General features: G+C 73.4%; 99 protein-coding genes, 2 tRNA genes and 4 pseudogenes (2 of these 105 only partly in view). 47 read left to right on the top strand and 58 right to left on the bottom strand.

Translation table 11 applies throughout. From position 1 onward, the window contains the following. From ACNHYB_RS01315 to ACNHYB_RS01300, 4 genes are all read left to right on the top strand, one after another. A protein-coding gene (locus ACNHYB_RS01315) for an ACP S-malonyltransferase (RefSeq protein WP_418276578.1) crosses the window boundary here: on the top strand, positions 1 to 176 show its 3' end. Its footprint begins 796 nt before the window's first position; only the last 176 of its 972 coding nucleotides appear in the window; the start codon falls outside the window, past its left edge; the stop codon is at positions 174 to 176. Continuing rightward, positions 173 to 1,183, top strand: a complete 1,011-nt coding sequence (locus ACNHYB_RS01310) for a beta-ketoacyl-ACP synthase III (RefSeq protein WP_418276577.1) — start codon at positions 173 to 175, stop codon at positions 1,181 to 1,183. The genes ACNHYB_RS01315 and ACNHYB_RS01310 overlap by 4 nt, the downstream gene beginning before the upstream one ends. Positions 1,184 to 1,288: 105 nt before the next feature. Beyond that, entirely contained in the window at positions 1,289 to 1,537 is a 249-nt protein-coding gene (locus ACNHYB_RS01305; RefSeq protein WP_418276576.1) for an acyl carrier protein, read from the top strand. 88 nt (positions 1,538 to 1,625) lie between these two features. Further along, positions 1,626 to 2,870 (top strand): beta-ketoacyl-[acyl-carrier-protein] synthase family protein, encoded by a 1,245-nt coding sequence (locus tag ACNHYB_RS01300; protein ID WP_418276575.1) that lies wholly within the window; start codon positions 1,626 to 1,628, stop codon positions 2,868 to 2,870. Between the two features lie 86 nt (positions 2,871 to 2,956). Here ACNHYB_RS01300 and ACNHYB_RS01295 read toward each other — a convergent pair whose 3' ends face one another. Then, positions 2,957 to 3,457: a DUF3145 domain-containing protein gene (locus ACNHYB_RS01295; RefSeq protein ID WP_418276574.1), complete on the bottom strand. Its 501-nt coding sequence runs from the start codon at positions 3,455 to 3,457 to the stop codon at positions 2,957 to 2,959. A gap of 160 nt (positions 3,458 to 3,617) precedes the next feature. Further along, on the bottom strand, positions 3,618 to 4,103 hold the full coding sequence (def, locus tag ACNHYB_RS01290) for a peptide deformylase (protein WP_418276573.1): 486 nt from the start codon (positions 4,101 to 4,103) through the stop codon (positions 3,618 to 3,620). A gap of 101 nt (positions 4,104 to 4,204) precedes the next feature. On the opposite strand from def, the gene ACNHYB_RS01285 reads away from it, so the two are divergent. Continuing rightward, a tRNA-Ile gene (locus tag ACNHYB_RS01285) sits at positions 4,205 to 4,278 on the top strand. Positions 4,279 to 4,360: 82 nt separating this feature from the next. Continuing rightward, on the top strand, positions 4,361 to 5,323 hold the full coding sequence (locus ACNHYB_RS01280) for a DNA-3-methyladenine glycosylase family protein (protein WP_418276572.1): 963 nt from the start codon (positions 4,361 to 4,363) through the stop codon (positions 5,321 to 5,323). Positions 5,324 to 5,439: 116 nt separating this feature from the next. Here ACNHYB_RS01280 and ACNHYB_RS01275 read toward each other — a convergent pair whose 3' ends face one another. Beyond that, positions 5,440 to 5,613: a CsbD family protein gene (locus ACNHYB_RS01275; RefSeq protein WP_418276571.1), complete on the bottom strand. Its 174-nt coding sequence runs from the start codon at positions 5,611 to 5,613 to the stop codon at positions 5,440 to 5,442. Positions 5,614 to 5,820: 207 nt separating this feature from the next. On the opposite strand from ACNHYB_RS01275, the gene ACNHYB_RS01270 reads away from it, so the two are divergent. After that, entirely contained in the window at positions 5,821 to 6,336 is a 516-nt protein-coding gene (locus ACNHYB_RS01270) for a hypothetical protein (protein ID WP_418276570.1), read from the top strand. A gap of 52 nt (positions 6,337 to 6,388) precedes the next feature. After that, positions 6,389 to 6,461: transfer RNA gene (locus tag ACNHYB_RS01265), tRNA-Asn, on the top strand. Positions 6,462 to 6,522: 61 nt separating this feature from the next. Here ACNHYB_RS01265 and ACNHYB_RS01260 read toward each other — a convergent pair. Next, entirely contained in the window at positions 6,523 to 8,412 is a 1,890-nt protein-coding gene (locus ACNHYB_RS01260; protein ID WP_418276569.1) for an alkyl/aryl-sulfatase, read from the bottom strand. Between the two features lie 167 nt (positions 8,413 to 8,579). On the opposite strand from ACNHYB_RS01260, the gene ACNHYB_RS01255 reads away from it, so the two are divergent. Next, on the top strand, positions 8,580 to 10,283 hold the full coding sequence (locus ACNHYB_RS01255; RefSeq protein ID WP_418276568.1) for a SulP family inorganic anion transporter: 1,704 nt from the start codon (positions 8,580 to 8,582) through the stop codon (positions 10,281 to 10,283). 136 nt (positions 10,284 to 10,419) lie between these two features. On the opposite strand, the gene ACNHYB_RS01250 is transcribed toward ACNHYB_RS01255, so the two are convergent. Together ACNHYB_RS01250 and dnaG are read right to left on the bottom strand one after the other, a co-directional pair. Beyond that, positions 10,420 to 10,986, bottom strand: coding sequence for a Dps family protein (locus tag ACNHYB_RS01250; RefSeq protein ID WP_418276567.1), 567 nt, complete (start codon positions 10,984 to 10,986; stop codon positions 10,420 to 10,422). A gap of 73 nt (positions 10,987 to 11,059) precedes the next feature. Next, positions 11,060 to 13,027: a DNA primase gene (dnaG, locus tag ACNHYB_RS01245; RefSeq protein ID WP_418276566.1), complete on the bottom strand. Its 1,968-nt coding sequence runs from the start codon at positions 13,025 to 13,027 to the stop codon at positions 11,060 to 11,062. A gap of 77 nt (positions 13,028 to 13,104) precedes the next feature. Between dnaG and ACNHYB_RS01240 the strand changes: the two genes are divergently transcribed. Continuing rightward, on the top strand, positions 13,105 to 13,710 hold the full coding sequence (locus ACNHYB_RS01240) for a GrpB family protein (RefSeq protein ID WP_418276565.1): 606 nt from the start codon (positions 13,105 to 13,107) through the stop codon (positions 13,708 to 13,710). A gap of 6 nt (positions 13,711 to 13,716) precedes the next feature. Here ACNHYB_RS01240 and ACNHYB_RS01235 read toward each other — a convergent pair whose 3' ends face one another. Both ACNHYB_RS01235 and ACNHYB_RS01230 read right to left on the bottom strand, forming a co-directional pair. Continuing rightward, positions 13,717 to 15,051 carry a deoxyguanosinetriphosphate triphosphohydrolase gene (locus tag ACNHYB_RS01235; protein WP_418276564.1) on the bottom strand — a complete coding sequence of 445 codons (1,335 nt, stop codon included), beginning with the start codon at positions 15,049 to 15,051 and terminating at the stop codon, positions 13,717 to 13,719. Between the two features lie 10 nt (positions 15,052 to 15,061). After that, the gene (locus tag ACNHYB_RS01230) at positions 15,062 to 15,823 is read right to left on the bottom strand and encodes a metallophosphoesterase family protein (protein ID WP_418276563.1); all 762 of its coding nucleotides are present in this window, start codon (positions 15,821 to 15,823) and stop codon (positions 15,062 to 15,064) included. 235 nt (positions 15,824 to 16,058) lie between these two features. Between ACNHYB_RS01230 and ACNHYB_RS01225 the strand changes: the two genes are divergently transcribed. Both ACNHYB_RS01225 and ACNHYB_RS01220 read left to right on the top strand, forming a co-directional pair. After that, positions 16,059 to 16,952 (top strand): RICIN domain-containing protein, encoded by an 894-nt coding sequence (locus tag ACNHYB_RS01225; protein ID WP_418276562.1) that lies wholly within the window; start codon positions 16,059 to 16,061, stop codon positions 16,950 to 16,952. Beyond that, positions 16,850 to 17,479 carry an arabinan endo-1,5-alpha-L-arabinosidase gene (locus tag ACNHYB_RS01220; RefSeq protein ID WP_418276561.1) on the top strand — a complete coding sequence of 210 codons (630 nt, stop codon included), beginning with the start codon at positions 16,850 to 16,852 and terminating at the stop codon, positions 17,477 to 17,479. Before ACNHYB_RS01225 ends, ACNHYB_RS01220 begins: the two co-directional genes overlap by 103 nt. A gap of 45 nt (positions 17,480 to 17,524) precedes the next feature. Here the strand turns inward: ACNHYB_RS01220 and ACNHYB_RS01215 are convergent, their stop codons facing one another. The 7 genes and pseudogenes from ACNHYB_RS01215 to ACNHYB_RS01185 form a co-directional block, all read right to left on the bottom strand. Continuing rightward, positions 17,525 to 17,746: a hypothetical protein gene (locus ACNHYB_RS01215; RefSeq protein ID WP_418278087.1), complete on the bottom strand. Its 222-nt coding sequence runs from the start codon at positions 17,744 to 17,746 to the stop codon at positions 17,525 to 17,527. Between the two features lie 73 nt (positions 17,747 to 17,819). Further along, positions 17,820 to 18,011: pseudogene (locus ACNHYB_RS01210) on the bottom strand (DinB family protein); the annotation flags it as partial. An 85-nt stretch (positions 18,012 to 18,096) separates the two neighbouring features. Next, the gene (locus ACNHYB_RS01205) at positions 18,097 to 19,974 is read right to left on the bottom strand and encodes a glycoside hydrolase family 13 protein (protein WP_418276560.1); all 1,878 of its coding nucleotides are present in this window, start codon (positions 19,972 to 19,974) and stop codon (positions 18,097 to 18,099) included. Between the two features lie 40 nt (positions 19,975 to 20,014). Beyond that, entirely contained in the window at positions 20,015 to 20,569 is a 555-nt protein-coding gene (locus tag ACNHYB_RS01200) for a hypothetical protein (protein WP_418276559.1), read from the bottom strand. A 54-nt stretch (positions 20,570 to 20,623) separates the two neighbouring features. Continuing rightward, a complete protein-coding gene (locus ACNHYB_RS01195; protein WP_418276558.1) occupies positions 20,624 to 21,556 on the bottom strand; it encodes a sugar ABC transporter permease in 933 nt (310 codons plus the stop codon). Position 21,557: 1 nt separating this feature from the next. Then, a complete protein-coding gene (locus tag ACNHYB_RS01190) occupies positions 21,558 to 23,213 on the bottom strand; it encodes an ABC transporter permease subunit (protein ID WP_418276557.1) in 1,656 nt (551 codons plus the stop codon). Positions 23,214 to 23,292: 79 nt separating this feature from the next. Then, entirely contained in the window at positions 23,293 to 24,534 is a 1,242-nt protein-coding gene (locus tag ACNHYB_RS01185; RefSeq protein WP_418276556.1) for a sugar ABC transporter substrate-binding protein, read from the bottom strand. 142 nt (positions 24,535 to 24,676) lie between these two features. Here ACNHYB_RS01185 and ACNHYB_RS01180 point away from each other — a divergent pair. The 6 genes and pseudogenes from ACNHYB_RS01180 to ACNHYB_RS01155 all read left to right on the top strand — a co-directional run bounded on the left by ACNHYB_RS01180 (position 24,677) and on the right by ACNHYB_RS01155 (position 30,957). Then, positions 24,677 to 25,746: pseudogene (locus ACNHYB_RS01180) on the top strand (LacI family DNA-binding transcriptional regulator). 92 nt (positions 25,747 to 25,838) lie between these two features. Further along, the gene (locus tag ACNHYB_RS01175; protein ID WP_418276555.1) at positions 25,839 to 27,623 is read left to right on the top strand and encodes a glycoside hydrolase family 13 protein; all 1,785 of its coding nucleotides are present in this window, start codon (positions 25,839 to 25,841) and stop codon (positions 27,621 to 27,623) included. A 145-nt stretch (positions 27,624 to 27,768) separates the two neighbouring features. Beyond that, positions 27,769 to 28,383 (top strand): hypothetical protein, encoded by a 615-nt coding sequence (locus ACNHYB_RS01170; RefSeq protein WP_418276554.1) that lies wholly within the window; start codon positions 27,769 to 27,771, stop codon positions 28,381 to 28,383. A 77-nt stretch (positions 28,384 to 28,460) separates the two neighbouring features. Then, positions 28,461 to 29,120, top strand: a complete 660-nt coding sequence (locus ACNHYB_RS01165; RefSeq protein WP_418276553.1) for a copper resistance CopC family protein — start codon at positions 28,461 to 28,463, stop codon at positions 29,118 to 29,120. Further along, positions 29,117 to 29,725, top strand: coding sequence for a copper chaperone PCu(A)C (locus tag ACNHYB_RS01160; RefSeq protein ID WP_418276552.1), 609 nt, complete (start codon positions 29,117 to 29,119; stop codon positions 29,723 to 29,725). The genes ACNHYB_RS01165 and ACNHYB_RS01160 overlap by 4 nt, the downstream gene beginning before the upstream one ends. Beyond that, positions 29,725 to 30,957 carry a Dyp-type peroxidase gene (locus ACNHYB_RS01155; RefSeq protein ID WP_418276551.1) on the top strand — a complete coding sequence of 411 codons (1,233 nt, stop codon included), beginning with the start codon at positions 29,725 to 29,727 and terminating at the stop codon, positions 30,955 to 30,957. The genes ACNHYB_RS01160 and ACNHYB_RS01155 overlap by 1 nt, the downstream gene beginning before the upstream one ends. Positions 30,958 to 30,988: 31 nt before the next feature. On the opposite strand, the gene dusB is transcribed toward ACNHYB_RS01155, so the two are convergent. Beyond that, positions 30,989 to 32,152: a tRNA dihydrouridine synthase DusB gene (gene dusB, locus ACNHYB_RS01150; protein WP_418277964.1), complete on the bottom strand. Its 1,164-nt coding sequence runs from the start codon at positions 32,150 to 32,152 to the stop codon at positions 30,989 to 30,991. A gap of 142 nt (positions 32,153 to 32,294) precedes the next feature. On the opposite strand from dusB, the gene ACNHYB_RS01145 reads away from it, so the two are divergent. Continuing rightward, complete coding sequence (locus tag ACNHYB_RS01145; protein ID WP_418276550.1) at positions 32,295 to 32,450, top strand: hypothetical protein; 156 nt, start codon at positions 32,295 to 32,297, stop codon at positions 32,448 to 32,450. Between the two features lie 108 nt (positions 32,451 to 32,558). Then, positions 32,559 to 32,708 (top strand): hypothetical protein, encoded by a 150-nt coding sequence (locus ACNHYB_RS01140; protein WP_418276549.1) that lies wholly within the window; start codon positions 32,559 to 32,561, stop codon positions 32,706 to 32,708. 102 nt (positions 32,709 to 32,810) lie between these two features. On the opposite strand, the gene ACNHYB_RS01135 is transcribed toward ACNHYB_RS01140, so the two are convergent. Next, positions 32,811 to 34,202 (bottom strand): glycine--tRNA ligase, encoded by a 1,392-nt coding sequence (locus tag ACNHYB_RS01135; protein WP_418276548.1) that lies wholly within the window; start codon positions 34,200 to 34,202, stop codon positions 32,811 to 32,813. Between the two features lie 358 nt (positions 34,203 to 34,560). Here ACNHYB_RS01135 and ACNHYB_RS01130 point away from each other — a divergent pair, with 358 nt between their 5' ends. From ACNHYB_RS01130 to ACNHYB_RS01090, 9 genes are all read left to right on the top strand, one after another. Beyond that, the gene (locus ACNHYB_RS01130) at positions 34,561 to 35,568 is read left to right on the top strand and encodes a metal ABC transporter substrate-binding protein (RefSeq protein ID WP_418276547.1); all 1,008 of its coding nucleotides are present in this window, start codon (positions 34,561 to 34,563) and stop codon (positions 35,566 to 35,568) included. After that, positions 35,565 to 36,377 carry a metal ABC transporter ATP-binding protein gene (locus tag ACNHYB_RS01125; protein WP_418276546.1) on the top strand — a complete coding sequence of 271 codons (813 nt, stop codon included), beginning with the start codon at positions 35,565 to 35,567 and terminating at the stop codon, positions 36,375 to 36,377. Before ACNHYB_RS01130 ends, ACNHYB_RS01125 begins: the two co-directional genes overlap by 4 nt. Before the next feature lie 14 nt (positions 36,378 to 36,391). Next, the gene (locus tag ACNHYB_RS01120) at positions 36,392 to 37,306 is read left to right on the top strand and encodes a metal ABC transporter permease (RefSeq protein ID WP_418277963.1); all 915 of its coding nucleotides are present in this window, start codon (positions 36,392 to 36,394) and stop codon (positions 37,304 to 37,306) included. Beyond that, a complete protein-coding gene (locus ACNHYB_RS01115) occupies positions 37,303 to 37,713 on the top strand; it encodes a Fur family transcriptional regulator (RefSeq protein WP_418276545.1) in 411 nt (136 codons plus the stop codon). Before ACNHYB_RS01120 ends, ACNHYB_RS01115 begins: the two co-directional genes overlap by 4 nt. A gap of 33 nt (positions 37,714 to 37,746) precedes the next feature. Further along, positions 37,747 to 38,283: a DedA family protein gene (locus tag ACNHYB_RS01110; protein ID WP_418276544.1), complete on the top strand. Its 537-nt coding sequence runs from the start codon at positions 37,747 to 37,749 to the stop codon at positions 38,281 to 38,283. Between the two features lie 12 nt (positions 38,284 to 38,295). Next, the gene (locus ACNHYB_RS01105) at positions 38,296 to 39,333 is read left to right on the top strand and encodes a FecCD family ABC transporter permease (protein WP_418276543.1); all 1,038 of its coding nucleotides are present in this window, start codon (positions 38,296 to 38,298) and stop codon (positions 39,331 to 39,333) included. Beyond that, a complete protein-coding gene (locus ACNHYB_RS01100) occupies positions 39,333 to 40,385 on the top strand; it encodes a FecCD family ABC transporter permease (RefSeq protein ID WP_418276542.1) in 1,053 nt (350 codons plus the stop codon). Before ACNHYB_RS01105 ends, ACNHYB_RS01100 begins: the two co-directional genes overlap by 1 nt. Then, a complete protein-coding gene (locus tag ACNHYB_RS01095; protein WP_418276541.1) occupies positions 40,382 to 41,257 on the top strand; it encodes an ABC transporter ATP-binding protein in 876 nt (291 codons plus the stop codon). The genes ACNHYB_RS01100 and ACNHYB_RS01095 overlap by 4 nt, the downstream gene beginning before the upstream one ends. Before the next feature lie 129 nt (positions 41,258 to 41,386). Next, on the top strand, positions 41,387 to 42,454 hold the full coding sequence (locus ACNHYB_RS01090) for an iron-siderophore ABC transporter substrate-binding protein (protein ID WP_418276540.1): 1,068 nt from the start codon (positions 41,387 to 41,389) through the stop codon (positions 42,452 to 42,454). 60 nt (positions 42,455 to 42,514) lie between these two features. Here ACNHYB_RS01090 and ACNHYB_RS01085 read toward each other — a convergent pair whose 3' ends face one another. The 13 genes and pseudogenes from ACNHYB_RS01085 to hrcA form a co-directional block, all read right to left on the bottom strand. Beyond that, the gene (locus tag ACNHYB_RS01085; RefSeq protein ID WP_418276539.1) at positions 42,515 to 43,306 is read right to left on the bottom strand and encodes an isoprenyl transferase; all 792 of its coding nucleotides are present in this window, start codon (positions 43,304 to 43,306) and stop codon (positions 42,515 to 42,517) included. After that, entirely contained in the window at positions 43,306 to 44,040 is a 735-nt protein-coding gene (gene recO, locus ACNHYB_RS01080; RefSeq protein ID WP_418276538.1) for a DNA repair protein RecO, read from the bottom strand. The genes ACNHYB_RS01085 and recO overlap by 1 nt, the downstream gene beginning before the upstream one ends. Positions 44,041 to 44,110: 70 nt before the next feature. Further along, complete coding sequence (gene leuA, locus ACNHYB_RS01075) at positions 44,111 to 45,907, bottom strand: 2-isopropylmalate synthase (RefSeq protein ID WP_418276537.1); 1,797 nt, start codon at positions 45,905 to 45,907, stop codon at positions 44,111 to 44,113. 194 nt (positions 45,908 to 46,101) lie between these two features. After that, positions 46,102 to 47,973, bottom strand: a complete 1,872-nt coding sequence (locus ACNHYB_RS01070; RefSeq protein ID WP_418276536.1) for a hypothetical protein — start codon at positions 47,971 to 47,973, stop codon at positions 46,102 to 46,104. Positions 47,974 to 48,069: 96 nt separating this feature from the next. Beyond that, the gene (locus tag ACNHYB_RS01065) at positions 48,070 to 49,701 is read right to left on the bottom strand and encodes an alpha/beta hydrolase family protein (protein WP_418276535.1); all 1,632 of its coding nucleotides are present in this window, start codon (positions 49,699 to 49,701) and stop codon (positions 48,070 to 48,072) included. Between the two features lie 9 nt (positions 49,702 to 49,710). Then, on the bottom strand, positions 49,711 to 50,661 hold the full coding sequence (gene era, locus ACNHYB_RS01060; protein ID WP_418276534.1) for a GTPase Era: 951 nt from the start codon (positions 50,659 to 50,661) through the stop codon (positions 49,711 to 49,713). Then, on the bottom strand, positions 50,658 to 51,968 hold the full coding sequence (locus ACNHYB_RS01055) for a hemolysin family protein (RefSeq protein WP_418276533.1): 1,311 nt from the start codon (positions 51,966 to 51,968) through the stop codon (positions 50,658 to 50,660). The genes era and ACNHYB_RS01055 overlap by 4 nt, the downstream gene beginning before the upstream one ends. Positions 51,969 to 51,976: 8 nt before the next feature. Beyond that, a complete protein-coding gene (gene ybeY, locus ACNHYB_RS01050; RefSeq protein WP_418276532.1) occupies positions 51,977 to 52,429 on the bottom strand; it encodes an rRNA maturation RNase YbeY in 453 nt (150 codons plus the stop codon). Next, positions 52,426 to 53,501: pseudogene (locus ACNHYB_RS01045) on the bottom strand (PhoH family protein). Before ACNHYB_RS01045 ends, ybeY begins: the two are co-directional and overlap by 4 nt. A 2-nt stretch (positions 53,502 to 53,503) precedes the next feature. Then, a complete protein-coding gene (locus ACNHYB_RS01040; RefSeq protein WP_418276531.1) occupies positions 53,504 to 53,857 on the bottom strand; it encodes an HIT domain-containing protein in 354 nt (117 codons plus the stop codon). 9 nt (positions 53,858 to 53,866) lie between these two features. Then, positions 53,867 to 54,649, bottom strand: a complete 783-nt coding sequence (locus ACNHYB_RS01035; RefSeq protein ID WP_418276530.1) for a 16S rRNA (uracil(1498)-N(3))-methyltransferase — start codon at positions 54,647 to 54,649, stop codon at positions 53,867 to 53,869. A gap of 42 nt (positions 54,650 to 54,691) precedes the next feature. Beyond that, positions 54,692 to 55,816, bottom strand: a complete 1,125-nt coding sequence (gene dnaJ / locus ACNHYB_RS01030; RefSeq protein WP_418276529.1) for a molecular chaperone DnaJ — start codon at positions 55,814 to 55,816, stop codon at positions 54,692 to 54,694. Between the two features lie 53 nt (positions 55,817 to 55,869). Continuing rightward, complete coding sequence (hrcA, locus tag ACNHYB_RS01025; RefSeq protein ID WP_418276528.1) at positions 55,870 to 56,907, bottom strand: heat-inducible transcriptional repressor HrcA; 1,038 nt, start codon at positions 56,905 to 56,907, stop codon at positions 55,870 to 55,872. Between the two features lie 152 nt (positions 56,908 to 57,059). Here hrcA and ACNHYB_RS01020 point away from each other — a divergent pair, with 152 nt between their 5' ends. The 3 genes from ACNHYB_RS01020 (at position 57,060) to ACNHYB_RS01010 (ending at position 61,112) form a co-directional block, all read left to right on the top strand. After that, a complete protein-coding gene (locus tag ACNHYB_RS01020; protein WP_418276527.1) occupies positions 57,060 to 59,867 on the top strand; it encodes a helix-turn-helix transcriptional regulator in 2,808 nt (935 codons plus the stop codon). A gap of 146 nt (positions 59,868 to 60,013) precedes the next feature. Continuing rightward, positions 60,014 to 60,232: a hypothetical protein gene (locus ACNHYB_RS01015; RefSeq protein ID WP_418276526.1), complete on the top strand. Its 219-nt coding sequence runs from the start codon at positions 60,014 to 60,016 to the stop codon at positions 60,230 to 60,232. Between the two features lie 10 nt (positions 60,233 to 60,242). Next, a complete protein-coding gene (locus ACNHYB_RS01010) occupies positions 60,243 to 61,112 on the top strand; it encodes a DUF3097 domain-containing protein (RefSeq protein WP_418276525.1) in 870 nt (289 codons plus the stop codon). A gap of 9 nt (positions 61,113 to 61,121) precedes the next feature. Here the strand turns inward: ACNHYB_RS01010 and ACNHYB_RS01005 are convergent, their stop codons facing one another. Then, positions 61,122 to 61,667, bottom strand: a complete 546-nt coding sequence (locus tag ACNHYB_RS01005; RefSeq protein WP_418276524.1) for a DUF4282 domain-containing protein — start codon at positions 61,665 to 61,667, stop codon at positions 61,122 to 61,124. Positions 61,668 to 61,799: 132 nt separating this feature from the next. Between ACNHYB_RS01005 and ACNHYB_RS01000 the strand changes: the two genes are divergently transcribed. Continuing rightward, positions 61,800 to 62,237 carry a DUF4870 domain-containing protein gene (locus tag ACNHYB_RS01000; protein ID WP_418276523.1) on the top strand — a complete coding sequence of 146 codons (438 nt, stop codon included), beginning with the start codon at positions 61,800 to 61,802 and terminating at the stop codon, positions 62,235 to 62,237. Between the two features lie 27 nt (positions 62,238 to 62,264). Next, positions 62,265 to 62,813 carry a DUF4870 domain-containing protein gene (locus ACNHYB_RS00995; RefSeq protein ID WP_418276522.1) on the top strand — a complete coding sequence of 183 codons (549 nt, stop codon included), beginning with the start codon at positions 62,265 to 62,267 and terminating at the stop codon, positions 62,811 to 62,813. A 19-nt stretch (positions 62,814 to 62,832) separates the two neighbouring features. Here ACNHYB_RS00995 and hemW read toward each other — a convergent pair whose 3' ends face one another. Continuing rightward, positions 62,833 to 64,128 (bottom strand): radical SAM family heme chaperone HemW, encoded by a 1,296-nt coding sequence (hemW, locus tag ACNHYB_RS00990; protein WP_418276521.1) that lies wholly within the window; start codon positions 64,126 to 64,128, stop codon positions 62,833 to 62,835. 1 nt (position 64,129) lies between these two features. Then, entirely contained in the window at positions 64,130 to 66,067 is a 1,938-nt protein-coding gene (lepA, locus tag ACNHYB_RS00985) for a translation elongation factor 4 (RefSeq protein WP_418276520.1), read from the bottom strand. A gap of 81 nt (positions 66,068 to 66,148) precedes the next feature. On the opposite strand from lepA, the gene ACNHYB_RS00980 reads away from it, so the two are divergent. Further along, entirely contained in the window at positions 66,149 to 67,012 is an 864-nt protein-coding gene (locus tag ACNHYB_RS00980) for a maleylpyruvate isomerase N-terminal domain-containing protein (protein WP_418276519.1), read from the top strand. A gap of 73 nt (positions 67,013 to 67,085) precedes the next feature. Beyond that, a complete protein-coding gene (locus ACNHYB_RS00975; protein WP_418276518.1) occupies positions 67,086 to 67,874 on the top strand; it encodes an enoyl-CoA hydratase/isomerase family protein in 789 nt (262 codons plus the stop codon). Between the two features lies 1 nt (position 67,875). Here the strand turns inward: ACNHYB_RS00975 and ACNHYB_RS00970 are convergent, their stop codons facing one another. Genes ACNHYB_RS00970 through ACNHYB_RS00960 form a run of 3 tightly spaced genes read right to left on the bottom strand, consistent with a single transcriptional unit; the run spans position 67,876 to position 71,233 of the window. Then, entirely contained in the window at positions 67,876 to 68,715 is an 840-nt protein-coding gene (locus ACNHYB_RS00970) for a transglutaminase family protein (protein ID WP_418276517.1), read from the bottom strand. Continuing rightward, positions 68,712 to 69,647, bottom strand: a complete 936-nt coding sequence (locus tag ACNHYB_RS00965; protein ID WP_418276516.1) for an alpha-E domain-containing protein — start codon at positions 69,645 to 69,647, stop codon at positions 68,712 to 68,714. Before ACNHYB_RS00965 ends, ACNHYB_RS00970 begins: the two co-directional genes overlap by 4 nt. Beyond that, complete coding sequence (locus tag ACNHYB_RS00960) at positions 69,641 to 71,233, bottom strand: circularly permuted type 2 ATP-grasp protein (RefSeq protein WP_418276515.1); 1,593 nt, start codon at positions 71,231 to 71,233, stop codon at positions 69,641 to 69,643. The genes ACNHYB_RS00965 and ACNHYB_RS00960 overlap by 7 nt, the downstream gene beginning before the upstream one ends. Before the next feature lie 69 nt (positions 71,234 to 71,302). Between ACNHYB_RS00960 and ACNHYB_RS00955 the strand changes: the two genes are divergently transcribed. After that, on the top strand, positions 71,303 to 71,878 hold the full coding sequence (locus ACNHYB_RS00955) for a type II toxin-antitoxin system PemK/MazF family toxin (protein WP_418277962.1): 576 nt from the start codon (positions 71,303 to 71,305) through the stop codon (positions 71,876 to 71,878). 15 nt (positions 71,879 to 71,893) lie between these two features. Here the strand turns inward: ACNHYB_RS00955 and ACNHYB_RS00950 are convergent, their stop codons facing one another. Then, positions 71,894 to 72,946, bottom strand: a complete 1,053-nt coding sequence (locus tag ACNHYB_RS00950; RefSeq protein WP_418276514.1) for a TRM11 family SAM-dependent methyltransferase — start codon at positions 72,944 to 72,946, stop codon at positions 71,894 to 71,896. Between the two features lie 222 nt (positions 72,947 to 73,168). On the opposite strand from ACNHYB_RS00950, the gene rpsT reads away from it, so the two are divergent. Further along, complete coding sequence (gene rpsT / locus ACNHYB_RS00945) at positions 73,169 to 73,429, top strand: 30S ribosomal protein S20 (RefSeq protein WP_418276513.1); 261 nt, start codon at positions 73,169 to 73,171, stop codon at positions 73,427 to 73,429. A 72-nt stretch (positions 73,430 to 73,501) separates the two neighbouring features. Here the strand turns inward: rpsT and holA are convergent, their stop codons facing one another. Both holA and ACNHYB_RS00935 read right to left on the bottom strand, forming a co-directional pair. Next, complete coding sequence (holA, locus tag ACNHYB_RS00940) at positions 73,502 to 74,518, bottom strand: DNA polymerase III subunit delta (RefSeq protein WP_418276512.1); 1,017 nt, start codon at positions 74,516 to 74,518, stop codon at positions 73,502 to 73,504. A gap of 91 nt (positions 74,519 to 74,609) precedes the next feature. After that, on the bottom strand, positions 74,610 to 77,768 hold the full coding sequence (locus tag ACNHYB_RS00935) for a glycoside hydrolase family 9 protein (RefSeq protein ID WP_418276511.1): 3,159 nt from the start codon (positions 77,766 to 77,768) through the stop codon (positions 74,610 to 74,612). Between the two features lie 146 nt (positions 77,769 to 77,914). Here ACNHYB_RS00935 and ACNHYB_RS00930 point away from each other — a divergent pair, with 146 nt between their 5' ends. The 3 genes from ACNHYB_RS00930 (at position 77,915) to ACNHYB_RS00920 (ending at position 81,334) form a co-directional block, all read left to right on the top strand. After that, a complete protein-coding gene (locus ACNHYB_RS00930; RefSeq protein WP_418276510.1) occupies positions 77,915 to 79,054 on the top strand; it encodes a glycosyltransferase family 4 protein in 1,140 nt (379 codons plus the stop codon). Positions 79,055 to 79,127: 73 nt separating this feature from the next. After that, complete coding sequence (locus ACNHYB_RS00925) at positions 79,128 to 80,024, top strand: ATP-binding protein (RefSeq protein ID WP_418276509.1); 897 nt, start codon at positions 79,128 to 79,130, stop codon at positions 80,022 to 80,024. Then, positions 79,991 to 81,334, top strand: a complete 1,344-nt coding sequence (locus ACNHYB_RS00920) for a response regulator transcription factor (protein WP_418276508.1) — start codon at positions 79,991 to 79,993, stop codon at positions 81,332 to 81,334. Before ACNHYB_RS00925 ends, ACNHYB_RS00920 begins: the two co-directional genes overlap by 34 nt. A gap of 124 nt (positions 81,335 to 81,458) precedes the next feature. Here ACNHYB_RS00920 and ACNHYB_RS00915 read toward each other — a convergent pair whose 3' ends face one another. The 13 genes and pseudogenes from ACNHYB_RS00915 to ACNHYB_RS00855 form a co-directional block, all read right to left on the bottom strand. After that, positions 81,459 to 83,882 (bottom strand): ComEC/Rec2 family competence protein, encoded by a 2,424-nt coding sequence (locus ACNHYB_RS00915; protein ID WP_418276507.1) that lies wholly within the window; start codon positions 83,880 to 83,882, stop codon positions 81,459 to 81,461. Further along, positions 83,879 to 84,883 (bottom strand): helix-hairpin-helix domain-containing protein, encoded by a 1,005-nt coding sequence (locus ACNHYB_RS00910; protein WP_418276506.1) that lies wholly within the window; start codon positions 84,881 to 84,883, stop codon positions 83,879 to 83,881. The genes ACNHYB_RS00915 and ACNHYB_RS00910 overlap by 4 nt, the downstream gene beginning before the upstream one ends. A 108-nt stretch (positions 84,884 to 84,991) precedes the next feature. Further along, positions 84,992 to 85,879 carry a DegV family protein gene (locus ACNHYB_RS00905; protein WP_418276505.1) on the bottom strand — a complete coding sequence of 296 codons (888 nt, stop codon included), beginning with the start codon at positions 85,877 to 85,879 and terminating at the stop codon, positions 84,992 to 84,994. Positions 85,880 to 86,235: 356 nt separating this feature from the next. After that, positions 86,236 to 88,703: pseudogene (locus ACNHYB_RS00900) on the bottom strand (glycogen/starch/alpha-glucan phosphorylase). 101 nt (positions 88,704 to 88,804) lie between these two features. Beyond that, positions 88,805 to 92,161 carry an ATP-binding protein gene (locus ACNHYB_RS00895; protein ID WP_418276504.1) on the bottom strand — a complete coding sequence of 1,119 codons (3,357 nt, stop codon included), beginning with the start codon at positions 92,159 to 92,161 and terminating at the stop codon, positions 88,805 to 88,807. Beyond that, positions 92,158 to 92,841: a DUF4194 domain-containing protein gene (locus tag ACNHYB_RS00890; protein WP_418276503.1), complete on the bottom strand. Its 684-nt coding sequence runs from the start codon at positions 92,839 to 92,841 to the stop codon at positions 92,158 to 92,160. The genes ACNHYB_RS00895 and ACNHYB_RS00890 overlap by 4 nt, the downstream gene beginning before the upstream one ends. Next, on the bottom strand, positions 92,834 to 94,321 hold the full coding sequence (locus ACNHYB_RS00885) for a DUF3375 domain-containing protein (RefSeq protein ID WP_418276502.1): 1,488 nt from the start codon (positions 94,319 to 94,321) through the stop codon (positions 92,834 to 92,836). Before ACNHYB_RS00885 ends, ACNHYB_RS00890 begins: the two co-directional genes overlap by 8 nt. Positions 94,322 to 94,329: 8 nt before the next feature. After that, entirely contained in the window at positions 94,330 to 97,311 is a 2,982-nt protein-coding gene (gene leuS / locus ACNHYB_RS00880) for a leucine--tRNA ligase (protein ID WP_418276501.1), read from the bottom strand. 45 nt (positions 97,312 to 97,356) lie between these two features. Beyond that, a complete protein-coding gene (locus ACNHYB_RS00875; protein ID WP_418276500.1) occupies positions 97,357 to 97,995 on the bottom strand; it encodes a vitamin K epoxide reductase family protein in 639 nt (212 codons plus the stop codon). Positions 97,996 to 98,085: 90 nt separating this feature from the next. Next, the gene (locus tag ACNHYB_RS00870) at positions 98,086 to 99,288 is read right to left on the bottom strand and encodes an MFS transporter (RefSeq protein ID WP_418276499.1); all 1,203 of its coding nucleotides are present in this window, start codon (positions 99,286 to 99,288) and stop codon (positions 98,086 to 98,088) included. 193 nt (positions 99,289 to 99,481) lie between these two features. Continuing rightward, positions 99,482 to 100,186, bottom strand: coding sequence for a metal-dependent transcriptional regulator (locus tag ACNHYB_RS00865; protein WP_418277961.1), 705 nt, complete (start codon positions 100,184 to 100,186; stop codon positions 99,482 to 99,484). 13 nt (positions 100,187 to 100,199) lie between these two features. Then, the gene (locus ACNHYB_RS00860) at positions 100,200 to 101,867 is read right to left on the bottom strand and encodes a metallophosphoesterase family protein (RefSeq protein ID WP_418276498.1); all 1,668 of its coding nucleotides are present in this window, start codon (positions 101,865 to 101,867) and stop codon (positions 100,200 to 100,202) included. A 46-nt stretch (positions 101,868 to 101,913) separates the two neighbouring features. Further along, positions 101,914 to 103,437: an MFS transporter gene (locus tag ACNHYB_RS00855; protein ID WP_418276497.1), complete on the bottom strand. Its 1,524-nt coding sequence runs from the start codon at positions 103,435 to 103,437 to the stop codon at positions 101,914 to 101,916. Between the two features lie 102 nt (positions 103,438 to 103,539). Here ACNHYB_RS00855 and ACNHYB_RS00850 point away from each other — a divergent pair, with 102 nt between their 5' ends. Then, the gene (locus ACNHYB_RS00850; protein WP_418276496.1) at positions 103,540 to 104,070 is read left to right on the top strand and encodes a TetR/AcrR family transcriptional regulator; all 531 of its coding nucleotides are present in this window, start codon (positions 103,540 to 103,542) and stop codon (positions 104,068 to 104,070) included. Positions 104,071 to 104,080: 10 nt separating this feature from the next. On the opposite strand, the gene ACNHYB_RS00845 is transcribed toward ACNHYB_RS00850, so the two are convergent. Together ACNHYB_RS00845 and ACNHYB_RS00840 are read right to left on the bottom strand one after the other, a co-directional pair. Then, the gene (locus tag ACNHYB_RS00845; protein WP_418276495.1) at positions 104,081 to 104,893 is read right to left on the bottom strand and encodes a Ku protein; all 813 of its coding nucleotides are present in this window, start codon (positions 104,891 to 104,893) and stop codon (positions 104,081 to 104,083) included. A 39-nt stretch (positions 104,894 to 104,932) separates the two neighbouring features. Beyond that, entirely contained in the window at positions 104,933 to 105,154 is a 222-nt protein-coding gene (locus tag ACNHYB_RS00840; RefSeq protein WP_418276494.1) for an SCO4848 family membrane protein, read from the bottom strand. A gap of 250 nt (positions 105,155 to 105,404) precedes the next feature. Between ACNHYB_RS00840 and ACNHYB_RS00835 the strand changes: the two genes are divergently transcribed. After that, on the top strand, positions 105,405 to 107,054 hold the full coding sequence (locus ACNHYB_RS00835; protein WP_418276493.1) for an RICIN domain-containing protein: 1,650 nt from the start codon (positions 105,405 to 105,407) through the stop codon (positions 107,052 to 107,054). 72 nt (positions 107,055 to 107,126) lie between these two features. On the opposite strand, the gene ACNHYB_RS00830 is transcribed toward ACNHYB_RS00835, so the two are convergent. Further along, a complete protein-coding gene (locus tag ACNHYB_RS00830) occupies positions 107,127 to 107,999 on the bottom strand; it encodes an SGNH/GDSL hydrolase family protein (protein WP_418276492.1) in 873 nt (290 codons plus the stop codon). 167 nt (positions 108,000 to 108,166) lie between these two features. On the opposite strand from ACNHYB_RS00830, the gene ACNHYB_RS00825 reads away from it, so the two are divergent. Next, complete coding sequence (locus ACNHYB_RS00825; RefSeq protein WP_418276491.1) at positions 108,167 to 110,701, top strand: ATP-dependent DNA ligase; 2,535 nt, start codon at positions 108,167 to 108,169, stop codon at positions 110,699 to 110,701. Between the two features lie 3 nt (positions 110,702 to 110,704). Here ACNHYB_RS00825 and ACNHYB_RS00820 read toward each other — a convergent pair whose 3' ends face one another. Both ACNHYB_RS00820 and ACNHYB_RS00815 read right to left on the bottom strand, forming a co-directional pair. Continuing rightward, positions 110,705 to 111,397: a class F sortase gene (locus tag ACNHYB_RS00820; protein ID WP_418276490.1), complete on the bottom strand. Its 693-nt coding sequence runs from the start codon at positions 111,395 to 111,397 to the stop codon at positions 110,705 to 110,707. Continuing rightward, positions 111,397 to 112,185 carry a hypothetical protein gene (locus tag ACNHYB_RS00815; RefSeq protein ID WP_418276489.1) on the bottom strand — a complete coding sequence of 263 codons (789 nt, stop codon included), beginning with the start codon at positions 112,183 to 112,185 and terminating at the stop codon, positions 111,397 to 111,399. The genes ACNHYB_RS00820 and ACNHYB_RS00815 overlap by 1 nt, the downstream gene beginning before the upstream one ends. A 128-nt stretch (positions 112,186 to 112,313) precedes the next feature. Between ACNHYB_RS00815 and ACNHYB_RS00810 the strand changes: the two genes are divergently transcribed. Continuing rightward, positions 112,314 to 113,237 (top strand): NADP-dependent oxidoreductase, encoded by a 924-nt coding sequence (locus ACNHYB_RS00810; protein WP_418276488.1) that lies wholly within the window; start codon positions 112,314 to 112,316, stop codon positions 113,235 to 113,237. Between the two features lie 80 nt (positions 113,238 to 113,317). On the opposite strand, the gene ACNHYB_RS00805 is transcribed toward ACNHYB_RS00810, so the two are convergent. Beyond that, positions 113,318 to 114,160: a siderophore-interacting protein gene (locus tag ACNHYB_RS00805; protein WP_418276487.1), complete on the bottom strand. Its 843-nt coding sequence runs from the start codon at positions 114,158 to 114,160 to the stop codon at positions 113,318 to 113,320. 98 nt (positions 114,161 to 114,258) lie between these two features. On the opposite strand from ACNHYB_RS00805, the gene ACNHYB_RS00800 reads away from it, so the two are divergent. Both ACNHYB_RS00800 and ACNHYB_RS00795 read left to right on the top strand, forming a co-directional pair. Then, positions 114,259 to 115,089 carry a DUF2599 domain-containing protein gene (locus ACNHYB_RS00800; RefSeq protein WP_418276486.1) on the top strand — a complete coding sequence of 277 codons (831 nt, stop codon included), beginning with the start codon at positions 114,259 to 114,261 and terminating at the stop codon, positions 115,087 to 115,089. Between the two features lie 111 nt (positions 115,090 to 115,200). Beyond that, positions 115,201 to 115,343 carry the 5' end (the start) of a cellulose binding domain-containing protein gene (locus ACNHYB_RS00795; RefSeq protein WP_418276485.1) on the top strand. The gene runs 2,200 nt beyond the window's last position, so only the first 143 of its 2,343 coding nucleotides appear in the window; it begins with the start codon at positions 115,201 to 115,203; the stop codon falls past the right edge of the window.

Here is a 115,343-nt window from a genome sequence, read left to right as displayed (position 1 = left end):
CGCTGAGCGACCTCGGTGTCACCGGACTGCTGGAGCTCGCCCCCGGCGGCGTCCTGACCGGACTGGCCAAGCGGTCCCTGAAGGGCGTCGAGTCCGTCGCGGTGAAGTCCCCCGACGACGTGGAGGCCGCCCGCGACCTCATCGCCCGGCACTCCGTGGTCGGCGGCGCCGCGTGAGCGCCCGCAAGGCCCTGCGCCAGGCCGAGCCCGTCCGGTACTCCCGCATCCTGGCGATCGGTGCCGAGCGGGGCAGCGAGGTCGTCACCAACGACGACGTGGCCGGGCCCATCGACTCCTCGGACGAGTGGATCCGCCAGCGCACCGGCATCGTGACGCGCACCCGCGCCACGAACGACGTCGACGTCCTCGACCTCGCCGAGGCGGCCGCCCGCCGCGCGCTCGACGCGGCCGGGCTCACCGGCGCCGACGTGGACGCGGTCATCCTGTCCACGATCACCTACTTCCACCAGACGCCGTCGGCCGCCGCGGTGCTGGCCGACCGGCTGGGTGCCACGCCGGCCGCCGCCTACGACATCTCCGCGGCCTGCGCCGGGTACGCGTACGGCATCGGCCAGGCGGACGCCCTGGTGCGTTCCGGGGCCGCGCGGCACGTGCTCGTCATCGGCGCCGAGAAGCTCAGCGACTTCGTCGACCCGACCGACCGCACCATCTCGTTCCTCTTGGGCGACGGTGCGGGCGCCGCCGTCGTCGGTCCGTCGGACACACCCGGCATCGGCCCGACAGTCTGGGGCTCGGACGGCGCGAAGGCCAGCGCCATCCGGCAGACGCACCCCTGGTCCGACCTGCGCGAGGACACCGACGCCGGCTGGCCCACGCTGCGCCAGGACGGCCAGACCGTCTTCAAGTGGGCGAGCTTCCAGATGGCGCCGGTCGCCGCCAAGGCGATGGCCGAGGCCGGTGTGGAACCCGACGACATCCAGGTGTTCGTGCCGCACCAGGCGAACATGCGCATCATCGACCAGATGGTCAAGCAGCTGCGCCTGCCGGAGTCGGTGGTGGTGGCCCGTGACATCGCGGACACCGGCAACACCTCGGCCGCCTCGATCCCGCTCGCGACCCAGCGGCTGCTCGACGAGGGCTCAGCCCGCTCGGGCGACCTGGCACTGCAGATCGGCTTCGGTGCCGGTCTGGTCTACGCCGCCCAGGTCGTGGTGCTCCCGTGAGGCACGCCCCGTAGAGTCCGACCCCGGTGGTGCGCGACAATCGCACTGCCATCGCCCGACCAGGTGCCGGAAGCCCGGCACCCCGTTCAAGGAGAAACCCACCCCATGGCTCACACCTCTTCCGAGATCCTCGAGGGCCTCGCCGAGATCGTCGCCGAGGAGACCGGTCTGCCGACCGACGCGGTCGTCGCGGAGAAGTCCTTCACCGACGACCTCGACATCGACTCGCTGTCGATGATGACGATCGTGACGCACGCCGAGGACAAGTTCGGCGTCCGCATCCCGGACGACGAGGTCAAGAACCTCACGACCGTCGGCGACGCCGTCTCCTTCATCGAGGGCGCCCAGGCCTGAGCAGGCCAGCACGTCGCGCGGGCAGACCGTGAACCGGTCTGCCCGCGCCGCCCGTACCACCTGAACCATCATCTCCAGGAGCTCCCCCATGACTGCCTCGCGCGACGTCGTCGTCACCGGCCTCGGTGCCACCACCCCTCTCGCCGGGGACGCGCCCTCGACGTGGGCGGCCGCGCTCGCCGGCGAGTCCGGCGCGCGCACCATGGACAACGACTGGTCCGAGAAGTACGGGATCCCGGTCACGTTCGCGGCGACCATCAAGGTCGACCCGACCGAGGTGCTGCCCCGCCCGGAGATCAAGCGCATGGACCCCTCGGCCCAGTACGCGATGATCGCCGCCCGCGAGGCATGGCAGGACGCCGGCGCCCCCGAGGTCGACGGCGAACGGCTCGGTGCCGTGGTCTCGTCCGGCATCGGCGGCATCTGGACCACGCTGGACGGCTGGGACACGCTGCGCGAGCGCGGCGCCCGCCGCGTCCTGCCGATGACCGTCCCGATGCTCATGCCGAACTCCCCCGTGGCCTACGTCTCGCTCGAGTTCGGGGCGCAGGCCGGCGCCCACTCCCTGGTGAGCGCGTGCGCCTCCGGGGCCGAGGCCATCGGCTACGGCATCGACATGATCCGCGCCGGTCGCGCCGACGTCGTCGTCTGCGGCGGCACGGAGGCCACCATCCACCCGATGCCCATCGCCGCCTTCGCGGCGTCGCGCACCCTGTCGCTGCGCAACGACGACCCGGCCGGGGCGTCGCGCCCGTACGACGTCGACCGGGACGGGTTCGTCATCGGTGAGGGCGCCGCCATGGTCGTCCTGGAGAGCGCCGAGCACGCCGCCGCCCGCGGGGCCCGGGTGTACGCGAAGATCGCCGGCGTCGGGCTGTCCGCCGACGCCTTCCACATCACGTCCCCGGACCCGGAGGGCAAGGGCCAGGTCGCCGCGATGCGCCGCGCCCTCGCCGACGCCGACGTCGACAGCGCCGACGTCGTGCACATCAACGCCCACGCCACCTCCACGAAGGTCGGCGACCTCACCGAGACGCGCTCGATCCGCACCGTGCTCGGTGCGGACACCGACCACGTGCGCCTGTCGGCGACGAAGTCGATGACCGGCCACCTGCTCGGCGGCGCCGGCGCCCTGGAGACCCTGTTCACCGTCAAGGCGGTGCACGAGCGCCTCGCCCCGCCCACCATCAACGTCGCCAACCCCGACCCGGAGCTCCAGGTCCCGCTGGTGCGCGGCACCCCGGAGAAGCTGCCCGACGGCGACGTCGCCGCGATCAACAACTCCTTCGGCTTCGGCGGGCACAACGTGGCCCTGGTGGTCACCAACGCCTGACCCCTGCTCGGCACGTACGACGGCGCCCCACCGGTCTCGATGACCGGTGGGGCGCCGTCGTCGGTCCAGGGCCCAGGGGGTGGCGGCTACCCGACGCGGTGCAGCCAGCGCACCGGGGCCCCTGCACCGGCGTACCGGAAGGCCTCCAGCTCGTCGTCCCACGCGGTGCCGAGGGCGAGGTCCATCGCGTCTCGCAGGGCGTGCGGGTCGTGCGCGGACTCCATGGCCGAGCGCACCCGGTCCTCGGGGACGACGACGTTGCCGTGGACGTCGGTCATGGCGTGGAAGATGCCGAGGTCGGGGGTGTGCGACCAGCGGGCGCCGTCGGCGCCGTGGCTCGCCTCCTCGGTGACCTCGAAACGCAGGTGGTCCCATCCGCGCAGCGACGAGGCCAGGCGTGCGCCCGTGCCCTGGGCGCCCTGCCACGAGTGCTCGGCACGGTAGAGACCGCGCGCGGCAGGCTGGGGCGTCCAGTCCAGCGCGACCTGACCGCCCAGCACGTTCCCTGCCGCCCACTCGAGGTGGGGGCACAGAGCGCGCGGCGCGGAGTGCACGAAAAGTACACCGCGTGTGATGGCACCGGCCATGATGTCCTCCCTGGGTTCCGAGGTCCGTCTTCCCCTACGTCCTCGAAGTCCATGAAGTTCCTGGTCAGCCCGTTCCAGCGGCGTGTCGTCTTGCGTCCTGGGTCACATCTTCCACGATCGGTCCCGCACACGCGACACCGATATGGACATTTGAGACTGTTCAGAGGCGTTCGCGCAGCTCCCGCATCGCCTTCTTGCGCACGCCGCGCTCCAACCGGTCGAGGTACAGCTTGCCGTCCAGGTGGTCGCACTCGTGCTGCAGGCAGCGCGCCATCAGGCCGGTGCCCTCCACGACCACGCGCTCGCCGTCCAGGTCGATGCCCTCGACCCGGGCGTACCAGGCGCGCTCGGTCGGGTAGAACAGTCCCGGCACCGAGAGGCACCCCTCGTCGCCGTCCTGGGTCTCGTCGGACAGGTCGACGATCCGCGGGTTGATGACGTAGCCGATCTCGTCGTCGACGTTCCAGGAGAAGGCCCGCAGGTTCACACCGATCTGGTTCGCGGCCAGACCCGCCCGACCTTCGGTGTCCACCGTCTCGACCAGGTCCGCCACCAGGTTGCGCACCCGGTCGTCGATCGTGGTGATCTCGTCGCACGCGGTCCTCAGCACAGGGTCGGGGACCACCCGGATCTCTCGCATCGCCATGGCCGACATTCTTCCACGACCGCGACCCTGACCTGCAGCCCAGGACGCGCCCCGGGGCGGCGCCGGTGCGCGGCGACGCCGTCCGGTAGGCTCACCGCCGCGCCCCGTTAGCTCAGCTGGTCAGAGCAGGAGACTCATAATCTCTCGGTCGCGGGTTCAAGTCCTGCACGGGGCACCGCCACCTCCGGCACGATCACGTCCGCGCGATCACGTCCGCCGCGACCACCCTCCACTCGCTGCGCCCGTAGCCTGGGGCCATGGCCCGTCACCCGGTCGAGCACGACGTCGCCGCCCTCGCGGCGTCGGCCGCCGACGTCGTGCACACCTGGCGCCCGGACCACCCCACCGACGTGGTCGCCACCCTCGGTCGCCTGCAGCGCGGCCGCAGCGACCCGACGCACCAGGTCGTGGCCGGGCACGTGGTGCGCACCACCCTCACCGAGGCCGGCCCGGCGACGATGCTGCTCTCCCCCGACGACGACGGCACGATCACCTGCCGCGCGTGGGGCGAGGGTGCCGGCGCGGCGGCCGCCCTGGCCCCGGACCTGTGCGGTGCGCAGGACGACCCCACCGGGTTCGCGCCCGAGCTTGCGCTGCTCGCGGACCTGCACCGCCGCTTCCCCGGTGTCCGCGTACCCCGCAGCACCCGAGTGCTGGAGGCCCTGGTCCCGGCAGTCCTCGAACAGCGCGTCATCGGCGTGCAGGCCCAGGCGGGATGGCGCCACCTGGTGAGACGCTTCGGCACACCCGCACCCGGTCCGACGCCGACCCCGATGTCGGTGGTGCCCTCGGCCGGGCAGTGGGCCGCCGTCCCCACCTGGGAGTGGCACCGCGCCGGCATCGACCCGGGGCGCGCCCGCACGGTGACGCGCTGTGCCGCCGTCGCCCCGAGCCTGGAACGTCTCGTCGCGCTGCCGGCCGCGGAGGCGGCCGAGCGCATGATGTCGCTGCGCGGCGTCGGCGTCTGGACGGCCGCCGAGACTGCGCAGCGCGCCCTCGGTGACGCCGACGCCCTCTCCGTCGGCGACTTCCACCTGGCCCGCGTCGTCGGGCTGGCGCTCGCCGGTCGCCCGTTCGACGACGCCGAGCTCGTCACCACGCTGGAGCCCTACCGCCCCCACCGCTACCGCGTCGTGCGGCTCCTGGAGGCCGGCGGCCTGTGGCGTCACGCCCCGCGACGCTCGCCCCGGCCGACCTTCGTCGACCATCGCCGGCACTGACTGCCGGCCCGCCTGACGACTCCGTCCCGACGGCTCGTGCACGACGACTGCTCGTGCACGACGACGGGGGCGGCGCCGTACTGCTCGGCGCCGCCCCCGCCGTCGTGCGAGGTCGTCTACTTGTTGAAGGCGTCCCGGACGTCGTCGCCGGCCTGCTTGAAGTTGGCCTTCGACTGGTCGGCCTGACCTTCGGCCTCCAGCTTCTCGTCGTCGGACGCCTTGCCGGTGGCCTCCTTGACCTTGCCGGCGGCTTCCTCGGCCAGGTGCTTCGCCTTGTCACCGATGCTCATCGCAACCTCCATTGTTCGGATACCTCGACGGTAGCCCGTCGACGAGGATCCGCATCCGCAGGGCGAGCTTGCGGCGTGCGGCGCTCAGTCGGCAGCGGCGGCCTGCGGGTCCGCGACGGCGGCCACCGGGGTCCCGACGCTCCAGGACCGCGCTCGACGGCGACCGTGCGGCCACGGTGGTCGCCCCGGTGACGCTAGCGTGAGGTCATGTTCGCCAGCCTGCGCCTGCCGCCCGCCGTTCGTCGCGGCATCCCCCTGGACCGCGGGGAGAAGCTGCTCGCCGCCGCGGAGACGGTCGACGGCCGATGGGTCGCGGCCACGTCCGCCGACCTCGTCGTCGTCGGTGCAGGCGACCCGGCGGACGGTCCTGTGCTGCGTCGGCCGTGGTGCGACGTCGACCGCGCCGCGTTCGACCCGCACCGGCAGACCGTCACCGTCGAGTGGGTCGACGCCGCCGACGACCTGCGCCTGCAGCTCACCGACCCGGCCCGCACCAACCTGCCCGCGGTGGTGCGCGAGCGGGTCCTGTGGTCGGTGGTCCTGGCCGAGACGGTGGACGTCCCCGGCGGGTCGGCGCGGATCGCCGTCCGGCGCCGACCGGACGGCTCGCTGTTCTCCCAGGCAGTGGCCGGGACGGGCGTGGACCTGGCCCGTCAGGACGTCGCGGACGTGGTCGACGCCACCGAGTCGAAGCTCCGCGGGGCGTGCGGACTACCCGTGTAGACCTGGTACTGTTGTCTCCGGTTCGGGCGCTGAGGGCAGCGCACCGGAACGATCCCGCGTAGCTCAGCTGGCAGAGCATCCGACTGTTAATCGGACGGTCGTTGGTTCAAGTCCAACCGCGGGAGCAGACCAGAGGCCCGGGTGGATCCGTTCACCCGGGCCTCTGTCGTCGTCCTGTGCGTCGTCCTACGGAGTGACGATGTCGAACCAGAAGTCGAAGTCGTCCAGCAGCCCGATGAACTGCCTCACCGTCTCCCGGTCCCCGTCCACGGTGACGCTGCCGTCGCTCACCGCCGCGGCGATGTCCGTGGTGCCGAGCACCACGGCGTCGAGCACCGTCCGGTCGAACGTCAGCGTCGCGTCCGCCTGGTCGGTGGTGCCGGGGAAGTGGTTGAGCACGCCGTTGCCGAGCTCCAGCACGTGCGACTCGTCGATGTCCGGCAGGTGCATGACGATCTTCGCGTGAAGACCGGCGGCCTCCGGCCCCTTGAGCCGCATGGCCAGGTAGTCCAGGAACATCGATACCGACATGGCTCGCACCGAGTCCGGGCTCGCCGTGAGCAGGACGTGCTGGCGGCGGACGCCGTTGCGCAGCTCCATCGCCCCGGTGAGGTAGAAGTTGCGCCAGGTGCCGTTCTCCGCCTGGTACCCGAGCTGCTCGAACGTGTCGGCCTGCAGCTCGCGGGCCGCGGTGTTGTCCGGTTCGGCGAAGACGAGATGGTTGAGCGCCTCGGCGACCCAGCGGTACTCGCCCTTGTCGAAGTCCGCGCGCGCCCGCTCCAGGATGGCGTCCGCCCCACCCATGTACTCGACGTACCGAGGAGCGGCGTCGACGTGCTCCAGGGGGTTGAGCGTCGCGGGGTTCGCGTCGAACCAGCCGAGGTAGTAGACGTACGTGGACTTCACGTTGTGGTTGATGGAGCCGTAGTAGCCCCGGTTGGCGAACCGCTGCGCGAGGGCGTCGGGCAGGGTGATCCGCTCGCCGATCTCGACGGGCGTGAAGCCCTTGTTCGCCAGCCGCACCGTCTCGTCGTGCAGGTAGCGGTACATGTCGCGCTGGCCCTCGATGAGGTCGCGCAGCTCGGCGTTGCCCCAGGTGGGCCAGTGGTGGGAGGAGAACAGCACCTCCGCGTCGCCGAAGATCTGCAGCATCTCGTGCAGGTGCTTGGACCAGATCAACGAGTCACGGATCTTCGCCCCGCGCAGCGTGTAGAGGTTGTGCTGGGTGTGGGTGACGATCTCGGCGCCGCACAGGGCCCGGTACTGGGGCAGGTAGAAGCACAGCTCCGCCGGCGCCTCCGCGCCCGGGGTGTGCTGGAAGACGAGGCGCACCCCGTCGATCTCGAGCTCCTGACCCGTCGTGTCGATGATGTCCGTGGGCGGGATGAGGGTGACCGTGCCGGCGGACGTGAGCTGGCCGAGACCTGCACCGACCGCCCGGTCCGGGCCGTAGCCGACGATCTCGCCGTACATGTAGGACTTGCGGCGCGCCATCGCGTTGCCGAGCATGACGTTCTCGCTGACGGCCTCCTCCAGGAAGTCGACCGGCGCGATGATGCGCACCCGGCCCGAGGAGACGTCCTCGTCGCTGACCAGCGCGCGCACGCCGCCGTAGTGGTCGATGTGGCTGTGCGTGTGGATCACCGCCACGACGGGCCGGTCCTCCACGTGCTCGCGCAGCAGCTCGAACGCCGCCGTCAACGGTTCGGCGCTGATCGGCGGGTCGACGACGATCCAGCCCGAGTCCGTGCGGATGAAGGACTGCACGGACAGGTCGAAGCCGCGAGCCTGGTAGATCCCGTCGACCACCTCGTAGATGCCCGCCTTGGCCACGAGCTTGCTCTGCCGCCACAGCGACGGGTTCACCGTGTCCGGCGCCTCGCCCTCGAGGAAGCTCCACCGGTCGATGTCCCAGGCGACCTCACCGGAGTCGGTGAGGATCTGCCCCGACGCGGGTGCGATCAGGCCGCGGTCGGCGTTGGTCAGGTCGGTCGTGTCGTCGAAGGGGAGCTGGTCGCGCACCGCTCGGTTGGCCCTGATCGTGGCCTCGGTGGCGGGCTTCGGGTCTGTCATCATCGATCCAATCGGCCGAGAAGGATGCGCTCGCTGCGCCTCATTGCGACCGTAGACGCGGCACGCGGCCCCGCAACCGCTCGGGCCCTCGCCGGGAGCGGGTGCGCGACCCTGCCCGCATCCCTACAGTCGTGAGCACCCGAGCTCCCCGGCGACAGCGAGGTGGCCCTGTGCCCAGCACTGCCCCTGAACCCGAGTCCGAGCGCGAGCGCGAGCGCGACCCCGAGGGACGGTCGACGCGGCGCCGGTGGTGGCGGCACTGGCGCCAGGACCTGCCCGCGGGCATCACGCTGGGCGTGGAGTCCGTGCCCGACGGGCTCGCCGGAGGCCTGCTGGCCGGTGTCAACCCGGTCTACGGGTTGTACGGGTACATGGTCGGCACGTTCTTCGGCGCCCTCGGGACCAGCTCGGCCTTCATGGCGGTGCAGGCGACCGGGGCGATGGCGGTGGTCGTCGCGGACGTGCCGGCCGTCCAGGAGTTCGGTGACCAGGCCCTGTTCACCCTGGCGGTGATGACCGGCGTGATCATGCTCGCGCTCGGTCTGGCCAAGCTGGGCAAGGCGGTGCGGTGGGTCCCCAACTCGGTCCTGGTCGGGTTCGTCAACGCCGTGGCCGTCACCATCGTGCTCGGCCAGCTCGACGACATCACCGGGTACGACGGCACCGGAGCCACCCGCCTGCACGAGGCCGTCGACACCGTCGCCCACATCGGGCAGTGGTCCTGGACAGCCATGATCGTCGGCGTCGCCACCATGGGCCTGATCGTCCTGCTGGAGCGGACCCGCCTGGGAGCCCTGGGCATGGTGGGTGCGGTGGTGCTCGGGTCGCTCCTGGCGTTCCTGCTGGAATCGGTGCCGGTGCTGTCCGACATCACCGAGGTCCCCAGCGGTCTGCCACCGTTCACCCTCCCGGACGTGACCCTGGTGCCGGAGCTGCTCGTGGCCGCCGCCTCGCTCACCTTCGTCGGACTGGTCCAGGGTGCCGCCATCAGCGCGTCGACCCCCAACCCCGACGGGCGCTACCCCGACCCGTCCGGGGACTTCCGGGGCCAGGGCATCGCGAACATCGCCTCCGGCGTGCTGTCCGGGATGCCGGTCGGAGGGTCGATGTCCGCCACGGCGATCGTCACGCGCGCCGGCGCGCGCACCCGAATGGCGCTGATGGTGGCCGGCCTGACGATGGCGTTGATCGTCGTGCTGCTGAGCGACCTGGTGGGCTACGTGGCGATGCCGGCGCTGGCCGGCCTGCTGATCATGGTGGGCGCCCGCAGCTTCAAGGTGCACGCCGCGACCAGCGTGCTGCGCACCGGCGGCGTGCAGGCGACGGCGATGCTGGTGACGTTCGTGCTGACCATCGTCATCCCCCTGCAGTACGCGGTGCTGGTCGGGGTCGGCACCTCGCTCATCCTCTTCGTGGTGCGGCAGTCCAACCGGGTCACGCTGCGACGGTGGATCCCGCAGGCGGACGGGTCGTTTACGGAGGGTGACGTCCCGGAGTCGCTCGGCGACCGGGAGATCGTCGTCATCCGTCCCTACGGCTCGCTGTTCTTCGCCGCGACCCCGATCGCCGAGGCCCAGCTCCCGTCCATCCGGCCCGGGACGGCCCGCAGCGCCGTCATCCTCAACCTGCGGGGCAAGGAAGATCTCGGGTCGACCTTCATCGCTCTGGTCACCCGCTACGCGTCCCGGCTGGAGGAGGCGGACTCCCGGCTCTACCTGGTGGGGGTGAGCGCGTCCCTGGACGCCCAGCTGGACCGGACGGGCACGGCGGCGCGGCTGGGTCGCGACCGCATCCGCACCTCGACTCCGACGCTGCGCGAGTCGACCCTGCGGGCCGTGCTCGACGCCCGGCACTGGCAGGACGAACTCTCCTGAGGGACGGCACCGCCGGCCGCCCCAGGCACTCCCGCGGCGCGTCCACGGTGCGTCCGCGCTCCCCGCGCGGCCGCCGCCCGCGCGGGACCCGACCGTGACGGTCCGGAGTCCCGCGCCGGCGGCCGGTCCTCACGGACTAGGCCGTCTCCTTCGCGGCGCGTGCCGCGTCCAGCTCGGTCGTCGCCTTCGACGTGGACAGCTCGCCGGCCGACGACTCCAGGTGGGCTCGCACGAACCAGTGGAACTGCTCCAGCTCGCGCAGGTTGCCGATGAGCAGGTCGTTGGTGACGTCGTCGAGAGCTGCCGTGTCCTCGGCCGCCTTGCGGTGGGCCGTGATGACCCCGGAGTACACCTCGTCGAGGGCGCCGAGGTGCTCGATGGTGGTCGCCCGCCCCAGGGAGTAGTCGTCCCAGGTGCGGCCGGCGACGAGCGCTCCGGGGGTGCCCAGCGGCTCACCGCCGAGGGTCGCGATGCGCTCGGCGACGTCGTCGGCCATGAGGCGCACGGCGTCGACCTGCGGGTCGAGCATCTCGTGGACCGCGATAAAGTGCGGGCCGACGACGTTCCAGTGCACGTGCTTGAGCGTGAGGTGCAGGTCCGTCAGGGCGTTCAAGCGGTCCTGGAGGATCTCCGCGACCTTCGCCCCGTCCTCGTTGCTCAGCGACGGGACGGTGTAGGTGGGGACGTTCTTGGCGGTGGCCATCACACTCTCCTTCGACTCGATGTGCCTCCATCGTGTCGAGGCCCGCGCAGGAGCGCGACCGGAGGGTGGAAGGTCACACGGACTCGCGGAGCGTCCGCCGTTCGGTCTCGATCCGGTTGAGCTCGGCGAACGCCGCCAGGTAGGCCTCCTGGTCGGCGGCCGGGTCGAGCCGCTGCACGCGGCTCTTGGCGTCGGCGACCAGCCGGGTCAGGCCCAGGTCGGCGACGTTGCGCACGACGCCGGCCACGTACGCGGCGATGGCGCTCTCGCGGTCCTCGGGCACGGGCGCGACGGCCAGCTCGGTCACCAGCGGCCCCACGGCCTCGCCGGCCTCCTCCACGACGGCCTCGACCCACCGGCCGCCCCCGAGCCCGCGCCCCGTGGCCACGCCCCCGGCGGCGCGCACCGCGGCGTGCACGGCCCGCCAGGCGGGGGTGGCGAAGGCGTCCGGGGCGAGGTCGTCGAACAGGGCGGGCACGTGCTGGGGGTACTGCAGGACGACGACGAGCGCGAGCCGTTCGATGCGCGCCACGGGGTCCGACGGGTCGGGCGCGGCGAGCACGGGGGCGGCTACGGGCGCGTCGGCGCCCGCAGCGGTGTCACCGTGGTCGGTCGTCGCACGGGGCCGGGAGTCGGGCCGCGGGTCGTGCTGGCCCGCGCTCGGGCGCGCGGGCGCGCGCCCGACCTCGCGGCGCACCTCCTCGGGGTCGAGCCCGATCCAGCGCGCGAGCGAGCGCGAGTACCCGAGCTGCATCGAGCGGTCGCGGATGCCGGCGACGAGCGGGGCCGCCGAGCGCAGCGCGCCCACGCGCCCTTCGACGGTGTCGAGGTCGAACGAGTCGATGGTGGTGCGGATGACGAACTCGAACAGGGGCACGCGTCCGTCGACGAGGGCCGCGACCGCCTCCGGCCCGCGAGCCATCCGCAGGTCGCACGGGTCCATGCCGTGCGGCTCGACGGCCACGAAGGTCTGGGCGTGGAAGCGCTGGTCCTCGCCGAACGCCCGGATCGCCGCCTTCTGGCCGGCGGCGTCACCGTCGAACGTGAAGATCACCTCGCCGCCGAGCGACGCCCCCGACGCGAGCTGCAGTCCGCCCCCGGCGGTCGTGTCCCCCAGGAGGCGGCGCACGACCTTGGCGTGGTCGGCGCCGAACGCCGTGCCGCACGTCGCCACGGCGACGTCGACGCCGGACAGGTGCGCGGCCATGACGTCGGTGTAGCCCTCGACGATCACCACCCGCTTGGACTGGGCGATGGCCCGCTTGGCGAGGTCGATCCCGTAGAGCACCTGCGCCTTCTTGTACAGGGCGGTCTCGGGGGTGTTGAGGTACTTGGGACCCTGGTCGGAGTCGAAGAGCCGGCGTGCACCGAACCCGATGACGGCGCCCGTCACGTCGCGGATGGGCCACACGAGTCGTCCGCGGAACCGGTCGTACACGCCGCGCTGCCCCTGGCTGACGAGACCGGAGGCGACGAGCTCCGGCTGGGTGAACCCGCGACCCTGCAGGTGGCGCATGAGGGCGTCCCACCCGGTCGGGGCGAACCCGACGCCGAAGGTCTCGGCGTCGGACCGCTCGAAGCTGCGCTCGGCGAGGAACGCCCGTGCCGCCTGGGCGCCGGGGGCGAAGAGCTGGTCGGCGTAGAACTCCGCCGCGACCCGGTGGGCCTCGAGGAGTCGCTGGCGGCGGCCCGGCTCCTCCCGCGGGCCGCGCTGGGCGGCCGCGCCGGTGCGCGAGTCCTCGTAGCGGAGCTGGACTCCCACCCGGTCGGCCAGGTGCTCGACGGCGTCGGTGAACCCCATGCCGTCGATCTTCTGCACGAACGCGATGACGTCGCCGCCCTCGCCGCAGCCGAAGCAGTGCCAGCGCCCCACCCCGGGGCGGACGTGGAACGAGGGGGAGCGCTCGTCGTGGAAGGGGCACAGGCCCTTGAGCGAGCCGACGCCCGCCGGCTTGAGGGTGACGTGGGCGCCGACGATCTCGTCGATCCGCGCACGTTCGCGGACGGCCTCCACGTCCTCGCGCTTGATCAGCCCTGCCACGTGGGCAGTCTAGGCCCGAACGCGGGTCCCGATGCGTGTGCCCGCGTCCCGGCGCCCCACGGTCCTAGGATGCAGCGATGACTTCCGCCGACGAGATCCTGACGTTCCGCGACGACGCGGCGCCGCCGGGCGCGTCACCGTGGGTCGACGGGGCCGCGCCCGAGCACGGACTGACGCTCGTGGAGCACGACCCGCGGTGGGCCCAGGTGTTCGCCCGGACCGCCGCGCAGATCCGGGCCGCGCTCGGGACGGCGGCGATCGGGGTCGAGCACGTGGGGTCCACCTCGGTCCCCGGCCTTCCCGCCAAGCCGATCGTCGACGTCGACCTGACGGTCGCCGACCCCGACGACGAGGACGCCTACGTCCCGGCGCTCGTCGCCGCGGGCTTCGTGCTGCGCGTGCGGGAGCCCTGGTGGTACGGCCACCGGATGTTCCGCGGGCCCGGTGCGCCGACGAACGTGCACGTCTTCGCACCCGACGGACCGGAGACCGTGCGGCACCGGATGTTCCGCGACTGGCTGCGCGAGCACCCCGAGGACCGCGACCTCTACCGCGACACCAAGCTCGCCGCGGCCCGCGAGGCGAACGCCGCGGGCGAGCACGTCATGCAGTACAACGCGCGCAAGGCGGGCGTGATCCGGGAGATCTACGGCCGGGCGTTCGCCGCCGCCGGACTGGTCTGACGGCGCTCAGCCCTCGCGGCGCACGAGCCGGGCGTGGAGCTGCACCGCGGACCCGTCCGTCAGGGACGCGACCTGGTCGATCACCACGCGCAGCCGGGCGCCGTCGTCGGCGGCGTCGCGCCAGTCCGCCGCGAACGCCGGCTCGAGGGCAACGGGTGCCCGGTCGCAGAGCGCCTCGACCAGCTCGGCGACGATCTCCCGCTGGGCGGAGTAGACGACCTCGCCCTCGCGAGGTGCCATGACGTAGGCGACGGCGACGCCCTTGAGCGCGAGGATCTCGTCCGCGGTGTCGTCCGGCACCACCAGGCGGGCGGAGTAGCGGGTCAGCGGTCCGTCGCCGTAGGTCTCGCGGGTGGCTCGCTGCGCGGACCCGCTGAACCGGCCGATGAGCTGGCTGGTGGCGTCCTTCAGCGCCGCCAGCGCCCGCCGGGAGCCGTCGAAGTTCGTCACCAGGTGGCCCGTGTCCCGCAGGCGGCACAGCGCGGCGTCGAGGGCGTCGGCGTCGTGCCAGTCGCCGTACCAGGCCCGAACGTGGGCCGCGATCCGGGCCCGCTCGCCGGGGTCGTCGAGCACCCGCAGGTCGAGGCGCCCACCCACCACGGCGTCCTCGACGTCGTGCACGGAGTAGCTGATGTCGTCGGCCAGGTCCATGACCTGCGCCTCCATGCACCGCACTCCCCCGCGCGGCGCGCCCTGGCGCAGCCAGGCGAACACGGGAGCGTCGTCGGGGTACACGCCGAACTTGTGGGTGGCGCGGCCGTCGGGTCGAGCCGGGCCCTCGGCGAGCCGCCACGGGTACTTGACGCTCGCGTCGAGGGAGGCGCGGGTGAGGTTGAGGCCGCGCGGGGCGCCGTCGTCGGTCTGGATCTTGGGTTCGAGGCGGGTCAGGAGCCGCAGCGTCTGGGCGTTGCCCTCGAACCCGCCGACGTCGCCGGCGAGCTCGGCGAGGGCACGCTCCCCGTTGTGCCCGAACGGCGGGTGGCCGAGGTCGTGCGTGAGGCAGGCCGTGTCGACGAGGTCGGGGTCGCAGCCGAGCGCCCGGCCCATCTCGCGGCCGACCTGCGCGACCTCCAGGGAGTGGGTCAGCCGGGTACGCACGAAGTCGTCGCTGCCGGGGGTGAGGACCTGCGTCTTGGCGCCGAGCCGCCGCAGCCCGGAGGAGTGCACCACACGGGCCCGGTCACGCTCGAACGGCGTGCGGTCCTTCGACTTGGGCGGCTCGGAGAACCAGCGTTCGACGTCGTGGTCGCCGTAGGACGCGGTGCCCTGCTCGCCGGCGGCGGGGCGTGGTCCTGCTCCGACCACCGACGGGTCGAAAGCGTCCTGCGAGAACGTCTGCACGAAGGGCAGCCTAGCGAGAGGTCCCGACGGCGTCGGCACCGTAGCGGTACACACCGGTGCGCAGCTCCCGGGCCCAGGGGTCGTACTGCGGCATGGCGACCCCGCGGGCCACGGCGAGCTCGGCCTCGACGTCGTAGGGCACGCGCACGAGCCGCAACGAGAACGGGGCCGGGTCGGGGCTGTCGGGGATCCCCTCGAGGATCGCGTACGACGGCGTGGGCTCGTCGAGCGGGTTGCCGACGCTGCCGGTGTTGAACAGGGTGCGCCCGCGGTCGGTCTCGACGTAGGCGTCGTGCACGTCGCCGTAGCCGACCATGTCCGGCGTGGGTCCGGGCCCGGTGAGGTCGGTGGCGGCGAACATGCCCGCGAACTCCTCGGGCGTGTGGTGGAAGTGCACCCGGGTGTGGACGCTGGTGGCCGAGGCGTGGAAGAGCCGGATGCGCCGTCCGGAGAGCTGCAGGTCGTGGCACAGGGGCTTCGAGCGCAGGCGGTCACGCTGGTCCGCGCGGAGCTCGTCGCGCCACCAGACCATCTCCTCCGGGCCGTCGTCGGGGATCGTCGGCAGGAAGTCGTCCCAGTTGCCGCGGACGTCGGCCTCGCAGACCTCGGCGAGGCGGTCCACGACGGCGCTGCCGCGCGGCCCCTTGCCGGCGTCGTCGCCGAGGTTGACCACCCGGGTGATGCCGCGTCGGCCGAGGTCGGCCAGGACGGCGTCGAGCGCTGACAGGTTGCCGTGGACGTCGGAGATGACGGCGATCTGCTCGAGGGTCACGCGTCGATCGTCCCACAGCCTCCCGGCGCCCCCCGGCGTCCCACAGCCCCCCGGCGTTTCCCGGCGTCCATCAGGTGGACGAAGGCCTTGACAAGCGTGTTTACAACGATGAACTATCGGACGCGACAGCAGCCCTCGACGAGGAGGACCCGTGCACCGACGCACCGGAAGCACCGCATCTGCGACACCCCGCCCCGCACCACCGGCCACCACCACCGCCCGTACCCGCCTCCCGGTGGCCGTGCGCGCCGTGGTGGGCGCGCTCGCCGCCGCCGTCCTCGCGGTGACCGCCGGGATCGTCGGCGTCGCCCCGGCACGCGCCGCGACCATCGACACCAACGCCTGGTACGTGCTCGTCAACAAGCACAGCGGCAAGGCGCTCGACGTGAACGGCCGCGGCACCGCGGACGGCACCGCCATCGCCCAGTGGACCCGCAACGACGGCGCCTGGCAGCAGTGGCGCTTCGTGTCCAAGGGCAGCGGCTACTACGCGCTCCAGTCCCGCCACAGCGGCAAGGTCGTCGAGATCTACGAGCACTCCACGGCCGACGGCGCCCAGGTCGTGCAGTGGGCCGACCTCGGCAACCCCAACCAGCAGTTCCGGGTCGCGGACTCGGCCGGCGGGGCCGTGCGCCTGATCAACCGCAACAGCGCCAAGGCCCTGGAGGTGTGGGACTGGTCGACGGCCGACGGCGGCCGCGTCTCGCAGTACACCGACCACGGCGGCACCAGCCAGCAGTGGAACCTGGTCAAGGTCGCCTCGGCCGCCGCCGCCACCTACCCCGGCCCGGGCGTGGTCACCGGCAGCACCGGCGTGCACGACCCCGAGGTCGTCAAGCGCTCCGACGGCAGCTACCTGCTGGCCGCCACCGGCGACGGGATCCACCTCAAGACCTCCACCGACCGCACGGCCTGGCGGGACGCCGGCAGGGCGTTCACCGGCGCCATGACCTGGGTCCACCCCTACACCGACGGCTCGAACCACGTCTGGGCCCCGGACGTCAGCTACGCGACGGCCAGTACTTCATGTACTACTCGGCCTCGACGTTCGGGTCCAACCGGTCGGCGATCTTCCTCGCCACCAGCCCCAGCGGCAACCCCGGCACCTGGACGAACCGCGGCGCGGTGATCACGTCGTCGACGTCGAACGACTACAACGCCATCGACCCGAACCTCGTCGTCGACGCGAACGGGGGCCGATGGCTGAGCTTCGGCTCCTTCTGGTCGGGGATCAAGATGATCCGCATCGACCCCGCCACCGGCCTGCGCTCCGGGACCGCCCTGCACTCGCTGGCCGGGCGTGGCGGCGGCGCGATCGAGGCGCCGACGATCCACTACCGCGAGGGCTACTACTACCTGTACGTGTCGTTCGACGCCTGCTGCCAGGGCGCGAGCAGCACCTACCGCGTCATGGCGGGCCGCTCGACGTCGGTCACCGGCCCGTACGTCGACAGGGCGGGCACGGCCATGACGGCCGGCGGCGGCACCGAGATCCTCGCCGGGCACGGGTCGATCCACGGACCCGGCCACCAGGCCGTCCTGCCCGACGCCGACGGTGACGTGCTCTTCTACCACTACTACAAGGACGACGGTTCGCCGCACCTGGGCATCAACCTGCTGGGCTACGACGCCCAGGGGTGGCCCTTCGTGCGTTGACCCGCCGGCCGACCGGTCCAGGCCGACCGGTCCAGGCCGACCGGGTCACCGACGTTCGAGGACCCCGCGCAGGAACGCGGCCTGACCGGCGTGCTCCAGGGCGTCGACGGCGATGCTGACGAGTCGTGCACCCAGCGTGACGGGCGGGTCCCACGCCCGGTCGACGATCACGTCGAGATCGGCCTCCGCGAGCCCCGAGAGCACGTCGACCGACTCGGACTGCACGTCCTCGAGGTAGCCCACGAGCAGCTCCCCGGGTGCGCGCACCCGCGCCACGTCGTCCGCGGAGTGCCCGTAGCTCGTCGGGCCCGAACGGCAGGCCGAACCTCTCGTCCCACCCGCCGGCGGTCCACACCTGCTCACGCCCCACGGCGGCGGACACCTGGAGGTCCTGGCCGCGGGCGAGGTGCCACACCAGCCAGGCGATCGTGTTCGCCTCCGGGTCGAGGCGCGCGGTGAGGGTGCCCTCCCCGAGGTCCTCGGCGGCGCCACGGGCCGTGGGGCCGATGCGTGAGTAGAGGTCGTGCAGCATCTCGATGCTGTCCATCGTTCTCCGTCCGTCGGGCTGCGGTGGGACAACGGTGCACCCCAGGACCGCGCGGCGCGAGCGCAACGGCTCAGGCCAGGCGGTGGACGCCCACGCCGGGCGCCCCGGGGACCGCGAGCCCGTCGCGACCGACGCTCAGCGGCACCTCGCCGTACAGGGCGGTCGGCTCCGCACCGGTCGCCAGGAGCCACCTCGGCAGCGTGGCACCGGCCCACGCGGCCCGCGCGAGCACCACCAGGACGCGCTCGTCGGGCGACTCGCGCAGGAACACCACGGCGTCGTCCTCCACGACGGCCCACCGCAGACCGCCGTCCCGGAGCGCCGTGGACGCCCGGCGCACCGCCGACAACCGGCGATAGGTCTCCAGCGTGCCGGCGTCCCAGCGTGGCCCTCCCCCACGGGCGCCCTGGTCCCAGGCCATCGTGGTGCGCGCGTGCTCGCCGTTGACACCGGTGGCGCCGACCTCGTCGCCGGCGAACACCACCGGGGTGCCGGGGTAGGTGAACAGGAGCGCGGCGGCGACCTGCGCCAGCGCCTCGGAACCGACGACCGTGCGCAGACGCGGCGTGTCGTGGGACCCGAGCAGGTTCCACTGCCGGGCCGTCACCGACCACGGCACCGACGAGGCGAACTCCCGCATCGTGGCCACCATCGAGCCTCCCGGGCGGCGCGTGCCCCGCACGGGCAGGCCGTGGGCCGCCACCGGGGAGTCGTCGACGGCGAGCCAGGACCAGGCGGGACGGGTGAACCCCGTGTAGTTCATGTTCGCGTGCCAGCCACCCACCCCCAGGTCCGCCGTCGCGTCGTGGAAGTGCTCGGCGATCAGCGCGCCGTCGGCGCGTTCCCGCTCCACGACGGCGCGCAGCGCGCGAGCGACCTCGTGCGTGCGGTCCTCGTGGGCCCACCGCCCGGTCATGTTCGCGACGTCCACCCGCCAGCCGTCCAGGTCGAACGGCGGGCGCAGGTACCGCGCGATCGGCGACGACGGGCCGCTGACCATGCGGTGCCACGTCTCGGGCGAGCCCCAGTCGAGCTTCGGCAGGGAGCCGAACCCGAGCCAGCTCGCGTACCCCCGGCCGTCCGGTGTGCGGGCGACGTCACCGCCCGTGGCCGGGTCGTCCCACACGTACATGCCGTGCTCGGGCGAGGTGGCGTCGCCCAGCGCCCGCGCGAACCACTCGTGCCCCTCGCCGGTGTGGTTGGTGGTGATGTCGCCCATGAGGCGCATGCCGCGCGCGTGCACGGCCGCGGACAGTCGTGCGTACGCCTCGTCACCGCCCAGCAGGGGGTCGACGGCGTCGAAGGTGGAGGCGTCGTAGCGGTGGTTGGAACGCCCCGGGAACACCGGCGTCAGGTAGAGCGTGCCGACGCCCAGGTCGACGAGGTGGTCCAGGTGCTCGACGACGCCGTCGAGGTCGCCGCCGAACAGCTGCGTCCCGGCGAGCGGGCCGTCCCCGGCGGGCTCGTCGTCCCAGGCGGCGGGCACGGCCCAGTCCGGCACCGGCCGCGCCGCCGCGGCCCCGGAGCGGGCGAACCGGTCCGGGAACACCTGGTACACCAGGCCGTCGCCCAGCCACGCCGGCGCCGGGGCGTGGGTCGCCAGCCGGAAGCTGCCCGCGTCGGGCACCTCGCGGGCGTGCACGCCACGACCGTCCAGCCAGCGGTAGCCGCCCGGGGCGTCCAGCAGGAAGCGGTACGGCGTCACGGGGTTGTGCACGACGACGTCGGCGACGTAGTGGTCCTCGCCGTCGGTGCCGCCGTCGGGCGTGGCCTCGACCACGCGCGGCTCGCCGTCGCGCACCGTGCGCACCCACACGCCCCGCACGCCGGCGGTGCGGGGCACCCGCACCCGCACGGGCACGACGTCCCCGGTGGCGGGCGTGCCACCGGGGACGTGGACGGCCGAGCCGTCGTGGTGCGGCAGGTCGAGCAGGTGGTGCGCGGTCATGCTGTCCTCTCGGTCGGCGGCCGGGCCGCCGACCCGGAGGTCAGCGGCGTCGACCGAACGCCCACCCGGCGGCGAGCGCGACGGCGATGGCGACGATCTGGCCGCCGAGGATCGCCTTGTTCAGGTCGAGCACGGGCTGCCAGCGGGTGCTCTCGGCGGAGACGACGTAGACGCCGACGGGCTTGACCCGCAGACCGTAGCCGCCACCGCCCCCGCTGCCCTCGCCGGCGGTCTCGCCGTGCAGCTCGCCCCGTGCCTCGCCGGAGGCGTCCCCCGAGGCGTCGCCGTGGTCCGGGGAGGCGGAGTCGCCCTCACCGGCCGCGTCGGCCGAGCCGAGGCGGAAGGAACGGGACCAGCCGCCGAGCTGGCCCGACCCCTTGCCGGTGCCGTTGCCCTGGCCGGAACCGTTGCCGGAGCCGGTCCCGGCGGCCCCGCCCGAGCCGGTGCCGATCCCTCCCCACACCTTGGCGACCGGGATGATCAGCTGTCCGTCGTGCTCGTAGGGTTCGCCGTACGCGCGGCGCACGGAGAACGAGTCGTCGGCGGCGTCGGTGAGCCGCCCCAGGTCCGGGGTGAAGCTGCGCGATTCGGTCATGCGCCCAGGCTAGGGCCCTGGTGTGAGGCCCGCCACAGGCGGGGCCCGTGTTCGTCAGCCCTTCACCGATCCGGCGGTCAGACCGCCCACGATGTACTTCTGCAGGAAGAGGAACAGCGCGAGCACCGGGACCGTGGAGATCACCGCACCCGCGGCGAAGAGACCCCAGTTGGCCTCCAGCAGGCTCGACACCCACGAGTACAGCCCGACGGCCAGGGTCCAGTTCGACTCCGACTGCAGCAGGACGCGCGCGATGACGAACTCCCCGAACGACGCGATGATCGACAGCAGTGCCACGACGGCCAGGATCGGGGTCACCAGGCGCAGGATGATCGTCCAGTACACCTGGGAGTGCGTGGCCCCGTCGATCTTCGCCGCCTCGTCCAGCTCGCGCGGGACGGTGTTGAAGAACCCGTACATGAGGAACGTGTTCACCCCCAGGGCTCCGCCCAGGTACACGCAGATCAGCGCCGTCTTCGAGTTCAGCCCGAGCGCCGGCACGACCTGACCGAGGTTGATCAGCAGCAGGAAGATCGCGACGAACGCGAGCATCTGCGGGAACATCTGCACCACGAGCAGCGTCGTCAGGCCGGCGCGCCGGCCCGTGAAGCGGAACCGGCTGAAGGCGTACGCCGCCGCGGCTCCCATCAGCACGGTGCCCACGGCGGTCACCACGGCGATCTGCACCGAGTTGGCCGCCCACGTCCAGAACCGCGTGTCCGCGAGCGCCGCGTAGTTCTCGGTGGTCACGGTGCGGAAGAGCTGGTTGGACCCGGTCAGGGTGCCGCCGTCGCTCAGCGAGGCGGAGAGGACGTAGACGATCGGGAACACGGCGTAGACGACGAAGACGACGCCGACGACGTGCCGCCAGCCGACGTCGGTGAACCAGCGTCGTGCGGTCCTGCGGCGGGGCGCGCCGCCCCCGGCGGTGCGGCCGGGCGCGGGGTCCGGCGTGGGGCTCGCGGGGGTGAGCGTGGTGGCGGTCATGTCAGTTGATCTCCTCGAGCGAGCGGGTGCGCTTGAAGGCGAGGGCCGAGATCGTGGCGATGATGAGGAAGATCACGATGGACAGCGCGCTGGCGAGCCCGAAGTTCTTCGGTGCGGTGCCGTCGAGGCCCGCCACGGAGTAGACCATCGTGATGAGGATGTCGGTGTGGCCGAGCGGCACGGAGGCGTCGTCGAACCGTGGTCCGCCGCCGGTGAGCATGTACACCAGGGCGAAGTTGTTGAAGTTGAACGCGAAGCTGGAGATGAGCAGCGGCGTCGTGGAGACGAGCAGCAGCGGCATGGTGACGGACCGCCAGGTGCGCCAGGGGCTCGCCCCGTCGATCTTCGCGGCCTCCATGACGTCGCCGGGCAGGGACTGCAGAGCGCCGGTGCAGATGAGGAACATGTAGGGGAAGCCGAGCCAGAGGTTCACCCCGATGAGCGAGAGCTTGGCGAGCCAGGGGTCGGTCAGCCACGGGATCGCGGCGCCGCCGAGCAGCACCTGGTTGACGAACCCGAAGCTGCGGTTGAGCAGGCCGGACCACAGCAGGGGTGCCACGAAGCCGGGGATGGCGTACGGCAGGATCAGCAGCGTGCGGTAGACGCGTCGTCCGCGCAGGGGCGTGTTGAAGACGGTTGCCAGGAACATGCCGAGCAGGAACGTGGTGGCGACGGACGCGAACGCGAACACGAACGTCCAGACCACGACCTGGAGGAACGGTCCGGCGTAGCGGGAGTCGGAGAACGCGGTGGTGAAGTTGTCGAACCCCACGAAGACCCGCCAGCCGACGTTGAGGGTGGTGCCGTCGGCGGCCTCGAACTGACCTGAGTCGTTGGGCGCGTACACGGTGCCGGTGACCGTGTCGGTCATGGTGCCGGCGGCGTCGTCGTAGGTGAGCGTGGAGGTGTACACGTACCCGGTGCGGGCGTCGGTGGTGCGTACCGAGCCGTCGGCCTCGTCGGCGGAGACGGGCACGCGCAGGGTGGTGACCTCGTCCTGGCGTTCGAGCACCTGCTGGCGGTCGAGCACGTCCCAGCCGTCCACGGCGGTGACGCGGCCCTCGGCGAGGGTGGCGTCGACGGTGGAGAGCGGGTCCTCGGCGGTGCCGACGGCTGCCTCGCCGTCGGGCTGCACGACGGCGAACCCGAGCGTGTCGCCGTCGGCGACGACGGTGAGCGGCATGGACGCGGAGCCTTCGACGCGGCGCTCGTTCTGCACGAGCAGGGCTGCGACGGCGTCGTCCTTGGTGGAGTTGTGGCCGTCGCCGTAGTTGGTGAACGCCACCCAGCCGGTGTAGGCGATGGTGAAGATCTGGAAGGTGAACAGGAAGATCAGTCCGGGCAGGACGTACTTCAACGGCAGGGTGCGTCGCGAGAAGTACACCCAGTTGGCCACGGCGAGCATGGCGGCCATCGCGCCGAGGACGATCCAGGACTCCGCGACCCAGGCGGACCACAGCACGTAGACGCCGAACGCGTCGACGACGGCCATGATCGCCAGCTTGACGAGGAACCCCGGCCCGTAGCGCCGGGCGGCGGACTCCTCGGCCCGGTTCCCGCGACGGCGTCCGTCCTCGGGCGGGGCCGACCCGCCCGGTTCCGGGTCGGGTCGCTCGACGGTGGCGCTGGTGGCGCCTGGACGGTGCAGGTCGTTCATCGCGGGCCTTCCGAGGGGGCGCGCGACGGGCCGTGGCGGCTGCCACGGCCCGTCGCGGGAGGTCAGGACGTCAGGAGCGTCAGGAGCCGATGGCACCGTCGATGTCGGTGATCATCTTCTGCCAGGCGTCGACCGGCTCGGCCTTGCCCGACAGGATGTTGGCCTCGGTGACGCCCCAGAAGGCCCACACGGAGTCCATCGCGGGGATGGAGGGCATCGGCACCGCGTCGGCACCGACGTTGCGGAACCCGGCGACGAGGAGGTCGCCGGCGGCGGCGTCGGCGGCTGCCGTGAGCGCGGGCGGGCGGCCGCCGGCCTCGTACAGCGCGGTCTGCGCCTCCTCGGTCGCCATGAAGTTGACGAGGAAGTCGTTCGCGACCAGGGGGTTGTCGCTCTGTGCGCTGAGGTAGAACCCGGCGACGCCGACGAACGGCTGGGCCGGCTGGTCGCCCGGGGCGGGGACCGGGTCGATCACGAGGTCGAGGTCGGAGACCTGCTCCAGCATCCACGGCCCGCCGATGATGAAGGGCGACTCGCCGTTGGCGAAGGCCTCCACGGCGATGTCGTAGGTCATGTCGGTGCTGAGGGTCCCGGCGTCGCCCTGCTCGGCGAGCCACTGCGCGTAGGCCTCGCCGTTCTCGCCGCCCATGGCGATCTCGGAGGTGTAGGACCCGTCGTCGTTCTGCTCGAACACGGGCGCCCCGAAGGACGTCTGGAACGGGTAGTAGGTGTAGGGGTCGCCCTCGGCGCCCGTCTGGATGAGGATCGGGTACTTGGTGCCCGCGCCCTCGCCGGCGGCGACGGCGTCGTCCCAGGTGGCCGGGGCGGTCTCGGCGAGCGCGGTGTTGCGGATGAGGGCGATGTTCTCCACGGCGTAGGGCAGTCCGTAGACCTGGCCGTCGGCGGTGAACGCCTGCACGGCCACGTCCTCGAACTCGCCGGCCTTGTCGCCGAGCTCGACGGGTGCCACGACGCCGTTGGACAGCAGGCCGCCGAGCCAGTCGTGGGCGCCGACGGTGATGTCGGGGCCCTCGCCGGTGGGCACCTGGGCGACGAAGTCGGCGCGGATCTCGTCGAAGTTCTTCTGGACGAGCTCGACCTCGGTGCCGGTCTCGGCGGTGAAGTCCGCGGCCGCGGCCTCGACGGCGGCCTGGCGGGTCTCGTCGACCCAGATCGTGAGCGGGTCGCCGGAGGGAGCCTCGGCGTCGGCGCTCGCGCCGGTGTCGGCGGGCTCGTCGGCGGGGGTCTCGCTGCCGGTGCTGCACGCCGACAGGGCGAGGGTGGTGGCCAGTGCGGAGACGAGCAGGATGCTCCGTCGCATCGGGGTACTCCCAGCGTTCGTGGTGATGGCCGCTCGACGAGGGTGTCGGCCGGCCCGGCTGCGCTGAATCTAGATCCGTCCTGAACATTCTTGCAAGTTCTTGCAGTCACGTTTCGGCAACGAAACGCGCACTTCGCCGTCGATGCCGTCGTTCCTGCAGACGGCGGCGTTGCAGTCGCCTACCATCGAGGCCGTGCGCACCCGACTCAGCGACCTGGCCGAACAGGCCGGCGTCTCCACCGCCACGGTGTCGCGCGTGCTGAACGGCAAGCCCGGCGTGGCGAGCTCCACGCGCCAGGCCGTCCTCGCCGCCCTCGACGTGCTCGGCTACGAGCGCCCGTCCGCGCTGCGCGGGCGGTCCGCCGGCCTCGTGGGGCTCGTGGTGCCCGAGCTCACCAACCCCGTCTTCCCCGCGTTCGCCCAGGCCGTCGAGTCCGTCCTGGCCCAGCGCGGGTACACGCCGCTGCTGTGCACCCAGGCGCCGGGCGGCACCACGGAGGACGAGTACGTCTCCACGCTCGTCGACCACGCCGTGGCCGGCATCATCTTCATCTCCGGCCTGCACGCGGACACGCGCGCCAAGCACGGACGCTACGAGCTCCTGCGCAGCCAGGGCGTGCCCATCGTGCTGGTCAACGGCCACGCGCCGGGCATCGACGCGCCCTTCGTCTCCCCGGACGACGTCGAGAGCATCGACGTCGCGGTCCAGCACCTGGTCACCCTGGGGCACCGCCGGATCGGGCTGGCCATCGGCCCCGAGCGCTACGTGCCCGCCCAGCGCAAGGTCGCCGCCTTCGCCGCCGCCCTGGTGCGGCACGGCATGGCCGACGACGAACGGTCCGCCCGCGAGCACGTCATCAGCACGCTGTACACGCTCGAGGGCGGCCAGGCGGCCGCCGCGGAGCTGTTCGCCACCGGCCACACCGCCGTGGTGTGCGGGTCGGACATCATGGCGCTCGGTGCGGTGCGGGCCGCGAGGTCCCGGGGGCTGCGCGTCCCGGCCGACGTCTCCGTCGTCGGGTACGACGACGCACCCCTGATCGCGTTCACCGAACCTCCCCTGACCACGGTGCGCCAGCCGGTGGAGGCGATGGCCCGCGCCGCGGTCAGCGCCCTGCTCACGGAGATCGGCGGCGACCGGGCACCGCGCACGGAGCTGCTGTTCTCCCCGAGCTGGTGGTGCGCGGCTCCACCGGCCCCGTGCGGACCTGACCCACCCTCCAGCCGTCACCGGTTCCTGAAAGTTCTTGCAGGGCGTTTACACTCGGATGTCGTTCCGTCCCGACCCCGCGCTGAGGAGCTCCATGGCCACCACCGAGCCGACCACCCCGACGACCTCGCTGCCGCTCGGCACGAGCGTCCACGTCGGGTCCGACACCGCCCGCGAGTGGTGGCGCGACGCCGTCATCTACCAGGTCTACCCGCGCTCGTTCGCCGACGGCGACGGCGACGGCATCGGTGACATCCCCGGGATCACCTCGCGGCTCGACCACCTGCAGCGGCTCGGCATCGACGCCGTCTGGCTGTCCCCGTTCTACCGGTCGCCGCAGAAGGACGCGGGCTACGACGTCGCCGACTACCGCGACGTCGACCCGCTGTTCGGCACCCTGGCCGACTTCGACGAGATGCTCGCCGGCGCCCACGCGCGCGGGATGCGCGTCATCGTCGACCTCGTGCCGAACCACACCTCGGACCAGCACGTCTGGTTCCAGGCCGCGCTCGCCACCGGTCCCGGGTCGACCGAACGGGGCCGGTACGTGTTCCGGGACGGTCGCGGACCGGGCGGGGCCGAGCCGCCCAACAACTGGCAGTCGATCTTCGGCGGCCCCGCCTGGACCCGCCTGCCCGTGTCCAGCACGGCCGACGGCGACGCCTACGACGAGCCCGAGCCGCAGTGGTACCTGCACCTGTTCGACTCCTCCCAGCCCGACCTCGACTGGACGGAGCCCGAGGTGCGCGCCGAGTTCGTCGACGTGCTGCGCTTCTGGCTCGACAAGGGCGTGGACGGGTTCCGTGTCGACGTCGCCCACGGCATGGTCAAGGCCGACGGCCTGCCCGACTGGGACGGCACCGTCGCGATGGTCGACGGCTCCGCGGACGGCGACGGCCGGGTCACCGAGCCCGGGGCCCCGGAGGACGGCTCCACGGGCGCCGGCAACCAGGGGCCCATGTTCGACCAGGACGGCGTCCACGAGATCTACCGCTCCTGGCACCAGGTCCTCGCCGAGTACGACGGCGACCGCTGCCTGGTCGCCGAGGCCTGGGTCGAGCCGCTGTCCCGCCTGGCCCGCTACGTGCGCCCCGACGAGATGCACCAGGCGTTCAACTTCTCGTTCCTCACCACCGGCTGGGACGCCGCCGCGCTGCGCCGCGTGGTCGCGGCGTCGTACCGCGCGAACGACGAGGTGGGCGCACCCACCACCTGGGTGCTGTCCAACCACGACGTGGTGCGCCACGCGACCCGCCTCGGCCTGGCCGACCCGGGCGTGCGCCCCAACGGCGTCTTCGCCACGGACCCCCAGCCCGACGAGGAGCTCGGGCTGCGCCGCGCCCGTGCGGCCTCGACGCTCATGCTGGGCCTTCCCGGCTCCGCCTACCTGTACCAGGGCGAGGAGCTCGGCCTGCCGGAGCACACGACGCTGCCGAACGAGGTCCGCCAGGACCCCGGCCACTTCCGCACCGACGGTGCCGAGGCAGGCCGCGACGGCTGCCGCGTCCCGCTGCCGTGGCGGGCGCAGGCCCCCGGGTACGGGTTCGGTCCCACCGGGGCGACCTGGCTCCCCCAGCCCGCGTCGTACGGCCGGTACGCCGCCGACGTCCAGTACGACGACCCGACCTCCACGTTCGAGCTGTACAGCCGCACGCTGGCCGTCCGTCGCGCCGAGGGGCTCGGGCTCGGGAACCTGACGTGGCTCGAGGACTGGGCCGGCTCGGCCGACGTCGTGGCGTTCCGCAACCGCGACGTCGTCGTGCTCGCGAACCTCGGGACGACGCCGGTGGACCTCCCGGCGGGGCACGACGTGCTGCTGGCGTCCGGGCCGGTGGACGCCGAGCTCCCCGCCGACACCACCGTCTGGCTGCGCGCCTGAGCCACCGTCCTCCGCCCGCTCCGGCCGCCCGTCCCGACCACGGACGGGCGGCCGGAGCGGGCGTCCGGAGCGGGCGTCCGCGGACGTGGCGGCGGCTCGGCCGACGGGACGGACGCGCACCGGGGATGACCTAGGATCGACGGCGATGTCACCTGCGACCGGTCACCCCCGATCCGCCCGCGTGCTGCGCGGCGCGATCGTGGCGACGGCGGCCACGGGCGTGGCCCTGGCCTCGCACGTCGCCGGAGGCGCAGCGATGCCCGGGCCGGCCGGTGTGCTCGCCCCCTGGGCGATCTCCCTGTGGGTCTGCACCCTCCTGGCCGGTCGCCGGCCCGCACGGTGGCGCACCACGGCCTCCGTCGCGGCGAGCCAGGTGCTCTTCCACGTGCTGTTCGTGCTGGGCACCCCCACCGGGTCCGCCCCGGACCACACCCACCACCACGGGGCGCTCGTCCCCTTCACGCCGTCCACGGCCACCGCCGACCTGGTGCGGGCCGACGCGACCATGTGGGCGTGGCACGCCGCGGCGGCCGCCGCGACCGTCGTGCTGCTCTACCGCGGCGAGGTCGTCCTGGCGCACCTGCGCGGCCTCACCGCCCGGCTCGTCGCACGGTTCGTGCCGCGGCCTGCACCGAGCGCACCGGTCGTCGCACCCCGCGCCCGCGCGCACGTCACCCTCGTCGCTCCCCGTCCCACCGCTCCGGGACCCCAGGTCGCCCCGCTGCGGCGACGCGGTCCGCCTCTCCTGCCCGCGCACTGAACCACCGCGCCGCACCGGTACGCCGGCGGCGCTCCTTCGCGTGCTGACGTCCTCGGACGTCGGAGAGGCAACCACCCGTGTCCCCACCCCGCATGCTCGCGGGCGGGATCGCCCTGACCACCGTCGCGCTCCTCGCGACGGCTGCACCGGCGTCCGCCCACGACGAGCTCGTCTCCAGCGACCCCGCGGCCGACGCCGTGCTCGACAGCGCCCCGACCACGGTGACGCTCACCTACTCGGACGACCTGCTCGACGTCGGGGCGACCGTCATCGTGGCGGACGCCGCCGGCGACGACCGCGCCGACGCGGCGCCCGTGATCGACGGCGACACCGTGTCGGTCACGCTCGACCCCGACCTGCCCGACGGCGGGTACGAGGTGCGCTGGCGCGTCGTGTCCTCGGACGGCCACCCCGTCTCCGGGGCGGTCCCGTTCGTCGTCGGCGACGGCGAACCGCTCGCGTCCTCGGGCGACGACGCGTCCGACGCCACGACGAGCGAGCCCGCCACGTCGTCGACGGCGGGCTCCGCCGACGACGACGGCACCACCGTGCAGGACGCGTCCGGCACCGAGGAGCCGGACGGCGACCCCGTCGGCCGGACCGTCCTCGTCGCCGCCGGCGGCGCGATCGCGGCCCTCGCCCTGCTCACCCTGCTCACCTTCCTGCGCCGTCGCCGCACCGCGGCCGGCACCGACGACGCACCGACGTCGTCGACGACCGACAAGGACCTGTCATGACCCTGCGCCACCGCACCACCGCCCTCGCCCTGCTCGCCGTCGGCTCCCTCGCTCTCGCCGGGTGCGCCGAGAGCACCGCGACGACCGGCTCCGCCGACACCTCGACCACGGCGAGCGCCGCGAGCGCCGCGGAGTCCGTCACCGTCACCGACCCGTGGGTGAAGGCCGCCGACGAGGGCATGTCCGCCGCCTTCGGCGAGATCACCAACGACGGCGACGCCGACGTGACCCTCACCGTGGCGCAGAGCGACGCGGCGGGCATGGTGGAGCTCCACGAGACCGTCGCCGACGGCGCGGGCGAGATGAGCATGCAGGAGATCGACGGCGGCTTCGTGATCCCCGCGGGTCAGACCCTCACGCTGGAGCCCGGCGGCAACCACCTGATGTTCATGGACCTCACCGGCCCGTTGGAGGCGGGCGCGGAGGTGACCGTCACGCTCACCTTCTCGGACGACTCCACCACCGAGCTCACTGCTCCCGTCAAGGACTACTCCGGCGCCAACGAGAGCTACACCGGCGACGACGAGTCGGCCATGGACGAGGACATGGACATGGGCGAGGACGGTTCCGACGACGGCGAGCACGCGGACCACGAGGGCCACTGATGACCGCCCGAGACGGGCGCGAGCACACGGGCCGGTCCGGGCCGACCCGGCGTCAGCTCCTCTTCGGAGGGGCTGTCGCCGGGGTCGGCGCGGTGACGGCCGTCGGCGCCGACCGAGCCCTGGAAGCAGCCCGCGCCACCGCACCCGACCCCCCGGCCGAGGCACCGCGCCACGGCGCCCGGACCGTCGCCTTCCACGGCGTGCACCAGGCCGGTGTCGCCACGGCGGCGCAGGCGCACGGGACCTTCCTCGGGCTCGACCTGCGCGACGACGTCGACCGCGACGGGCTGCGCCGGCTGATGCGCATCCTGTCCGACGACGCCGCACGACTGACCCGGGGCGAGGCGGCGCTCGCCGACTCCGAGCCGGAGCTCGCCGTCGACCCGGCACGTCTCACCGTGACCTTCGGGTTCGGCCCGCGGTTCGTGGCACGGGCCGAGGGCGTCGCCCCGGCCTGGTTGAAGCCGTTGCCGGAGTTCACCATCGACCGGCTGCTGCCCGAGCTCAGCGACGGGGACCTGCTGGTGCAGGTCGCCGCCGACGACCCGCTGACGGTGGCGCACGCGTGCCGCATGCTGCTGAAGGACGCGCGCAGCTTCACCACGGTGCGCTGGGTGCAGCAGGGGTTCCGGCGGGCCTACGGGACCACCCGGCCGGGCACGACGATGCGCAACCTGTTCGGCCAGGTCGACGGGACGGTGAACCCGGAGCCGGGGACGGCGGACTTCGACGAGGTGGTGTGGTCGACCGACGGCTGGATGGCGGGCGGGACGAGCGCCGTGGTGCGCCGGATCCGCATGACCCTCGACACGTGGGACGAGCTGGACCGCAGCGGGCGCGAGCAGTCGGTGGGCCGGTTCCTGTCCAACGGGGCGCCGCTGACGGGGACCGACGAGCACGACGAACCGGACTTCGAGGCGACCACCCCGGTCGGCTTCCCCGTGATCGGGGACTTCGCGCACGTGCGCCGGGCGCGCGGTGACGGCAGCGAACGGATCTTCCGGCGGGCCTACAACTACGACGACGCGCCCACGGGTGCCGAGGTGTCGAGCTCGGGGCTGATCTTCGTGTCGTTCCAGGCGGACGTGGACCGCCAGTTCACGCCGATGCAGCGCCGGCTCGCGGAGCTGGACCTGCTCAACGAGTGGACGGTGCCGATCGGGTCGTCGGTGTTCGCGGTGCCGCCCGGGTGCGACGAGGGCGGGTACGTCGGCGAGACGCTGCTCACCTGAGGGTGCCCGCTCCGGCGGGCGGGGTCCGCGGTCAGCCGCCGGAGACGCTGAGCTCGGCCTCGCGCAGCTTCGCCTCGAACTCGTCGTCGAGGTCGCGCGAGTCGAGCCAGCCGTACGGCAGGTGCGGAGTCTTGGGCGAGCCGGCCCGGCCGCGCGGCCCTTCGGCGTCCTCGCCGGGGTAGGGCAGCGTGAGGTCGAGGGCGTCCAGGTGCTCGCGCAGCTCGGCGAGCGAGGACACCATCGCCAGGGCGCGGCGGGCGTCCCCGCCCACGGCGTACCCCTTGAGGTACCAGGCCATGTGCTTGCGCAGGTCGCGCACGCCCTTGAACTCGTCGCCGTCGTAGTACTCGATCATCAGCTCGCCGTGGCGGTAGATCGCCTCGGCGACCTCCGCGAGGCCGGGCCGCACCCGCGTGTCGGACCCGTTGAACGCTGCCGCGAGGTCGGCGAACAGCCACGGCCGGCCCTGGCAGCCTCGTCCGACGACGACGCCGTCGGCCCCGGTCTCGCGGACCATGCGCACGGCGTCCTCGGCGGCCCAGACGTCGCCGTTGCCCAGCACGGGCACGGTGCGCACGGCCTCCTTGAGGCGGGCGATGGCCGTCCAGTCGGCCGTGCCGGAGTAGTGCTGCGCGGCGGTCCGGGCGTGCAGGGCGACCGCGGCGACACCCAGGGACTCCGCGGTGCGGCCCGCCTCCAGGTAGGTGAGGTGGTCGTCGTCGATGCCCTTGCGCATCTTGACGGTCACGGGGATCCCGTACGGCTCGGCGGCGTCGACGGCGGCCCGCACGATGTCGGTGAAGAGCTGCTTCTTCCACGGCAGGGCGGCGCCGCCGCCCTTGCGGGTCACCTTGGGCACCGGGCAGCCGAAGTTGAGGTCGACGTGGTCGGCGCGGTCCTCCCCGGCGATGATCCTCACCGCGGCGCCGACCGTGGCCGGGTCGACGCCGTACACCTGCGCGGAGCGCGGCGTCTCGTCGTCGCCGAAGGTGACGATCCGCAGGGCCTCGGTGTTGCGTTCGACCAGTGCGCGGGAGGTGACCATCTCGGCGACGTAGAGCCCGGGGTCGAACCCGCTGGACTGCCCGGCCTGGCGGCACAGCGTGCGGAACGCGCGGTTGGTCACGCCGGCCATCGGTGCCAGCACGACGGGCGTGGCCACGGTCAGGGGGCCGATCTGCAGCGGGGGAAGCACAGCACTCACGGCGTCATTCTCCCACTCGTGCGCCGCGAGCCCTCGGCCGCCCGGCAGTGGGACGCCTCACGAAACCGCCTCTCGAGATGCCCTCGCGCTCAGATGGTGGCAATCTGGCGCAACCCTGACGAAAGGAACTCTCATGGCTCTCTGGCTGATCCTCATCATCGCCGGTCTCGTCTCCCTCGTTCTCGGCCTCGTCGGCCTCGGCAACTTCTTCGTCTGGGCCGGAGTGATCGCGATCGTCGTCGGCGTCGTGCTCGTGCTGGTCAACCGCGGAAACCGCAAGGTCGGATGACGCCGGGCGGCGCCGTCGCCGCCCGTTCAGGATGCGCAAACCACCGCATCATGGAACCCTTGGGACATCTCACGGCAAGACCTGTCGTGTAGGACGAAGGAGACAATTGTGCCTCTCTGGCTCATTCTCATCATCATCGGTGTCGTGCTCGTGATCCTGGGGGTCGCGACCGAGATCGGGCAGTTCCTGCTCTGGATCGGTGTCATCGTCCTGGTGGTCAGCCTCGTGCTGGCCGTGCTGAGGCGGGTCAAGAACTGACCCCTCACGCGTGACCTGGCTGCCGACGACCGGCAGCGGAACGGGGGCCGTCCTGGCGGACGGCCCCCGTTCACGTGTCCGGGCAGTGTGCCCGGTGACGGATCAGCAGCCGAGGAGGCGCTGGCCCAGGTAGCCGGCGACCTGGTCGAGCGCGACGCGCTCCTGGCTCATGGTGTCGCGGTCACGGATGGTGACGGCCTGGTCCTCGAGCGTGTCGAAGTCGACGGTCACGCAGTACGGCGTGCCGATCTCGTCCTGACGGCGGTACCGCTTGCCGATGGCCTGGGTGACGTCGTAGTCGACGTTCCAGTGCTCGCGCAGCTCGGCGGCGAGCTTCTCCGCCGTGGGGAGCAGGTCCGCGCTCTTGGACAGCGGCAGCACGGCAGCCTTGACGGGCGCGAGCCGCTTGTCGAGGCGCAGCACGGTGCGCTTGTCGACGCCGCCCTTGGTGTTGGGGGCCTCGTCCTCGGCGTACGCCTCGACGAGGAACGCCATGAGCGAACGGGTCAGACCGGCGGCCGGCTCGATGACGTACGGGAAGTACTTCTCGTTGGTCACCGGGTCGCGGTACTTCAGGTCCTTGCCGGAGTGCTCCGCATGGGTCGACAGGTCGAAGTCGGTGCGGTTGGCGATGCCCTCGAGCTCGCCCCACTCGCTGCCGGTGAAGCCGAACCGGTACTCGATGTCCACGGTGCGGGTGGAGTAGTGCGACAGCTTCTCCTGCGGGTGCTCGTACAGGCGCAGGTTGTCCGCGGAGATGCCGAGGCCCGTGTACCAGTCCTTGCGGGTGTCGATCCAGTACTGGTGCCACTCGGCGTCGGTGCCGGGCTCGACGAAGAACTCCATCTCCATCTGCTCGAACTCGCGCGTGCGGAAGATGAAGTTGCCCGGCGTGATCTCGTTGCGGAACGACTTGCCGATCTGGGCGATGCCGAACGGCGGCTTCTGGCGCGAGACCGCCGCGACGTTCGCGAAGTTCACGAAGATGCCCTGCGCCGTCTCCGGGCGCAGGTAGTGCCGACCCGACTCGTCCTCGACGGGGCCGAGGTAGGTGGAGAGCATCATGTTGAAGTCACGGGGCTCGGTCCACTGCCCGCGGGTGCCGCAGTTGGCGCAGGCGATCTCGGCGAGGCCGCCCTCGGGGGCGCGGCCCTTCTTCTCCTCGAACTCCTCGATCATCTGGTCCTCGCGGAACCGCTTGTGGCAGCTCAGGCACTCGGTCAGCGGGTCGGTGAACGCACCGAGGTGACCCGACGCCTTCCAGACCGGCGTGGGCAGGATGACCGACGAGTCGAGGCCGACGACGTCGGGGCGCCGCGTCATCGCCTTCCACCACTGCTTCTTGATGTTCTCCTTGAGCTCGACGCCGAGGGGGCCGTAGTCCCACGCGGAACGCGTTCCGCCGTAGATCTCGCCGGACTGGAAGACGAATCCCCGCCGCTTGGCGAGGGAGACGACGGCGTCGAGCTTGGCGGACGGGGACGTTGCGGCCACGGATCACTCCTGGGTGTCGGCACCGCCGGTGGCTCCGGCGGGGCTGTGTTCACGGTGGGTCGGCGCCCTGCGGGCACCGGCGCACCAGACTACCGGCCACGTGCCTGCGACATCAGCGGACCGGCGGGCGCCTGCGCACGGATCCCGCACCCACCGGCTGGGCAGGTGCTCCAGGTGGCCACCGTGATCCATCGTGATCCGTCGGACCAGGCAGGGGCCCTCCCGACAGGCCGTCGACCCGCGCTGCTCGTCGGCCCGTACCGACCGGGCGGCACCGTGGACGCAGCGGGCGTAGCGTGACGAGCGTCGCCCTCGAGCGCTTTGACTTCCGTTCTCCGCCGGACTGATAATGGTTCTCATGCCCCGCACCCGTCATGCCCTCGCCGCCTCCCTCGTGCTCGCCCTGCCCGCGGTCGCCCTGACCGCCTGCTCGTCGGACGACGGCACCGGCGACGACGGCACGCTGCAGGTGCTGGCCTCCTTCTACCCGCTGCAGTACGTGGCCGAGCAGGTCGGCGGTGACCTCGTGAGCGTCGACAACCTCACTCCCCCCTCGGCCGAGCCCCACGACCTCGAGCTCGCGCCGGCCCAGGTCCGCGCCGTCGGCGACGCCGACCTCGTCGTCTACCAGTCCGGGTTCCAGGCCGCCGTCGACGAGGCCGTCGACGCCCGCCAGCCCGAGAACGTCGTCGACGCGGCCGACGTCGTCGAGCTCGAGTCGAGCCCCGGCACCGTCGAGCACCTCGACGAGGACGACGAGGGCGCCACCGAGGGTGACGAGCACGACCACGACCACGACGAGGAGTCCGAGGAGGACGACGGCCACGACCACGGCGTCCTCGACCCGCACTTCTGGCTCGACCCCACGCGGCTCGAGCCCGTCGCCGACGCCGTCGCCGAGCAGCTCGCCGCCGTCGACCCTGACAACGCCGAGGTCTACGCGTCCAACGCCGAGACCCTCCGAGGAACGCTCGACGACCTCGACGCCGAGTTCGCCGGCACGCTGGAGCCCTGCGCCGGCCAGACGCTCGTGACGAGCCACGCGGCGTTCGGCTACCTGGCCGAACGGTACGACCTCGTCCAGGTCGGCATCACCGGCGTCGACCCGGAGGCCGAGCCGTCGCCGGCCCGCCTGCGCGAGATCGGCGACGTCGTCGAGACCTACGACGTGCAGACCATCTTCACCGAGACGCTCACCAGCCCGAAGGTCGCCGAGACGCTCGCGTCCGACCTCGGCGTGGACACCGCCGTCCTCGACCCGCTGGAGGGGCTGTCCGAGGACGCCGCGGCCGCCGGTGCGGACTACGTTGCTGTCATGGAAGACAACCTCGCCGCGCTGACCTCCGGCCTGGGCTGCGGCGCATGACCGAACCCGCCGGCTCACCGGCCGTCGACGTCCGGGGCGTGCACGTCCACCTCGGGGCCAGCCACGTGCTGCGCGGGGTCGACCTGCAGGTCGCGGCGGGCGAGGTCGTCGCCCTGCTCGGCGCCAACGGGTCCGGCAAGTCCACCCTGGTGCGCACCGTCGTCGGCGTGCTGCCGCCCAGCGAGGGCACCGTCGACCTGCTCGGTCACCGCGTCGGCAACGCCGTGCCGTGGGGACGCATCGGCTACGTGCCGCAACGGGTCAGCGCCGCCGCAGGCGTCCCGTCCACCGCCCGCGAGGTCGTCGCCTCCGGCCTGCTGCACGGTCGCCGCCTGCGCCTGCCGCGCGGCTGGCGCGACCGCGCCGCCGACGCGCTGGAGCAGGTCGGCCTCGCCGAGCGCGCCGACGAGCCCACCAGCCGGCTCTCCGGCGGTCAGCAGCAGCGCGTCCTCATCGCCCGCGCCCTGGTGCGCTCCCCCGAGCTGCTCGTCCTCGACGAGCCCGTCGCCGGCGTCGACCGCCCCAGCCAGGAAGCCTTCGCCGCCACCATGACCCGCCTCGTCGGCGACGGCATGACCGTGCTGGTGGTGCTGCACGAGCTCGGCGAGCTCTCCGGCCTCATCACGCGGGCGGTCGTGCTGCGGCACGGCCAGGTCGTGCACGACGGCGCACCGCCACGCCCGCACGCGGCCCACGACGACGCCGAGCACCAGCACGTCCACCCGCACACCTCCGAGCTGCCGCTGCGCTCCGACACCCGGGTCGGCCTCGGCGGGCCGTTCGACACCGACCAGGAGGCCCGGCCGTGAGCGAGATCGGCTACATGCTCACCGACCCGCTCATGCAGCGCGCCCTGCTCGCCGCGCTGCTGGTCGGCGCGTGCGCACCGGTGGTGGGCACCTACCTCGTCCAGCGGCGCCTCGCCCTGCTCGGCGACGGCATCGGGCACGTGGCCCTCACCGGCGTGGCGGTCGGCTGGCTCGTCGGCTCCACGATGGGCCTCGTCCCCGTGGACGCGCTGGCCATCCCCGGCGCGATCGTCGCGTCCGTCATCGGATCCGTCCTCATCGAGGTGGTCCGACGGCGCGGACGCACCTCGGGAGACCTGGCCCTGGCGATCATGTTCTACGGCGGCATCGCCGGCGGCGTCCTCATCATCGGCATCGCCGGCGGGTCCTCGGGCAGCCTCATGGCCTACCTGTTCGGCTCGATCTCGACCGTCACCACCACCGACCTGGTCATGACGGTGGTGCTGGGCGCCCTCATCCTGGCCGTCGGCGTGGGGCTGCGCGCCGCGCTGTTCTCCGTCAGCCACGACGAGGAGTTCGCCATCTCGTCCGGGCTGCCCGTCTGGGCGCTCAACATGGCCGTCGCGATCCTCGCGGCGCTCACCGTCACCGTGGCGATGCGCGTCGTCGGGCTGCTGCTCGTCTCCGCGCTCATGATCGTGCCCGTCGCCATCGGCCAGCTCCTCACGCACTCGTTCCGCCGCACCATGACGGTGGCGTCGGTCATCGGCGTCGTGGTGTGCGTGGTCGGGCTGTCGATCACCTACTGGTACCCGGTCTCCCCCGGTGCCCTCATCGTGGTCCTCGCCATCGCCGTGTACGCCGTCGTGGCAGGCTTGCGCCCGCTGCTCGACCGCCGTCGGCCCGCGCACGACCCGCACCCGGACATCCCGGACGACGTCGAGGTCGCCGCGCCCGGCCCCGACACCGAAGGAGAATGCGTCCGATGACCCAGCTGCGCATGACCAGGCAGCGCGCCGCCGTCGCCGAGGCCCTGGACGCGTCCGAGGAGTTCCGCAGCGCCCAGCAGCTGCACGAGCTGCTGCGCGACCGGGGCGACTCCGTCGGCCTCGCCACGGTCTACCGCACCCTGCAGGCGATGTCCGACGGCGGCGACGTCGACGTGCTGCGCGCCGACGACGGCGAGGCGCTCTACCGCCGCTGCGCCCGCACCGAGCACCACCACCACCTCGTGTGCCGCGCGTGCGGCCGGGCCGTGGAGATCGACGGGCCCACCGTCGAGGCCTGGGCGGCGAGCGTCGGTGCCGCGCACGGGTTCGCCGACATCGAGCACACCGTCGAGCTGTGGGGCACCTGCGCGGACTGCCGCGCCGCCGCCGCGACCCGGCAGGGTTAGGCCTGCCTACCCTGCACACGGCATGATGGTCCCGTGCCGCCCCACCTCCTGATCGCCGCCGCGGACGACTCCGCACCCCACGGCGTCTTCACCATCGAGGACTACCCGTTCTGGGCGGTGTACGCGATCGCGTTCTGCATCGTCATGGCACGTGCGCAGGCGACGTACTGGATAGGCCGCGGCGTCGCCGGCGGCATGGGGGGCACGCGCCTCGCCGACCTGCTGGCCGGGCCCACCGCGGTCAGGGTGATCGACCGGATCCACCGGTGGGGCCCGCCGGCCGTCACGCTGTCGTTCCTCACCGTGGGCGTGCAGACGGTCGTGAACCTGAGCGCCGGCTACCTGCGCATGCCGTTCGTCCGGTACTGCGTCGCGCTGTTCTTCGGCTGCCTCATCTGGGCGGCCGTGTGGACCACCATCGGCACCGCCGCGTTCTACGCCGCGATCTGGCTCTTCCTGCTGCACCCCGCGGCGCTCGCCGTCGCCGTCGTGGCCGTGGTGGCCGTCGTCTGGTGGTTCTGGCACCGGCGCCGGGCCCGACTGCGGGCCGAGGCATCCCCCAGGCTGTGACATCCTTAGGCAATGCTTGCCTCACCCCGCGCGGCGTCGGTCGGCGCGGCCGACCAGGTGGCGCGACGGACGAGCCGGCGCGCCCTGGCCTGCGTCGTCACCCTCGGGGCCCTCGCCCTGGTCGTGGTCGCCAGCCTCACCCTCGGCGTCCGTGACGTCTCGCTCGCCGTCGTCTGGGACGCCCTGACCGCACCCGTCGCCGACAACGTCGACCACGAGGTCATCACCGGCCAACGTCTCCCCCGCACCCTCGTGGGACTCGCCGCCGGTCTGGCGCTCGGCGTCGCCGGCGCCGTCATCCAGGGCGTCACCCGCAACCCCATCGCGGACCCGGGGCTCCTCGGGCTCAACTCGGGCGCCTCCCTCGCCGTCGTGTGCTCCGTCTGGCTACTCGGCCTCACCGCGCCCTCGCAGTTCATCTGGTTCGCCTTCGTCGGTGCGGCGGCCGCCGCGACCCTCGTGTTCTCCGTCGGATCAGGCCAGCCCGCCAAGCTCGCCCTCGTCGGCGCGACCGTGACGGCGCTCATCACCCCGCTCATCACGCTCGTGCTGCTGCGCGACCCGAACGCGTTCAACACCTACCGCTTCTGGGCAGTCGGCTCCCTGACCGGACGCGGGACGGAGACCTTGACGGTCGTGCTGCCGTTCGTCGCGGTGGGCGCCGTGCTCGCCGCCGGGCTCGCCCACCGGCTCAACATGCTCGCCCTCGGCGACGACGTGGCCCGTGGGCTCGGCCAGAACGTCGGCGCCACCCGCGCGCTCGCCGGGCTCACCATCGTCCTGCTCGCCGGAGCCGCGACCTCGCTCGCCGGCCCGATCGCGCTCGTCGGTCTCGCCGTCCCGCACGCCGCCCGCCGCCTCGTGGGCAGCGACTACCGCTGGGTGGTGGCCCTGTCCGCCCTGCTGGGCCCCGTGATGCTGCTGGGCGCCGACGTCGTCGGCCGCCTCGTGCTGCCGCACTCCGAGCTCGAGGCCGGCGTCGTCGCCGCCGCCATCGGAGCGCCCGTCCTCGTCGCCGTCGCCCGCGGGAAGAAGGTGTCGAACGTCTGATGGACACCTCCACCACCACCCGGCCCGCCGGACCGCCCCCGGTCGCCGCCCTGCGCACCCGCCGCCGCCGGCGGCTCGGCCTCGTGCTCGTCGCGCTCGCGCTCGCCGTCGTCGCGCTGGCGACCCTGGCCCTCACGATCGGCCCGGCGGCCCTGAGCCCCGACAAGGCGCTCCTGGCCCTCTTCGGCGTCGGCGACGACGGCGACCTGTTCATCGTGCAGCGCCTGCGCCTGCCCCGGATCCTGGCCTGCCTGTTCGCCGGAGCGGGCTTCGCCCTCGCCGGTGCCCTGTTCCAGTCGACGCTGCGCAACCCCCTGGCGAGCCCCGACATCCTCGGGATCGCCGGAGGCGCGTCCCTGGGCGCGGTGACCTGCATGCTCGTCCTCGGCCTCACCGGGCTGGCCGTGTCGGCGGGCGCCTTCGTCGGGGCGACGCTCACCGCGGTGCTCATCTGGTTCTTCGCGTGGCGTCAGGGACTGCACTCGATCCGGTTCGTGCTCGTCGGCGTGGGCTTCGCCTACCTGGCGTCCTCGCTGCTGGCCTTCGAGCTCGCCAGCGTCGACCAGCGCGAGGCCGCGACGGCGCTCGTCTGGACCGTCGGCAGCGTCGCGGACGTCCGCGACACCGAGCTCGTGGTGCTCGGCGTCGGGGTCGGGGTGCTGGCCCTCGCCGTCGTGGCCGTCGCACGCTGGCAGAGCCCCCTGGCGCTCGGCGACGACCACGCGGCGGGTCTCGGCGTGCAGGCCGACCGTGCCCGGGTGGTCACGCTGCTGCTGGCCGTCGGGCTCGTGGCCGTGGCGACCTCCGTCGTCGGGCCGCTCGCGTTCGTCGCCCTCGTCGCCCCGGCCATCGCCCGTCGCCTGCTCGACGACGGCGGGCCGGCACTGACCGTGTCCGTCGGCACCGGGGCGACCCTGGTGCTCGCCGCCGACCTCGTCGCCCAGCACGGCCTGCTCGGCGTCGCGGCGCCCACCGGCATCGTGACCGGTCTGATCGGCGCACCGTATCTGCTGTGGCTGCTGGCCACCCATGACAGGAGGTCCCGCGCATGACCGTGCCCACCGACCGTCAGGTCCGCACGCCGGGCACCGCCGCGCTCGCCGCGCACGGCGTGACCATCGGCTACGACGGACGTCGGGTCATCGAGGGCCTGGACCTCGAGCTCCCGGCCGGCCGCGTCACCGCGATCGTCGGGCCGAACGCCTGCGGCAAGTCCACGCTGCTGCGCGGTCTGGCCCGGCTGCACCCCCTGGACGCCGGTCGCGTCACCCTCGGCGAGACCGACGTCACCCGCATGCCGCGCAAGGAGCTCGCCCGGATGGTCGGCGTGCTCCCGCAGTCCTCCGTGGCGCCCGACGGCGTCCGGGTGGCGGAGCTGGTGGGCCGCGGCCGCTACCCGCACCAGGGCTGGTTCGGCCGGCACAGCAGCGACGACGACGACGTCGTGATGCGTTCGCTGGAGGCCACCGGTGTGGCCGACCTCGCCGACCGTCCGGTCGACGAGCTCTCCGGCGGGCAGCGTCAGCGAGTCTGGATCGCCATGGTGCTCGCCCAGGAGACCGACGTGGTGCTGCTGGACGAGCCGACGACGTACCTGGACGTCACCCACCAGGTGGAGCTGCTGGACCTGCTGCACGACCTCAACCGCGACCGCGGCACCACGGTCGTGATGGTGCTGCACGAGCTCAACCTCGCCGCCCGGTACGCCGACCACCTCGTGGTGATGAGCGCCGGACGTGTCGTGGCCGAGGGTCCGCCCGCCACCGTCCTGGACGAGGACACCGTCCTGTCCGCGTTCGGGCTGGACGCCCGGGTGGTCCCGGACCCGGTGGCCGGCACGCCGATGATCGTGCCCGTGGGGCGCCACCACCGCCCGGACGGTTCGCTCGCGCCCACGGGGTCCACCGAACCCTCGGGTGAGTGAGGTCACAGCACGATCCGGTCACGAGGCCCTGCGGCGGGGTTGACCCTGTGCGTGATGAGGTTAGCCTGGCCTTAATTGTTCTCCAGTTGTTCTCCCGCGCTCCGTCGCGGTCCCCACCGAGGAGTCCCCTTGCGCATCCGTCGCTCCCTGACCGCCGCCGTCGGCCTCGCCGCCGTCAGCGCGCTGACCCTGTCCGCCTGCGCCTCCGAGAGCGAGCCCGAGCCGGCTGACACCGCGGCCTCCGAGGCCTCCGAGACCACCGACGGCGCCACCGACGAGTTCCCGATCACGATCTCCCACGCCTACGGCGAGACCGTCATCGAGGCCGCGCCCGAGCGCGTCGCCACCTGGGGCTGGGGCTCCACCGAGGCCGCGCTGTCCGTCGGCGTCGCCCCGGTCGGCGTCGCCGAGCAGGTCTTCACCGTCGGCGAGGACGCCCTCCTGCCCTGGGTCGAGGAGGAGTACGACGCGATGGGCGCCGAGCACCCCGCGGTCCTCACCGACGCCGAGCAGGGCGCCTCCGTGCCCTACGAGGAGTTCGTCGAGGCCGACCCCGACCTCATCCTCGCCCCCTACTCCGGCATCACCCAGGAGCAGTACGACGTCCTGAGCGACATCGCCCCCGTCGTCGCCTACCCCGAGGGTGCGCCGTGGGCCACCCCGTGGGACGAGACCATCGCCCTCACCGCGCAGGCCCTCGGCCGCTCCGCCGCGGGTGAGCAGGTCCTGACGGACATCGACACCTACTTCACCGACCTCGGCACGGAGCACCCCGAGTTCGAGGGCAAGACCTTCGCCGCCATCAAGGACTCCCCCACCGAGGGCCTCGTGTACGTCTACACCCCGGCCGACCCGCGCGTGAGCATCCTCGAGGGCATGGGGGTCGTCTCCGCCCCCGCCGTCGCCGAGCTCGACACCTCCGACGGCGGCTTCTTCTACACCCTCTCCTACGAGGAGCTCGACAAGCTCGAGTCCGACTTCCTCGTGACCTACCTCTACGACGGCGAGGACCCCGCGTCCTTCGACGACTCCGAGGCGCTGCAGGCGATCCCCGCCGTCGCCGCCGGGAACGTCGTGATGATCGAGGGCAACGTCGCGGTCTCCTCCGTCTCCCCGCCGACCGCGCTGTCCTACGACTGGGCCGACGGCGTGCCCGTGCTCGTGGACCAGCTCGCCGCGCTCTACGGCGAGGGCTGACCGCACCCGACCGACGTCGAAGGGGCTGGGCCCGGCCCAGCCCCTTCGACGTCTTCTCGATCAGGTCGTCGGGACGTCGACCGCGCCACCGTAGCGGCGGTCACGACGTGCGAACTCCTCGACGGCGCGCCACAGGTGCCGGCGGTCGACGTCGGGCCACGGCTCGGGCAGGAACACCAGCTCCGCGTACGCCGCCTGCCAGATCATGAAGTTGCTGGTGCGCTGCTCGCCGGACGACCTCAGGAACAGGTCGACGTCGGGCAGGTCCGGCTCGTCGAGGTACTTCTGGATCGTCTTCTCGCCGACGCGCGCCGGGTTGACCTTCCCGGCGACGGCGTCCCGTGCGATGGCGGCCGCCGCGTCCGCGATCTCGGCGCGGCCGCCGTAGTTGACGCACATCGTCAACGTGCAGCGGTCGTTGTCGCGGGTCATCTCCTCGGCGACCTGCAGCTCGTTGACGACCGAGCCCCACAGCTTCGGACGCCGCCCCGCCCACCGGATCCGCACGCCCCAGGAGGACATCTCGTCCCGGCGTCGGCGGATGACGTCGCGGTTGAAGTTCATCAGGAAGCGCACCTCCTCGGGCGACCGCTTCCAGTTCTCCGTGCTGAACGCGTACGCCGAGACGTGCTTGACGCCGATCTGCACCGCTCCGGCGACGACGTCGAGCAGGGACTTCTCGCCCTGCTTGTGCCCCTCGATGCGGGACAGGCCGCGGGCGTTGGCCCAGCGGCCGTTGCCGTCCATGACGACCGCCACGTGGTTCGGCACGAACTCCAGGGGGATCGGTGGCGGCGTCGCGCCCGACGGGTGGGGGTAGGGCTCGGCGTACTCACGGGGGGCGCGGGGCATCAGGCTTCTCTCTCGATCATGCGCAGGGAACGCAGCGTGCGCTCCAGGTAGTACTGCGAATAGGCGGCCACCAGGCCGGACGCCTCGGAACGGTGTCGCGGCTCGGCGGCGTCGGCGACGTCCCACTCCCCCGCCAGCAGGGCGCTGAGCAGGGTGAACGTCTGCGGGGCGGGCGCGGCGGAACCCGGCTGACGGCACCGGGGGCACACCGCGCCGCCCTGCGCCACGGAGAACGCGTGGTGCGGGCCGGGCTCGCCGCACCGCGCGCAGTCCGCGAACGACGGCGCCCACCCCGCCACGGCCAGGCCGCGCAGCAGGTAGGAGTCCAGCACCAGACCGGGGGCGTGCGTCCGCGCCGACAGGGCGCGCAGCGCGCCCACGAGCAGCCAGTACTGCTGCACGGACGGCTCGTGCTCGGTGGCGACCAGCCGGTCGGCCGCCTCCAGCATCGCCGCCCCCGCGGTGTACAGCCCGTAGTCGGCGCTGATCGGTCCCGCGAACGCCCCGATCGTCTCCACCTGCGTCACCGAGTCGAGGCTGCGACCGGTGTGGAGCTGGAGGTCCACCATCATGAACGGCTCCAGCCGGGCACCGAACCGCGAGGACGTGCGCCGCACGCCCCGCCCGACGGCACGCACCTTGCCGTTCTCCCGGGTGAGGAACGTGATGATGCGGTCGGCCTCGCCCAGCTTGTGGGTGCGAAGGACGATCGCCTCGTCTCGGTACAGGGGCACGGTCACCATTGTCCCAGGCGGCACCGACCACGGTCGCCGCAGGGCGAGGACCGCACCGACCCGGTGACGCTCAGGCGGGCCGCTCGGCCCGGTTGACGGCCGAGACGATCGCCTTGAGGGACGAGGTCATGATCGACGGGTCGACGCCGACGCCCCACAGGACGTCGTCGCCGACGGCGCACTCGACGTAGGCGGCCGCGGTGGCGTCGCCGCCCGCGCTCATCGCGTGCTCGGCGTAGTCCAGGACGCGCACCTCGACCCCGACACCCGCGATGGCCGACACGAAGGCGTCCAGCGGGCCGTTGCCCGTCCCGGTGAGCGTCTGCTCGACACCCTGGTCCACGACGTCGACCTCGAGGGTCGTCGCACCGTCCTCGACGGCACGGGTGCGGATCTCGCGCAGCTTGAGCCGGCCCCAGGGGCGCAGGCCGTCGGGTCCGCCGTCCTCCACGGGCAGGTATTCGTCGGTGAACATCCGCCAGATGTCGGCACCCGTGACCTCGCTGCCCTCGGCGTCGGTGTACCGCTGCACGACGCCGGAGAACTCGATCTGCAGCCGGCGCGGCAGGTCGAGGCTGTGCTCCGTCTTGAGCAGGTAGGCCACGCCGCCCTTGCCGGACTGGCTGTTGACGCGGATGACCGCCTCGTAGGAGCGGCCCAGGTCCTTGGGGTCGATCGGCAGGTAGGGCACGCCCCAGGTGATCTCGTCGATCTCCTTGCCCTCGGTCGCGGCCCGGCCGGCCATGTGCTCGAAGCCCTTCTTGATGGCGTCCTGGTGCGATCCGGAGAACGCCGTGAAGACCAGGTCCCCGGCGTAGGGGTGGCGCTCGTGCACGGGGAGCTGGTTGCAGTACTCCACCGTCCGCCGGATCGAGTCGATCCCGCCGCCGACGGTGAAGTCGATCTGCGGGTCGACGCCCTGGCCGAACAGGTTCATGCCGAGGGTGACCAGGTCGACGTTGCCGGTGCGCTCACCGTTGCCGAAGAGGCAGCCCTCGATGCGGTCGCCACCTGCCTGGTAGCCGAGCTCGGCGGCCGCGACGGCCGTGCCGCGGTCGTTGTGGGGGTGCAGGGACAGCACCACGTTCTCGCGGTACCTGAGATGGCGGCTCATCCACTCGATCGAGTCGGCGTAGACGTTGGGGGTCGCCATCTCGACCGTCGCGGGGAGGTTGATGATGACGGGCCGCTCGGCCGTGGGCTCCAGGACGTCGAGCACCTCGTTGCAGATGCGTACGGCGAACTCCAGCTCGGTGCCGGTGTACGACTCCGGGGAGTACTCGTAGTAGACGGTGGTGCCCGGGACGGTCTCCTCGAGCTTGCGGCAGAGCTTGGCGCCCTGCAGCGCGATGTCGACGATGCCGTCCATGTCGGAACGGAACACGACCTCCCGCTGCAGCACGGACGTCGAGTTGTAGATGTGCACGATGGCCTGCTTGGACCCGCGGATCGCGTCGTAGGTGCGCTCGATGAGGTGGTCGCGGCACTGCGTGAGGACCTGGATGACGACGTCGTCCGGGATGCGACCGGAATCGATCAGCATCCGCACGAAGTCGAAGTCCGTCTGGGACGCGGACGGGAACCCGACCTCGATCTCCTTGTAGCCCATCGCGACGAGGAGCTCGAACATGCGCAGCTTGCGCTCGGCGTCCATCGGTTCGATGAGCGCCTGGTTGCCGTCACGCAGGTCGACGGCGCACCAGCGGGGTGCCTTGTCGATGCGACGGTCGGGCCAGGTGCGGTCCGGCAGGTCGACGCTGATCTGCTCGTGGAACGGGACGTACCGGTGGTACGGCATCCCGGACGGGCGCTGCGGGTTGTGGGCGGCGATCCCGGTCGTGGCGTGGACGTGCTCGGAGTTCTGCATCAGGGGGTCCTTCACGAAGTGGCTCGGTGAGGGCCGGCGCACCAAGACCTCCGCGGCGAGGTACCGGCCTCTACCTGGCCTCGCCGCGGCACCGAAGGAGGAGGCTCACCAGGCGCTGCACCTTCACACCGTACACCGTCGTCCGTGCCGGACCGGAGGGGTCTCGCGGCGCGGGCGGCTCGGCACGGACGACGTCAGCGCCGCGTGCGCAGCGCCGCGTCGACGCCCGGGTCGCCGAGCGCGCCGAGCCAGTCGAGCAGGGCCGGGTACGTCGACGGGTTCGCCGCGACGTGTGGGCGCAGGTGCGGCGCCTCCTGGACGATGGTCGCCAGGTCCTCGAGCGGGGTGGACGGGTCGAGGGCGACGTCCGCCGTCCACCGTCCCGGCACGTCCTGGACGGGCGGGAGCATCTGGGTGGCGTCCACCCCCTGGCGGGCATCCGCGGCGGACCCGGCCTGCTCGACGTGCTCCTGCGCCCGGTCGCCCGTCACCGGGGAGAGCTGCTGCGTGGCGTCCGTGCCCGCCGCCCACGTGCCACGCCAGCGCGCCCCCTGCGACGTCGCCGACGACGCGGACGCCGCACCGGCCGGCGCCGTGCCCGGGGCCGCCGCATGGGCCTGCGTGACCTGGGTCTGCGTGGCTGCGAGTTCGTCGTCGCGCCGGCGCCCCTCGGCCTGCGGCTGGTACGCGCCCTGCTGGCTGTACTGCTGCTGGCTGTACTGCTGCTCGCCGTGCTGATGCTCGCCGAACTGCTGATAGCCGTAGCCCTGCTCGCCGTACTGCTGCTCGCCGTACTGATGCTCGCCGAACTGCTGATAGCCGTAGCCCTGCTCGCCGCGGCCCTGCTCCGGCCGGGCGGCGGAGTCCGGCACGGGCTCCGGGCGGGAGGCCGCGAGCGCCCGCACCGACGGCGGCAGCAGCAGCGCACCGAGCGCGATGGCGGGCAGGGCGAGCGCGAGCAGGAGCTCCTCGACGCGCGAGGCGGTGCCGACCCCGGCCCGGGCCACCAGGATGATGACGCCGAGGACGACGACGATGCAGGCTGCGCCGACGGCGGTGGCGTGCGCGGAGCGCGGGTCGCGCTCGAGGGCGCGTCGCGACAGGAGGGCGACGACGAAGGTCAGCACGCCGACGACGATCCGCAGCACGAGCTCGACGAACGGGACGGCGCCGCCGTCGTCCGTGGCCAGGGCGACGAGCTGGACGACGGCGTTGAGCCCGACGAAGGCGGCGACGAGCATCACGAGCTCGAACGCCTGGACGGCGACGCGCACCCAGCGCAGTGCGGACACCTGCGGTTCCTCGCCGGCGGCGGCCGCTCGACGTTCCATGGCGGGCGGCACGGCGGCGGCGGCCACGACGGGGATCAGGAGCATGCCGTAGCGCGACCCGTGCAGCGACTCGAGCCAGACGTGCTGGACGGCCCCGCCGAGCATCGCGAGCTCGAGGGCGACGGCGGCGCCGACGGCCATCAGCACGATCCCGGCGGCGTCGTCACCGTCGAGGAAACGCTTGACGGTCAGCCACAGCAGCCCGACGACGAGGAGCGCCGCGAGGGTGGAGCTGAGGGTGGCGGCCCAGCCTGCGCCGTCGACGGCTCCGACGACCGGCGTCGCGACGGCGCCGATGGCGACGACGACGGACGTGACGACGAGCGGTCGGGTGCCGGGCAGCGCGGCGGCGAGCATCGCACCGGCGAGCCCGAGGGCGAGGCCGGTGCCGACGCCGCCGGCGTCCGCGACGGAGCGGACGGCGTCGAGCACCAGGTAGACCAGCGCGACCAGCCCGTACGGCGCGAGCCCGACCAGGCGAGCGCGCCCGGTGGCGAGGTTCTCCCAGCTGCCGGTGAGCACGCCGGCGCGGCGGGCGTAGGGCGCGGCGATGACGAGGAGGGCGAGCACGGTGGCCAGCACCACCCACAGCAGGTCGCTGCCCCGGCGCAGGACGTCCCACGGCAGGGGCAGGGCGACCAGCAGCGCGACGGCGGCGACGACGTCGCGCACGACGTCGGCGACGGCGACGCCCTCGAACGGGGATCGGCGGGCGACGTCTGCGGCGTCGGTCATGGGCGGGTGCTCCTCAGGTCGGTCCGGGCCGGTACCGGCCCGGAACTTTTCTACCTGATCGCCGCCCGCCACGTCAGGTCGCCGCGCTCGGCGGCCCTAGATCCCGAGCTGGTAGACGCCCCAGTAGGCGAGGGTGAGCAGCAGTGACGTCGACCCCACGACGACGCACCACAGCGTGACGTGAGCCACGCCTCCGCGGGCGAGGGCGACGTCGTGCCCCTCCTTGCGGCCCTGGCGCACCTGCCGGAGGCGTCCGACGAGCAGTGCCGCGCCCACGACGGCGGCGACGCCGAGCAGTCGCACGGCGATCCAGCCGCCCTGGACGATGAGGGCGTCGCGCTCGTAGTCCATCGCGAGCCGGGCGACGGCGACGAGGTAGGCGGCGAGGACGACGACGGTCACCACGGAACCGATGCCGAGCAGGGCGAGCGCGAGGCCGGTGGCACGCTCCGGCCCAGCTGGAGAGGGTCCATCAGGCAAGGGTCCGGCGGGAGCCCGTGCGGTGCGTGCCGACCCGCGGGCCCCGCGACGGCGCAGGCGTCGCACGAAGGCGCCGACGGCGCCGGTGAGCAGGCCGACCAGCACGAGGCCCCCGCCCGCGACGACGGCGGCGACCACGACGTCACCGTTGCCCCACCAGCGTGGCTGCGGCACGGGAGCGGCGAGGTAGAGCTGCTCGGGGGTGGCCCCGGCGACGACCGGTTCGGCGGTCGCGGAGCCCGGCAGCCCGTGGACCCAGGCGGCCAGGTCGCGGGAGAGATCGGGGTGCAGGGGTGGGACGGCGGCCGGGTCGGAGCCCTCCGACCCCTGCGGCGGGACACGGATCCCGTGGTTCGCACCGCCGTAGTAGCGCACGGTGACGGGGGCGCGCGCCGGGCTGAGCCCGACGTCGGCGATGATGAGTCGCGCACCCTGCTCGACGGGCATGGAGGGATCGGCGGTGCCGTAGACGACCAGGACGGGGGCGCTCTGGCGCTCCAGCCAGGGGCGCACGTCGAAGTCGGCGTACCCGAACCCACCGCCGGGGAACTGCATCCCGACGGCGCGCGGGATCGCGCGGAAGACCTGGTCGGGGACGTCCGTGTTGCGCAGGTAGTTGTCGACGGCGAACGCGGCCTGCTCCCGGGGCGGGACCACCGGCGCGGAGACGAGCACGGTGAAGGCGACCCGCGGGTCGTCGACCTGCATGACCGGGGCGATCCAGGTGCCCTCCGACTCGGCGTACACCCCGACGCGTCGCGGGTCGACGCCGGGCGTGGCGCGCAGCAGGTCCACCGAGCGCAGGTAGTCGTCCGCCATCTGCTCGTAGTCGCGCTCGCGCAGGGAGTAGGTGTCCAGCCGCTTGTCCGGCACGAGGGTCGCGATGCCTGCGCCGGCGAGGTCGGTGGCCGTGTCGACGAACGCGTCCTCGGCCCGGCCCGTGCCCGCGCCGTGCACGAAGACGACACCCGGGACGTCGGTCAGGGGTGCGCCGTCGTCGTCGACCGGCCGGCGCAGCAGACCGCCGACGCTGGCCCCGTCGAGCTCGATGTCGACCCGGGTGGTGGCGACGTCGTGGTCACCCACCCGGTCCGCGTCGTCGGCCTCGGCACCGCGGATCGTGGTGTCGGTGGTGGTCGGGACGACGTGCGCGGTCAGGGGCTGCGGGTCCCACTGCGGCCCGGCGACCGAGCCCACGACGGCGAGGCCGACGAGCAGGGCCACGCTCGTCGCGATCGTCCGGAGCACCACCGGTGATCAGAACCCGAGGCGCTGGAGCTGCTTCGGGTCGCGCTGCCAGTCCTTGGCGACCTTGACGTGCAGGTCGAGGTAGATGCGCGTGCCGAGCAGCTTCTCGATGCCCTCGCGGGCGGCCGAGCCGACCTCGCGGAGGCGCGCGCCACCCTTGCCGATGATGATGCCCTTCTGGCTCTCGCGCTCCACGAAGAGGTTGACGCGCACGTCCAGCAGCGGCGGGCGGCCCTTCTCGGCGTCACCGGAGCCCTCGCGCTCGACGATCTCCTCGACGACGACGGCCAGGGAGTGCGGCAGCTCGTCGCGCACACCCTCCAGGGCGGCCTCACGGACGAGCTCCGCGATCATCGTCTCCTCGGGCTCGTCGGTGAGCTCCCCGCCGGGGTACAGGTCGGGCCCCTCGGGCAGGTGCGCGACCAGGACGTCCGCGAGCTCGGCGACCTGGTAGCCACCCTTGGCGGACACCGGCACGATCGCCGACCAGTCCCGGTCCACGGACCGGGCGAGCTGGTCGACGGCCATGAGGTGCTCGGCCAGCCGGCCACGGTCCACGAGGTCGGACTTCGTCACCACCGCGACCACCGGCACCGCCCGGCGCCCCTCCATCAGGGGGGCGAGCTGCGCGGCGATGTACTTGTCCCCCGGCCCGATCTTCTGGTCGGCGGGCAGGCAGAACGCGACGACGTCGACCTCGCTGAGCGTGTCCGACACCAGGGCGTTCAGCCGCTCGCCGAGCAGCGTGCGGGGCCGGTGCAGGCCCGGGGTGTCCACCAGGACGATCTGCGCGTCCTCGCGGTGCACGATCCCGCGGATCGTGTGCCGCGTCGTCTGCGGGCGGGCCGACATGATCGCGACCTTGTCCCCCACGAGCGCGTTGGTGAGCGTGGACTTGCCGACGTTCGGGCGTCCGACCAGGCAGGCGAAGCCGGAACGGTGGGGGGTCTCGTGGGTCATGCGGAGTCCTTCTGGTCGTGCGGCACGAGCTCGTCGTCCGCTGCTGTGGGGGTGGTGCGGTGCACCAGGAGGCTGGCGATCTGCTTGCGCCGGCCCTCGACACGTTCGGCCTCCAGGCGCAGCGCGCCCACGTCGGCCTGCGCACCCGCGAGGGGGACCTTGCCGAGCGCCTTGGCGAGCAGCCCGCCCGCGGTGTCCACGTCGTCGTCGTCCAGGCGCAGGTCGAACAGCTCGCCCAGCTCGTCGACGGGCAGCCGCGCGGGGATCCGCCACAGCCCGTCGCCGAGGTCCTCCGGCTCCGACTCCGGCACGGTGTCGTGCTCGTCGGTGAGCTCGCCGACGAGCTCCTCGATGATGTCCTCGACGGTGACGAGCCCGGCCACGCCGCCGTACTCGTCCACGACGATCGCGATGTGGGAGCGCCGGGCCTGCATCTCGCGCAGCAGGTCGTCGGCGGGCTTGGACTCCGGCACGAACACGGCCTCGCGCACGATCTCGCCGACGGGGCGGTCCCCCGCCCTCGGGTCGGCGTCGAGCAGGCGGGCCACGTCCTTGAGGTAGGCCACGCCCATCAGGTCGTCGACCGTGCGGCCCACCACCGGCACCCGGGAGAAGCCGGAGCGCAGGAACAGCCGCATCGCCTTGTGCAGGGGCGTGGTGGTGGAGGTGGTGACCATGTCGGTGCGCGGGACCATGACCTCCCGGGCGAGCGTGTCGCCCAGCTCCAGGGCGGACCGCAGCAGCTCGCGCTCCGGCTCCTCGATGGCCTCGTTCTCACGTACCCGGTCGGCCATGTCGCGCAGCTCGTCGCCCTCGACTCCGGTGCCGTCCGCGAGCACGTTGCGCCGCGGCACCCACGCGACCGCGCGGTGCACCACCCACAACGTGCCGGACAGCGCCACCAGCGCCTGGGTGGGCCGGTGGTACGCCCATGTGCGCGGGCTGAGTCGGACCAGGAGCACGCCCGCGACCAGGCCGATGACGGCGGCACCGACGAGCGCCTGCCACCACTGGCCGAACCAGTGCACCAGCAGCAGGGCCACCGAGGCGACGGCGACCGTCTCCGCGAGGACCCGCACCAGCGCGAAGGAGCCGGCCGACGTCGGATCGACGGCGAGCGCCTGCGCCCGGCGGATCTTCCGGCGTCGCGCCTCGGGGACGGGCGCGCCGTCGGGTCCGTCCTCCAGCGCGATGGCGAGCGAGACCCTGGTCACCCGCTGCACGGCGGCCTCACCGGCGCTGAGCACGGCCGAGACGACCAGCGCGAGAACCAGGACGACCCACAGCAGGGCGTCGGGCGCGTCCATCGTGGGGCTCACCGCCCGGCCAGGAACGTCAGCAGGAGCCGGCGCTGCAGAGCGAACATCTCGCGCTCCTCGTCCGGTTCGGCGTGGTCGTGGCCGAGCAGGTGCAGGATGCCGTGGGTGGTGAGCAGCAGCAGCTCCTCGACGGTGGAGTGGCCCGCCGCCTGCGCCTGCGTGACGGCGACCTCCGGGCACAGCACGATGTCCCCGAGCGTCCCCGGCGGCGTCTGCTCGCCCTCGCGCCCCGGGCGCAGCTCGTCCATCGGGAACGACAGCACGTCGGTCGGGCCGGGCTCGTCCATCCACCGCACGTGCAGGTCGGTCATGGCCTGGACGTCGACGAAGATGATCGACAGCTCGCTGGCCGGATGGACGTGCAGCGTGTCGAGCGCGTGGCGGGCCAGGGCGGAGAACTCGGCCTCGTCGACCTCGTACCCCGACTCGTTGTTGACCTCGACGGTCACCGGCGTCCTCCTCGGTCGTGGCGGGCGGGACGACGGCGGTCGTCCGCGCTCGGCGCGGTCGTCTCCCAGCGGGCGTAGGCGTCGACGATGTCGCTCACCAGGCGGTGCCGGACGACGTCGCTGCTGGTCAGTCGGCAGAACTCGACGTCGTCGACGCCGGTCAGGACGTCCTCCACGATGCGCAGGCCGGAGGCTGTCCCGCCCGGCAGGTCGACCTGCGTGGCGTCGCCGGTGATGACCATCGTGGAGCCGAACCCGAGGCGGGTGAGGAACATCTTCATCTGCTCGGCGGAGGTGTTCTGGGCCTCGTCCAGGATGATGAAGGAGTCGTTGAGCGAGCGGCCGCGCATGTACGCCAGCGGGGCGACCTCGATGGTGCCGGACTCGATGAGCCGGGGGATCGAGTCCGGGTCGACCATGTCGTGCAGCGCGTCGTAGAGCGGGCGCAGGTACGGGTCGATCTTCTCCGAGAGAGAGCCGGGCAGGTAGCCCAGCTTCTCCCCGCCTCCACGGCGGGGCGGGTCAGGATGATGCGGTTGACCTGCTTGGCCTGGAGCGACTGGACGGCCTTCGCCATCGCCAGGTACGTCTTGCCGGTGCCGGCCGGGCCGATGCCGAACGTGATCGTGTTGGCGTCGATGGCCTCGACGTAGGACTTCTGCCCCACCGTCTTGGGCCGGATGGTGCGTCCCCGGCTGGACAGGATGTGGTGGGTGAGCACCTCGGCCGGCCGCTGCACGGTGGCGGCGGTCAGCATCGCCACGGAGCGGGACACGACCTCCGGTGTGAGTGGCGCTCCCGCCTCGACCACCTCGACGAGCTCGTCGAGGAGCCGGGACACCAGGACGACGTCCGCGGCAGGGCCCCGCACCACGATCTCGTTGCCGCGGGCGTGCACGTCGACGCCGGGGAAGCCGTCCTCGACCGCACGGAGCACGGAGTCACGACTGCCGAGCAGGGCGACCATCGGCACGTGGGGCGGGACGACGACACGGTGCTCGGAGGTGCGTTCGCGGGCGGGCTCGGCGGCGCGGGCGCCGAACGGCCGGTCGGGGGCGGCGGACGATGTCATGGTCAGGCGGGACTCCATCCCAGCTGGGTACCGGCCAGGACGTGGCCGTGGACGTGGAAGACGCTCTGGCCCGCGCGGGGGCCGGAGTTGAAGATGAAGCGGTACTGGCCGTCGGCGAGGTCGTGCGCGACGGTGTCGGCGACCTCCACCACCTCGGCCAGCAGCTCAGGGTCCGCGGCCGCCAGCACGGAGACGTCGCCGTGGTGCTCCCGCGGTACGACCAGGACGTGCACCGGGGCCTGCGGAGACATGTCACGGAAGGCGACCACGCGCTCGGTGGAGGCCACGACGTCGGCGGGCAGGTCGCCGGCGACGATCCGGCAGAACACGCAGTCGTTCTCGGTCGCATCGCTCATGCGCCCACGCTACCGCCACCGACCCAGCCGGTCGCTCAGGAGCGCGACGGCGACGGGCCCCGCCGTGGAGGTGCGCAGCACGTGCGGTCCCAGGCGCGCCGCGACGGCGCCCGCCGCGGCGAGCGCGTCGACCTCGGTGGGCGAGATGCCGCCCTCGGGCCCGACGACGAGCAGCAGCTCCGGGGCGGCGCCCGGCGAGGGGTCGGCCGTCGGCGCGGGCAGCGGGACGTCCGCGAGCGGCGTCGTCGCCTCCTCGTGCAGCACGACGACGCCACCGCCCGCCGCCAGGACCTGACGGGTGCGCGCCACGAGGCCCGCCGTGGTGACGTGCTCGGCGACCGGCGGCAGCCACGCGCGGCGGGACTGCTTCACCGCGGCCCGCACGACGGACTCCCAGCGGGCGTGCGACTTGACCGCGCGCGGCCCGCGCCACACGACGACGGACCGGTCGGCCTGCCAGGGCACGACGGCGTCGACCCCGACCTCGACGGCCGCCTCGACCGCCTGGTGGTCACGGTCTGCCTTGGCCAGCGCCTGCACGAGGGTCAGCCGCACCGCGGGGGCCGCCTCGACGTCCACGGAGCGCACCGTCAGGCGCACCTCGCCGCCGTCGACAGCCGTGACCTCCGCGCGCACGCGGGCGCCCGCGCCGTCGACGACGTCGACGACCTCGCCCGGCTCGCGACGCTGGACGACCCCGGCATGACGCCCCTCCGCGCCGTCGAGCACGAAGGGGTCGCCGGGCGCCAGCGGTCCCAGCGGGCCGTCGGCCAGGAACACGGGTGCGCTCACGTCGTGCCTCCTCGAGGCGAGCACCGCGGTGCCTCGCTCACGTCACCGACCGCTGAACTTGTCCTTGAGGCGCGAGAACACGCCCGGGTGCGCGGCGGCGAGCCGCGGCTCCGGACGCTCCTCGTCGCGCAGCACCGCCAGCCGCCGCAGCAGCTCGGACTGCTCGTCGTCCAGCGCGGTCGGCACCTGGACCTCGACGTGCACGTTGAGGTCGCCGCGGCCCGTGCCGTGCAGGTGGCCGACGCCGAGCCCCTTGAGGGTCACGATCTGACCCGGCTGGGTGCCGGGACGCAGGTCGATCTCCTGGGCGCCGTCGAGCGTCGCCAGCTCCAGGACGGTGCCCAGCGCGGCGGCCGTCATCGGCACGTCCAGGGTGCAGTGCAGGTCGTCGCCGCGGCGCACGAACACGTCGTGGGGCTTCTCGCGGATCTCCACGTACAGGTCGCCGGCGGGGCCTCCGCCCGGACCGACCTCGCCCTGGGCCGACAGCTTGATGCGCGTGCCGGTGTCGACGCCGGCGGGCACGTTCACCGTGAGCGTGCGACGCGAGCGCACGCGCCCGTCGCCGGAGCACTCGGCGCACGGCTCGGGGATCACGGTGCCGAAGCCCTGGCACGCGGCGCACGGCGCCGTCGTCATGACCTGGCCGAGGAACGAGCGGGCGACCCGCTGCACGTTGCCGCGGCCGTGGCAGACGTCGCACGTGCGCACGTCGGTGCCGGGACGGCAGCCGTTGCCGCCGCACGTGCCGCACACGACGGCGGTGTCGACCTGCAGCTCACGCTTGACGCCGAACGTCGCCTCGACGAGGTCGATGTCCATGCGCACGAGCGCGTCCTGGCCGCGGCGTGCCCGGGGCACCGGGCCGGCGGCCTGGCCGCCGCCGCCGAAGAACGTCTCGAAGATGTCCTGGAAGCCGAAGCCCTGGCCGTAGCCGCCGCCGGCGCTGCCGCCGGGAGCGGTCGGGTCCACGCCCATGTCGTACTGCTCGCGCTTCTCGCGGTTGGACAGCACCTCGTAGGCGCGGGCGACGTCCTTGAACTTCTCCTCACCCTCGGCGCCGGCGACGTCGGGGTGCAGGGTGCGTGCCATCTTGCGGTACGCCTTCTTGATCTGCTCGGGCGTGGCGTCGCGCTCGACGCCGAGGATCTCGTAGTAGTCGGTCACAGGTCTCTCTTCGGTGACGGTCGAGAAATGGTCGGGAGGGGTCGCGGCTGCCGTCAGCTCGGCAGGACGCGGGAGAGGTAGCGGGCGACCGCACGGACCGAGGCCATCGTGCCCGGGTAGTCCATGCGGGTCGGCCCGATCGAGCCGAGGGTGGCGACCGTGTCGCCGTCGGTGCCGTACCCGGAGGTCACGACCGACGTCTCGGTCAGTCCGTCGCGCCGGTTCTCGTGGCCGATGCTGACACGCACGCCGTCGCCGGACATCTCGGTGAGGAGCCCGAGGAGCACCACCTGCTCCTCCAGCGCCTCCAGGACCGGGCTGAGCCCGAGCTCGAACGTGGACTCCGAGCGGGCGAGGTTGGCCGTGCCCGCGAGCACGATCCGTTCCTCGGTCTCCTCGGCGAGGGTGTCCACCACGAGGTCGGCCACGGCACGGGCCACGTGGCCGAGCTCCGGGCCCACCGACTCCACCAGGGTGTCGAACGCCGCCGGCAGGTCGGCGAGCCGCAGTCCTGCCGCCGCCGCGTTGAAGCGCGCCCGCAGCTCCCCGAGCGAGGCGTCCTCCAGGACGGTGGCCCCGGAGCCGTCCGGGTGGACCGGCAGCTCGCAGAACCGCTGCTCCACGCGACCGGTGTCGGTGATGACGACCACGAGGATGCGCCCCGGGGCGACGGGCACCAGCTCCAGGTGCCGCAGGCCGGACCGGCGCAGCGACGGGTACTGCACGACGGCGACCTGGCCGGTGAGCTGGGCGATGAGCCGCCCGGCGCGGACCAGCACGTCGTCGAGGTCGACCGCCTCGGACAGGAACGTCTCGATGGCGCGCTTCTGCGGGACGTTGAGGGGGCGCACCTCGGCCAGCCGGTCGACGAACAGCCGGTACCCGGCGTCCGTCGGCACGCGGCCGGCGGACGTGTACGGCTGGGCGATGTACCCGGCCTCCTCCAGCGCCGCCATGTCGTTGCGGATCGTCGCCGGGGACACCCCGAGACGATGACGTTCGGTGAGCATGCGCGAGCCGACGGGCTCCCGCGTGGTGACGTAGTCCTCCACGATGGCGCGCAGCACCTCGAGGCGGCGTTCCTCGCTCACGGTCGTCCTCCCCCCGATCGGCGGTCTGCGGTCTGAGCGCTCGACTTAGCACTCTCGATGGCTGAGTGCCATCCTACGCGTCCCCGGCGACGCCCCGGGGGAACGATCCTCCCTCGCGACGAGCGTCACCGGCACCTGGCACGATGACCGGTATGCCCCTGGACAGGTCTCCGCTGGTCGGTCGCGCGACGGAGCTCGACGTCCTGCGCCGCGCCCTCGAACGCGCCGGGGCCGGTCACGGCGGCACCGTGCTCGTCGCCGGGGAGGCGGGCATCGGCAAGACACGCCTGGTGACCGAGCTGCTCGACGGCGTCCCGCCCGGCACGCTCGTCGCCCACGGCCAGTGCGCCGACTCCGGGTCCGGACCCGTCCCCTACGCTGCGCTGACCGGCACGGTCCGCGGGCTCGTCGACGCCCTCGGGACCGACGCGGTCCTCGCCGCGGCCGGCCCCGCGGCCGACGCGCTGGGCGCGATCCAGCCCGGTCTGGTCGCCCAGCGTCCCGGCGTCGCGACCGGGCGCGGCCCCGAGGTGCTCGTCGACCTGCTCACCACGCTGGCCGGCGAGCGCCGCGTCGTCGCCGTCCTGGAGGACCTGCACTGGTCGGACGACGCCACGCGCAGCGCGCTCGACCGTCTCGCCCGGGTCGCCCGCGGCACCTCCCTGCTCGTCGTGGCCACCTACCGCAGCGACGACGTCGACCGCCGCCACCCGCTGCGCACCACGCTGGCCGAGCTCGACCGCTCCCGCCTGGCCACCCGCCTCGACGTCGAACCACTCGGCACGGACGACGTCGCGGCCCTGGCCGCCGCGGTCGAGCCGCAGGGCGCCGGCGTCCGGGACCTCGGCGATCTCGTGGAACGCTCCGGCGGCGTCCCGTTCTACGTCGAGGAGCTCGCACGCTGCCTCGACGGGGACCTGCCCGTGTCCCTGCGCGACGTCCTGCTGCTGCGCTACTCCCGCCTCTCTCCCGAGGCGCAGGACCTGTGCCGTGCCGTGTCGGCCGCCGGTCAGCGCGTGCCCCACGACGTCCTCGCCGCCGTGCTCGGCAGCGACGCGCTGTCCGCCGCCGAGCCCGCCCTGCGCGAAGCCGTCGACGCGATGGTGCTCGTCGTCGAGCACGACGGCTACCGGTTCCGCCACGCCCTGCTGCAGGAGGCCGTCGCCGACGAGCTGCTGCCCACCGAACGCCGTCGCCTGCACACCGCCTACGCCGAGGTGCTCACCGCGCTGCCCGCCACGGTCCCCCGTCTCGCCGAGATCGCCGACCACTGGTGGCACGCCCACGTGCCCGCACGGTCCCTGCAGGCCGCCGTCGCGGCGCACGCCGCCGCCGGCCACGACGCCGCGTCGTCGACCGCCGTCGCGCTCGGGGAACGGGCCCTGGAGCAGTGGGACCTCGTGCCGGACGCCGCGCAGGTGACCGGCACCTTGCACCACGACCTGCTGATGTCCGTGGCCCGGGCGCAGCACCACGCGAGCCGGATCGACCGTGCGCTCGCGCTGGCCCGCCAGGCCCTCGCCGAGTGGCCCGCGGACGACCCCGCCGGCCGGGCCAGAACCCTCGGGCAGGTGGGGGTCCACATGCTCCGCACCGGCGACGAGGCCGGCAGGCAGCACCTCGACGAGGCGGTGCGCACCGCCCCGGCGGACGCCGTCGACACCGTCGGACCGCTGCTGCGGATGCGGGCCCGCACCGCGATGCTCGACGGCGACCTCGACACCGCCGTCGACACCGCCGACCGCGCGCTCGCGACGGCGGACACGGACGCCGAACGCTCCCGGCTGCTGAACATCCGCGGCGTCGCCCGGTCGGACAGGGGCGACCTCGGCGGCATGGACGACCTGGAAGAGGCACGACGCCTCGCCGGGGCGGAGTGGGACGCCCTCAGCCGGTTCCACACCAACACCTCCGACCAGTACGTCAAGCAGGGACGGTTCGAGAGTGCTCGCGCGCTCGCGGCCGCAGGCGCCGAGCTCGCTCGGGACCGCGGTGCCGGCTGGGGCAGCCGCGCGATGCTGGAGGGCAACGTCGCCGAGGCCCTCATCGGCCTCGGCCGCTGGGACGAGGCGGCCGCGTGGTACGAGCGTTGCGTCCCGCTGGTCGCACCGAGCCAGTTCGCCGTCTACCTCGGAGAACGGTGGACCTGGTTGAGCCTGTGGCGCGGGGACGTCGACCGTGCCCAGACGATGGGCCGGCGCGGGCGGTCCGAGTGGCTGCGCCTCGGGCGGATCGAGGCGCAGGTCCGCTCGCGGACGTGGGCCACCCTGGCCGAGCTCGCCCTCGAGCGCGACGACGTCGACGACGCGCTCGAGCTCGTCGCACCCGTCCTGGAGCCCGGACGCGTCTCCGGCGCCTATGCGCTGGCGGTGCTCGCGGTGGCGGCCCGCGCCGCCGCCCGGGCGCGCGACCTCGGGCGCCCGGTCGACGTCGGGCCCTACCGGCAGATGCTCGACGCCGCGGCGTACTGGCCGACCCACGGCGTCTGGTCGACGGTGTTCGCCGCCGAGCTCGGCGAGGCCCCGTGGTCGGCCGTGGCGGCGCTCGGTCCCGCCGAGCTCGCTCCGGCGCACCTGCGGCCGTACGCGCTGCTCCGGGACGGTCAGGCGCACCTGGACGACGAGGACCGTCCCGGAGCACGGGAGCTGTTGAGCGCGGCCGCCCGGTCCGCGCAGGAGATCGGCGCGGGGCTCGTGCTCGACCGTGCCCACCGTCTGCTCGACGACGCCGGGCTGGGTCCGTCCCGTCCTCGCGCCACCACGCCGTCCACCGGGCTCGCCGGCCTGACGGAACGGGAACGTCAGGTGCTCGACCTGGTGGCCGACGGCCTGACGAACGGGCAGATCGCCGAGCGGCTCTTCATCACGCGCAAGACGGCCTCGGTGCACGTCTCGGCGATCTTGCGCAAGCTGGGGGTGGCGAGCCGCACGGAGGCAGCCGTCCTGGCGCGCACCGCCTGACCGCCGTCCGCCTGCGGTACCTCAGGGCGACCTGGGGGGTGCCCGGTCCCGGGGAACCGGACTCCTGCCCGATCCGCACGGGTACCTCAGGGACCGAGGCTGAGGGTGTCGCGGGCCGCCCGGGCCCACCGCACCAGGAGGCCACCATGCACCCCGAGCTGTACCACCAGCTGTACCGGCAGCACGAGGCGGAGATCGTCCGCAGGGCCGAGCTGCGCCGGGTCGTGGCCGAGCGCGAGGAGCACAGCGCCGCCGCTCGGACCCGTCGTCCCGTCGCACGACGCCGCCTGAGCACCCTGCTGGCGCAGGCCGCCCGGCGCATCCGGCGCGTGTCGCTCACGGGTCGCACGGCGCCGGGTCCGTAGGCTCGCGGCCGTGCACGACCGCTACGGCTCCGACGTCCTGTCCAGCTCCTCCGGCGCGCCCGGCGGATCGGCCCACCACCGGCGCCGTCCGACGTCGCAGCCCCGGCCCGCCGAGCCGGGGCTCGTCGTGGAGGAGGTGCAGACCGGCTGGGTCGGCGCCGTCGTGCGCGTCGAGAAGTCCGGCGGCGTCCACCTGGTGGTGCTGGAGGACCGCCGGGGCCGGACCCGTTCGTTCCCGCTGGGGCCCGGGTTCTGGGTCGACGGGAAGCCGGTGGAGCTCACCGCACCCGTCTCCGTGCGCGCACCCGCCGCACCGACGCGCACCGCGTCCGGATCCGTGGCGGTGCACGGCGCCCGCGCGAGGGTGGCCCGCGGTTCACGGATCTGGGTGGAGGGCAAGCACGACGCCGAGCTCGTGGAGAAGGTCTGGGGCGACGACCTGCGGATCGAGGGCGTGGTGGTCGAGATGCTCGACGGCGTGGACAACCTCGCCGAGGCCCTGGCGGAGTTCGCCCCGACGGCGGACCGTCGCGTCGGGGTGCTCGTCGACCACCTGGTACCGGGGTCCAAGGAGCAGCGCCTGACCACCGAGGCGTTGCGGACGGTCCCGTCCGGCACGGTCCTCGTGCTCGGCCACCCCTACGTGGACGTGTGGCAGGCGGTCAAGGCCGCCCGGGTGGGCCTGACGAGCTGGCCGACGATCGAGCGCGGCACCGAGTGGAAGCGGGGCATCCTGCGCGAGCTGGGCTGGCCCGCCACCACCACGCAGGACGTCGGTCTCGCATGGCAGCGCATCCTGGGCACCGTGCGCGACTACCGAGACCTCGACCCGGCCCTGCTGGGCCGGGTCGAGGAGCTCATCGACTTCGTGACGGCCTGACGGCCGTCGTCAGGCGACGCCGTCGCGCCGGGCGTACAGGTTGACCTTCTCCGACACGGACACCACCGCCAGGTAGAACTCGAGGGTGATGCGTGCGATCGCCAGGTAGACGATCGCGATGATCCACCCGAACACGATGTAGCCGAGGCCGCCCCAGAACGCGTCGTTGAACAGGGCCACGATCGCCACGATCAGACCGATCACCCACCCCAGGATGATCAGCACCGACACGATCACGTAGATGATCTTGACGACCTTCGGGGTCACGTAGTGCGTGAACGAGTAGTCGAACAGCGCCCCGAAGAAGCCGGTGGCGTCGGTGCGTGCGACGTTCGCGGCCGAGGACGCCGCGTCGGCGAAGAACGGCTCACCGCCGGGCCGTGCCTGTCCCCCGGGCTGCTGGGCGGACTGCTGGTAGGGCGCCTGGTAGCCGCCACCCGGGTCGTGCGCGGGCGGTGGGGACGCGGGCTGACCCTGCTGACCGTACGGGTCCTGCGGCTGCCCGTACGGGTCGTCCTCGGGCCGACCGGGCTGGCTCGGCGGGTTCTCGCTCATCGTTCCTCCAGATGGTGCGGCGATGCCCTGACCTGCACCACTGTCGGCCCGCAGCACGTGACCTGCCACCGGAGGGGCGAAGAATGTCCCGGATGGTGGGAATCGACCTGCCGTGCTGGAAGGATGGGACGCATGACACAGGCACCCCACCCCGTGCCCCCCGGGGATCATCGGGACACCCGCCCCCTGTCGACGTCCGACGAACGGCTCTGGGCGATCCTGGCGCACCTGGGCCCTCTGGTCGTCGCCGCGGTCACCGTGGGGACCCTGGGGTTCCTGGCGCCGCTGGTCATCTGGCTCGTGCTGCGCGACCGCAGCGCACTCGTGGCGGACCAGGCCAAGGAGGCGCTCAACTTCCAGATCACCGTGGCCGTCGTCAGCGTGGCACTCTGGGCCCTCGGCCTGTTCTTCGGCTGGATCCCCTTCCTGGGTGGCCTCGTCACCGGACTGGTGACGGCCGTCGGCATCCTGGTCTGGATCGTCACCGTGGTGCTGGCCGTCATCGCCGCGGTGACCGTCGGACGCAACGACCTGTACCGGTACCCGTTCACGCTGCGCCTGGTGAAGTGACACCGGCGTCGACCTCAAGGAGCACGCATGACCTCGACACCTGACCCGAACCAGTCCTCGCAGGACCCGCAGGACCCGACGACGCCCGGGCCGCAGCCGGAGCAGCCGTACGCCCAGCAGCCCGGCCAGCCGTACGCCCAGCAGCCCGGCCAGCCCTACGCCCAGCAGCCCGGCCAGCCCTACGCCCAGCAGCCCGGCCAGCCCTACGGCCAGCAGCCGCCGGACCAGCCGTACGGCTACGGCCCGCCCCCGGTGACTCCCTCGGAGGAGCGGACCTGGGCGATCTTCGCCCACCTGGGCGGGGTGTTCCTCAGCTTTCTGGTGCCGCTCATCATCTGGCTCGTGTACCGCGAGCGCAGCCGGTACCTCGACGACCAGGGCAAGGAGGCGCTGAACTTCCAGATCACGCTGCTGATCGGCTACCTGGCCAGCTTCGTGCTGATGTTCGTGTTCATCGGCTTCATCACCGTGTGGGTCGTGTGGGTGTGCTCGGTGGTGTTCGGCATCCTCGCGGCGATCGCCTGCTCCCGCCAGGAGTGGTACCGCTACCCGCTGAACATCCGCTTCATCCGCTGATCCGGCGGGTGCGGCAGGGTCAGGTCAGCTCGCGCACGACGGCGTCCGCGAGGAGGCGTCCACGGCGCGTCAGGACCGCCCTGCCGCGCACCGCGGCGACACCGTCGAGCAGCTCCCGGGCGACCAGACCGGCGACGGCCCGGCGCCCGGGGGCGTCCAGCACGGCGAGGTCGAGGCCTTCGGCGAGCCGGACACCGAGCATCACGCGCTCCAGGTGCGCCTCGGCGGCCGTGAGCAGCTCGCGACCGGCGCCGGGAGATGTGCCTGCCTCGAGCATCGCCGCGTAGCGACGAGGGTGCTTGACGTTCCACCAGCGCACGCCCGCGACCCGCGCCTGCGCGCCGTCGTCGTCCGAGGGTGACGTCCCGTCCCACGGCGCGCCCACGTAGGAGTGCGCGCCCGGCCCGACACCCCACCAGTCGTGCCCGCGCCAGTAGGCGAGGTTGTGTCGGCAGGCGTGCTCGGTCCCACGGGCCCAGTTGCTCACCTCGTACCAGCCGAGGCCGGCGGCGGTGAGCAGGTCGTCGGCGAGCTCGTACTTGGCGGCCTGGTCGTCCTCGTCGGGCAGGGTGACCTCGCCCCGGCGCACCTGGGCGGCCATCTTCGTGCCCTGCTCCACGACGAGCGCGTACGCCGAGACGTGGTCGACGCCGGTGTCCAGGGCGCTGGTCACCGTGGTGCGCCAGTCCTCCAGCGACTCCCCCGGCGTGCCGTAGATGAGGTCCAGCGAGACGTCCAGGCCGGCGTCACGGGCCCAGCGCACGACGTCGGGGACACGGGCCGGGTCGTGCGTCCGCTCCAGCGTGGCCAGGACGTGCGGCACGGCGGACTGCATGCCGAAGGACACCCGGGTGAAGCCGGCGTCGGCCAGCACCCCCAGGGACTCCGGTGTCACGGAGTCAGGGTTGGCCTCCGTGGTGACCTCGGCGTCCGGCGCGAGCCCCCAGGCGTCGCGGACGCCGTCGAGGATCCGGGCCAGGTCCGCCGCCGGGAGCATGGTCGGTGTCCCCCCGCCGAAGAACACGGTGGACACCGGCCGTGCGCCGAGCCCGGCGTCGGCGAGCACCCGGGCCGCCAGGTCCACCTCGCGCAGGGCGGTCGTGGCGTAGGCGGCCTGGGAGGCCCCGCCGCCCAGCTCCGAGGCGGTGTAGGTGTTGAAGTCGCAGTATCCGCAGCGCACCGTGCAGAACGGCACGTGCACGTAGACGCCGAACGGCGAGCGGGCACCGTGCGCGGCGTCCGAGGGCTCCCGCACGACGTCGGGCGGGAGCGCGCCGTCGGCGGGGACGGGCGCTCCGTCGGGCAGGGCAGGCACGCTACTTCTTCTTGTCCTTGCCGCCGTCCTTGCCGCCCGCGCTCTCGGAGGAGAGCGCGGCGATGAAGGCGTCCTTGGGGACCTCGACGGAACCGATGTTCTTCATGCGCTTCTTGCCCTCCTTCTGCTTCTCGAGCAGCTTGCGCTTCCGGCTGATGTCACCGCCGTAGCACTTGGCGAGCACGTCCTTGCGGATCGCGCGCACCGTCTCGCGGGCGATGACGCGCGCACCGACGGCGGCCTGGATCGGCACCTCGAACTGCTGGCGCGGGATGATCTCCTTGAGCTTGGCCGTCATCCGCACGCCGTACTCGTAGGCGGCGTCCCGGTGCACGATCGCGCTGAACGCGTCGACCTGGTCGCCCTGCAGCAGGATGTCGACCTTCACCAGGTTCGCGGACTGGTCGCCCTCGGGCTCGTAGTCCAGGGAGGCGTAGCCGCGCGTGCGCGACTTGAGGTGGTCGAAGAAGTCGAAGACGATCTCCGCCATCGGGATCGTGTAGCGCAGCTCGACCCGGTCCTCGGACAGGTAGTCCATGCCGTGCATCGTGCCGCGTCGGTCGGTGCACAGGCCCATCACCGTGCCGACGAACTCGCTCGGCGTGAGGATCGTGGCCTTGACGACCGGCTCGCGGACCTCCTTGATCTTGCCGACCGGGAACTCCGAGGGGTTGGTCACCTTGACGTCGGTGCCGTCCTCCATCGTCACGTCGTAGACGACGTTCGGGGCGGTCGAGATCAGGTCGAGGTCGAACTCGCGCTCCAGGCGCTCGCGCACGATCTCCAGGTGCAGCAGGCCGAGGAACCCGACACGGAACCCGAACCCGAGGGCGACCGACGTCTCCGGCTCGTAGTTGAGGGCGGCGTCGTTCAGCTTGAGCTTGTCCAGCGCGTCGCGCAGCACCGGGTAGTCGGAGCCGTCGATCGGGTACAGGCCCGAGAACACCATCGGCTTGGGGTCGTCGTACCCGCCGAGCGCCTCGGACGCCGGGGCGGCCGCGCTCGTGACGGTGTCGCCGACCTTCGACTGGCGCACGTCCTTCACACCCGTGATGAGGTAGCCGACCTCACCGACGCCGAGACCCTTGGTCTTGATCGGCTCCGGCGAGATCACACCGATCTCCAGGAGCTCGTGGGTGGCCCGCGTCGACATCATCTGGATGCGCTCGCGCGGGTTCAGGTCGCCGTCGACGGCGCGCACGTAGGTGACCACGCCGCGGTACGTGTCGTAGACCGAGTCGAAGATCATGGCCCGCGCCGGCGCGTCCGGGTCGCCCACGGGCGCCGGGACCCGCGCCACGATCCGGTCGAGCAGCGGCTCGACACCCTCGCCCGTCTTGCCCGACACCCGCAGCACGTCCGCCGGGTCGCCGCCGACGAGGTTCGCCAGCTCCTCGGCGTACTTCTCGGGCTGGGCGGCCGGCAGGTCGATCTTGTTCAGCACCGGCACGATCTCGAGGTCGTTCTCCATCGCCAGGTACAGGTTCGCCAGCGTCTGGGCCTCGATGCCCTGCGCGGCGTCGACGAGCAGCACCGCTCCCTCGCAGGCCGCCAGGGAGCGCGAGACCTCGTAGGTGAAGTCGACGTGACCGGGGGTGTCGATCATGTTCAGCGCGTACGGGGTGAGCTCGCCGGAACCGTCCTCGAGCGCCCACGGCATGCGCACGGCCTGGGACTTGATCGTGATGCCCCGCTCGCGCTCGATGTCCATCCGGTCGAGGTACTGGGCGCGGGCGTCGCGCGCCTGCACCACGCCCGTGAGCTGGAGCATCCGGTCCGCCAGCGTCGACTTGCCGTGGTCGATGTGCGCGATGATGCAGAAGTTGCGGATCAGCTCGGGCGCCGTGGAGTTCGGCTGGATGCGCGCGCTCAGCGCGGGTCCGGGGATGGGCAACGCGTCTCGCTCCGTCGTGGTGGGCTTGTCGTCTGGCCCGGTCATTCTCCCACGACACGAGGTCCGGCTCGGCAGCCCGGTGGACGCCGGGAGCCGCCCGCCGTCGGACTGGGTACCTTGTGGCGGGTGAGCACCTCAGTGACGGTCGACCCCGGGTCAGGTCTGCGCACCGACGGCGGCGACGACCTGGACCACCTCGTCCTCCTGGCCGCGCTGCAGGACCGGTTCGCCGCCGGGGTCGCGGCCGCCGACCCCGGCGCCGACGTCCCCGCGTGCGCCCCGTGGACGGTGCGCGACCTCGTGCTGCACGTCGCGCAGATCCACCGGTGGTCCGCGGGACAGGCCGACCCCGCGCGGGGCGGGAGCACATCGGAGGCGGTCCCCGACGACGCGACGGCGGTCGCGCTCGCGGCGTCGTACCGCGACGCCGCCGCCGACCTGCACGCGACGCTGGTGCGGATCGACCCCGGCGCCTCCTGCCGGACCCTCCTGGGGCAGGGACCGGCGTCGTTCTGGCGCCGTCGGCAGGTGCACGAGACGCTCGTGCACCTGCACGACCTGCGGACCGCGATCGCCCCGCTCGACCGTGCCGACGGATCTGAGGGCGCTGAGAGCGCTGAGAGCGCTGAGGGCGCTGAGAGGACCGACGGCGCCGACGTCCTCCTCCTCGACGACGTCCGCGCCGAGATCTGGGCGGACGGCGTCGACGAGGTCGTCACGATGTTCCAGCCCCGCCAGGTGCGGCTCGGCCGCAGCGCACCGCTCGCCCGCACGGTGCGTCTGCACGCGCACGACCTCGACCGCTCGTGGACGCTCGGGGCGCACGAGGACGACCGCCCGTCGCAGGACCCCGCCGCCACGGTGCGTGCCACCGCCCGCACCCTCGACCTGCTGCTGTGGCGCCGGACCACCCTGGCCGACACCGACGTCGAGGTGTCCGGGGACGGCGCGACCCTGCACGCCGTGCTCGCCGCGCCGATCGTGCCCTGAGACGGCGTCCGTGTGGACACCTCGCGCAGGCGACGGGTTCACTGGACGGACGTCGAACCGAGGGAGCCGCGTCGTGAGCGCACCGTGCCAGATCGTCCGTGACGGAGCCGTCGCCACGGTCCTGCTCGACCGGCCCACGCACCGCAACGCGCTCGACCTCGCGCTCAAGGAGGCGCTGCTGGACGCTCTCGACCAGGTCTCCCGCGACCCCGACGTCCGCGCCGTCGTCCTGGCGGGCAACGGTCCTGCGTTCTGCGTCGGCCAGGACCTGCGCGAGCACGCCGAAGGTCTGGGGACGGGCGCCTGGGCGCGCGAGCGCACCGTGGAGCGGCACTACAACCCGATCGTGCGCACGCTGGCGACGATGCCGCAGCCGGTCGTCGCCGCGGTGCACGGCGCCTGCGTGGGTGCCGGGCTGGGGATCGCCCTGGCGTGCGACCTGCGCGTGCTGGCCGACGACGCCGTGCTCGGCACCGCCTTCGCAGGTGTCGGGCTGACGTTCGACTCGGGGCTGTCGGCGACGCTGACCTGGGCGGTCGGGGCCGCGCGGGCACGCGAGCTCGTCCTGCTGGGTGGGACCTTCGACGCCGCGAGCGCGGTGGCCTGGGGCATCGCCGGGCGCGTGGTGCCGGCGGGCGAGGTGCGCGTGGTCGCGCACGACCTGGCGTCGCGGCTCGCGCAGGGCCCCCCGTTGGCGCACGCGGCGTCCAAGCGGCTCGTGGCGGCGGCGTCCACCCGCTCCTGGGAGGAGAGCCTGGCCGCCGAGGCCGCCGAGCAGGACGCCCTGGGCCGCACGGACGACCACCGGGAGGCCGTCGCGGCCTTCCTGGAGCACCGCTCCCCGCGGTTCACGGGGCGGTAGGTCAGGCGAGACGGGTCATCTCGACGGTGACCTCCAGGTCGCTCGCGCCCCCGCCGGCGAACACCCCCTTGAGGGGCGGCACGTCGCCGTACTGGCGGCCCCGCCCGACGACGACGTGGTCGGCCCCGGCGAAGCGTCGGTTGGTCGGGTCGTAGGCGACCCACCGGCCCGCCCACCACTCCAGCCAGGCGTGCGACTCCCCGACGACGGGGACGCCGACCGCGGCGTCGGCGCGCGGGTGCAGGTAACCGGACACGTAGCGGGCCGGGATCCCCACCGACCGCAGGGCACCGATCGCGAGGTGCGCCATGTCCTGGCAGACGCCCTCCCGCGCGGCCCAGGCGTCGACGGCCGGGGTGTGCACCGTCGTCACGCCGGGCACGTACTCCAGGCGGTCGCGCACGGCCAGGCAGATCGCCTCGGCCGCCTCGGCCGGCGGCCTGCCCGCCGCGACCTCGAGGGCGAGCGCGGCGACCTCGTCGGGCACCGCCGTCGTGGGCGTCGCGGCGAGGAACTGGACGTGGGCGTCGAGGACCGCGCGCCCGCCCAGCTCCTCCCACTCGACCTGGGGACGGTCCTCGACGACGTCGGCCACCTCGACGGTGGCCTCGGCCACGATCTCGAGGTCCTCGTGGGGCTGCAGGACCTCGAAGATCGTCACCGCCGTACCCCAGTAGTCCTCGTACGCGTCGGTCCAGGTGTGCGGGGAGATCGTCATCCGCGACGACCGCAGCGTCTGGAAGTCGTCGTCGACGGGGCGCATCCGCGCCTCGTTGTACGACGCCGTCACCGAGGCCGGGTAGGAGAATGCGGTCCGGTGGACCACGCGGACCAGGCTCACAACGCCTCCCCCACCCAGGCCGCCGCCGTGGTCGGCGACGGGAAGTACCGGTCACGGATCGCCTCGCTCGCCCGGGCGCACGCGTGCTGGACCTGCTCCATGACGGCCGGCAGGTCGTCGAGGGTCTCGTCGCGGCGCCTGTACTCCAGCCGCGAGCGCACCACCCCGAGCTCGCGCACGGCCTCGTCGCTGACCTCGCGCCGGTGCTCGACGGGTTCGAGGGCGCGCAGCGCCACCTCCGCGGACCGCAGGGCGTAGACGATCGAGCGGGGGAAGAGCCGGTCGAGCACGAGGAACGCGGCGGCGTCGTCGTCCGTGGTGCGACCGCGGTGCGCCCGCAGGTAGGCCTCGTGCGCCCCGCAGGAGCGCAGGACGCTGGTCCAGCCGGGTCCCGCGGCGCCGAGGCGCGCCTGGGTGGTCAGGAGCCGGGCGGTCATGTCGGCACGCTCGATGGACTGCCCGAGGACCATGAAGTGCCAGGTGGCGTCGTGCGGCGTCGCGGACTCCATGAGCCCGGACACGACGGCGGCCCGTTCGCGCACCCAGGCGAAGAACTCGTGGGGACGCCGGTTGAGGCCGACCGTGACCACGCGGTGGCGGGTCGTGTTGAGAGCCTCCCACACGTCGGTCGAGACGATCTCGCGGGCCCGCCGGGCGTTCTCCCGCGCGGCGACGAGCGCGCCGGCGATGGCGGAGGGGTTGGTGCGGTCGTGGGCGAGCAGGCGCAGCACGGTCTCACGTCCGACCGGCCCGTCCTCGGGCGCGGCGGGGTGGTCCATGATCGCCAGCAGGGAGCGGCAGGCGGCGGGTTCCTCGGCCCAGGGTTCCTCCGAGAGGAGCTGCAGGTGGACGTCGAGGATCCGCGCGGTGTCGTCGGCACGTTCGACGTAGCGGCCGATCCAGAACAGGGACTCGGCGATCCGGCTCAGCACTCGTCCACCACCTCCTGCTGCTGTTGCTGCTGTTGCTGCTGCTGCTGACCGACGTCGTCGGCCGGGTTGGACTCGATGGGCACGCCCGGCGGCTCGCCCTCGGCGACCACCCGGTGCTCCGGCCCGCGGGCCGGGTGGGCCGACGACGGCGCGCGACGGTCCTTGAGCACCCAGGTGTCCTTCGACCCGCCGCCCTGGGAGCTGTTCACCACGAGCTGGCCCTCCCCCAGCGCCACCCGGGTCAGCCCCCCGGGCAGCACCCAGACGTCGGAGCCGTCGTTGACGGCGAAGGGCCGCAGGTCGACGTGCCGGGAGCGGAACGCGCCGTCGACGTAGGTGGGCGACGTGGAGAGCTGCACGACGGGCTGGGCGACCCAGCCTCTCGGGTCCGACACCAGCCGGGCCCGCAGGCGCGCGAGCTCGGCGGGCGAGGCGTCCGGTCCGACGACGATGCCCTTGCCGCCCGAGCCGTCCACCGGCTTGACGACCAGCTCGTCGAGACGGTCGAGCACCTCCGCGAGCGCCCCCGGCTCCTCCAGCCGCCACGTGTCGACGTTGCGCAGCACCGGCTCCTCGCCCAGGTAGTAGCGCACGAGGTCCGGCACGTAGGTGTAGACGAGCTTGTCGTCCGCGACGCCGTTGCCGATGGCGTTGGCCAGCGTCACGGTGCCCCGGCGGGCGCAGTCCACCAGGCCGGGCACGCCGAGCACGGAGTCCGGCCGGAACCGCACCGGGTCCAGGAACACGTCGTCCACGCGCCGGTAGATCACGTCGACCCGCCGGGGTCCGCTGGTGGTGCGCATGTACACCCGCCCGGACGCGCAGTACAGGTCGCGTCCCTCCACGAGCTCGACGCCCATGAGCCGGGCCAGGAGCGCGTGCTCGTAGTAGGCGGAGTTGTAGACCCCGGGGGTCAGGACGACGACGGTCGGCTCGGGGGTCGAGTCCGGCGCGGCCGCGGCCAGGGCGGAGACCAGCCGGCGGGGGTAGTCGATGACGCTGCGCACGTGCAGCTCGGAGAACAGCTCGGGGAACGTGCGGACCATGGCCTGACGGTTCGCCAGCACGTAGCTGACCCCGGACGGCACGCGCACGTTGTCCTCGAGCACGCGGAACTCGCCCGCCTCGTCGCGCACCAGGTCGATGCCCGCGACGTGGCAGCGCACCCCGTTGGGCGGCTCGATGCCGTGGGCCTCGCGCTGGAACTCCGTGCTGGACAGCACCAGGCGCCGCGGCACGACGCCGTCGCGCACCGCCTGCTGGGGGCCGTAGACGTCCGCGAGGAACGCCTCCAGGGCGCGCACCCGCTGGCGCACGCCGCGCGAGATGAGGTCCCACTCGTCCGGGGAGATCACCCGCGGCGCGACGTCCAGCGGGAACGGCCGCTCCTCGCCCGCCACGTCGAACGTGATGCCCTGGGCGAGGTAGGAGCGGGCGAGCGCGTCGGCGCGGGCCGTGACCTCGTGGGTGGTCAGCGACGCGAGGGTGTCGTGCACGCGCCGGTACCGCGGCCGGACGTCGCGGCCCCGGTCGAACAGCTCGTCGAAGGCCCGACCGAGCGTGTAGTCGTCGAACATGTCCGCCATGACCGCACGGTAGACGCCCCAGGACGCCGGCGCGTTCCGGCCGTGTTTCCCGCTGATGTCGTGGCTAGGCTGGCGCCCGTGCCCCGATGGACGAACCTGCTGCGACGTACCGCCCGCGTGATCGGCTCCGCCCTGCGGCCCTCGACCCGTACGCGGCCCACCCCGGGGCCGACCCGGGCGGCCCCGCGCCCGACGCGCCGCGGGCCCGCTGCGGCGACCACCACGCCGGGCGCGGCCGGGCAGTACCCGGGCGACTTCGCCGGCGTCGTCGCCGCGGTGTACGCGCCACGGCCCGACGGCGCCCCGGACCCGGGTGAGGTCGTGTGGACCTGGGTGCCCTACGAGGAGGACCACTCGCGCGGCAAGGACCGACCGGTGCTGCTCGTCGGACGGGACGGTCCCTGGCTGCTCGCCCTGCAGCTCACCAGCAAGGACCACGACCGGGACGCCGCCCAGGAGGCCCGCTGGGGCCGGTTGTGGATGGACATCGGCTCCGGCCCCTGGGACCGTCAGGGCCGCCCGAGCGAGGTCCGCGTCAACCGGGTGGTGCGGGTCGATCCGCGGTCGGTGCGACGCGAGGGAGCCGTCCTGCCCCGCCGGACGTTCGACGGCGTCGTCGCCGCCATGCGTCGCAGCGGGCACTGACGCGCGCAGCCCTCGTCAGGCGCGCGGGCGCGGTGCCCTGCGGGCGACGAGCACGTCGCGGTCGATCGACTGGTCCACGCGGTGGCGCAGGCGCGTCCAGGCGCCGTCGTCGAGCACCTCCAGACCGTGGTCGGCGAGCACGCCGGCGGCCTCCTCGCGCGCCGCGACGTGCGTGTTCCACGAGAGCCCGATCGTTCCGCCGGGGCGCAGCATCGCCGTCCACGCGGGCACGGCGGTGCGCAGCAGGTCGAGCGGACCGCGCTGCAGGTCGCCGCCGGCGCTGCGGCTGCCGTGCTGCACGCCGTAGGGCAGGTCCCCGACGACGACGTCGAAGGACCCGCGGCGGAAGAACTCCCCGCAGCGACGGGTGTCGGCCGCCACGACGTCGAGCTCGCGCACGTCGCCCGCCTTGAACGCCTCCCGGGTCAGCCCGATCGTCGCCTCGAGCCGACGGGCGACCACCTTGCGGTCGCGCCGCACGGGGCCGAACGCGACGGTGTGCTTCAGCCGTTTGCGCGGCAGGTAGGTCCGCACGAACGTCGCGTAGGCCTCCACGTCGGCGGTGTCGACGTCGATGCCGGCGGCGTGGTAGCCGTACAGCAGCGCCTGGTTGAGGGTCGAGCCACGGCCGCAGACGGGGTCCAGGACCCGCAGCGGACGATCGAGCATCTGCCCGGCGGCACCGGACGCCGCGACCGTCACGTTGAGCAGCAGCCGCGTGAACTGCTCGTTCGTCTTGCCCGCGTACTTCTGGATGGTGACGAGGTCGTCGTCGAGACGGTCCAGACGGGGCGCGGGGACGGGGTGCAGGGCACCGGCCTCGAACCGGAACAGCGCGTACAGCGCCGAGGCGTTCGCCAGGTACGCCACCGTGCGGTCGTCGAGGTCGTCCACCGTGAAGGTGACGTACGCGACGTCCGCGATCCGCTCGACCCTCGGGTCCACGATCTCGGCGCCGGCCGCGGAGGCGAGGATCTCCAGCTCGGCGGCCAGCAGGTCGGTCGAGGCGGCGGCGTACACCCGGTTGGCCGACGGCAGCAGGAGGGCGGCATAGCGTGCTGTGGTCACCGGTCGATGCTACGACCGGCGCGGTCGGGCTCACTGCGGCGCGGACGGGCGCGCTGGTCACCGGCCACGAGGACTGGTAGTCTGGTCAGTCGCGTGTCCGCCCAGGTCGGCGGGCACAGCCACAGTTCCTCTCCACGGGTTCCCCACCCCAGTCCCGGAGCTGCGGCCGCCCTCTACGACCTATCCGCTCGCCGACAGGCGAACACACCAGGAAGTACACCAGTGGCAAACATCAAGTCCCAGATCAAGCGCATCAAGACGAACGAGAAGGCGCGCCTGCGCAACCGTGCCGTCAAGTCCGAGCTGAAGACGCACGTCCGCAAGGTGCGTGACGCCGTCGCCGGTGGCGACAAGGACGCGGCGACGTCGGCCCTCAAGGCTGCCTCGCGCAAGCTCGACAAGGCGGTCTCGAAGGGCGTCATCCACGCCAACCAGGCTGCGAACCGCAAGTCGGCCCTCGCGAAGTCCGTCGACGCGCTCTGAGCCTTCCGGCCGGGCCCCGAGCCCAGCCGACCGAGAGCCCCTGACCCGCACGGGTCGGGGGCTCTCGGCCTTTCAGCCCCGCTGGGCCCGCGCGATCGCCAGCACGGCCCGCTCGACGGCGAACACGGGGTCGCGGCCGCCGCCCTTGACGTCGGTGTCCGCCTGGGCGACGGCACTGATCGCGACGGCGAGGCCCTCCGGCGTCCAGCGCGCCAGGTCCTTGTTCGCGTTGCGCACCTGCCACTCCTGCAGGCCCTGCTCGCGCGCCGTCGTCGAACCGCCACGGATCGCCGCGACCTTCGCCAGGGTGCGCAGCCGCAGCGCGAGCGCCGCGACCACCGGTACCGGGTCGGCGCCCGTGGCCAGCGCGTGCCGCAGCAGGGCCACCGCGCCACCGGCGTCGCCCGCCACCGCCGCGTCCGCCACCTTGAAGCCCGTCGCCTCGACGCGCCCGCCGTAGTAGCGGTCCACGGTCGCCTCACCGATCGTGCCGCTCGTGTCGGCCACGAGCTGGGAGCAGGCCGCGGCGAGCTCGCGCAGGTCGTTGCCGAGCGCGTCCACGAGCGAGCGCACCGCGGCGGCGTCCGCACGACGACGGGCCGCGCGGAACTCGCCCGTCACGAAGGCGACCTTGTCGGCGTCCTTGCTGATCGCCTCGCAGCGCAGCTCGGGCGCGCCCGACGCCGTGATCGCGTCCAGCATCTTCTTGCCCCGGTTGCCCCCGGCGTGCACCACCACGACCACCGTCTCCGGATCGGGCGCACCCACGTAGGCGACGACGTCCGCCACCAGCTCCTCGGTGCAGGCCTCCGCCCCTCGCACCACCACGACCTTCGGCTCGCCGAACAGCGACGGGCTGGCCGCGACCGTGAGCTGGCCGGCGCCGTACGCCGCGCCCTCCAGCTCCACCTTGTCGACCTCGGGCTCCCGCTGCCGGGCCAGCGCCAGCACCCCGTCGACGGCCCGCTCGGCCAGCAGACCCTCGGGGCCGCGCACCAGCACGACCGGCGCGAGCACCGGGTCGTCCCAGGGCCGGGAGTTCTTCGACGGCGCGGACGAGGGGCGGCGCGAGCGCGAGGACGTGGGCACGGGTCCAGCCTGCCAGAGCGGACCGACACGATCGTCCGCTCCGGCAGGCTGACGGGCCTCGCAGGCCTTCAGGCCTGCTGCCCCGCCCGACCTACGCCGTGGCGCACCACATCCCGTCGAGGGTGAACGCCGTCGGCTCGCCGCCCGGTGCTCCCCCACCCACGAAACCGACGGTGACCGTCGAGGCCCGGCGGCCTGCCGGGTCCCCGAGCGACCCGTTCCACGGGGCGCTGGACCAGGTGACCGACGGGCCGTCCTGCACCACGTCCCCACCCCAGGCGTTCACGACCCGGGCACCGCCCGGCAGCTCGAAGCCCAGCTCCCAGCCGTCGCGGGCACCGGGTCCGAGGTTCGTCACCCAGAGCTGGCTGACGAACCCGCCCGGCCACGCACCGTGCTCGGTGTACGACACCTCGCAGGTGGGGGTCGGCGGGGTCCAGTCGTCCGGGGACGCCGAGCCCATGTCGGCCGCCCAGGAGGCGAACCACGCCAGGGCCGCGTTCCAGTTGATCGTCGTCTCGTTCGTCGACCACGAGTCGACGTCGTCGATGTAGCAGGCCTGCGGGGCACAGCCCTGCAGGTTCGCCTGGGCGACCGGGTCCTGCAGGCCGGAGTTGGGACCGCCCGCGATCTTGCCGTCCGGGAAGGGCGGCAGACGGTCGGCCGACGCGTACCAGCGGCTGTGCATGTTCGCCGAGAACGCCGTGCCGTACCCGGTGACGTAGGAGTTGTTGATGGCGTTGCGACCCAGGATGTAGTCGAACGTCTCCAGCGCCGCGTCCCGGTAGGCCTGCTGGCCCGACAGGTCGTACGCGGTCGCCAGGACGACGGCGTTGTTGACCACCTGCGCCGTCGACCCCCACTCGTACGCCTCGGGGCCGTAGGCGTGACCGAACGGCTGCGCCTGCTGCACGGCCAGGTAGTCGTCCGCCGCCGCCAGCACCGAGGCGACGACGTCGGCCCGTCCGTCGAGCGTGTTCGGCACGGTGGCGAGGTCGAGCCTCGCGGGCACCGCGGTGCGCCCCCAGTCGAACCCGGTCGGCGACCAGACGTCCTGCTGCTCGCCGCCCACGTGGTAAGGCGAGGACAGCACGGCGTCGGCGAACGCGTCCTCGCCCGTGGTCAGGAAGAGCTCGGTGGCGGCCCAGTAGAGCTCGTCACCGACCTCGGTGTCGTCGTACGGCCCACCACCCGGGTTCGGGTCCAGGTCGTTGGTGTTGGGCGCGTAGATCTGCGGGTGCTCGCCCGCCGCCGCCCAGGCGTCGCGAGCGGCGTCGAGCAGCTCGTCGGCGAAGGCCTCGTCGTACGGGGCGTACAGCCGCGCGCCCTGCGCCGCGGCGGCGGCGAGGTTGAGCGTGGCGGCCGTCGATGGCCGGTGCACGTACCGCGGCATCGGGTCCTCGTGCGGCAACGTGTTCAGCCCGGTCCAGGCGATGTCGTGGAGCTTGTGGTGCACCAGCCCGGAGGCGTCGACCTGCTCACCGTCGATCGTCATGGTCACGCCGTCGTCGACCTGCATCCGCAGCATCCACTCCAGGTTCCAGCGCACCTCGTCGAGCACGTCCGGCACGCCGTTGTCTCGCTCGGGGACCACGAGCGTCGAGTCGCCGAGCGCGCCGTCGTTCACCGTGCCGGCGTGCAGGCTGCGCTCGTAGGTCGACAGCAGCTCGTAGACCGCGATCCCGGAGTTGACCACGTACTTGCCGTGGTCGCCGGCGTCGTACCACCCACCGGTGACGTCGACCGTGTACCCCGGGGGGCAGGCCCAGCCGCCCGGACCGTAGTGGGCGTCGCCGCCGAGCTGCGGGTTGCCCTGGTGGTCGACCGCGCCGCTCGGGGGCAGGCACGGCACGGCCGCGTCGCCCTGGTTGACGGCGTCACCGCCGAACTCGGCCACGTGCCCGGCCGGGCGCACGTACTCCGTCTTGTCGAGCTCACCGTCGACCTCGACCGGCACGATCTCGAAACCCGAGCGCTGCGTGTAGTAGATGCCGAGCGCGTCGTCCCGCAGCGGCTCGTACAGGTCGGCCGCGATGGCGAACGGGTAGGACTCCTCGCCGTCGGCCACCAGCCGGTAGCCCTCACCGGTGGCGGTCACGCCCCCGAGGTCGATGGTGTGCACGTCCAGCCCTGCCGACGCGTCGAACCCGGCGGGCGTCGTGGTGCCCTCTGCGGCCACCGCACCCTCGGCGTCGAGGAGCTGCCACGGCAGCGACTGCGTCGCGTCGGTGACGAGCGTGGCGTGCTGGGGGCCGTCGGGCAGGTAGCCGAGCTGGTTGACCCGCACGCGCGGGCCCGTCTCGTGCTCGAACTGCTCGACGGCGCCGCCCGTGGTCAGCGCCACGGTGTCCAGGCAGAGCTCGAACGCCTCGTCGTTGCCGCCGAGCTGGAGCTGGATCTCGGTCTCCACGTCGGCGTCCACCTCGAAGGTCTGGCTGAACGACTGGCCGTCGGCGCGCAGGGTGAGGTCGGCGAAGTACAGCGGCGGCCAGTCGACCCCGGGCTGCGGAACCAGCAGCCGGGCCGACGCCTCGGGCGCGGCGCTCGCCGCCACGGTCACCGTGTAGGGGCGCCCGGCCTCGAGCGCGATGCCGCCCTGACCGAGGATGACGTCCCACTGGTTGCCGCCCGCCGGGACGGTGCCGCACATGCCCGCGTCCGTGCGCGCGAGCTCGAGGTTCGGCGTGGTCCACCAGGGGGCGAGGCCGTCGAACGTCGGGTTCTGGGCGACGTTCGCCACGGGGGTGACGTGGATGTCCGTCAGGCACAGGGTGCTCGCCGGGTCCGCCCCGGACAGCTCGAACTGCACGCGTTGCGCGTCGCCGGAGGCGGTGAAGCCCCACTCGAAGGCCTGCGGCTCGCCGTCCAGGGCGACGGTCTCGGCCACGTCGAAGCCGTCGGGACCGCTCGCCCCGTCGGCCTGCACCCGCGCCTGGACGCCTTCGGTGGCGGGGTCGGCGTGCGCGGTGAAGCCGAACAGGTAGTCGGCACCCGCCTCGAGGTCGAGGTCGACGAAGTTGCCGAACCGTTCGACGGCCGGCACGTCGAGGCAGAGCTCGCCGTCGGTGACGTCGTCGTCGGTGATCCCCCACCACTGGTTGTGCACGCCGGGTGCGAACGAGCCGTTCTGCACGAGGTTCGGCGTCTCGTCGGCCTGGGCCGCGAGGGGGACGGCCGCACCGGCGAGGGTGACGGCGAGGGCGGTGGTGATCGCCGCGAGCGGGCGGCGTCGTGCCAGTCTGGTTGTCACGCGAACTCCTCGTTGAGAGCGCTTCCACGGTCTGGTTCGCCTCCACGCTAGCGGTTCGCCCGGCAGGAGTCACCCGTTCGGCTCGAATTGATTCGAGCAACCATCTCGACGGACCGCCGCGTCGGCGGCCCCGGTAGCCTGGCCGGGTGCCCCGGACCCTCGTCGTCACCAACGACTTCCCCCCGCGCCAAGGGGGCATCGAGACCTTCGTCCACGCGATGACCTCGCGGTTCGACCCCGACGACGTCGTCGTGTACACCTCCTCCAGCCCCGGGCAGGACGAGTTCGACCGGTCCGTGCCCTACCCCGTGGTCCGCGCCCGCACCCGCATGCTGCTGCCCACCCCCGCCAGGACCCGGGAGGTCGTGCGCCTCGTGGACGAGCACCGGTGCGACGCCGTCTGGTTCGGTGCCGCGGCGCCGCTCGGGCTCATGGCCGCCGCCCTGCGGCGGCGCACCACGGCCACGCGCTACGTCGCCACGACCCACGGCCACGAGCTCTGGTGGGCCAAGGTGCCCGGCACCCGCGCAGCGCTGGGCCGCATCGGCCGGCACGTCGACCACCTCACCTACCTGTCCGACCGCACGGTGGACGTCCTGGCGCGCGCCGTCGGCCCCGGGGCCGCGGCCCGCGCGGTCCGCCTCTCCCCCGGCGTCGACCCGGGAACGTTCGCCGGGACGGACCCCGCCGGCGGCCGCGAGGTCCGCCGGCGGTACGGCATCGCCGCCGACGCCCCGGTCGTGCTGTGCGCAGCCCGCCTGGTGGCGCGCAAGGGCCAGGACACGCTCGTGCGGGCCCTGCCCGCCGTGCTGCGCGACGTCCCCGACGCACGGCTGCTCGTGGTGGGCGACGGGCCCGACGCCGACCGGCTGCGCCGGCTCGTCGTCGAGCAGGGGGTCGAGGACCAGGTCGTCCTGGCCGGCGGCCACCCGCACACCGCCATGCCCGCGTTCTACGCCGCCGCCGACGTCTTCGCGATGCCGTCGCGCAGCCGCCGGGGCGGGCTCGAGGTCGAAGGGCTCGGCATCGTCTACCTCGAGGCGCAGGCCGCCGGGCTGCCCACCGTCGTCGGCGACTCCGGCGGCGCGCCCGACGCCGTGCAGGACGGCGTCACCGGCTACGTGGTGGACGGCACCGACCCCGACGACGTCGCCGCCCGGCTCGTCGAGCTGCTCGCCGACCGTGCCCTGCGCGAACGCATGGGCGCGCGCGGGCCCGGCTGGGTGACCGCCGCCTGGACGTGGGACCAGCGCTACGAGACGCTCCGCCGGCTCCTGGACGGCTGAACCCGGGGCGACCGGCGTGCTCGAACCCTGCACTGACGAGGCAGGACGGCCCCGCGCGTGCTTGCATGACGGGATGCACGGTCCCGCCGGTGACCCCGGCCCCCTCCCGGTGCGTCGCCCACGCGTGCACGGCCGTGCGGACGAGATCGGGAACGTGGTCGACGCCGTGGACACCGCGGCCCGCGGTCTGGTCACCGTCACCGGCCCCGGTGGCGCGGGCAAGACCACCATCGCTCTGGAGGTCCTGCACCGCCTGGCCGTGCAGTTCGGACGACGCTGGTTCGTCGACCTCACCACGGCGGTGAACGGCGCAGACGTCCCGGCGCGCGTCTGCCACACCCTCGGCCTGCGGCCCGGCGAGGTGGACGCCGAGGAGGTCCTGGTCACCGAGCTGGTCCGCGCGCCCTCGCTCGTCGTCCTCGACGGCTGCGAGCACCTGCTCGACGAGGTCGCCGCCCTCGTCGGGGAGCTGACGGCGCGCTGCCCCGAGCTGACCGTGGTGGCGACGAGCCGCCGTCCGCTGGCCGTGCCCGGCGAGCTCACCGTCCCGCTGGGTCCGCTGCCCCTCGACGAGGACGACGGCCCCGGACCGGCCGTGCGGCTGCTGGTCGAGCGTGCGCGCGACGCCGGCGCCGTCGTGCGCACGGACGACGACGGCCACGCTGCCGCGCTGCGGACGATCTGCGCCCGGCTCGACGGGCTGCCGCTCGCGATCGTGCTCGCCGCGAGCCAGCTGCGCACCGTGAGCGCCCCCGACCTGGCGGACCGGCTCGCCGCCGACCTGACCCTGCCGGCCATGCGGGGCGGCACGCGCCACCAGCGCACCCTCACCGCGTCCCTCGACCGGAGCGTGCTGCTGCTCTCCCCCGGCGCCGCCGACCTGTACCGCCGGGCCGGGGCGCTCGTGGGAGCTTCGACACGGACACGTGCGCGGCCGTGTGCCTGCCCGGCACCGACCCCGACCTCGTGACCGCCCGGCTCACCGAGCTCGTCGAGCACTCGGTCCTCGAGGTGGTCACCTCGGCCACCCCGGTGCGCTACCGCATGCTCGCCGTCGTGCGCCGGCACGCGGTGACCACCGCCGGTGCCGGGACCGTGGAGGAGGTCGAGGCCGCGCTCCAGACGCACCTGACCGGGGTGTTCGCCGCGGCCGCCGACGCGAGCACGACGTTCACCCCCGGCGACGTCGCCGCCCTCGCCGCCGTCCACGACGACGCGGTCGCCGCCCTCGACCGCGCGCTTGCCGACGGCCGGGCGCACGGGGTGGTCGGGCTGCTGCTGGGGCTCGTGCGGTACTGGCGGGTGACCGGACGTCTCCGGTTCGCCGTCGACCGGCTCGCGGCGGCACGGTCCCAGGTGCAGGGCCCCCCGGCCGCCGTCCTGCTCGTGGTGCAGGGCGACCTGGAGCGCGTGCTCGGACGCCTCGACGACGCCCACCGGCACACCCGGGCCGGGCTCGACCTCATGGTCGCCGCCGGTCCGGCGCTGGCCCACGCCGTGCCGTACGCCGACGGTGTGCTCGGGATGATCCTGTCCGACCAGGGCCACCATCAGCAGGCCCGCGACGTCTACCACGGCATCGCCGCGACACACCCCCTGCCGACCGACTCCCCGCTGCGCGCCCTGTGGTGCTCCGGCCTCGGCAGCATCGAGACCCGCGCCCGGCACGACGACGTCGCCCGAGACCTCCTCGAGGAGGCCCGACAGCACTTCGCACGCCGCCCGGTGTGGCTTCAGGGGCGCGTCCTGGGCGACCTGGGCACGCTGGCCCGACGCCGCGGCGAGAACGCCGAGGCCCTCCGCCTGACGCTGGAGGGGCTCGAGAGGCTCGCCGAGTACGGCGCCCTCGCCGAGGCGGCACCGTTCGTCGACGAGGTCGCCGAGATCCTCGACGACTCCGGCCGACCGCAGGACGCGGCCACCTGCCGCACCGCCGCCGCGGACCTGCGCCGCCGGGTCGGGGCGGCCGTCGCGCCCGACCCTGCCGCCGAGGCGCCCGACGGGTACGAGATCGGCGACGTCGTCACGCTCGCCCGGTGCGAGCCACCGGCGCCCGAGCCTGCCGCGCGCCCCGGCTCCGTGCTCACTCCCCGCGAGCTGGAGGTGGCCGGGCTGGTCGCCGAAGGGCTCACCAACCCGCAGATCGCCGCCCGGCTCGTCATCTCCCCGGGGACCGCCCGAACCCACGTGGAGCGGATCCGGACCAAGCTCGGTGTGCCGTCGCGCGTGCACGTCGCCCGCTGGGTCCTCCAGAAGTACGTCGATCGACGGATTCCCTGACCTGCGCCGACGTCCCAGAATGGGAATATCCTCGGGCCGGTCGAGACGGCGCGGGGCGAGGGTCGTCCCCCGCGACCCGCCATGCTGGGCCGGTGGTGCCGGCAGCCCGCCGGCGCCGCCGGTGTCAGGTGCCCGTGCACGACAGCGCCAGCCGGCCGGCACGCACGGTGAGCACGGCCGTGCCGCACTCGTCGGTCCGTACCGTTCGCGCCCCGACCCCGGCGTACAGGTCCAGCGCGGCACGCGTCGGGTGTCCGTAGTCGTTCTGGCCGACGGGCACCAGGACCACGTCGGGGGCGAGCAGCCGAGCGAGCCGGGTCGACTGCGAGGCCGAGCCGTGGTGGGCCATCTTGAGGACCTCGACCGGGCCGTCGGGCAGGCCGTCGGCGACCAGGTCGGCGTGCAGCGCGTCCTGGCCGGGCTCCTCCAGGTCGCCGAGCGCGACGACGTCGACCCCGCCGGCCGTCCGCAGGGACACCGCCACGCTCGAGTCGTTCGCACCGGCGGTGTCCGCCGCACCGAGCACCCGCCAGCCCACGTCCCCGGCTCGCCCCTGCAGGCCCCGGCTGCCCGTCGTCACGCGCGCACCGGAGCCGGCCAGCGCGGCCAGGGTGCGCTGGGCCGGCGCCGCGGGTTCCGGGACGGCCGACACCAGGACGGCGCCCACCGGCTGCCGGGCGAGCACGGCGTCCAGGCCACCCACGTGATCGGTGTGGAAGTGGCTGAGCACCAGCAGGTCCACCCGCCGCACCCCGAGGGCGTCCAGGCACCGGGCAGCCGCGTGACCGGGTGGGCCGACGTCGACCACGACGGCAGAGCTCGGGCCGCTGCGGACCACGAGGGTGTCGCCCTGGCCGACGTCGCACGCCACCACCTGCCAGTCGGCCGGCGGACCTCCTGCACCGACCGCACCCCGCCCCACGACGAGGAGCACCGCCGCTCCAGCCAGGATCGGCACCAGGACCGCGGCAGCCAGGGCTGTCACCGCCGCCGGGCGGGTCGCCCGCACGGCCCGGCGCCGCCGGTTCCCGGTCCGACGGCGCAGCACGGTCGGCCGCACCGTCGGCAGCACCGTCCAGCCGCGGCCGGGCGGTCGCCGGAGCACCGGCACGAGCACGGCCGCCGTGACGACCGCCAGGGCGAGCGCACCGGACGCGCCCGACCACCACGGCAGCAACGCTCCCGGCAGGCCGGCGAAGAAGGTCGCCACGGCGGCGATCCACGCCGTGGGCAGACCCGCCGTCCACGCCACGACGGTGGCGAGGCCCGGCGCTCCCGGGGCGAGCAGGGTCGCCGTCAGTCCCAGCACCGTCGCCGGGACGAGCGCCGGAGCGGCGAGCACGTTCGCGGGCACGGACATCACCGCCACGGACGGGTCGAGCAGCACCAGGACGGGTCCGCAGGCGATCTGCGCCGCCCACGGCACCGCCAGCGCGAAGGCACCTGCCCGCCCGCACCACGGGGCCATCCGGCGCGCCAGCGGACCGGTGAGCAGCACGATGCCCGCCGTGGCGGCGCACGAGAGCGCGAAGCCGAACGAACGTGACTGCCACGGGTCGACCATCAGCAGCAGGGTCGAGGCCGTCGCCAACGCGGGCAGGCCCGCCGCCGGTCGCCCCAGCGCCAGGGCCAGCAGCGCCACGCCGCACGTCCAGGCCGCGCGCAGCACGCTCGGCTCCGGACGGACGAGCACGACGAAGCCGACGGCCACGACGAGCAGGACGGGCACCCGGACGGCGCGCGGCGCCCGGACCGCCACGAGGAGCGCGGTCGCCACGGCGAGCACGATGGCGAAGTGGCTGCCCGACACGGCCGTCACGTGGGTCAGACCGCTGGTCCTCATCGCGGCGTCGAGATCGTCCGGCACCCGGGTGGTGTCCCCGACCGCGGCCCCGGGGACCAGCCCCCGCGCCTGCGGGGACAGCCCGTCCGTGACGTCCAGGAGGGCGTCCCGCATCCTCGACGTGCCCCGCAGCACCGCTCCCGGCGCCACCGCCTCCGCCACGGGTGCGAGCGCGACGGCCTCGGCCACGGTGCCCGCCCCGATGCCGGGCGGGCCCAGGCGCACGTCGACCTCGACGCGCGCTCCGTACCGCGGCGGGTCACCGGGCGCCGTGACCTCCACGTGTCCCCGTCCCGGGCCGGCGACGCCCCGGGCGTCGACGTGCTCGACGGCGAGCGTCCACCGCTCCCCCTGGCCGAACGGTGCCGGTTCGGCCTGCGAGACCACGCTCCCGCGCAGGGTCGCCACGGCGCCCGCGGTGGCGAGGTCCTCCAGGGGACCGCGCGCAGCCTGCTGGACCTGCACGCCGGCGGCGAGCGCACCGACCCCCACCAGCACCAGCAGCAGGTGGGCGCACACCGCACCGCGGCGCCCCCGTCCGCGGGCCGGGACCAGGAGAGCGAGCACCACCGCGCCGAGGACCACGGCGCCCGCGGCGACCATCGTGGCGGACGACGCCGCCGGCCCGGTGAGGAGCCAGGCGGCGCACCAGGTCGCCAGCGACACCGGGACGAGCCGCAGGTCCGGGCCCGTCCGACCGGTCACACCACGACCTGGTCGCGCAGCTCGGCGAGGAGCACGGGCCCGATGCCCGAGACCTCGGTGAGCTCCTCGACGCTGGTGAACGGGCCGTTCTCCTGGCGCCAGGTGATGATGCGCTCGGCCAGGACGGGACCGACGCCCGAGAGCTGGGTGAGCGTGGCGGCGTCCGCGGTGTTCAACGGGACCGGCCCCGTCCCGGCGCCCGCGGACGTGCCGGATGCGGCCGGCGCCGCGGCAGGGGCCGGGACGTCCGTGGCCTGACCCGGCGCGGGGACGAGCACCTGCTCGCCGTCGACGACGTCGCGCGCCAGGTTCACCGCCGACAGGTCCGCCTCGTCGGTCGGCCCGCCGGCCGCCTCGACGGCGTCGGCCACCCGGGCACCGGGTGGGAGGGTGACGAGTCCCGGCTCGGCGACCTCTCCCACGACGTGCACGACGACGTCGGCGGCGACGGGCGCGCCGCCGAGGTCCTCGCCGGGTGACCGGTCGCCCGGATCGGCCCCGGGCGGTGTGTCGCCGAGCGACGAGTCGCCGAGCGGCTCGCCGTCCGGTGTTCGTCCACCGGGGTCGTCGGGTCCCGCGGACTCGGCGCCCGCCTCCTCGACCCCCGAGGACACCGTGACCCCCAGGTCCTCCGCCGTCCGGGGCCACGCCAGCACCGCCACGACCAGGACCACCAGCAGCAGCACGGCCGAGGCGGCGACGGCCGCCACCGGGGCGAGACCCCACCGGCGCCCGCCCCGGTCGTCGTCGTGCCAGGGGTGACCGTGCGCGGCACTGTAGGCCGCCGCGACGTGCGCCGCGGAGCGTCTCGAGCGCAGGCGCTCGGCCAGCTCGCCGTCCGGACCGCCGGCCCGACCCTCGTCCGGACTGCCCGCCGCACCACCGTGCGCAGTGCCGGCCGTGCTGCCGGACGGACGAGCAGCCGGGTCCGCGAGCGCGGAGCGCAGGGCGTCGAGCCGCGTGGCGACCGGGTCGTCCGGTCGCCGGGAAGTGGTGGTCACGTCGCGACGCTAGGGCGACGCCCCGAGGTGGCGCGCCGTCGTCGGACCGGGCTGTGGAGAGCCTGCGCCTGTGGGCGACCGTGGACCGACCGGAGACCTACCGGCCGACTACCAGGGACCGCCGGGTTCGATGTCGTGGACGTGCGACCCGCGGTCGGCGACGACGACGGCGAGCGCACCGGGACCCACGTGCGCCCCGAGCACGGCGCTCACGGGCGTGACGACGGGCCGGGTGCCGACACGGTCGGCCAGGGTGTCGGCGACCTCCTCGGCCCGTTCCGGCGCGCCGAGGTGGTGCACGGCGAGCACGGGCCGGGTGCACTCCTCGGCGCGGGTCACGGCCATGTCGACCAGGCGGGCCACGGCCGCCCGGCGGGTGCGCACCCGCTGGACGAGGTCGACGCGCCCGTCCGACAGGCCGAGGATCGGCCGCACACCGAGCGCCGCCCCGAGGGCGGCGGCCGGGGCCGAGAGCCGACCCCCGCGGCGCAGGTGGTCCAGGGAGTCGACGAGGAAGGTCGCCCGTGCGGACGCCGCGACCTCCTCGGCGCGCCGTGCCACGTGGTCGGCGTCGCAGCCCACCGCCGCGCACCGCGCCGCCTCGACCGCCGCGAAGCCCATCGCCATGGCGGCGGTGCGGGAGTCGACGACCCGCACCGGCAGCATGGCGCGCTGGCCCGCACGGGCCGCGGAGTCGACGGTCCCGGACAGGGCGCTCGACAGGTGGATGGAGACCACGGCCCTGGCCCCGCGCGCCACCTGGTCGCGGTACACCGCGGAGAACTCCTCGGTGGAGGGCTGGGAGGTCGTCAGACGCTCCCCGCCGGAGATCCGGGCGGCCACGTCCTGCCAGGAGATGTCCACCCCCTCGCGGCGGGTGCCGTCGGCGGTGACCACGTGCAGCGGCACCACCACGGGGACGTCCTCGGGCGAGCCCAGGACGTCGTCGACGGCCAGGTGGCCGGGGTCGGGGAGGCAGGCCGTCGAGTCGGTCACGACTCGCACTGCAGGTTCGTCGCGCATGTCGTGGCGAGTCTAGTCGGCGCTGCCGCGACCGCGACGGCGGCATGGTCCTCGTCGCGCGACGAGGACCACCGAGGGGTAGCGTGCTCCGCATGCCCGACGACGCCACGCAGTCCACCGCCTCGGCGGTCCGGGCTCCGCACCGTGCCGCAGCGTGCGGTGCATGGCGACTCGTCATGGTCGACCGGGTCACGCACGACGCGGAAGGAAGGCACGTACCAGGACGTGCTCGACACCACCGTGCCGGCGAGGACGGTCGGCTCCGTCCCTGAGCGGGGGAAGACCGTCGTCGGGCACCGAGAGCGTTCGGTGCCCGACGACGGTCCGGGTCAGCGCTCCTCGGTGCGCCAGATGCGGTCGAGGTAGTCCCGCATCGACCGGTCGGACGAGAAGAACCCCGCACGGGCCACGTTGAGGACGGCCGACCTGCTCCACGCGTCCGGGTCGCGGTAGGCGGCCTCGACCCGCTCCTGCGCGTCCAGGTACGCCTGGAAGTCCGCCAGGACCATGAAGCGGTCCTCGCCCAGCAGGTTGGACACGACCGGCTCGAACGTGGACCGGTCGCCGCCGGAGAACTCCCCGTGCGCCACGAGGTCGAGCGCCCGGCGCAGCGTGGCGTTCTCCTCGTAGTACGACGACGGGCGGTAGCCCGTCTCCGCCAGCGCCGCGGCCTCCGGCTCCGTCAGGCCGAACAGGAAGAAGTTGTCGTCGCCGACGAGCTGGCGGATCTCCACGTTCGCGCCGTCGTCGGTGCCGATCGTCAGCGCCCCGTTGAGCGCGAACTTCATGTTCCCCGTGCCGGACGCCTCCTTGCCGGCCAGGGAGATCTGCTCCGACAGGTCGGCGGCGGGGATCAGGGTCTCGGCGACGGTGACGTCGTAGTTGGCAGGGAAGGCCACGTGCAGCGCGCGCGACGCCTCGGGGTGGGAGTTGACGACGGCACCCACGTGGTTGATCAGCGCGATGATCTCCTTGGCCATCACGTACCCCGGGGCGGCCTTGGCGCCGAACACGACCGTGCGGGGCACCATGTCGGCCGGGTCGACCTGCCCGGAGACGATCCGGTCGTACAGGGCGACGACGTGCAGGATCTTCAACGTCTGTCGCTTGTACTCGTGCAGACGCTTGACCATGACGTCGAGCATCGTGTCCGGGGGAGCTCGATCCCGTCGCGCCGTGCGAGCAGGGCGACGAGCCGTTCCTTGTTCTGCGCCTTGACGTCCCGGAAGCGGCGGCGGAACTCCGGGTCGTCGGCCAGCGGCTCGAGCTCGCGCAACCGGTCCAGGTCGGTGACCCAGCCGTCGCCGATCGCCTCGGTGATCAGCCCCGACAGCCCCGGGTTCGCCAGCCGCACGAACCGGCGCGGGGTCACCCCGTTGGTGACGTTGGTGAACTTCTGCGGCCACAGGGTCGCGAAGTCCGCCAGCACCTTGTCCCGCAGGAGCTGGGAGTGCAGCTCGGCGACACCGTTGACCTTCGTCGCCGCCACCGTGGCCAGGTGTGCCATCCGCACCGCGCGGAACGGGTGCTCGGCGATGACGGACATGCGCCGCACCAGGATCTCGTCGTCGCCGGCGCTCTCGCGGACCTCGTCGAGGAACTCGTCGTTGATGCGGTAGATGATCTCCAGGTGCCGCGGCAGCAGACGCCCGAGCAGCTCGACCGGCCACACCTCCAGAGCCTCCGGCAGCAGCGTGTGGCACGTGTACGCGAAGCAGCTCCGCGTCACCTCCCACGCCTCCGCCCACTCGAAACCGTGGTCGTCGACCAGGATCCGCATGAGCTCCGGCACCGCGATCACCGGGTGGGTGTCGTTGAGCTGGAAGCAGATCCGCTCCCCCAGCCGGTGCAGGTCGAAACCCTGCGGCAGCAGCTGGTCGATGAAGTCCCGCAGCGAGCACGCCACGAAGAAGTACTGCTGCTGCAGGCGCAGCTCCTTGCCCTGCGGCGTCGAGTCCTCCGGGTAGAGGACCTTGGAGATGTTCTCCGCGAACGTCTGCGCCCGGACCGCCTCGGCGTAGTCGCCGTAGTTGAAGATCTTCAGGTCGAAGGCGTGCGTCGCGCGGGCGCTCCACAGGCGCAGCGTGTTGACCTGCCCGTTGCGGTACCCGGGCACCATGTAGTTGTACGGCACGCCGAGCACCTGCCAGCCCGGCACCCAGCGGGTGCGCTCGACGGCGTCGTCCCCCTCGCCGTCGATGTACTTCTCGGTGTGCCCGCCGAACGACACCGTCACCTCGTGCTCCGGGTGGGCGAACTCCCACGGCGAGCCGTTGTCGAGCCAGTGGTCCGGCTCCTCGACCTGCCGCCCGTCCACGAACGTCTGGCGGAAGATCCCGTACTCGTAGCGGATGCCGTAGCCGATCGCCGGGACCGACATCGTCGCCAGCGAGTCGATGAAGCACGCCGCCAGCCGGCCGAGCCCCCCGTTGCCGAGACCCGGCTCCACCTCGGCCTCGCGCAGCTCCGCGAGGTCCAGGCCGAGCGAGGCCATCGCCTCCGCGGCGATGTCCTGCAGGTCCGCGGCGAGCAGCGCGTTGTCGAGCTGGCGGCCCAGCAGGAACTCCGCCGACAGGTAGGCGACCGCCTTCGGCTGGGTGCGGTAGTGCTCCGTCGTGGTCTGCATCCACCGCGACATCAGGTAGTGGCGCACGGTGCGCGCCAGGGCGAGGTAGGTGTCGTTGGTGGTGGCGCGTTCCAGCACCGTGCCCTGCGTGAAGTTCAGCTCGCGCAGGAACTCCCGCACGAACCCTTCGACGGAGTGCTCCGGGCTGATGATCAGCGGTGTCTCGGTCACGGGTCCGACCCTACTCACGCTCCGCGCCGGTGTCGTCGGCAGACGCGACACCGACCCCTGACGGTCACACGACCGTAGCGAACCGGACACGTGGTGCCCGGTCACACCCCCACGAGCGTCACCAGCCGCGAGCGCCCCGCGTCGTCCTTCACGGCCTGCAGCACGACGTCGACGTGCGGCTCGAGCGCGCTCACCTTGTCCAGCGGGGCACCGATGACGAGCTGGAACCCCAGGCCCCGCCACGCCCCGACGGCACGCCCCGCGAACCGGGCGTCCGCCTTGATGAACGCCTCGTCGAGGAAGACCGGTGCGTACCGGGGACGGTCGGCACCCGCGTCGCCGAGCTGGTAGCGCAGCGCCGCACCGACGATGAACGCCACCAGCTCCTGCGACTCGCCACCGGACTTGCCGGCGATGTGGTCGTACACCGAGACGTGGTTGCCGTCGAGGTCCACGCACTCCGCGGAGATGCGCACGTGCTCGCGCACGTCCACCAGCCGTCGACGCTCCGGGGAGTCGACGCGGATCCGGTCGACGAGACGCGCCATCCGCTCGAAGCGGCGTGCCCGCTCGGCCGGCGTCTGCTCCCCCGGGTCGGCCGCCAGCTCGCGCAGCCTGCGCCGGAAGGAGGCGACGTCCTTGGCCTCGGTGACCTGGGCGGTGATGCGCAGCCGGTGGGCGTCGTCGCGGAACGGCAGCGTCGCGAGGATCGCGTTCACGGGTTCCATGCGCTCGCGGATCTCCGTCACGGACCGGTTCATGACGTTGCCGAGCAGGGTGAGGTCGTGCCCGCTGAGCCTGCCGAGCGTGCGGGACCACCGTTCGGTGAGCTCGTAGAGGCGCTGGTCCTCGATCTCGGTGAGGATCCGCGCGAAGTCGTCGTAGGAGCCGTCGGGGTCGGTGCCGAGGTTCGGGTTCGGCCAGGAGTCGCAGAACCGTTCGAACACGCCCGCCAGGCCGGCCCGGGCGGCCTGGCCGGCGGCGAGGGCCGCCTCACGGTCCCGGGCGAGCTCACGGGCCACGGCGTCGGTCGCCTGGTCCAGCGCGGCGAACGTCAGCGCGTCCACGTCCCCCGGGGCCACGGCGCGCAGCGTCACCTCGAGCCGGTCGCGCTGGGCGTCGGTGGGCAGGACTGCGTCGCTCTCGGCGCGCTCGACCGCGTCGGTCACCTGGTCCACGAGGTCGGTGATGGCCGCCCACTGCTCGGAGAGCTCGCGGACCCGGTTCTCGGCGTCCGCGCGCTCGCGGTAGAGCTCGGTGAGGCGGGCACGCAGCCGCTGCTCGTCGTCGGACAGGGCACGCAGGACGTCGGAGCCGTCCTGGAGCGCGACGAGGCGTTCGCGGCGCTCGTCGAGCGCCTGCTGCGCTCCGGCGACGTCGACGTCCTCCCACGTGATCCGCAGGACCTGGCCGGCGGCGACGAGCTCGTCGGTGTGGGCGCCGTGCCGCAGACGGGCACCCTGGAGCTCCTCGGTGGCCTGGCGCAGCGCGGTCCGCGCGGACTCGACGTCGCCCGCGAGCCGTTCGCGCCGGCGTGCGTTGGAGAAGCCGAGCACGGACGCCCGTCCGGTGCCGCCGTGGGCGCCGCGGGCGCCGTCGGAGATCTGTCCGGTGCGTGTCAGGGCCCGGGCGTGGTCGCGCAGCTCGGCGGGGTCGTCGACGCACACGTAGGAGAAGCGCTCGGTCAGTCGTTCGGCGAGCCAGCCGCCGAACGGTCCGGCCTTGACCTCGAGCCGGCCGGGCAGGGTGCGGGGGTCGGCGTCGTCGGCGAGGGGCAGACCGGTGGGGACCCCCTCGAAGCGCAGGCGGCGGCGCAGCGGCACCTGGTCGATCGCGGCGCGGAAGCCGGCGAGGCGGTCGGCGTCGACGAGCAGCGTGGTGGCGAAGCCGCCGAGCGCCAGCCCGACGGCGTCCCGCCAGGGTTCGTACTCGCCGCGGACCTCCAGCAGCTCGCCGACGAACGGCAGCTCGTCGGGGTCCAGCCCGGCCGCCTCGGCGAGCGCCACGCGCGCCGCGTGGTCCTCCGGGCCGACGTTCCCGCGTCGTCGGGCGAGGGAGTCGCGTTCCTGCTCCAGGCGGGCGAGGCGCTTCTCGGCGTCGGCGACCCCCTGACGTGCCGCGAGGACGGCGTCCTCCAGGGCGGCGCCGCGCTCGGCGCGCCCCTCCACCAGGGCGCTCGCCCGGCGGGTCACCGCGAGGAACTCCTTGCGCGTCGCCGCCGTCCGGTCCAGGACGGCGAGCTGGGCGTCCAGGGTGGCCCGCGCCTCGCGGGCCGCCTCCAGGGCCTCGGTGCGACGACGGACGTCCCGCTCGGTGGTCTCCACGGCGTCGCCGCCCTGGCGGCGCAACGACTCGCGCACCTCCTCCAGGTCGGCCTCGGCCCCGGCGATCCGCGCGACGGCGGCCGTGCGGCGTTCCTCGGCGGCCCGGTGGGCGGTGCGGTTCGCGTCCTCCTCGGCGCGCACGAGCGCCAGGCGCCGTGCGTCCCGCCAGGCGCGGTACGGCGTCGGGCCGGTGGTGTCGGCCAGGCCGAGGCCGTCGACGAGGTCGACGGCCCGGGCCGCGTCCTCCACCTGGGCGCGCAGGGCGCGCATCGGGCGCAGCACCTCCACCTGGCGGGTCGCGGTGAGCATCTCGGTCCGCACCGCGCTCAGCTCGTCGAAGTGCTCCACGGCGCGGTCGGCGACCTGCAGCGTCTCCGGCTCGGTGAGCACCATGGCCTTGTACAGCGCGTCGACGGTGGTGATCGCCTGCCCGGCCTGGATGCGCCCCAGGAGCTGCACGGCCTTGTGCCCGTCGCCCGCCGCGCCGATGCCGAGGGCGGCGTGCAGCCGTGTCGCGAAGGCGACGTCGGTGTCGTACGGCACCAGGTCCGCCTCGACGAGGCCGGCCCGGGCGAACCGGCCCGGCACGAGGTCCTCGAGCGCGCGCAGGTCGAACGCGGCCTCGCGGGTGGCGCGCACGACGACGCAGTCCTCGTTGCGCGTGGCACCGCGCGGCACGTACCACGCGCGCAGCGCGGTCAGGACGCTGCCGGACTGGTCCGTCCACGACATCGCGATCGCCGACCACGTGTCCACGCCGTCCCCGCGCAGCACCTGCTCGCGGCTGGTCGCGCCGTCCGCCCGCGACTCGTCGAGCTTGCCGCGCGCGTACGACAGCACGTTGCGCTGCTCGCGCCCGCGCGCCCGCCCCGACGTCGCGCCGTTGGAGGCCCCGTTGAACGGGGTCGTGTGGCTCATCATCAGAGCGATGTAGGCGTCCAGCAGCGTCGACTTGCCGGACCCGGACGACCCGGACAGCAGGGTCGCCGACGGCGAGAAGCGCACCTCGTGGTGACCGTGGTACCCGCCCCAGTTGACGAGCTGCATCGACGTGGCCGTCCACTGCCTGCCGTCGGACGCGGTCGGGATGAGCCCGAACAGCGAGTCCGCCATCCGGGGGCTGAGCACGGTCATGCGGAGACCTCCGGGGTGTCGGCACGGAGCCAGGCCGTGAGCTCCGCCAGCCGGTCGACCGGCAGCAGGATCTCCACGACGGGCAGGATGCGGTAGCGGCCCGCGGCGACCTCGGCGAGGACCTGCTCGCGCACGAGCGTGGCCACCGCGTTGTCGATCTCGCGGCGGCGGGCCGCGAGGTTCGTCTCGTCGTGCGCCAGGAAGCCCAGGGTGTAGTCCGTGAGCTCCTCGGCGTCGACGAACGCCGCAGCCGTGCCGCTGCCCTGCTCCTGGCGGAAGCGGTTGCGCACGAACAGCATGAGCAGGGTCTCGATGCGCTTGTACGGCTCGTCGCGGAGCAGCACCGGGATCGCGAGGCCCTCGGACCGCACCTGACGCTTGTAGGCGATCTCGTAGTCGCGGTCGACGACGAGTTCGACGAACAGGTCGTGCAGCCGCGAGGACAGCACCTGCTGATGGGTGAGCAGGTGCTTCCACTCGGCGGGGTGGTCCGCGGCGGACAGGTAGCGCCGCTGCAGCAGCAGCGCGAGCACCCGGCGGGCCTCGAAGGGCAGCACACCGGTGTCACCCGCGAAGAGCACCTCGTCGTCGTCCTCGATCGCGACGGTCTCCACGAACGTGCCGCGCGCGGCGTCCGTGCCGGTGGTGGCCTCCACCTCGTCGACGTCCAGGTCAGTCATCGGTCCTCCTGATCGGCGTGCGGCGCAGCACGAAGTCGCGGGTGGTGCCGTCGGAGCGCGTGGTCCGCACGCTCTCCAGGTCCGCGGCGGGCACGTCGCCGGAACCGTCGTCGGACCAGCCCCCGGAGCCGGCGGCCAGGTCGAGATAGCCGAGCACCTCGACCGGGCGACGCAGGCTGCGGGGACCGGCCGCGAACGCCGCACCCACGCTGACGCCGTCGGGCAGCGTCGCGAGGTGCGCGGTGAGGTCGCCGTGGCGGGGACCGCCCATGGCACGCAGGTCGTCGATCTCGTCACCGGACGCGTCGTCGTCCTGGTACTGGAGCCGGCCGGGCGGCGTCTCGGGACGCAGGTCGCTGAACGAGTCGCGCCACCGCCCCGGACGGGCGCGCTCGAACCAGCGCAGCGGCTCCACCCTGGCGGCCCGGCCGGTGTGCACGAACCAGTCCGCCATCGCCGCCGTGGCCTCCCGCAGCGCGTCGTCCAGCTCACGGTCGCGCAACGGGTTGTGGTGGCGGATCTGGGCCGTGACGGTGCGCGAGGCACGGGCCTGCGCGGCGAGCACCACCTCGATCGCGCCGACGAGCTGGGAGCGCAGGGTGCGCAGCGCGACGCGCTGCTCGGCCGGGAGGTCGCCCGCGAACGGGTGGTCCAGGATCGTGCGGACCCGCTCCTCGAGGCTGTCGAGCAGCACCGGGTCCGCGAGCAGCTCCATGGCACCGGCGAACGCCCGACCCTCGGGGGTGCGCTCCAGCAGGTTCTCCGAGGCGTCGAGGTAGTCGGCGACGACGACACCCGTGGCCCGCTCGTCCTGGCGCAGCCGCGTGACCATGTCGCGCTGCAGCGTCGTGATGGACTCGGCCACGCGGGCGAAGTCGGTGGGCAGCTCGCGCACGAGGAGCATCAAATGGTCGTACTGCTCGGTGAGGCGGTCCGGGTCCGCCCGCTCCACCGCGCCGCCGGCCTCGAGGCGTTCGAGCTCGGCCCGGTCCTGGGCGATCCGTGAGCGCAGCTCGCGCATCCGCGCGGCGGGGTCGGGGCGCGCGTCGCGGGCGAGGTCCTCGACCGCGACCAGCAGGGTCCGGATGCGTGACTCGCTGACCAGGCCGCGAGCGCCCTGCGTGCGTGCGACGACGTCGAGCGCCTCGGCCGCGTAGCTGGAGACCTGGTAACGCTCGGCCCCGTCGTCGTCCACCGAGCGCACGAGCCAGCGTTCTCGCACCCACCGGGTGCACAGCACGCGCGCGGGCTCCTCCGGGACGGTGGTGCGCGCCGGCCGGGCGGCGGTGCGCAGGTCCGCCAGGAGGGTGTCGACCTCCACGTGGAGCTGTTCGGTCGCCACGGTGGGGCGGTCGGCGGTGAAGACCGCGCGCAGCACCGCCACGACCAGGGGTGCCTCCGCCTTGTGCAGCAGGCCGAGGGTGGGCGCGGCGAAGACCCGCTCGACCCCGGCGAGCGTCGCCGCGTGCGCGTGCGTCACCAACGAGGTCAGACGACGATGTTGACGAGCTTCGGGGCCCGCACGATCACCTTGCGCACGGTCGCCCCGTCGATCGCCCGGACCACGTTGGGCTCGGCGAGCGCCGCGGCCTCCAGGTCCGCCTCGGAGATCGACGGCGCGACCTCGAGGCGCCCGCGCACCTTGCCCTTGACCTGGACGACGCAGGTGACGGTGTCCTCCACGAGGTACTGCTCGTCGGCCGTCGGGAAGGGTTCGCGCGCCAGGGAGGCGTCGTGCCCCAGCCGCTGCCACAGGTCCTCGGCGATGTGGGGCGCGATCGGCGCGACCATCAGCACCAGGGGCTCCACGGCGGACCGCGGCACGGAGTCCAGCCCGGTGAGGTGGTTGTTGTACGCGATGAGCTTGGCGATCGCCGTGTTGGGTCGCATCTGCTCCATCTCGACGCGGACGTCCGCGACGGTGCGGTGCAGGGCGCGCAGGGTGGCGAGCTCCGGCTCGGCGTCCGTCACGACCAGCGCGCCGGATTCCTCGTCGACGACGTTGCGCCACAGGCGCTGCAGGAACCGCTGGGAACCGACGACGTCGCGGGTGTTCCAGGGACGCGACTGGTCCAGCGGGCCCATCGTCATCTCGTAGACGCGGAACGTGTCCGCACCGTACGCGGAGTACATCTCGTCGGGCGTGACGACGTTCTTCAGGGACTTGCCCATCTTGCCGTACTCGCGCTCGACGGGTTGGCCCTGGTAGGTGAACCCGGTCTGCTCGTCGCCCTCGACGTCGGCGGCGGGCACGTACGCGCCGCGGGCGTCGGTGAAGGCGTAGGCCTGGATGTAGCCCTGGTTGAACAGCTTGCCGAAGGGTTCCAGGGAGGCGACGTAGCCCAGGTCGTGCAGCACCTTGTGCCAGAACCGCGCGTACAGCAGGTGCAGCACGGCGTGCTCGACGCCCCCCACGTACAGGTCGACGCCGCCGGCGGGACCGGAGGTGGCGTTGTGGCGCGGGCCCATCCAGTAGCCCTCGAGGGAGGGGTCGACGACGGCGCTGCCGTCGGCGCGGGCGGTCGAGGCGTCGGTGGGGTCGAGGTAGTTCAGGTAGTACCAGCACGACCCGGCCCAGTTGGGCATGGTGTTGGTGTCGCGGCGGTACTGCTGGGGACCGTCGCCGAGGTCGAGGGTGACGTTCACCCAGTCGTCGTTGCGGCCCAGCGGTGCCTCCGGCTCGGAGCCGGCGTCGTCGGGCTCGAAGGTGCGCGGCGCGTAGTCGGGCACGTCGGGCAGGTCGACGGGCAGCATCTCGGCGGGGATCGCGACGGGGCGGTCGTCCGCGTCCCACAGGATGGGGAACGGCTCGCCCCAGTACCGCTGGCGGGAGAACAGCCAGTCGTTCAGCCGGTACGTGGTGGTGCCCTCGCCGGCGCCCTTGGCCTCGAGCCAGGCGATGATCCGCGCCTTGGCCTCGACGACGTCGAGGCCGTCCAGCGAGATCTCGTCGTTGGCGGAGCGCACGGTGACGCCGTCGCCGGTCCAGGCGCCCTCGTGCCCCTCGGGCAGGCCGCCGGCGGGCTCCACGGTGTGCACGACCGGCAGCTCGAACGCCTCGGCGAAGTCGAAGTCACGCTGGTCACCGCCGGGCACGGCCATGATCGCGCCGGTGCCGTAGCCCATGAGGACGTAGTCCGCGGTGAAGACGGGCACGGTCTCGCCGTTGACGGGGTTGACGGCCAGGTGGCCGGTGAACACGCCCGTCTTCTTGCCGGCGTCGGCCTGCCGCTCGACGGCCGTCTTGGCGGCGGCCTCCCTGCGGTACGCGGCGACGGCCTCGGTCGGGCCGGCGTGGCCACCGGTCCAGGCGTCGCGGGTGCCGTCGGGCCACGCGGCGGGCACCTCGTCCAGCAGGGGGTGCTCCGGGGAGACCACCATGAACGTGGCGCCGAACAGGGTGTCCGGGCGGGTGGTGAACACCTCGACCTGCTCGCCCGAGCCCGCCGGGTCCAGGTCGGTGGCGGCGACGACGTCGAACCGGACCGAGGCGCCGGTGGAGCGGCCGATCCAGTTGCGCTGCATGGCCTTGACCTTGTCCGGCCAGTCGATGAGGGCCAGGTCGTCGGTCAGGCGGTCGGCGTAGGCGGTGATCCGCATCTTCCACTGGCGCAGGTTGCGCGTGAAGACGGGGAAGTTGCCGCGCTCGGAGCGTCCGTCGGCGGTGACCTCCTCGTTGGCCAGCACGGTGCCCAGCCCGGGGCACCAGTTCACCGGGGAGGAGTCGACGTAGGCGAGACGCTGGGCGTCCACGACGTCGCGCTGCTCGGCCACGCTCAACGAGGACCAGACGGCGCCGCCGGCGTTGTCGCCGTCGTGGCCCGGCACGGCGCGGGTCCCGGCGGCCAGCTCCTCGCGCAGCTCGGCGATGCGCCGGGCGCGGCCACGGCCGGTGCCGACCGTGTCACCGGGGCGTTCGGCGGCGTCGTCGTACCAGGAGTCGAAGATCTGCAGGAAGATCCACTGCGTCCAGCGCACGTACTCGGGGTCGATCGTGGCGAAGGTGCGCCGCGGGTCGTGGGCCAGGCCCATGCGGCGCAGCTGGCGCTTCATGGTGGCCATGTTGGCCTCGGTGGTGGTGCGCGGGTGCTGGCCGGTCTGGACGGCGTACTGCTCGGCCGGCAGGCCGAAGGCGTCGTAACCCAGGGCGTGCAGCACGTTGTCGCCGCACATCATGCGGAAGCGGCCGACCACGTCGGTGGCGATGTAGCCCAGCGGGTGCCCCACGTGCAGGCCGGCGCCCGAGGGGTACGGGAACATGTCCATGATGAAGTACGGCTGGCCGGTGGCCTGGGCGCCGTCGGGCCCGGCGAGCGCACCGGACGGGTTCGCGGCGTGGAACGTGCCGCGCTCCTCCCACACGTCCTGCCAGCGCTCCTCGATCTGCTGGGCGAGCGCCGGGGTGTACCGGTGGGCGGGCTCGTCGGGGCGCTGGGACGTCACAGGGGTGCTGGGGTGGGGCGTGCTCACCTGCGGGAGTCTACCGGCCGGCCGCCCGGCGACCGGCAGGGATTCTCACCGGAAGGAGGCGACGAGCGCGGGCCCGACCGCGACCAGCAGCCAGGCCAGCGCCACGATGTAACCGATCACGAGGAACACCCAGTGGTACTCCACGACGGCGCCGCGCAGGGACTCGGCTACACGCAGGTCGCGGTCCCGCACCGCGCGGACCACCTGGTACCACAGCAGCGGCCACATGATGGTCCACACGACCATGCAGGCGGGGCACAGGGCGACCAGCGCGTAGAAGCTCGTCCACATGAGGAAGAACACCAGGAGCTGGCCGACGACGGTGCCGCCGAGCAGCCACAGGTGGTACCAGCGCGGCAGCACGGCACCGGTCAGCAGGACGACGCCGGTCGTGACGACCACGGGGAACGCCGCCACCCCGATGAACGGGTTGGGGAACCCCAGCAGCGCTCCCTGCCACGACCCCATCGCGACGCCGCAGTCGAGGAACACGTTGATGGAGCACGAGGTGACGCGGTCGGGGTCCTGCAGCTTGAGGATCTTCTCCACGGCGAGCCAGATCGACCCGCCGAAGCCGATCCCGCCGAGCACGACGAGCAGCGTGCCGTAGGCGCGGGCGGACGGGAACGAGCGCCGTCCCGCGATGGTGGTGTCGTGGTCGGTGGTCGCCGTCGTGTCGGTCACGCGGTGACGGTACCGCACCGTTCCGGGACGCCTGACGCCGCCGGGGCACCGCCGGCCGCCCAGGGGCCGTGTGGTGCCGGCCCGGCGACGTCAGGCCGGGCGTGCCGGCGCCCGCCACCGCGCGGTGGCGAGCACGATGGCGAGGCCGACGACGGTGAGCGCAAGCCCCACCCAGGCCGGTGCCACGTAGCCCCAGCCGGCCGCGATGACGAGCCCTCCGAAGAACGCGCCGCTCGCGTTGCCGAGGTTGAGCGCCGAGTGGCACAGCGCCGCGCCCAGGGACTCGGTGCGCGGCGAGAGGTCCATCAGCCGGGTCTGCATGGCCAGGCCGAGCACCTGGGAGGTGACGCCCAGGAGGAACAGCCCGCTGACGGCACCGACGACGGTCGTCGCGGTGAGGGCGAACACCACCAGCGCGACACCGGTGGCGACGAACCCCCCGATCACGGTCCCGAGGACGGAACGGTCCGCGAGGCGCCCACCGAGCAGGGTGCCCACCGTCATCCCGACGCCCATGATGGCGAGCACCCACGGCACGGCGCCCTCGCTCATGCCGGTCACGCCGGTGATGGTGGGCGCCACGTAGGTGTACACGGCGAACAGCCCGCCGAACCCGATGGACCCGGCGACGAAGGCGACCCACAGCGGCCCGTTGGCGAGCGAGCCGAGCTCGTTGCGAACGCTCGACTCGACGGGCCCGCGCTCGGGGACGAACCAGAACAGTGCGGCCAGCGCCACGGCGCCGAGCACGCCGATGAGCAGGAACGCCGCGCGCCATCCCATCGCCTGGCCGACGGCGGTCGACAGCGGGACGCCGACGACGTTCGCGACCGTGAGGCCGGTCATCATCATCGCCACGGCGTGGCCGCGACGACCGGGCCCGGCCACGGAGGCACCGACGGCGGCCCCGACGCCGAAGAAGGCGCCGTGCGGCAGCCCGGCGAGGAACCGCCCCGCCACGAGCCACTCGATGCTGGGAGCGGCGGCGCTGAGCACGTTGGCCAGCGTGTAGAAGCCCATGAGCACGAGCAGCAGGCGACGACGGGACATCTTCGCGGCGACCACGGTGAGCAGGGGTGCCCCGACGACGACCCCCACGGCGTACGCGGTGATGGCGTGGCCGGCCACGGGGTCGCTCACGCCCAGGTCGCCGCCGATCTGCGGCAGCAGGCCCATCGTGGCGAACTCGGTGGTGCCGATGGTGAACCCGCCCAGGGCGAGCGCGAGCAGCGCCCGGCCCGCGTGCGGGGTCGGGGTGGGGGCGTCCGTGGTGCGTGCCGCCGTGGTCGTCACAGCATCATCCTCTCGAAACGATTCGACGACGCCACGCCAGGAGGCGCGCACGTCGTCGGGAATGCTGCCCACCCTATGCCCGGACCACCCCGGTACGCGACGCCGCGACGCCGGTGGGGGTGGGTGGTCGACTCGAGGACCTGGCTCTGTTCGGGCCGAGGCGGGACGGTCGCAGACGACTTCGCCCGACCTCCTACGCCGTCGTCACGACCCGGATGCGCGACGCGGCCAGGTGCCCGAGGTCCACGGCCACCGGGCCGTCGGCGCCCCGCCACGTGAGCGAGATGGTGCCGGCGTAGTCGCGGCGCTGCTCCACGGTGACCTCGACGTCGAGCTCGAGCCCGAGTCCGGACAGGTAGCGCAGCGCCTCGGGGTCGGCGTCCGAGATCCGCGCGACGACACCGCTCGCCCCCTCGGGCAGCTCTTCCAGCGGGACGGCGTCGGGCCGTTCGACGCGGCCGTCCGCCGTCGGGATGGGGTCGCCGTGCGGGTCGCGGGTGGGATGCCCGAGCCGGGCGTCGATGCGCTCCACCAGCCGGTCCGAGACGGCGTGCTCCAGCACCTCGGCCTCGTCGTGCACCTCGTCCCAGCCGTACCCCAGCTCGCGCACCAGCCAGGTCTCGATGAGCCGGTGCCGGCGCACCATCGCCAGCGCGTGCCGCCGCCCCACGTCGGTGAGCCACACCCCGGAGTACGGCTCGTGGCCCAGCAACCCCTGGGCGGTCAGGCGGCGCACGGTCTCGGAGACCGTCGACGGCCCCACGCCGAGCCGCTCGGCGAGCATGCCGGTGGTGACCCTGACCTCGCCCCACTCCTGGGCCGACCACACCGCCTTGAGGTAGTCCTGCGCGACCGGGGTCAGGTCGTCAGGGCCGTCGGTACCGGGCGAGGTGTCCATCACGCCAGGAAGCCTATCCGTCGGCCGTGGCCGTCGGCTCGGGGTCCTCGGGGTCCTCGGGCGAAGGAGGCGCGTCCCCCGGGGCCGGCACCGCACCCTCGGCGTCCTCCGGCGCGGGCACCTCCAGCAGGCCCACGGGCGGGACGACGGCCGGGATCCCCTCCCGGTCGCCCACGATCACCTCGCCGGCCGGGGACACCGAGATCACCTGAAGGTCCAGCATCCGGCGCTCGTCCGGGTCGAAGCGCAGCAACGTCATCTCCGCGGTCCCGCGCAGCGGGCCCACCGTCGCCTGCCCGGACTCGGCACCCGCGGTGCTGGCCGAGACGTAGCGCAGGCCGCCGCCGATCTGCTCGGGCCCCGCTCGCCGGTGGGTGTGGCCCGACACCTGGAACGGCACGCAACCCGACTCCAGCGCCTCGTTGCCCACCGGAGGGGTGTGGATGAGGAGCAGGTCGACGTCCCCGTCGTCGCACGCGGCGGTGGCGAGGTCGGCGGCCTGCTCGGCGGGCGTGCGCTCGCGCGCCACGTAGGTGCCCTCCCCGATCCGGGTCTCGAGCACGTCGCGGTCGCCGAGGATCCGCACACCCTCGACCTCCACGACGTCCCCGTCGAGGATGGTCTGGCCGTTCGCCTCCTCCTGGGAGGAGGTCACGGTCGAGTCGTGGTTGCCGTCGGAGACCACCATGGGCACCCCGTCGGGGACGGCGGAGGCGAAGGCGTCCACGCAGACCCGCTCCACCGCCGTGCCGTTCATCGTGGTGTCGCCCGCGTTGAGCACGACGTCGGTGCCCGAGAGCCGGGCCACCTCACCGATCGGTCCGGCCATCCCCGTGTTGCAGTGCAGGTCGGAGACGATGAGCATCGTCACGACGTCGGGGTCGTCAGGGTCCTGGGTGCCCGTCTGGACGCGGACGGCCTGCTTGCGCTCCCAGGCGCGCCACTCGGTGCGCACGTTCTCCCCGGCGGCGTCGTAGAAGGCCTCGTTCTCGTCGTACAGCGCGACGAGCTGGCCGCCGTAGGTGTCGATGACGCCGGCGAGCCGCCCGGTGATCCGGGCCCCTTCGAGGGCGGTCCCGTCGAACACCGCCGAGGCCTGGCGCCCGCCGCGGGGCGGCGCGGGGTCGGCGGAGACCAGCATCCCGCCGACGACGCCGACGAGCACGACGCCGGTGGTGATCTGCCAGGTGCGGGGCGCGAGCGTGCGCGCGAGCTCCCGGCGGCGCAGCGCACCCAGGGCGAGGTAGCCCAGCCATCCCGCGAGCGCGACGGCGACCAGCGCGCCACCCGCACGCCAGGCGGCGTCGACGAGCAGCGCCTGGGTGACCGCGTCGAACGTCACCTCGGGGCTGTCGTAGAACTGCAGGTAGCCGTTGAGGTCGCCGACGAGCCGGTCGAGCGTCGTGCTCGTGCCGACCGCGGTCAGGTCGGAGGGGATCTCCTTGACCGTGACGTCGATGCCGAGCCCGGCCGGCATCGGCGAGTCGATCTCCAGGGTGCCGAGCGGACCGAGGTCCACGACGACCAGCCCGTCGGTGTCGACGTCGTAGACGGCCTCGTGCGGCCCGAGGCTCAGCGTGGCGGTGGCGGTGGTCACGCCGTAGACCACGCAGGCGACGACGGCCGCGGTGACCACGAGGGTCCAGCGCAGCCACCGGGGCGGTGTGTGTCGGTCGGTCATCGGCTCCACCTTCACCGATTCGTCCGGATCGTGCCAACCGTGCAGGTCAGGCGTCGACGTCCTGCAGGGTGCGCAGGGCGACGACGGCGGCGACCAGGGTCAGCACGACGCCGATGGTCGCCGTCGTGCCGACCCCGCTCGCGAACGCCTCGCCCGCCGAGTCGAGCAGCGCGCGGGCCGTGTCGTCGGGCAGCGTGCTCGCCACCTGGGCGGCCCCTCCGAGCGTCTCGGAAGCGGCGGCGGCGTCCGCCGGCGACACCCCCGCGGGCACGACGACCGCCCGGTGGTAGGAGGCGGTCAGGATGCTGCCGAGCACGGCGGTGCCGAGGACGGCGCCGAGCTCGTAGGCGGTCTCGGAGATCGCGGAGGCGGCACCCGCCTTCGAGGCGGGCACGCTGGACACGATGAGGTCGTTGCTGACGGTCTCCCCCGCGCCGACACCGACGGACAGCACCACGAACGCGGCCACCAGCGGCACCAGCGCGCCGGACCCGCCGTAGAGGGCGACCATCGCGTAACCGACGGCCGACAGCAGGAGCGCGCACGCCACGACCCGGGCGGGCGAGACGTGCCGCACCACGCGGACCACACCCAGCCCGGCCACGACCATCCCGATCGTGCCGGGCAGCAGCGCGAGCCCCGCCTGCACCGGGCTGAGGCCGTGGACGAGCTGGAGGTCCTGGGAGACGAAGAACAGGAACCCGACCAGCGAGAAGACGCTCAGCAGGTTGACCAGCACGCCGCCGCTGAACGCCGGGATGCGGAACAGGCGCACGTCGAGCATCGGCACGGGGCGCCCGAGCTGGCGCCGCACGAAGGTGACGCCGGCGACAAGGCCGATCAGGGCTCCGGCGAGGGCGGCCAGGCTCGGTCCGGACTCGGCGAGCTTCTTGATCGACCACACCAGCGGCGCCGTCGTGGCCATGGCGAGCGCGACGGAGACGAGGTCGAGCGGGCCGGGCTCCGGGTCCTTCGACTCGGGCAGCACGAGCGGTGCCGCCACGAGGAACACGACCAGCACCGGCACGGCGAGCAGGAACACCGAGCCCCACCAGAAGTGCTGCAGCAGGAGCCCGCCGACGATCGGCCCGAGGGCGGAACCGGCGGCGAAGGCGGTGGCCCAGATCGCGATGGCGAGCCGCCGCTCGGTGCGGTCGGTGAAGACGTTGCGCAGCAGGGACAGGGTGGACGGCATCAGCATCGCCCCGAAGAACCCGAGCAGGGCCCGGGAGGCGACGAGCGCGCCGGCGCTGGGGGCGAAGGCGGCCACGACGGACACGACGGCGAAGCCGGTGGCGCCCACGAGCAGCAGGCGTCGGCGTCCGACCCGGTCGGCCAGCGACCCCATGGGCACGAGCAGGCCCGCCAGGACGAGCGGGTAGACGTCCACGATCCAGAGCTGCTGGGTGCCGGTCGGTGCGAGCGCCGCCGAGATCTGGGGCAGCGCGAAGCTCAGGACGGTGTTGTCCACGGACACGAGCAGCACGGGCAGCATCAGCACGGCGAGCGCGGTCCAGCGTCGGGCGCTGGTGGCGGTGGGCTGCGGTGTCGTTACCAGGTGGGTGGCCACGACGGTTCCTCTCACGACGACGGACGGCCAGGGCAGCGCGATGCGCCGGACTTCTGAACCGTCCAGACGGTACAGTAACCCATCCGGCGATAAGGTGCCACCATGCCTCCCGCGCCCACCGCCCGAGCGAAGGTGCTCCGAGCCTTCTGCGACCTCCTCGTCGACTCCGGCGAACGCTCCGCGACCCTGGACGCCGTCGCCGAGCGCGCCGGCGTCTCCAAGGGCGGGCTCCTCTACCACTTCGGCAGCAAGGACGCCCTGGTCGAGGGCGTCGTCGCCCACCTGCACGACCTGGTCGCAGCCGACGTCGCCACCATGCGGGCCGCCCCCGAAGGCCCGGTCGCGTACCTCCTGCGCACGTCGTCCGCCGTCGGCAGCGAGTTCGACCGCACCTACCTCGCGGTCACCCAGCTCGCCCAGGGCCCCTACCCGTGGGCGCGCGGCGCGCTCGACGCGGCGCAGGACGCCTGGACCGCCGCCGTCGCCGACCAGGTGGGCGACGACGCCGTCGCACGGGCCGTCGTCCTGCTCAGCGACGGCATCTACTACCGCGCCTCGCTCGGCATCGACGCTCCCCCGCTGGACGAGCTGCTCGCCGTCGTCGACCGCCTGCGCTCCCCCGTCACGGGCTGATGCGGGCGCCTCAGCCCGCCTTCTTGCGCTTCTTGTCCTTCTTCTGGGAGTCCACCGAGCGGCGCAGCGCCTCCATGAGGTCCACCACCTCGGCCCCCTCGCCCTCCTCGCCCTTCTCGCCGAAGGTCTCGGCGGGGTCCATCGTGTCGCCCTTCTCGATCTTCGCGTCGATGAGCTGGCGCAGTTGCACCTGGTACTCGTCCGTGTAGTCCTCGGGCGCGAAGTCCGCCTCGTAGCTCGCCACGAGCTGCGCCGACATCGCCAGCTCCTTGTCGGACACCGAGGTCGAGCCGTCGAGCGCGCCGAACTCCGCCTCGCGGATCTCGTCCGCCCAGAGCAGCGTCTGCAGCGTGAGGACCTCGTCGCGCACCCGCAGCGCCGCGAGGCGCGTGCGCTGGCGCAGGGCGAACTTCACGATCGCGGTGCGCTCGGTCTCCTCCAGCGTGCGCCGCAGCAGCACGTACGCCTTGGGGCTCTTGGAGTCGGGCTCCAGGTAGTACGTCCGGTCGAAGAGGATCGGGTCGACCTGCTCGGTGGGCACGAACTCGACCACCTCGATCTCCCGGTTCGACTCCGCCGGCAGCGCCGAGAAGTCGTCCTTGGTCAGCACCACGGCGTGCTCGCCGTCGTCGTACGACTTGTCGATGTGCTCGAACGCGACCGTCTCGCCGCACACCTCGCACACACGCCGGTACCGGATGCGTCCGCCGTCGGCGTCGTGCACCTGGTGCAGCGGCACGTCGTGGTCCTCGGTGGCGCTGTACACCTTGACGGGCACGTTGACGAGCCCGAACGTCACCGCGCCCTTCCAGATCGCCCTCATCACCCCATGGTCACGCGACCCGGGGCCGGACGCGAGCGGTCAGCCGAGCAGCCCGAGGACCCCGACGACGCCCACCAGGACGGCGAGCACCACCGAGACCCCCACCAGCACCGCGTGCACCGTGTAGAACCGGGTGGGACGACCGGCGTCGTCGCGCGCACGGGGGTCGCGGGTGACGCGACGCCAGAACTGGGGCCACACCAGCAGGTTCCAGGCGGCGGCGACGAGCAGGACGACGGACCAGAGCACGGGAATCTCCACGCGCCGATGCTCTCACCCCGCGGGCGCCCTGCCGAGCAGACCTCCCAGCGGAGGGGCGGCACCCGCGCCGCGGCTCGCGCGCCCTCGGTCGGTCCACCGGATGAGACAGCCCTTTCCCGGGGTCGCCGCGGCGGTCTACGGTGGCGAGCACACCGGCTCTACATCGATGCAGGGGGCGCCGGTCCGTCCGACCGACGACGTTCGGGCACGGTCACCGCCGTGCGCGGACCAGACTGCGAAGGAGCAGCCCATGCGTCACCTCGCAAGATCCGCCCGAGACCGGGCCACCCGCCGATCACGGAGCAGGCGGCGCGCCCGCGGCCTCGCCGCCTCGATCGCCGTCCTCGCCCTGTCCGTGACCGGCCTGGTCGCCGGCTCGACCACCGCGCAGGCGGCCACGATCGACACCGGGGCCGAGTACGTGCTCGTCAACCGCCACAGCGGCCTGGCCGCCGACGTCCTGGACGCCTCGACCGCCGACGGCGCCGAGATCATCCAGTGGAACCGGCTCCAGGACGCCCCCTGGCAGCGCTGGCGGTTCCAGGACATGGGATCGGGCTACTACCGGATCGTCTCGGCGCACTCCGGCAAGGCGCTCGACGTGTGGGCGAAGTCCACCGCCGACGGCGCGGAGATCCGCCAGTACACCGCGAACAGCGGATCCAACCAGCAGTGGCGGCCGGTGGACACCGCAGGCGGCGTCCAGCTGATCAACCGCGGCTCCGGCAAGGCGCTGGAGGTCTGGGAGTGGTCGACGACGCCGGGCGGGCGGCTCAGCCAGTTCACCTCCCACGGCGGCACCACGCAGGTGTGGGACCTCGTCAAGGCCGGCTCCGGCAGCGGCAGCACCGGGGAGTGCGGGTCGGGGACCTTCACCACCGAGGTGACGAGGTCCGGCTCGACCTGGACGGCGCGCCGCGGGTCGACCTCCCTGTACTCGGGCACGGACATGGCCTCCGCGATGCGCGCGGCCGTCGGCGGGCTCACCGCCGGGCGGACGTCGGCCGAGCGCGTCGTCGTGCGCGGGTCGGGCACCGTCTCGGCCGGCACGTCCGTGGATCTGCCCAGCCACACCTCGATCGAGGTCTGCGGCACGATCGACGTCACGGGGACACCGCGGGCGAACCACGCCCCGCTGCGCGTGCAGCACGTCGAGGACGTCTCGATCCCGTACCTGACCATGACCGGCGCACCGTACTTCGGCATCTGGGTGCGCACGTCCTCGGACGTCCACCTCGGTCAGATCGACCTGCGGCTGTCCGGCGGGCTCGGCATCCGCATCGACTCGCGCGACGACGACTCCGTGCGCGAGGCGCGCGACATCCGCGTCGACGACGTCTACGTCTCCGGCACGTCCAACCACGGCGTGGAGACCTACGGCGTCGACGGCATCACCATCGGGACCGTGACCGCCCGTGACACCGGCTACTCCGGCCTGCTGCTCAACGACACCGTCAACGCCACCGTCGGCACGGTCGACGCGCAGGGCGCCGGCACGGGCACCGGCTACGCCGCGTTCCGCATGGCGAACCGCAACGGTGCGGTGGACGGCTCGTACCCGACCAACGTCCACGTCGGCGAGGTCGTGGCGCGGGGCGGCGGGCGTGGCGTGTTCTGCGTCTCGGAGTCCGGTGGCGCCGTCATCGACCGGGTCGACATCGCCGACACCGGGTCCAACGCGGTGCTCATCGAGAACTGCTACAACGTCACGATCGGCGGCGGCACGATCTCCGGCCCCGGGGACGTCCGCATCGCCGCGCGCAGCGAGTTCGCCAACACCCGCGACGTGACGCTGTCGAACGTCACGCTGCGCAGCACCACGTTCCGCGAGTCGCCGTGCGGCACGAACACGCGCCTGTCGAACATCACGTGGACCGACAGCAGCGACCAGTCCTGCTGAACCGCGCCGCCCGGCGGCGGAGGTCGTCCGACCTCCGCCGCCGGGCGGCGGCACCGTGACGCTCGCGGCGCGTCAGCCGAGGGCGTCCAGCACGGCGTCGGCCATCGCGGCCTGCCCCCGGGCGTTCGGGTGCACGGGCACGGTGTTGGTGCCCCACAGCAGCGGCTCGACCCAGCGCTCGCTCGCGGGGGCGCAGGCGTCGCGGCCCTCGCTGCGCTCGGCGAGGTCGACGAAGGTCGCACCCGTCTGCTCCGCCGCCTGCTCGACGACGTCGTTGAGCGTCGCCTGCAGGTCGCGCAGGTAGGGCACGTCGCCGCGGGCGACGGGGAGCTTGGTGAAGCAGCCCTGCTCCGCCGGCAGGATCCACGGGTAGCCCAGGATGACGACGTGGGCCTGGGGGGCACGTTCGCGGATGTCCTCGAGCGCCCGGACCACGGCGGGGTAGGTGGTCTCCTCGACGGTGTCGGTGAAGCGGTCGCCATAGGTGCGCTCGCACGGTCTGCCGTGGCCGAGGGTGACGGACCCGGAGGCCGCGCAGGCGAGCAGCGCGCCGATGAAGGTGCTGGAGTCGTTGCCGCCGATCGTCAGCGTCACCAGGTCGGTGTCGACGCTCAGGGCGTCGAGCTGGGCGGGCACGCGCGGGTACTGGGCGGTGGTGAGGTGCTTGGTCTCGGCGGCGCCGCAGGTGACGTCGGTGAGGTCGGCGCCGAGGGCGTCGGCGACGGCGTTCGGGTAGTTGCGGATGGTGCGCAGGCAGACCGCGCGGGCGCTCGGGTCGGGCGGCAGGATGCCGGACCCGGCGGAGTAGGAGTCGCCGAGGGCGACGTAGTCGATCGGGTCGTCCGCCTGGGCGGGCGGGGCCAGGACGGTCGCGGCGAGCGCCGCGACGAGTGCGGTGAGGCCTGCTGCCAGGCCTCGGCGGGCGGTGCGGGGTGCTGCGTGCATGGAACAACTCCTTCGTCGTTCGTGCCTCGGGCGCTCCTCGTCGAACGCCTGCGACCGAGTCTGGGACGGCGCGACGCGGTCCACAACCCGGCACGCCGCGTATCGGATACTCCCGGTCCACGGTTCTCGGCGCTGCGCCGGCGCCCCGCACGCGCGACGATGACCGGGTGAGCCCACCGGCACAGCGCGTCACGGTCGAGGGCCGCACCCTGTCGCTCAGCAACCTCGACAAGGTGCTCTACCCGGCCACCGGCACCACCAAGGGCGAGGTCCTGCAGTACCTCGCGACCGTGGCGCCCGCCCTCGTGCCGCACGCCGCCCGCCGGCCCGCGACCCGCAAGCGGTGGCCCGGCGGCACCGGCGAGAAGCCGTTCTTCCAGAAGAACCTCGACGCCTCCACCCCCTCCTGGGTGCCACGCCGCACGATCCGGCACACGTCGTCGTCCAACGACTACGTGCTCGTCGACGACCTGGCCACGCTCACGTGGCTCGGGCAGACCGCCACGCTGGAGATCCACGTGCCGCAGTGGCGCTTCGGACGCACCGGCACCCCCCTGCCGCCCGACCGGATCGTCCTCGACCTCGACCCCGGACCGGGCGTCGGCCTGGCCGAGTGCGCCGAGGTGGCCCGCCTCGCCCGCGAGATCCTGCTCGGCATGGACCTGGACCCGCTGCCCGTCACCAGCGGGTCCAAGGGGATCCACCTGTACGCCGCGCTCACCGGACCGCACTCCCGGCTCACCGCCGACGCCGTGTCCGCCGTCGCCCGGGAGCTCGCCCGACACCTCGCCGCCGAGCACCCCGACCTCGTCGTGGCCGAGATGTCCAAGGCGCTGCGACCCGGCAAGGTGTTCATCGACTGGTCCCAGAACAACGGCTCCAAGACGACCATCGCGCCGTACTCGCTGCGGGGCCGTGACGAACCGACCGTCGCGGCACCGCGCACCTGGGACGAGCTGGCCTCCCCCGACCTGCGCCACCTCACCCTCGACGAGGTCGCCCGACGCCTCACCGACGACGGCGACCTGCTCGCCCCGCTGCTGGCCGGGCACCTGTCCCAGCTCGAACCGACACCCGGGCGCCTGGCCACCTTCGACCGCCTCGCCACCTACCGCGCCAAGCGGGACGCCGGACGTACCCCCGAGCCCTTCGGCCCGCCCGAGAACTCCCCCGCCCCCTCCGACTCCCCCGGTGGCGCACCGACCTTCGTCATCCAGGAGCACCACGCCCGACGCCTGCACTGGGACTTCCGGCTCGAGCACGACGGCGTGCTGGTGAGCTGGGCGCTGCCCAAGGGCGAGCCCACCGACCCCGCCCAGAACCACCTCGCCGTCCAGACCGAGGACCACCCGCTCGAGTACGGCGCCTTCGAGGGGTCCATCCCCGCGGGCGAGTACGGCGCCGGCGAGGTGACCATCTGGGACTCCGGCACCTACGAGCTCGAGAAGTGGCGCGACGGCGAGGTGATCGCCACGCTGCACAGTGCACGCCGCGGGCCGCGGAGGCTCGCCCTGATCCGCACCGGCGGGCGCGGGGGCGACGACGAGAACTCCTGGCTGATCCACCGCACCAAGGACCAGCCGGTCGACGCGGCTCCCCCGCCCGGGACGCCGGAGCTCCCCGGGGTCGACGAGCCGACCGGGACCGGCGTCGCGCCACCGCCCGAGGTCCCCGACCGCACCCGGACCCGCCCCATGCTCGCCACCGGCGCCGCCCCCGCCGAGCTGGCCCGCCTCGACGCCCACGACTGGACGTTCGAGGTGAAGTGGGACGGCTTCCGCGCCCTGGTCGACGTCACCCCCGCCGGTCCCGACGACGGCGCAGCCGCCCGCGTCCGTCTCACGTCCCGCTCGGGCCGCGACCTCACGCCCACGTTCCCCGAGCTCGCGGCGCTCGCCGACCAGGTCGCACCGGACGAGCTGCCGGTGCGTCTCGACGGCGAGATCGTCGCCCTGGACGCCCAGGGACGGCCCAGCTTCCACCGGCTGCAGCAGCGTGCGAACCTCGTCAAGGCGCGAGAGGTGGACCGGGCCCGGCGCCGCGTCGGCGTCGACCTCGTGCTGTTCGACGTGCTGATGGTCGCCGGGACCGACGTCACCGACCATCCGTACGACGAACGTCGCACCATGCTGGCGCGCGTCGTCGATCCTCGCCGTCCCGTGCACGTCCCGCCGGCCCTGGCCGGCACGGTCGACGACGCCCTGGCCGAGTCCCGGCGCCTCGGGCTGGAGGGCGTCGTGGCCAAGCGGCGCAAGGCCGGGTACGCGGCCGGTCGGCGCTCGCGCGACTGGTTGAAGATCAAGCACGCGGCCACCCAGGAGGCGGTCGTGGTCGGCTGGCGTCCGCTGCGTGCCGGGACGCCCACCGAGGACGTCCGCTCCGTCGGCGGGCTGCTGCTGGCGGTGCCCGAGGGCGACGGGCTGCGCTACGTGGGCCGGGTGGGTACCGGGCTCTCGGACCGCGAGCGCCGCGCCCTGACCAGCCGGTTCACGGCCCGCGGCGCCGACGCCGCCGCGGGCCCGCCCCTCGAGGGGGTCCCCGCGGTGGACGCCCGAGGTGCACGCTGGGTGGAGCCCACCGTGGTGGTGGAGGTGCTGCACGCCGGATGGACGGGGGACGCCGACGGCGAGGGCAGCCTGCGGCACGCCGTCTGGCGCGGGGTGCGCCCGGACAAGCGTCCGGACGAGGTCCGTCCGGAGTGAGGCTCACGCCGCGCGGGCGTACACCACCGTGTTGTCCTCGTAGTGGCCGACGTCGGGGTTCCAGGCTCCGCCGCAGGTGATGAGGCGCAGCTGGGGCTCGTCGGTGTTGCGGTAGACCTCGCGGGTGGGGAACGCGTCCTTGGGGTACTGCTCGACACGGTCGACGACGAAGGTCACCGTCGTGCCGTCGGCGCGGTCGACGTGCACCTTCTGGCCGGGTTCCATCGTGGCCAGGTCGTAGAACACGGACTCGCCGTGGGGGCTGTCGACGTGCCCTTCGACGACGGCGGGGCCGTCGTCCCCGGGTCGGGGCGAGCCGTCGAACCAGGCGGCACGGTCGATCTGGGCACCGGCGGGCACCTCGACGGTGCCGTCGTCGTTCAGGCCGAGGTGCAGCAGGTCGGAGTCGACGTCGATCGCCGGGATGCGCACCCGTTCGGGCAGGGCTGCCCGCTGGACGGGTTCCGCCGTCGGCGTCGCGGTGGGGTCGGCCGTCGGGGACGGCGTCGAGGTCGGGGTCGGGGTCCGGGTGGGGCTCGGTGCGGGGTCGGTGGCGGCGCCGGTCGAGGGTTGCGTCCGGGGTGCGGCGACCGGCGCGGGGGCGGGATCCTGCTGCCCGAGCCCGACGGCGACCGCCGTCCCGCCGCCGAGCAGCAGCCCGGCGGCGAGGACGGCAGCCGTGCGTCGGTGCGCCATCAGGAGTCCTGGCGGGCGGTCCGACGGCGGGTGAGGAGCCCGGTGGTCAGGCCGGCACCGGCGAGCAGCGCGAAGCCGCCACCGGCCAGCAGGCCCGGGTTCTCGATGCCGGCGGTGCCGCCGGTCCCGGTCTGGACGCCACCGGTGGGCATCTCGTCCATCTGCGAGGCGGTGAGCATGCCGCACAGGGCGGGGTCGGTCGCCTCGGCGGGCAGCGACGGGTCGAGGTCCGACTCGGTGTCGCCGTCGTACGCGCCGCTGCCGTCGTGGTCGACACCGTGCACGACGAGCGCGACGTCACCGGCGAGGATCTCGTCGGCGATCTCCGGGGACACCTCCACGGAGTCCCGCTGGTAGTCGATCTGGCCGCCGTCGGCGGTGTCGAAGCGGTCCACGGCGAGCGCGGAGTCCGCCGACGTGTCGCCCTCGGTGGTGAGCGACACCTGCACCGAACCGTAGGACGGCACGCCCTCGGAGGTGGTGATGGTGCCGGAGCCGTCGGTGTCGTCGCCCTCGACGGGGCACTGGTTCTTCGCGTCCTCGCCGTAGTGCAGGTGGGCGGCGTGCGGGCTGCCGGCGAGCAGACCGTCGGCGGCGAACTCGACCGTGAGGGTCGTGCCGTCCACCCAGACCATCGCGTCCCCGCCGCCCTCGACGCCGTTGAGGGGCACCGGGTCCAGGTCTCCCTGGGCGGTGCCGTCGGCGGCGGAGGCGGGACCGGCGACCGCGAGGAGGCCGGCCAGCGTGAGGGCGGGTGCGACGAGCGCGGTGCGGGTACGTGCCTTCATGATCGTTCCCTTCGTCTCAGGTCACGACATTCGCGACCCAACGACGGTTCGGAGTCGTGCACGACCCGGATGGGTCCGGTCGGCGTCGGTCTCGGAATGGGTGACGGGTCCGCACCGTTGCCCCAGACATGCGAGCCATCACCTATGACACCTACGGCAGCGCCGACGTCCTGCAGCTCACCGAGCAGCCGGAGCCGCACCCCGGCCCCGACTCGGTGGTGGTGCGGGTCAGGGCGGCGTCGGTCAACCCGGTCGACTGGAAGATCCGCCAGGGCTACCTCGACGGCCTGATCGACGCCCGGTTCCCCGTGGTCCCCGGCTGGGACGTGGCCGGCGTCGTGGAGAAGGTCGGTCTGGACACCCCCGAGTACCAGGTGGGCGACGAGGTCTACGGGTACGTGCGCAAGGACGTGGTCCAGGGCGGCACGTTCGCCGAGCTCGTGGCCGCGCCGGTGCGCACCCTGGCCCCCAAGCCGTCGCTGCTGAGCTTCACGGAGGCGGCGGCCGTGCCGCTCGCCGGGCTGACGGCGTTCCAGACGATCGAACGGTCAGGCGTCCGCGAGGGGCAGACGGTGCTGGTGCACGCGGCCGCCGGAGGCGTGGGCGCGTTCGCCGTGCAGCTCGCGGTCGCCCGTGGCGCCCGGGTGATCGGCACCGCGTCCGAGGCCAACCACGCGTACCTGCGCGGGCTGGGCGCCGAACCGGTCACCTACGGCGACGGTCTCGCCGACCGGGTGCGCGCGCTCGCGCCGCGCGGGGTGGACGTCGCGCTCGACTACGTGGGCGGGGAGTCCGTCACCGCGAGCGCCGACGTCCTCGCCGAGGGCGGGGTCATCACCTCGATCGCCGACCCCGCGGCAGCGACGGACCACGGTGGGATCTACGCCTGGGTGCGTCCGTCGACGGCCGACCTGACGGCTCTCGGCGCGCTCTTCGACGAGGGTGTGCTGCGGGTCGACGTCGCCGAGACCTTCGACCTGGCCGACGCCGCGGCGGCACACCGGGCGAGCGAGTCCGGGCACGTGCGCGGCAAGGTCGTCGTCACCGTCTGACGCCGTCGGGCCGCCGGCCGGGGCCGTCGGTCCGCCCGGCAGGCGGACGACGGCAGGCCGAGGGCGGCTCAGCCGGTGGTTCAGCCGGCGGCGCCGCGGCCGTGCTTCCAGTAGCCGACGAAGTCCGCGTGCGTCTTGGGCACGCCGCGCTCGTTGACGAGGTAGCGGCGCACCCCGGTCGCGAGCGTGGACTCGCCGACGCTGAACGCGTAGACCGCGCCGTCGAGCAGCTCGAGCCCGCGCACGGCGGCCAGCGCGGCCGTGCCGGGCACGGCGGCCGCGTCGACGGCGTCGCGCTCCACCCAGCGCAGGTCGATCCCGGCGGGCACACGGAAGTCCTGCCGGTCCGCGGCGGTGGCGACCTCGACGACGGCGATCCCCCGGGCGTCCTCGGGCAGGGCCTCGCAGATGCCGGCGACGGCAGGCAGGCCGGACTCGTCGGCGGCCAGGAGCGTCCAGTCGTGCTCGTGGCGCGGGTTGTACCCGACGCCCTGGTCGAGGATGCCGACGGTGTCGCCGGGACGGGCGTTCGCCGCGAACGTGGACGCCGGTCCCGGTTCGCCCGTGTGCGCCTCGCCGTCGTGCGCGCCGTGCAGCACGAAGTCGACGTCGATCTCCCGCAGGTCGGGCCGCGCGTCGCGGACCGTGTAGCTGCGCACCCACGGCCGGCGCGACTTCGGGGTGATCAGGTACTGCGCGTACCAGCCCAGGCCCGAGGTGCGGGTCGGCAGACGCATCGCGTCGCTGCCCTCGCGCTGCAGGAAGAGCCGGAACCACTGGTCGTACCCGACGGCGGTGAAGCGTTCGAGGCCCTGGCCGCCGAACGTCACGCGCATCATGTGCTCCGAGACCTGCTTGGTCCGCACCACCTCCGCCAGGAGGACGTGCGGCTCGATCGGCTTGCGCCCGCTGTATCCGCTCACGCCACACAGGTTAGGCGAACCTCACCACCTGGCACCAGCCCCGAGCCGCCTTCCCCCTGGCACGCACCCGTGCCGCTCCCGTGCCGCACACTGGTGCGGTGCGCCGACCCGTCCAGATCCTCACGCCGGCCGTCGGCGTGGTCGCGGTCGCACTCCTGGCCGGTTGCGCCCCGGCCGACGACGGCGCGTCCGCCCCGACGTCGCCGTCCGCGCAGGCCTCGCCGTCCTCCCCGTCCGCCGCGGACGCACCGTCCGTGACGGCGTCGGACCCCCCGGCCGACGCCGTCACGACCGGCGCGCAGGCCGACGACGTCCGTCTCGAGGTCCGCGCGGGCGACGGCGCCGTCGTCGCGGAGCCGGAGCCCGGGTCGTCGACGGTCACGCTCGACCTGGCACAGCTCTCCCCCGACCAGGACGCGACCGTCACCCTGGTGAGCTCCGGTGAGCTCCTGCTGCGCCCGGACGGGAGCGTCACGGTGCGCTCCGGGCAGGACGACGGCGGCACGGACGACGCTCCCGCCGACGCCGTCGCCGGGCTCACCCCGCCCGACGGTGCACGGTTCCGGCAGGAGGATCCCCGGAGCCTCGTCGTCGTGCCCGACGAGTCCTCCGACGGTCGCACCACCGGCACGGTGACGTTCACCCTGGCGTCCCGCGGGGTCGAGGCCACCGACTGGGACGAGCGCGAGGGCGGGCGCTCGCTCGCCGTGACGCCGACGCCGTGGGCGCGGCAAGCCCGCACGGCGGGGGTCGACGTGGTCTGGTCCGAGCTCGTCGCCGACGACCCGGAGGTGGCCTCGGCGACGATGCACGACCAGCTCGTGTGCCACTCGATCGGCGCACCCGACAAGGCGACCTGGAACCTGGAGCCGTGGCGGCCCGACGTCGGGCTGCTGCAGGTGCTGGCGGACCGCTGCAACCCGGTGTGAACCGATTCGGCACGGCCTGCTGCACCAGCCGGACGGTTGCTCCGGCAACCGCTTTCTGGCAGGGTCGACGGCGCGGGGGGCGGTGAATCGACTCAACCGAACGGAGCAATGATGCTTTCGAGGGACCGCCACGCACTGCGCAGAGCATCCGTGGGCACGCTCTGCGCCTTCGCCCTCGCCGGGACCGTCGCCGTCGGCGCGTCCGCGGCGACGGGCACCGGCACGGCCACACCGGCTGCGGCCGCCGAGCAGCA

The organism is Isoptericola jiangsuensis (genome assembly GCF_048320105.1).
GTDB lineage: Bacteria > Actinomycetota > Actinomycetes > Actinomycetales > Cellulomonadaceae > Isoptericola > Isoptericola jiangsuensis_A.
Note: the sequence above shows the minus strand (reverse complement) of the source record. Positions and strands in the feature narration are given on the sequence as shown.

Coding starts and splice junctions, on each gene's coding strand:
- ACNHYB_RS01305 (WP_418276576.1), top strand. CDS start 1,289: ATGGCTCACACCTCTTCCGAGATCCTCGAGGGCCTCGCCGAGATCGTC.
- ACNHYB_RS01300 (WP_418276575.1), top strand. CDS start 1,626: ATGACTGCCTCGCGCGACGTCGTCGTCACCGGCCTCGGTGCCACCACC.
- ACNHYB_RS01295 (WP_418276574.1), bottom strand. CDS start 3,457: ATGGCCGGTGCCATCACACGCGGTGTACTTTTCGTGCACTCCGCGCCG.
- def (WP_418276573.1), bottom strand. CDS start 4,103: ATGGCGATGCGAGAGATCCGGGTGGTCCCCGACCCTGTGCTGAGGACC.
- ACNHYB_RS01280 (WP_418276572.1), top strand. CDS start 4,361: ATGGCCCGTCACCCGGTCGAGCACGACGTCGCCGCCCTCGCGGCGTCG.
- ACNHYB_RS01275 (WP_418276571.1), bottom strand. CDS start 5,613: ATGAGCATCGGTGACAAGGCGAAGCACCTGGCCGAGGAAGCCGCCGGC.
- ACNHYB_RS01270 (WP_418276570.1), top strand. CDS start 5,821: ATGTTCGCCAGCCTGCGCCTGCCGCCCGCCGTTCGTCGCGGCATCCCC.
- ACNHYB_RS01260 (WP_418276569.1), bottom strand. CDS start 8,412: ATGATGACAGACCCGAAGCCCGCCACCGAGGCCACGATCAGGGCCAAC.
- ACNHYB_RS01250 (WP_418276567.1), bottom strand. CDS start 10,986: ATGGCCACCGCCAAGAACGTCCCCACCTACACCGTCCCGTCGCTGAGC.
- ACNHYB_RS01240 (WP_418276565.1), top strand. CDS start 13,105: ATGACTTCCGCCGACGAGATCCTGACGTTCCGCGACGACGCGGCGCCG.
- ACNHYB_RS01220 (WP_418276561.1), top strand. CDS start 16,850: ATGTACTACTCGGCCTCGACGTTCGGGTCCAACCGGTCGGCGATCTTC.
- ACNHYB_RS01205 (WP_418276560.1), bottom strand. CDS start 19,974: ATGACCGCGCACCACCTGCTCGACCTGCCGCACCACGACGGCTCGGCC.
- ACNHYB_RS01200 (WP_418276559.1), bottom strand. CDS start 20,569: ATGACCGAATCGCGCAGCTTCACCCCGGACCTGGGGCGGCTCACCGAC.
- ACNHYB_RS01195 (WP_418276558.1), bottom strand. CDS start 21,556: ATGACCGCCACCACGCTCACCCCCGCGAGCCCCACGCCGGACCCCGCG.
- ACNHYB_RS01190 (WP_418276557.1), bottom strand. CDS start 23,213: ATGAACGACCTGCACCGTCCAGGCGCCACCAGCGCCACCGTCGAGCGA.
- ACNHYB_RS01185 (WP_418276556.1), bottom strand. CDS start 24,534: ATGCGACGGAGCATCCTGCTCGTCTCCGCACTGGCCACCACCCTCGCC.
- ACNHYB_RS01175 (WP_418276555.1), top strand. CDS start 25,839: ATGGCCACCACCGAGCCGACCACCCCGACGACCTCGCTGCCGCTCGGC.
- ACNHYB_RS01170 (WP_418276554.1), top strand. CDS start 27,769: ATGTCACCTGCGACCGGTCACCCCCGATCCGCCCGCGTGCTGCGCGGC.
- ACNHYB_RS01160 (WP_418276552.1), top strand. CDS start 29,117: ATGACCCTGCGCCACCGCACCACCGCCCTCGCCCTGCTCGCCGTCGGC.
- ACNHYB_RS01155 (WP_418276551.1), top strand. CDS start 29,725: ATGACCGCCCGAGACGGGCGCGAGCACACGGGCCGGTCCGGGCCGACC.
- ACNHYB_RS01145 (WP_418276550.1), top strand. CDS start 32,295: ATGGCTCTCTGGCTGATCCTCATCATCGCCGGTCTCGTCTCCCTCGTT.
- ACNHYB_RS01130 (WP_418276547.1), top strand. CDS start 34,561: ATGCCCCGCACCCGTCATGCCCTCGCCGCCTCCCTCGTGCTCGCCCTG.
- ACNHYB_RS01125 (WP_418276546.1), top strand. CDS start 35,565: ATGACCGAACCCGCCGGCTCACCGGCCGTCGACGTCCGGGGCGTGCAC.
- ACNHYB_RS01120 (WP_418277963.1), top strand. CDS start 36,392: ATGCTCACCGACCCGCTCATGCAGCGCGCCCTGCTCGCCGCGCTGCTG.
- ACNHYB_RS01115 (WP_418276545.1), top strand. CDS start 37,303: ATGACCCAGCTGCGCATGACCAGGCAGCGCGCCGCCGTCGCCGAGGCC.
- ACNHYB_RS01105 (WP_418276543.1), top strand. CDS start 38,296: ATGCTTGCCTCACCCCGCGCGGCGTCGGTCGGCGCGGCCGACCAGGTG.
- ACNHYB_RS01100 (WP_418276542.1), top strand. CDS start 39,333: ATGGACACCTCCACCACCACCCGGCCCGCCGGACCGCCCCCGGTCGCC.
- ACNHYB_RS01095 (WP_418276541.1), top strand. CDS start 40,382: ATGACCGTGCCCACCGACCGTCAGGTCCGCACGCCGGGCACCGCCGCG.
- ACNHYB_RS01085 (WP_418276539.1), bottom strand. CDS start 43,306: ATGCCCCGCGCCCCCCGTGAGTACGCCGAGCCCTACCCCCACCCGTCG.
- leuA (WP_418276537.1), bottom strand. CDS start 45,907: ATGCAGAACTCCGAGCACGTCCACGCCACGACCGGGATCGCCGCCCAC.
- ACNHYB_RS01070 (WP_418276536.1), bottom strand. CDS start 47,973: ATGACCGACGCCGCAGACGTCGCCCGCCGATCCCCGTTCGAGGGCGTC.
- era (WP_418276534.1), bottom strand. CDS start 50,661: ATGACCCACGAGACCCCCCACCGTTCCGGCTTCGCCTGCCTGGTCGGA.
- ACNHYB_RS01055 (WP_418276533.1), bottom strand. CDS start 51,968: ATGGACGCGCCCGACGCCCTGCTGTGGGTCGTCCTGGTTCTCGCGCTG.
- ACNHYB_RS01040 (WP_418276531.1), bottom strand. CDS start 53,857: ATGAGCGATGCGACCGAGAACGACTGCGTGTTCTGCCGGATCGTCGCC.
- ACNHYB_RS01020 (WP_418276527.1), top strand. CDS start 57,060: ATGCCCCTGGACAGGTCTCCGCTGGTCGGTCGCGCGACGGAGCTCGAC.
- ACNHYB_RS01015 (WP_418276526.1), top strand. CDS start 60,014: ATGCACCCCGAGCTGTACCACCAGCTGTACCGGCAGCACGAGGCGGAG.
- ACNHYB_RS01005 (WP_418276524.1), bottom strand. CDS start 61,667: ATGAGCGAGAACCCGCCGAGCCAGCCCGGTCGGCCCGAGGACGACCCG.
- ACNHYB_RS01000 (WP_418276523.1), top strand. CDS start 61,800: ATGACACAGGCACCCCACCCCGTGCCCCCCGGGGATCATCGGGACACC.
- ACNHYB_RS00995 (WP_418276522.1), top strand. CDS start 62,265: ATGACCTCGACACCTGACCCGAACCAGTCCTCGCAGGACCCGCAGGAC.
- lepA (WP_418276520.1), bottom strand. CDS start 66,067: ATGACCGGGCCAGACGACAAGCCCACCACGACGGAGCGAGACGCGTTG.
- ACNHYB_RS00960 (WP_418276515.1), bottom strand. CDS start 71,233: ATGGCGGACATGTTCGACGACTACACGCTCGGTCGGGCCTTCGACGAG.
- ACNHYB_RS00925 (WP_418276509.1), top strand. CDS start 79,128: ATGCACGGTCCCGCCGGTGACCCCGGCCCCCTCCCGGTGCGTCGCCCA.
- ACNHYB_RS00895 (WP_418276504.1), bottom strand. CDS start 92,161: ATGACCGTGCTCAGCCCCCGGATGGCGGACTCGCTGTTCGGGCTCATC.
- ACNHYB_RS00890 (WP_418276503.1), bottom strand. CDS start 92,841: ATGACTGACCTGGACGTCGACGAGGTGGAGGCCACCACCGGCACGGAC.
- ACNHYB_RS00865 (WP_418277961.1), bottom strand. CDS start 100,186: ATGGACACCTCGCCCGGTACCGACGGCCCTGACGACCTGACCCCGGTC.
- ACNHYB_RS00860 (WP_418276498.1), bottom strand. CDS start 101,867: ATGACCGACCGACACACACCGCCCCGGTGGCTGCGCTGGACCCTCGTG.
- ACNHYB_RS00850 (WP_418276496.1), top strand. CDS start 103,540: ATGCCTCCCGCGCCCACCGCCCGAGCGAAGGTGCTCCGAGCCTTCTGC.
- ACNHYB_RS00845 (WP_418276495.1), bottom strand. CDS start 104,893: ATGAGGGCGATCTGGAAGGGCGCGGTGACGTTCGGGCTCGTCAACGTG.
- ACNHYB_RS00835 (WP_418276493.1), top strand. CDS start 105,405: ATGCGTCACCTCGCAAGATCCGCCCGAGACCGGGCCACCCGCCGATCA.
- ACNHYB_RS00830 (WP_418276492.1), bottom strand. CDS start 107,999: ATGCACGCAGCACCCCGCACCGCCCGCCGAGGCCTGGCAGCAGGCCTC.
- ACNHYB_RS00820 (WP_418276490.1), bottom strand. CDS start 111,397: ATGGCGCACCGACGCACGGCTGCCGTCCTCGCCGCCGGGCTGCTGCTC.
- ACNHYB_RS00815 (WP_418276489.1), bottom strand. CDS start 112,185: ATGAAGGCACGTACCCGCACCGCGCTCGTCGCACCCGCCCTCACGCTG.
- ACNHYB_RS00810 (WP_418276488.1), top strand. CDS start 112,314: ATGCGAGCCATCACCTATGACACCTACGGCAGCGCCGACGTCCTGCAG.